The sequence below is a fragment of the Variovorax endophyticus genome, assembly GCF_025376855.1.
Classification (GTDB): Bacteria; Pseudomonadota; Gammaproteobacteria; order Burkholderiales; family Burkholderiaceae_C; genus Variovorax.
This window is the reverse complement of sequence record NZ_JAHUTH010000038.1, coordinates 1-85,982: the sequence shown is the minus strand read 5'-3', so window position 1 is coordinate 85,982 and position 85,982 is coordinate 1. Positions and strand designations below refer to the sequence as shown.

79 protein-coding genes and 3 pseudogenes are annotated in these 85,982 nt (G+C 68.1%); 31 read left to right on the top strand and 51 right to left on the bottom strand.

Going from position 1 to position 85,982, the window contains the following annotated elements; translation table 11 throughout:
* A partial coding sequence (locus tag KV106_RS35150) for a secretin N-terminal domain-containing protein (RefSeq protein WP_314733662.1) occupies positions 1 to 1,150 on the top strand: 1,150 nt, incomplete at its 5' end.
* A gap of 214 nt (positions 1,151 to 1,364) precedes the next feature.
* Here the strand turns inward: KV106_RS35150 and KV106_RS35145 are convergent.
* From KV106_RS35145 to KV106_RS35105, 9 genes are all read right to left on the bottom strand, one after another.
* Positions 1,365 to 2,378, bottom strand: a complete 1,014-nt coding sequence (locus tag KV106_RS35145) for a rhamnose ABC transporter substrate-binding protein (protein WP_261216359.1) — start codon at positions 2,376 to 2,378, stop codon at positions 1,365 to 1,367.
* A gap of 10 nt (positions 2,379 to 2,388) precedes the next feature.
* Positions 2,389 to 3,411, bottom strand: coding sequence for an ABC transporter permease (locus tag KV106_RS35140; protein ID WP_261216358.1), 1,023 nt, complete (start codon positions 3,409 to 3,411; stop codon positions 2,389 to 2,391).
* Positions 3,408 to 5,996 carry an ATP-binding cassette domain-containing protein gene (locus KV106_RS35135; protein WP_261216357.1) on the bottom strand — a complete coding sequence of 863 codons (2,589 nt, stop codon included), beginning with the start codon at positions 5,994 to 5,996 and terminating at the stop codon, positions 3,408 to 3,410. The genes KV106_RS35140 and KV106_RS35135 overlap by 4 nt, the downstream gene beginning before the upstream one ends.
* Positions 5,997 to 6,016: 20 nt before the next feature.
* A complete protein-coding gene (locus KV106_RS35130; RefSeq protein ID WP_261216356.1) occupies positions 6,017 to 7,006 on the bottom strand; it encodes an AraC family transcriptional regulator in 990 nt (329 codons plus the stop codon).
* On the bottom strand, positions 7,003 to 8,547 hold the full coding sequence (gene xylB / locus KV106_RS35125) for a xylulokinase (RefSeq protein ID WP_261216355.1): 1,545 nt from the start codon (positions 8,545 to 8,547) through the stop codon (positions 7,003 to 7,005). The genes KV106_RS35130 and xylB overlap by 4 nt, the downstream gene beginning before the upstream one ends.
* A gap of 40 nt (positions 8,548 to 8,587) precedes the next feature.
* Positions 8,588 to 9,577 carry a LacI family DNA-binding transcriptional regulator gene (locus KV106_RS35120; protein WP_261216364.1) on the bottom strand — a complete coding sequence of 330 codons (990 nt, stop codon included), beginning with the start codon at positions 9,575 to 9,577 and terminating at the stop codon, positions 8,588 to 8,590.
* 99 nt (positions 9,578 to 9,676) lie between these two features.
* Complete coding sequence (locus KV106_RS35115; RefSeq protein WP_261216354.1) at positions 9,677 to 10,474, bottom strand: ATP-binding cassette domain-containing protein; 798 nt, start codon at positions 10,472 to 10,474, stop codon at positions 9,677 to 9,679.
* 2 nt (positions 10,475 to 10,476) lie between these two features.
* Complete coding sequence (locus tag KV106_RS35110; protein ID WP_261216353.1) at positions 10,477 to 11,490, bottom strand: ABC transporter permease; 1,014 nt, start codon at positions 11,488 to 11,490, stop codon at positions 10,477 to 10,479.
* A 120-nt stretch (positions 11,491 to 11,610) separates the two neighbouring features.
* Positions 11,611 to 12,666 (bottom strand): sugar ABC transporter substrate-binding protein, encoded by a 1,056-nt coding sequence (locus tag KV106_RS35105; RefSeq protein ID WP_409976591.1) that lies wholly within the window; start codon positions 12,664 to 12,666, stop codon positions 11,611 to 11,613.
* A 204-nt stretch (positions 12,667 to 12,870) separates the two neighbouring features.
* On the opposite strand from KV106_RS35105, the gene KV106_RS35100 reads away from it, so the two are divergent.
* Positions 12,871 to 13,257 carry an ester cyclase gene (locus KV106_RS35100; protein ID WP_261216352.1) on the top strand — a complete coding sequence of 129 codons (387 nt, stop codon included), beginning with the start codon at positions 12,871 to 12,873 and terminating at the stop codon, positions 13,255 to 13,257.
* Between the two features lie 34 nt (positions 13,258 to 13,291).
* Here the strand turns inward: KV106_RS35100 and KV106_RS35095 are convergent, their stop codons facing one another.
* The 4 genes from KV106_RS35095 to KV106_RS35080 all read right to left on the bottom strand — a co-directional run bounded on the left by KV106_RS35095 (position 13,292) and on the right by KV106_RS35080 (position 15,906).
* Positions 13,292 to 13,558, bottom strand: coding sequence for a hypothetical protein (locus tag KV106_RS35095; protein WP_261216351.1), 267 nt, complete (start codon positions 13,556 to 13,558; stop codon positions 13,292 to 13,294).
* 113 nt (positions 13,559 to 13,671) lie between these two features.
* Positions 13,672 to 14,310, bottom strand: a complete 639-nt coding sequence (locus KV106_RS35090; RefSeq protein WP_261216350.1) for an ABC transporter ATP-binding protein — start codon at positions 14,308 to 14,310, stop codon at positions 13,672 to 13,674.
* Between the two features lie 53 nt (positions 14,311 to 14,363).
* A complete protein-coding gene (locus tag KV106_RS35085; protein ID WP_209547073.1) occupies positions 14,364 to 15,164 on the bottom strand; it encodes a transporter substrate-binding domain-containing protein in 801 nt (266 codons plus the stop codon).
* Positions 15,165 to 15,219: 55 nt separating this feature from the next.
* On the bottom strand, positions 15,220 to 15,906 hold the full coding sequence (locus KV106_RS35080; RefSeq protein ID WP_261216349.1) for an RraA family protein: 687 nt from the start codon (positions 15,904 to 15,906) through the stop codon (positions 15,220 to 15,222).
* Positions 15,907 to 16,002: 96 nt separating this feature from the next.
* Between KV106_RS35080 and KV106_RS35075 the strand changes: the two genes are divergently transcribed.
* A complete protein-coding gene (locus KV106_RS35075; protein WP_261216348.1) occupies positions 16,003 to 16,728 on the top strand; it encodes a FadR/GntR family transcriptional regulator in 726 nt (241 codons plus the stop codon).
* Here the strand turns inward: KV106_RS35075 and KV106_RS35070 are convergent.
* A complete protein-coding gene (locus KV106_RS35070) occupies positions 16,719 to 17,561 on the bottom strand; it encodes an oxidoreductase (protein ID WP_261216347.1) in 843 nt (280 codons plus the stop codon). The genes KV106_RS35075 and KV106_RS35070 overlap by 10 nt on opposite strands.
* Positions 17,562 to 17,697: 136 nt before the next feature.
* Here KV106_RS35070 and KV106_RS35065 point away from each other — a divergent pair, with 136 nt between their 5' ends.
* On the top strand, positions 17,698 to 18,663 hold the full coding sequence (locus KV106_RS35065) for an AraC family transcriptional regulator (protein WP_261216346.1): 966 nt from the start codon (positions 17,698 to 17,700) through the stop codon (positions 18,661 to 18,663).
* Positions 18,664 to 18,702: 39 nt separating this feature from the next.
* Here KV106_RS35065 and KV106_RS35060 read toward each other — a convergent pair whose 3' ends face one another.
* On the bottom strand, positions 18,703 to 19,035 hold the full coding sequence (locus tag KV106_RS35060) for a hypothetical protein (RefSeq protein ID WP_261216345.1): 333 nt from the start codon (positions 19,033 to 19,035) through the stop codon (positions 18,703 to 18,705).
* Between the two features lie 243 nt (positions 19,036 to 19,278).
* Between KV106_RS35060 and KV106_RS35055 the strand changes: the two genes are divergently transcribed.
* Positions 19,279 to 20,301 carry a YihY/virulence factor BrkB family protein gene (locus KV106_RS35055; protein WP_314733661.1) on the top strand — a complete coding sequence of 341 codons (1,023 nt, stop codon included), beginning with the start codon at positions 19,279 to 19,281 and terminating at the stop codon, positions 20,299 to 20,301.
* Here KV106_RS35055 and KV106_RS35050 read toward each other — a convergent pair.
* The 3 genes from KV106_RS35050 to map form a co-directional block, all read right to left on the bottom strand.
* A complete protein-coding gene (locus KV106_RS35050; RefSeq protein WP_261216343.1) occupies positions 20,273 to 22,027 on the bottom strand; it encodes a RecQ family ATP-dependent DNA helicase in 1,755 nt (584 codons plus the stop codon). The two genes, KV106_RS35055 and KV106_RS35050, sit on opposite strands and share 29 nt — an antisense overlap.
* Positions 22,027 to 22,326: a hypothetical protein gene (locus KV106_RS35045; RefSeq protein WP_057596244.1), complete on the bottom strand. Its 300-nt coding sequence runs from the start codon at positions 22,324 to 22,326 to the stop codon at positions 22,027 to 22,029. Before KV106_RS35045 ends, KV106_RS35050 begins: the two co-directional genes overlap by 1 nt.
* Before the next feature lie 125 nt (positions 22,327 to 22,451).
* Positions 22,452 to 23,243 carry a type I methionyl aminopeptidase gene (gene map, locus KV106_RS35040; RefSeq protein ID WP_261216342.1) on the bottom strand — a complete coding sequence of 264 codons (792 nt, stop codon included), beginning with the start codon at positions 23,241 to 23,243 and terminating at the stop codon, positions 22,452 to 22,454.
* A 126-nt stretch (positions 23,244 to 23,369) separates the two neighbouring features.
* Here map and KV106_RS35035 point away from each other — a divergent pair, with 126 nt between their 5' ends.
* Positions 23,370 to 24,602 (top strand): DUF1444 domain-containing protein, encoded by a 1,233-nt coding sequence (locus KV106_RS35035; protein WP_261216341.1) that lies wholly within the window; start codon positions 23,370 to 23,372, stop codon positions 24,600 to 24,602.
* Between the two features lie 24 nt (positions 24,603 to 24,626).
* Here the strand turns inward: KV106_RS35035 and KV106_RS35030 are convergent, their stop codons facing one another.
* On the bottom strand, positions 24,627 to 27,503 hold the full coding sequence (locus tag KV106_RS35030) for an ATP-binding protein (RefSeq protein ID WP_261216340.1): 2,877 nt from the start codon (positions 27,501 to 27,503) through the stop codon (positions 24,627 to 24,629).
* 218 nt (positions 27,504 to 27,721) lie between these two features.
* Between KV106_RS35030 and KV106_RS35025 the strand changes: the two genes are divergently transcribed.
* Positions 27,722 to 29,014 carry an epoxide hydrolase family protein gene (locus tag KV106_RS35025; protein WP_409976590.1) on the top strand — a complete coding sequence of 431 codons (1,293 nt, stop codon included), beginning with the start codon at positions 27,722 to 27,724 and terminating at the stop codon, positions 29,012 to 29,014.
* A 22-nt stretch (positions 29,015 to 29,036) separates the two neighbouring features.
* Here KV106_RS35025 and KV106_RS35020 read toward each other — a convergent pair whose 3' ends face one another.
* Entirely contained in the window at positions 29,037 to 29,537 is a 501-nt protein-coding gene (locus KV106_RS35020; protein ID WP_057595974.1) for an Lrp/AsnC family transcriptional regulator, read from the bottom strand.
* Positions 29,538 to 29,763: 226 nt separating this feature from the next.
* Between KV106_RS35020 and KV106_RS35015 the strand changes: the two genes are divergently transcribed.
* A complete protein-coding gene (locus KV106_RS35015) occupies positions 29,764 to 31,113 on the top strand; it encodes a pyridoxal phosphate-dependent decarboxylase family protein (protein WP_261216339.1) in 1,350 nt (449 codons plus the stop codon).
* Between the two features lie 191 nt (positions 31,114 to 31,304).
* Here the strand turns inward: KV106_RS35015 and KV106_RS35010 are convergent, their stop codons facing one another.
* The 4 genes from KV106_RS35010 to KV106_RS34995 all read right to left on the bottom strand — a co-directional run bounded on the left by KV106_RS35010 (position 31,305) and on the right by KV106_RS34995 (position 38,806).
* Positions 31,305 to 32,336 carry an ATP-binding protein gene (locus KV106_RS35010; protein WP_261216338.1) on the bottom strand — a complete coding sequence of 344 codons (1,032 nt, stop codon included), beginning with the start codon at positions 32,334 to 32,336 and terminating at the stop codon, positions 31,305 to 31,307.
* A 163-nt stretch (positions 32,337 to 32,499) separates the two neighbouring features.
* Positions 32,500 to 32,889 carry a response regulator transcription factor gene (locus KV106_RS35005; protein ID WP_261216337.1) on the bottom strand — a complete coding sequence of 130 codons (390 nt, stop codon included), beginning with the start codon at positions 32,887 to 32,889 and terminating at the stop codon, positions 32,500 to 32,502.
* Between the two features lie 101 nt (positions 32,890 to 32,990).
* On the bottom strand, positions 32,991 to 33,695 hold the full coding sequence (locus tag KV106_RS35000; protein WP_261216336.1) for a response regulator transcription factor: 705 nt from the start codon (positions 33,693 to 33,695) through the stop codon (positions 32,991 to 32,993).
* Positions 33,692 to 38,806, bottom strand: coding sequence for a trifunctional serine/threonine-protein kinase/ATP-binding protein/sensor histidine kinase (locus tag KV106_RS34995; protein ID WP_261216335.1), 5,115 nt, complete (start codon positions 38,804 to 38,806; stop codon positions 33,692 to 33,694). Before KV106_RS34995 ends, KV106_RS35000 begins: the two co-directional genes overlap by 4 nt.
* A gap of 358 nt (positions 38,807 to 39,164) precedes the next feature.
* On the opposite strand from KV106_RS34995, the gene KV106_RS34990 reads away from it, so the two are divergent.
* Positions 39,165 to 39,977 carry an alpha/beta fold hydrolase gene (locus KV106_RS34990; RefSeq protein ID WP_261216334.1) on the top strand — a complete coding sequence of 271 codons (813 nt, stop codon included), beginning with the start codon at positions 39,165 to 39,167 and terminating at the stop codon, positions 39,975 to 39,977.
* A gap of 62 nt (positions 39,978 to 40,039) precedes the next feature.
* The gene (locus KV106_RS34985; RefSeq protein WP_261216361.1) at positions 40,040 to 40,744 is read left to right on the top strand and encodes an SDR family oxidoreductase; all 705 of its coding nucleotides are present in this window, start codon (positions 40,040 to 40,042) and stop codon (positions 40,742 to 40,744) included.
* 16 nt (positions 40,745 to 40,760) lie between these two features.
* On the opposite strand, the gene KV106_RS34980 is transcribed toward KV106_RS34985, so the two are convergent.
* Positions 40,761 to 41,750: a Bug family tripartite tricarboxylate transporter substrate binding protein gene (locus KV106_RS34980; protein ID WP_261216333.1), complete on the bottom strand. Its 990-nt coding sequence runs from the start codon at positions 41,748 to 41,750 to the stop codon at positions 40,761 to 40,763.
* Between the two features lie 171 nt (positions 41,751 to 41,921).
* On the opposite strand from KV106_RS34980, the gene KV106_RS34975 reads away from it, so the two are divergent.
* The 4 genes from KV106_RS34975 (at position 41,922) to KV106_RS34960 (ending at position 45,360) form a co-directional block, all read left to right on the top strand.
* Entirely contained in the window at positions 41,922 to 42,815 is an 894-nt protein-coding gene (locus tag KV106_RS34975; RefSeq protein ID WP_261216332.1) for an amidohydrolase family protein, read from the top strand.
* A gap of 121 nt (positions 42,816 to 42,936) precedes the next feature.
* A complete protein-coding gene (locus tag KV106_RS34970) occupies positions 42,937 to 43,749 on the top strand; it encodes an IclR family transcriptional regulator (protein ID WP_261216331.1) in 813 nt (270 codons plus the stop codon).
* Positions 43,750 to 43,822: 73 nt separating this feature from the next.
* Entirely contained in the window at positions 43,823 to 44,884 is a 1,062-nt protein-coding gene (locus tag KV106_RS34965) for a ketopantoate reductase family protein (protein WP_261216330.1), read from the top strand.
* Between the two features lie 74 nt (positions 44,885 to 44,958).
* Positions 44,959 to 45,360: a PaaI family thioesterase gene (locus KV106_RS34960; RefSeq protein WP_261216329.1), complete on the top strand. Its 402-nt coding sequence runs from the start codon at positions 44,959 to 44,961 to the stop codon at positions 45,358 to 45,360.
* A 7-nt stretch (positions 45,361 to 45,367) separates the two neighbouring features.
* Here KV106_RS34960 and KV106_RS34955 read toward each other — a convergent pair whose 3' ends face one another.
* From KV106_RS34955 to KV106_RS34945, 3 genes are all read right to left on the bottom strand, one after another.
* Entirely contained in the window at positions 45,368 to 45,595 is a 228-nt protein-coding gene (locus tag KV106_RS34955) for a hypothetical protein (RefSeq protein WP_093353225.1), read from the bottom strand.
* A 113-nt stretch (positions 45,596 to 45,708) separates the two neighbouring features.
* Entirely contained in the window at positions 45,709 to 46,545 is an 837-nt protein-coding gene (locus KV106_RS34950; RefSeq protein ID WP_261216328.1) for a zinc ribbon domain-containing protein, read from the bottom strand.
* 5 nt (positions 46,546 to 46,550) lie between these two features.
* On the bottom strand, positions 46,551 to 46,991 hold the full coding sequence (locus KV106_RS34945) for a hypothetical protein (protein ID WP_261216327.1): 441 nt from the start codon (positions 46,989 to 46,991) through the stop codon (positions 46,551 to 46,553).
* A 137-nt stretch (positions 46,992 to 47,128) separates the two neighbouring features.
* On the opposite strand from KV106_RS34945, the gene KV106_RS34940 reads away from it, so the two are divergent.
* Positions 47,129 to 50,164: a CHAT domain-containing tetratricopeptide repeat protein gene (locus tag KV106_RS34940; RefSeq protein ID WP_261216326.1), complete on the top strand. Its 3,036-nt coding sequence runs from the start codon at positions 47,129 to 47,131 to the stop codon at positions 50,162 to 50,164.
* Here KV106_RS34940 and KV106_RS34935 read toward each other — a convergent pair.
* The 6 genes from KV106_RS34935 to KV106_RS34915 all read right to left on the bottom strand — a co-directional run bounded on the left by KV106_RS34935 (position 50,152) and on the right by KV106_RS34915 (position 54,557).
* Positions 50,152 to 50,970 carry a helix-turn-helix domain-containing protein gene (locus KV106_RS34935; RefSeq protein WP_261216325.1) on the bottom strand — a complete coding sequence of 273 codons (819 nt, stop codon included), beginning with the start codon at positions 50,968 to 50,970 and terminating at the stop codon, positions 50,152 to 50,154. The genes KV106_RS34940 and KV106_RS34935 overlap by 13 nt on opposite strands.
* Positions 50,967 to 51,398, bottom strand: a complete 432-nt coding sequence (locus tag KV106_RS34930; RefSeq protein ID WP_261216324.1) for a PaaI family thioesterase — start codon at positions 51,396 to 51,398, stop codon at positions 50,967 to 50,969. The genes KV106_RS34935 and KV106_RS34930 overlap by 4 nt, the downstream gene beginning before the upstream one ends.
* Complete coding sequence (locus KV106_RS34925; protein WP_261216323.1) at positions 51,395 to 51,775, bottom strand: nuclear transport factor 2 family protein; 381 nt, start codon at positions 51,773 to 51,775, stop codon at positions 51,395 to 51,397. The genes KV106_RS34930 and KV106_RS34925 overlap by 4 nt, the downstream gene beginning before the upstream one ends.
* Positions 51,776 to 51,901: 126 nt before the next feature.
* Positions 51,902 to 53,704 (bottom strand): site-specific integrase, encoded by a 1,803-nt coding sequence (locus KV106_RS34920; RefSeq protein WP_261216322.1) that lies wholly within the window; start codon positions 53,702 to 53,704, stop codon positions 51,902 to 51,904.
* A gap of 164 nt (positions 53,705 to 53,868) precedes the next feature.
* A complete protein-coding gene (locus KV106_RS40120) occupies positions 53,869 to 54,066 on the bottom strand; it encodes a helix-turn-helix domain-containing protein (RefSeq protein ID WP_409976589.1) in 198 nt (65 codons plus the stop codon).
* Between the two features lie 128 nt (positions 54,067 to 54,194).
* Positions 54,195 to 54,557, bottom strand: a complete 363-nt coding sequence (locus KV106_RS34915) for a chorismate mutase (protein WP_057595955.1) — start codon at positions 54,555 to 54,557, stop codon at positions 54,195 to 54,197.
* Positions 54,558 to 54,963: 406 nt separating this feature from the next.
* On the opposite strand from KV106_RS34915, the gene KV106_RS34910 reads away from it, so the two are divergent.
* Positions 54,964 to 55,548, top strand: a complete 585-nt coding sequence (locus KV106_RS34910; RefSeq protein ID WP_261216321.1) for an acyl-homoserine-lactone synthase — start codon at positions 54,964 to 54,966, stop codon at positions 55,546 to 55,548.
* A gap of 104 nt (positions 55,549 to 55,652) precedes the next feature.
* Here the strand turns inward: KV106_RS34910 and KV106_RS34905 are convergent, their stop codons facing one another.
* The gene (locus tag KV106_RS34905; RefSeq protein ID WP_261216320.1) at positions 55,653 to 56,456 is read right to left on the bottom strand and encodes a LuxR family transcriptional regulator; all 804 of its coding nucleotides are present in this window, start codon (positions 56,454 to 56,456) and stop codon (positions 55,653 to 55,655) included.
* 244 nt (positions 56,457 to 56,700) lie between these two features.
* Between KV106_RS34905 and KV106_RS34900 the strand changes: the two genes are divergently transcribed.
* Positions 56,701 to 57,624, top strand: coding sequence for a GlxA family transcriptional regulator (locus KV106_RS34900; RefSeq protein WP_261216360.1), 924 nt, complete (start codon positions 56,701 to 56,703; stop codon positions 57,622 to 57,624).
* Between the two features lie 92 nt (positions 57,625 to 57,716).
* On the opposite strand, the gene KV106_RS34895 is transcribed toward KV106_RS34900, so the two are convergent.
* The 10 genes from KV106_RS34895 to KV106_RS34850 all read right to left on the bottom strand — a co-directional run bounded on the left by KV106_RS34895 (position 57,717) and on the right by KV106_RS34850 (position 67,692).
* Positions 57,717 to 58,145, bottom strand: a complete 429-nt coding sequence (locus KV106_RS34895) for an ExbD/TolR family protein (RefSeq protein WP_261216319.1) — start codon at positions 58,143 to 58,145, stop codon at positions 57,717 to 57,719.
* Between the two features lie 8 nt (positions 58,146 to 58,153).
* Entirely contained in the window at positions 58,154 to 58,588 is a 435-nt protein-coding gene (locus KV106_RS34890) for an ExbD/TolR family protein (protein WP_261216318.1), read from the bottom strand.
* 88 nt (positions 58,589 to 58,676) lie between these two features.
* Positions 58,677 to 59,549 (bottom strand): MotA/TolQ/ExbB proton channel family protein, encoded by an 873-nt coding sequence (locus tag KV106_RS34885; protein ID WP_057595950.1) that lies wholly within the window; start codon positions 59,547 to 59,549, stop codon positions 58,677 to 58,679.
* 128 nt (positions 59,550 to 59,677) lie between these two features.
* On the bottom strand, positions 59,678 to 60,367 hold the full coding sequence (locus KV106_RS34880; protein WP_261216317.1) for an energy transducer TonB: 690 nt from the start codon (positions 60,365 to 60,367) through the stop codon (positions 59,678 to 59,680).
* 98 nt (positions 60,368 to 60,465) lie between these two features.
* Positions 60,466 to 61,704, bottom strand: coding sequence for an NAD(P)/FAD-dependent oxidoreductase (locus KV106_RS34875; RefSeq protein ID WP_261216316.1), 1,239 nt, complete (start codon positions 61,702 to 61,704; stop codon positions 60,466 to 60,468).
* Positions 61,694 to 62,077 carry a RidA family protein gene (locus KV106_RS34870; RefSeq protein ID WP_261216315.1) on the bottom strand — a complete coding sequence of 128 codons (384 nt, stop codon included), beginning with the start codon at positions 62,075 to 62,077 and terminating at the stop codon, positions 61,694 to 61,696. Before KV106_RS34870 ends, KV106_RS34875 begins: the two co-directional genes overlap by 11 nt.
* A gap of 108 nt (positions 62,078 to 62,185) precedes the next feature.
* Entirely contained in the window at positions 62,186 to 63,313 is a 1,128-nt protein-coding gene (locus tag KV106_RS34865; RefSeq protein ID WP_261216314.1) for an aminotransferase class I/II-fold pyridoxal phosphate-dependent enzyme, read from the bottom strand.
* Complete coding sequence (locus KV106_RS34860; protein ID WP_261216313.1) at positions 63,310 to 64,773, bottom strand: M81 family metallopeptidase; 1,464 nt, start codon at positions 64,771 to 64,773, stop codon at positions 63,310 to 63,312. Before KV106_RS34860 ends, KV106_RS34865 begins: the two co-directional genes overlap by 4 nt.
* Positions 64,770 to 66,092, bottom strand: a complete 1,323-nt coding sequence (locus KV106_RS34855) for an MFS transporter (protein WP_261216312.1) — start codon at positions 66,090 to 66,092, stop codon at positions 64,770 to 64,772. The genes KV106_RS34860 and KV106_RS34855 overlap by 4 nt, the downstream gene beginning before the upstream one ends.
* Positions 66,085 to 67,692, bottom strand: coding sequence for a serine hydrolase domain-containing protein (locus KV106_RS34850; protein ID WP_261216311.1), 1,608 nt, complete (start codon positions 67,690 to 67,692; stop codon positions 66,085 to 66,087). Before KV106_RS34850 ends, KV106_RS34855 begins: the two co-directional genes overlap by 8 nt.
* A 75-nt stretch (positions 67,693 to 67,767) precedes the next feature.
* On the opposite strand from KV106_RS34850, the gene KV106_RS34845 reads away from it, so the two are divergent.
* On the top strand, positions 67,768 to 68,352 hold the full coding sequence (locus KV106_RS34845; RefSeq protein ID WP_261216310.1) for a TetR/AcrR family transcriptional regulator: 585 nt from the start codon (positions 67,768 to 67,770) through the stop codon (positions 68,350 to 68,352).
* On the opposite strand, the gene KV106_RS34840 is transcribed toward KV106_RS34845, so the two are convergent.
* Together KV106_RS34840 and KV106_RS34835 are read right to left on the bottom strand one after the other, a co-directional pair.
* Positions 68,312 to 69,358 carry a dipeptide epimerase gene (locus KV106_RS34840; protein WP_261216309.1) on the bottom strand — a complete coding sequence of 349 codons (1,047 nt, stop codon included), beginning with the start codon at positions 69,356 to 69,358 and terminating at the stop codon, positions 68,312 to 68,314. The two genes, KV106_RS34845 and KV106_RS34840, sit on opposite strands and share 41 nt — an antisense overlap.
* A gap of 13 nt (positions 69,359 to 69,371) precedes the next feature.
* Positions 69,372 to 71,723 (bottom strand): TonB-dependent receptor, encoded by a 2,352-nt coding sequence (locus KV106_RS34835; RefSeq protein WP_261216308.1) that lies wholly within the window; start codon positions 71,721 to 71,723, stop codon positions 69,372 to 69,374.
* Between the two features lie 554 nt (positions 71,724 to 72,277).
* On the opposite strand from KV106_RS34835, the gene KV106_RS34830 reads away from it, so the two are divergent.
* Positions 72,278 to 72,523 (top strand): hypothetical protein, encoded by a 246-nt coding sequence (locus KV106_RS34830; RefSeq protein WP_261216307.1) that lies wholly within the window; start codon positions 72,278 to 72,280, stop codon positions 72,521 to 72,523.
* A gap of 248 nt (positions 72,524 to 72,771) precedes the next feature.
* Here the strand turns inward: KV106_RS34830 and KV106_RS34825 are convergent, their stop codons facing one another.
* Positions 72,772 to 73,161 carry a hypothetical protein gene (locus KV106_RS34825; protein WP_261216306.1) on the bottom strand — a complete coding sequence of 130 codons (390 nt, stop codon included), beginning with the start codon at positions 73,159 to 73,161 and terminating at the stop codon, positions 72,772 to 72,774.
* A gap of 230 nt (positions 73,162 to 73,391) precedes the next feature.
* On the bottom strand, positions 73,392 to 74,234 hold the full coding sequence (locus KV106_RS34820; RefSeq protein WP_261216305.1) for an IclR family transcriptional regulator: 843 nt from the start codon (positions 74,232 to 74,234) through the stop codon (positions 73,392 to 73,394).
* A gap of 69 nt (positions 74,235 to 74,303) precedes the next feature.
* On the opposite strand from KV106_RS34820, the gene KV106_RS34815 reads away from it, so the two are divergent.
* From KV106_RS34815 to KV106_RS34785, 7 genes are all read left to right on the top strand, one after another.
* Entirely contained in the window at positions 74,304 to 75,299 is a 996-nt protein-coding gene (locus KV106_RS34815; RefSeq protein WP_261216304.1) for a Bug family tripartite tricarboxylate transporter substrate binding protein, read from the top strand.
* Between the two features lie 4 nt (positions 75,300 to 75,303).
* On the top strand, positions 75,304 to 76,098 hold the full coding sequence (locus KV106_RS34810) for an SDR family NAD(P)-dependent oxidoreductase (RefSeq protein WP_261216303.1): 795 nt from the start codon (positions 75,304 to 75,306) through the stop codon (positions 76,096 to 76,098).
* Entirely contained in the window at positions 76,095 to 77,252 is a 1,158-nt protein-coding gene (locus KV106_RS34805; RefSeq protein WP_261216302.1) for an acyl-CoA dehydrogenase family protein, read from the top strand. Before KV106_RS34810 ends, KV106_RS34805 begins: the two co-directional genes overlap by 4 nt.
* On the top strand, positions 77,249 to 78,175 hold the full coding sequence (locus tag KV106_RS34800; protein WP_261216301.1) for an acyl-CoA dehydrogenase family protein: 927 nt from the start codon (positions 77,249 to 77,251) through the stop codon (positions 78,173 to 78,175). The genes KV106_RS34805 and KV106_RS34800 overlap by 4 nt, the downstream gene beginning before the upstream one ends.
* Entirely contained in the window at positions 78,172 to 79,419 is a 1,248-nt protein-coding gene (locus tag KV106_RS34795) for a CaiB/BaiF CoA transferase family protein (RefSeq protein ID WP_261216300.1), read from the top strand. Before KV106_RS34800 ends, KV106_RS34795 begins: the two co-directional genes overlap by 4 nt.
* A 10-nt stretch (positions 79,420 to 79,429) precedes the next feature.
* The gene (locus KV106_RS34790) at positions 79,430 to 80,212 is read left to right on the top strand and encodes an enoyl-CoA hydratase/isomerase family protein (RefSeq protein ID WP_261216299.1); all 783 of its coding nucleotides are present in this window, start codon (positions 79,430 to 79,432) and stop codon (positions 80,210 to 80,212) included.
* A 225-nt stretch (positions 80,213 to 80,437) separates the two neighbouring features.
* The gene (locus KV106_RS34785) at positions 80,438 to 80,725 is read left to right on the top strand and encodes a hypothetical protein (RefSeq protein ID WP_261216298.1); all 288 of its coding nucleotides are present in this window, start codon (positions 80,438 to 80,440) and stop codon (positions 80,723 to 80,725) included.
* A 292-nt stretch (positions 80,726 to 81,017) separates the two neighbouring features.
* Here the strand turns inward: KV106_RS34785 and KV106_RS34780 are convergent, their stop codons facing one another.
* Entirely contained in the window at positions 81,018 to 81,263 is a 246-nt protein-coding gene (locus KV106_RS34780; RefSeq protein WP_261216297.1) for a hypothetical protein, read from the bottom strand.
* 745 nt (positions 81,264 to 82,008) lie between these two features.
* A pseudogene (locus KV106_RS34775) lies at positions 82,009 to 82,155 on the bottom strand (IS5/IS1182 family transposase); the annotation flags it as partial.
* A 255-nt stretch (positions 82,156 to 82,410) separates the two neighbouring features.
* Here KV106_RS34775 and KV106_RS34770 point away from each other — a divergent pair.
* From KV106_RS34770 to KV106_RS34750, 5 genes and pseudogenes are all read left to right on the top strand, one after another.
* Positions 82,411 to 82,584 (top strand): annotated as a pseudogene (locus tag KV106_RS34770) (aspartate aminotransferase family protein); the annotation flags it as partial.
* Positions 82,585 to 82,812: 228 nt separating this feature from the next.
* Entirely contained in the window at positions 82,813 to 83,988 is a 1,176-nt protein-coding gene (locus tag KV106_RS34765) for a DUF3182 family protein (protein WP_261216296.1), read from the top strand.
* Positions 83,969 to 84,754: an alpha/beta hydrolase family protein gene (locus KV106_RS34760; RefSeq protein WP_261216295.1), complete on the top strand. Its 786-nt coding sequence runs from the start codon at positions 83,969 to 83,971 to the stop codon at positions 84,752 to 84,754. Before KV106_RS34765 ends, KV106_RS34760 begins: the two co-directional genes overlap by 20 nt.
* A 7-nt stretch (positions 84,755 to 84,761) precedes the next feature.
* A complete protein-coding gene (locus KV106_RS34755) occupies positions 84,762 to 85,718 on the top strand; it encodes a DUF72 domain-containing protein (RefSeq protein ID WP_261216294.1) in 957 nt (318 codons plus the stop codon).
* 117 nt (positions 85,719 to 85,835) lie between these two features.
* A pseudogene (locus tag KV106_RS34750) lies at positions 85,836 to 85,982 on the top strand (divalent metal cation transporter); the annotation flags it as partial.

Sequence of the window (85,982 nt, the reverse complement as noted above, 5' to 3'; positions counted from 1 at the left end):
GATCCAGGCCGACCCGTCGACCAACTCGCTGATCATCACCGCGCCCGAGCCACAGTACCGCCAGATGCGCGCGGTGATCGACAAGCTCGACGGCCGCCGCGCGCAGGTCATGATCGAGGCGCTGATCGTGGAGGTGAACGCAACCAAGGCCGCGCAGTTCGGCGTGCAGTGGCAAAGCGCGCTGGGCAACAACGCGGTGATCGGCACCAACTCGAGCCTGACCGGGACCAACATCCTGGCGCTGACGCAGGCGCTGGCCACGCGCAACCCCAGTATCTCGCTGCCCCAGGGGCTGAATCTCGGCATCGCCGGCAAGATCAACGGCCAGTACATCCTCGGCGCGATCGCCAACTTCTTCAGCAGCGACGACGATGCCAACGTGCTGTCGACCCCGAACCTGCTGACGCTGGACAACGAGGAGGCCAAGATCGTGATCGGCCAGAACGTGCCCTTCCCGACCGGGTCCTACTCGAACCCCACCACGGGGGGCCTCAACCCCTTCAGTACCGTCGAGCGCAAGGACGTCGGCCTCACGCTGCGCGTGCGCCCGACCATCAACGAGAATGGCACCGTTCGAATGAGCATCTTCCAGGAGACATCGAACGTGGTCGACACCACGCTGAAGGACGCGAACGGTCCCACCACTGACAAGCGCTCGCTGGAATCCAGCGTGCTGGTCGAGGACGGCGGCTTGGTCGTGCTCGGCGGTCTACTCTCGGACACCTACTACAACACCATCAAAAAGGTTCCGGTGGCCGGCGACCTTCCCATTGTGGGCAACCTGTTTAAAAGCGAGTTCCGCTCACGCGACAAGAAAAACCTGATGATGTTCCTGCGCCCAGCCGTGATGCGCGACGCGAGCGCCACCGAGGCTTTCGCCTTCGACCGCTACGACCAAATCCGCGGTATGCAGCAGAAAATTCAACCAAACGCCACCAACGTGATGCTGAGCAACGTGGATGTCGCGCCGGTTCTGCCCCCGTCTCCGCTGCCACGTTCCAGCCGTCCGACCCCAGGCGCGCTGCGCGCGCAGGACACCTCGATGGTCCCGCAGCCGCTACCGCTCGAGGATCGCAAGCTTGAGCCGGGCTTCCCGCGCGGTGGTCTGCGCCCTACCGCTGACCCGGCCACACAACGAGAGTTGCCCTGATCCAGGCATGTCGATCGGCGCGTCGGCAACCGGGGAATCAAGCGGCGGTGCCCTCGTGAGTTGAAGCTCGAGTTTCGGAAGGCCACCAGGAAAGTGCGACCACCGATATCGAGTTGCAGAAACTCGAGCATCACTGAATTTCCAGGCGGGCGGCGGGGCCCTCGCCCGTTCCCGCCTTCTCTGCAGGCCACGGTCGCAGCGCGGCCTCACGGACTCAGAATTTGAACTTCTGCAAGTTCTTCGGCGTCACGATCTCCGCCTCTCCCAGCACGATCTCGCCGTTGTCGAGGATGGTGTAGCTGCCCAGGCGGCCCGCCGTGAAGCTCTCGCCCTTCTTGCCGGTGATCTTGCACTGGGCCAGTTGCTGCGCCGCGTGGTAGGCGAGGTAGCCGAGGTCGCTCACGTTCCACCAGATGTCCTGCGCGTTGCCCGCCTCGATGTACTTCTTCATGAAGGTGGCCGGTGCGACGCCCGTGAGCTTGATCTTCTGGATGCCGCCCGATTGCTCGAGCGCGCGCGCCGCCGCGGGCAGGCCGATGCCCGCCGGCACCAGGATGCCCTTGATGTTCGGGAAGGCCTCGGCCAGTGCAAGGGCCTGCTGCTGGTTGATCTGCTCGCTCTCCTCGCCATAAGCCACCTGCACCAGCTTCATCTGCGCGAACTTGGGGTTGTTCGCGAGCTGTGCCTTCATCACGGAGATCCAGGTGTTCTGGTTGGTCGCGGTGGGCGTGCTCGACAGGATCGCGAACTCGCCGCTGTAGCCGATCAGCGCGCCCATGCTGTCGAGCATCTGCAGCGCCAGGCTGTCGGAACGCGCCTGGTTGATGAACAGGGTGCGTGCCTCCCTGGTCGCATCGGAGTCGTAGGTCATGACGCGCACGCCCTGGGCGCGCGCGCGCCGCAGCGCCGGCGCCAGCGCGTTCGCGTCGGTGCTGGAGACCACGAGCACGTCGACCTTCTGCGCCACCAGCGCATTGACGAACTCGATCTGCGCATCGGCCGTGGCGGTCGAGGGCGCCTGCTGTATCAGCTTGCCGCCGATCTCCTTCTGCGCGTCGAGCGCACCCTGGCGCGCCACGTGGAAGTAGGGATCGGTGTCCATCTTCGGCAGGAAGCCGATGGTGCCCGGCGCCTTCAGGCACGCGGGGTCGGCGGCCGAGGCCGGCAGGGCCGCGGCGATGCAGCCACAGGCGATCAGGCAGGCAGCGAGGGTCTTGTTCGATGTCATGGTTGTCTCCTCAGGGAACCGGTCCTTCGATCCGGCGGTTGGAAAAGCGCTGGACGAGCCGCCGCGCGGACGCGGTGTTCGCCAGCCTGCGAATGCCGTTGCTCAGCAACAGCGAAAAGATCAGCAGGAAGCCGATAGCCAGGCCCTGTGCATCGCCGCCGGTCTGGTTCAGCGCGAGCAGGTTGCGGATCAGCGCCACCAGCGCCAGCGCCCAGAAGACGCCACCCATGCGACCGCGCCCGCCGAACACGCTGATGCCGCCGAGCAGCGCGATGGTGATGACGTCGAGCTCGAAGCCCAGCCCGTTGCTGGCGCGCGCGCTCGACAGCCGCGCGGTGAGCACCACGCTGGCCAGCGCGCAGACCAGCCCGCTCGCCACGAACATGCCCATGCGCAGCCGCGCCACGCGAATGCCCGTGTAGAGCGCCACGTCGGGATTGCCGCCGATGGCATAGATGCGACGGCCGGTCGCGGTACGGTGCAGGAACACGGCGAAGACGGGCGCCAGCAGCAGGAAGGGTACGAAGATCCAGGGCACGGCCGTTCCCGGCACGTTGTCGACCCCGAAGTCGGTCAGCAGGGCCGGCAGCTCGCTGACCGAGTCGGTGCCCAGCAGGATGTAGCTCAGCCCCCGGAACAACGCCATCGTGCCCAGCGTGACCACCAGCGAAGGCAGCAGCAGCCGCGTGACGAGCAGCCCGTTCATCGCGCCGGCGGCCGCGCCCACCGCGAAGGTGGCGGCCACGGCGGCGGCCAGCGGCACCTCGGCGCGCAGCAGCAGCCCCAGCACCACGCTGCACAGGCCGAGGATGCTGGCGACCGAAAGGTCGATCTCGCGCGCGATGATCAACAGCACCATCGGCAGCACCAGCAGCGCCTTCTCGGAGACGCCCGCCGCGATCTGCGACAGGTTGAACGAGGTGGCGAAGCCCGGCACGCGGGCCCACCCGTAGGCCGCCACCAACAGCACCAGCAGCGCGAGAAAACCTTCCCAGCCGGCCGCGCGGCCCAGCCATCGAACGAAGCGGTTCATGCGAGGCTCCTGGTCACGCGCCGGGGTTGGTTGGCGCGCCGCGTCACGACCGCGTCGATCGTGATGGCGGCGAGGATCGCGAGGCCGTAGACGGCCTGCAGCCACAAGGGATCGATGCGCAGCAGCACCAGCCCGTTGCGGATCAGCAGCAGCGCCACCACCCCCAGCACCACGCCGAGCACGGTGCCCGAGCCGCCGCGGATGGCGACACCGCCGACCACCACGGCGGCGATCACGGTGAGCTCGAAGCCGAAGGCGGTGCGCGAATCGATGGTCGCGTAGCGCGACGCCCACATCGCGCCGGTGAAGCCGGCCAGCATGCCGGCGATGCAGAACACGGCGAGCACGCGGCGCCCGATCGGGATGCCAATCAGCCGCGCGCCATCGGGGTTGGAGCCGATCGCATAGACGTCGCGGCCCACGGTCGCATAGCGCAGGCCGAGCCCCACGGCCAGCGCCGCGGCAAGCGCGAACCAGGCCGTGGCCGGCAGGCCCATCACCGCGCGGCTCGACACCTCGAGCCACGACGCCGGCACCTGGTCGGCGCTGACCTGGCTGCCGCTCGCGAGCATGCTGTCGAGCCCGCGGTACATCGCGAGCGTGCCCAGGGTCACGACGATGGCCGGCACGCCGCCATAGGTGACGATGGCGCCGTTGACCAGCCCGCAGGCCAGGCCCACGCCCACGGCCGCGCCGATGGCAGCGGCCGTGCCGAGCTCGGGATGCGCCCGCATCAATGCCGCGGCCACATAGGCCGACAACCCGATCACCGAGGCGACGGACAGGTCGATGTTGCGGGTCAGCAGCACCAGCATCTGCGCCAGCGCGACGATCAGCAGCAGCCCCGCATCCATCGCCAGCGCGCTCAGGTTGCTGGCGCTCAGCATGCGCGGGTTCAGCAGCGAGACGCCCAGCACCACGGCCGCGATGACCACGAGCAGGCCCAGTTCGCGCCGCGGGAGTGCGGCGGACAGCCGCCGCGCGGCGGTGTTTCGTCCGGCGGTGGCCACGGGGGTCGGCATCGCCACGTCGACGCGCGGCGCCGCCGATGCGGCCGCGCTCGCCCGCCCCGCATCGGTGGCCGCATAGATCACCGACTCCTGCGTGGCCTCGGAACGGTCGAAGCTGCCCGACATGCGCCCCTCGCGCATCACCAGCACGCGATGGCTCATGCCCAGCAGCTCGGGCAGCTCCGACGAGATCATCACGATCGCCATGCCGCCGCGCGCCAGGTCCGCCATCATGGCGTGCACCTCGGCCTTGGTCTGCACGTCGACGCCTTGCGTGGGCTCGTCGAGGATCAGCACCTTCGGGCCGGTCGCCAGCCACTTGCTCAGCACCACCTTCTGCTGGTTGCCGCCCGAGAGGTCGCTGATGGGCTGGTCGTAGCTGCGGTAGCGAAGCCGCAGGCGGTCCAGGTGCGGCGTGACCGCGCGCAGCTCGGCCTCGCGGTTCACCAGGCCCGCGCGCTTGACCTGGTCGAGCACCGCCAGGGTGGCGTTGGTGAGGATGCCGAAGTCCATGACCAGGCTCTGGCCCAGGCGGTCCTCCGACACGTAGGCGATGCCCGCCTCCATCGCCTCGGCGGCCGAGGCGAAGACGCGGCGCTCGCCGGCCAGCACGATGTGCCCGCTGGTGGGCCGGTCGATGCCGAAGAGCACGCGGGCGATCTCGGTGCGGCCGCTGCCGACCAGCCCGCCGATGCCGAGGATCTCGCCGGCCTGGAGGTCGAACGACACGTCCTCGAACGCACCGTCGCGCCCGAGTTGCTCCACCTCGAGCACGACCGGGCCAGCCGGCGGCGCGAGCGCCGGATACAGGTCCGCCAGTGGACGCCCGATCATCAGCCGCACCGCGCGGTCGTGCGGCATGTCGGCCACCGGCGCGACCTCGACGATGCGGCCGTCGCGCAGCACCGCCACGCGGTCCGACACGCTGTAGATCTCCTCCATGCGGTGGCCCACGAACATCATCGCCACGCCGCGGGTGCGCAGCTGGGCCACAACCTCGAACAGCCGGTCGACCTCGCGCGTGGTCAGCGCGGCGGTGGGCTCGTCCATGATCAGGACGCGAGCCTGCACCGACAGCGCGCGCGCCACTTCCACCAGTTGCTGCTCCGAGCTGCGCAACCGGCCGAGCGGCGTGCGCGGCGCGCACGACAGGCCCACGGTCTCGAGCAGGCGCTCGGCCTCGGCATGCATGCGGCGATGGTCGAGCGCGCCGAGCGGGCTCTTGAGCTGCCGCCCCATGAACAGGTTCTCGGCCACCGAGAGATCGGCGAACAGTCCCGGGTGCTGGTGCATCACGGCGATGCCCATGCGCTGGGCATCGAGCGGCGAGCGCAGCGTGACCGGCTCGCCGCCGACGTGCACCTCGCCGCGCGTGGGCTGGTGCACGCCGGCGAGCAGCTTCACGCAGGTGCTCTTGCCCGCGCCGTTCTCGCCCAGCAGGGCCAGCACCTCGCCGGGCATCAGGTCGAAGGATGCATCGCTCAGCGCGACCGTGCCGCCGAACTGCTTGGTGACGCCGCGCAGTCCGGCCACGCCGCGGGGGCTCCCCGTGAAGGGAGACGAAAGATCTTGCATGGAGTGCTCGCTGGTTGCGGCTATGCGCCGGCCGATTGGAGGAATGCCTTGTCGCTGCGGTACGCCGCCGGGGTCATCCCGCGAAGCCGGCGAAAGTGGCGGTTGAAGTTCGAGATGTTGTTGAACCCGACCTGGTAGCAGATGGCCGAGATCTGCTGGTCGGTGTGGCGAAGCAGGTGACACGCCTTGGTGATGCGCGTGCGCGTCACGAACTCGACGAAGGTGCAGCCCATCACCCGGTGAAAGGAGCGCGAGAAGGACTGCGCACCCATGCCCGCGAGCTCCCCCATGCCTGTGAGCGAGAGGTCGTCCATGTAGTGCTCGCAGATGTGGCCGACCGCCTTGTCGATCCGGCTCGACAGCCGTTCGGTGACTTCTTGCGATGGCCGCGGGAGCGCGCGGTCCATCGACAGTGGATGGCTCTCGGGCCAGGTCGCGAGGTAGCTCAGCAGTGCCACCAGTTCCGCGAAGCGCGCCAGGCCGCGATAGGCCCGGATGCGGTGGAAGTGTTCGCGGATCTCTTCTCCCATGCCCGCGAACTCGATCCCGTGGCGTGCCCGCTCCAGCAGGCGCAAGGCCTCGCCCAGATCGGGGAACAGGCCCGCCGCCTGCCGCAAGGCATCGTCGCCGAACTGGATCGCCAGGCTTCGCACGGCCACGCCGCCCGCCGGTACGTCGTGGGAGACGAAATGGTGCGGCACCGAGGGACCGATCAGCGCGAGGAAGCCCGGCGCGAAATCGACGATCTCGTCGCCGATGTAGGCCTTGCCCCGGGTCTTGACGACCAGGTGCAGCTCGTATTCGTCGTGGTAGTGCCAACGGTCCAGCCGCGACGGCGCGCCGTGCACGAGGCAGCCGATGCCGCTGGATGGCGCGGTCTCGAAGCCCAGCGCCGGGTCGCGCAGCAGTGCGTGTTCGAAGGTGGCCTCGTGCGGCTCGCGCGGATGCGGTGCACCTGCCGGCGCGTACGTGGCGCGGGCGACGGGGGCGAAGGCGGTGGCGATGCTCATTGCACGGACTCCATGAAGCGGGGAGAAAGCGCCTGCGCCCGCGCGCCGAACAGGGGGGCCAGGGCGCGGTACATGTCGCGGAAACTCCGGTAGCGGGTGTCGAACATCGAGGCCAGCGCTTCGTCGGGCTGGTGGCGCGACACCACGCGCGCGGGCCTGCACACGGCCCGTGGGTCGTGGCCGAGCGCGAGCCAGCCCAGCCGCGCGGCGCCCAGCGCGGCGCCGAGTTCGCCGCCCGCGAGCCGGTGCACCGGCTTGCCCAGCACGCTGGCGAGCATCTCGGTCCAGTAGATACTGCGGGCGCCCCCGCCGACGACGGCCAGGGAGGCGATGCGCGTGCCGGTCGACTCGATCGCGGCCATGGCATCGCGCAGGCCGAAGCACACGCCTTCGAGCACCGAGTGCCCGAGCAGCGCGGCGTTCGTATCGTGCGACAGGCCGAAGAAGACGCCGCGCGCGTCCACGTCGTTGTGCGGCGTGCGCTCGCCCGACAGATAGGGCAGGAAGAGGGGCGCCTGTGCCGGATGCAAAGCCTGCGCGGGATGGCCCCCTCGTGCCATGTTGCCTTCGATCACGCGCAGCAACGCGTCTTCGTCGGGCTCGCCGACGATGCGGCTGATCCAGCGCAGGCAGCTCGCGCCCGAGAGCATCGCGCCCATCTGGTACCAGCGCCCGGGCAGCGCATGGCACCAGGCGTGGATCGACGCTGCCTCGTCGATGGCGGCGTGGCCCGTCACGGCCACGATCGATGCACTGGTGCTCAGGTTGACGAAGGCCTCGCCCAGTTCGATCGAGCCGATGCCCAGGCCCGACACCGGCGTGTCGCCGCCGCCGGCAGCCACCACGACGCCGGCCGCCAGGCCGAGCTCGGCCGCGACCTGCGGCAGCAGCGTCGCGCCCGGCTCGATGGACTCGCGCACGCGCGGCAGTTGCGAGAGCGCGAGGCCGCTGGCCGCGACCAGCGGTTCGCTCCAGCAGCGCCGCTTCACGTCGAACCACAGCGTGCCCGCCGCATCCGAGACGTCGGTGGCGCGTTCGCCGGTCAGGCGCAGCCGCAGGTAGTCCTTGGGCGACAGCACGCAGTCGATGGCGGCGAAGCGCTCGGGCTCGTGCCGCGCCATCCAGCGCAGCTTGGGCGCGGTGAGGCCGGCCATCGGCCGGCTGCCGGCGATCGCCGCCACCTGCGGCACCGCGGCTTCGATCTCCCGGCTTTCCTTCACCGCGCGCCCGTCGTTGTGCAGCATCGCCGGGCGGATCGGCTGGTCGTCGCGGTCCAGCACGACCGCGCCGTGCATCTGGCCCGTGAGGCCGATGCAGGCGATGCGCGGCCACGCCCGCGGACAGGCGTTGCGCAGGTCGGCCAGCGCCTCGCGCACGGCGGCCCACCACTGGCGGGGATGCTGCTCCGACCAGTCGGGCTGCGGACGGGAGATCGGCAGGCGCTTGTCGACATGGCCGAGCACCGTGCCGTCCTCGTCCAGCAGCAGCACCTTCACCGCGGAGGTGCCGAGATCGATCCCCAGCGAAACGTTCGTGCTCATGCGGGGATCACTCCCCGCATGGCGCGCCGGTCAGCGTCGGCTAGGCACAGCCACAGGAACGGCGCACCATGAAGGTCGGCGCCAGGCGAACGGTCTGCCGTGGACCGTCGGGCGTCTTGATGCGCTTGTTGAGCAGCTTCATCGCGCGCAGGCCGATGTCCTGCACCGGCTGCGCCATGACCGTGAGGCGCGGCTCGAAGTACTCGGCCCAGTCGAAATCGTCGAAGCCCACCACGGCCACGGCATCGGGGATGTCCAGGCCCGCCTCGCGGATCGCGCTGACCACGCCGATGGTCATCAGGTTGTTGGCCGAGACGATGGCCGTCGGCGGCTCGGGCAGCGCCAGCAGCGCCTTCACCGCTTCGCGCGCCGGCCCGATCGTCGACTGCCCCTCGCGCACCAGCGATGCATCCCATGGCAGCCCGGCCTGCGCCAGCGCGTCGCGGTAGCCCTGCAGGCGTTCCATGGAGGTCGAGAGCTCCGGCGCCCCCGAGACGAAGCCGATGCGTCGGTGGCCATGCCCGACCAGGTGCGCGACCATCTGCGCGGTCGATGCCACGTTCTCCACGCCGACCTGGTCGAAGTCCGTCGACATGAGCCGGTCGACCAGCACCGTGGGCACGTTGGCTTCCTGCAGGTACTTCAGCGCCCGCCGCTCGGGATCGGCGGCCGGGGCGAACAGGATGCCGTCCACGCGGCGCTGGTGCAGCGTCTTGATGGCGCGCAGCTCCTGGGCCGGATCGTCGTGCGTGTCGACGAACAGCATCGCCAGCCCGAGTCGGCTGCACTCGGCTTCGATCGCATGCACCGTGCCCGAGAAGTAATGGTTCGACACCGCCGCGATCGCGACGCCGATCGTGCTCGAGGCCGAGCGCGCCAGCGAGCGCGCGAGGATGTTCGGCGTGTAGCCGACCTGGGCGATCGCCGCCTCGACGGCGCGCACCGTGTCCGGATGGACCACGCGGGTGCCGTTCAGCACATGCGACACGGTGGCTGTGGAGACCTTCGCCGCGAGCGCGACGTCGTTCATGGTTGGCAAGGGGAAGCTGCTCCTGTTGATCGCCCGGCGCCAAAAGCCGGGCGGACACGATTATTCCCTCGAACGGGGAGCTCCCTGGATGCATCTTGCTCAAGCCAGTGCCTCCGCGGGGAGGTCCTCGGGCCGCTTCGCACCGGTCATGACCGCGACCACGTCGCTCATGCCGATCGCGTTGGGGTTGACCACCGCGGCGCGGCGGCCGAGCCGCGCGATGTGGATGCGGTCGGCGATCTCGAACACGTGAGGCATGTTGTGGCTGATCAGGATGACCGGCAGCCCCTTGTCGCGCACGCGCCGGATCAGCTCGAGCACCATGTTGCCCTCCTTCACGCCGAGCGCGGCCGTGGGCTCGTCGAGGATCACCACGTGCCGCGCGAAGGCGGCGCTGCGCGCGACCGCCACGCCCTGGCGCTGGCCGCCCGAGAGCGTCTCCACCGCCTGCACCATCGAGCGGATGCCGATCTGCAGCAGCTTCATGTGCGCCTCGGCTTCGGCCAGCATGCGCTTCTTGTCGATGATGCGGAACAGCCGGCCCAGCAGGCTGTCGCGCAGCAGCTCGCGGCCGAGGAACAGGTTCTCGGCGATCGTCATGGCGGGCGCCACGGCGAGGTCCTGGTACACCGTCTCAATGCCCTTGCGGCGCGCATCCATCGGCGACTTGAACTGCACGGGCCGGCCGTCGAGCAGGATCTCGCCCTCGTCCGGAATGGTCGCGCCCGACAGCGCCTTGATCAGCGAGGACTTGCCCGCGCCGTTGTCGCCGATCACCGCGAGGATCTCTCCGGCGCGCAGGTCGAAGTCGGCGCCGTCCAGCGCCGTGACCTGGCCGTAGCGCTTGACCAGGCCGCGCGCCTGCATCACGAGCGGGGGAGGTGTTCTGGCGTTCATGTTCATCCCTTCTTACGCGAGAGTTCGTCGGTGGCCACCGCGAGGATCACCAGCACGCCGGTGATCAGCACCTGGTAGACCGAGGACACGCCCATCAGCGTGAGCCCGTTGCGGAACACGCCCACGATCAGCGCGCCGAGCAGCGTGCCCAGGAGGAGGCCGCGCCCGCCGAACAGGCTGGTGCCGCCGAGCACCACGGCCGTGATGGCGTCGAGGTTCTCCGTCTGCCCCGCGTTGGGGTCGCCCACGCTGGTGCGCGCCACGGACAGCAGGGCCGCGATGCCGTAGAACAGGCCGGCGACCATGTAGACGCCGAGCAGCACGCGATCGGTGGAGATACCGGTCAGGCGCGTGGCCTCGGGGTTGTTGCCCACCGCATAGACATGACGGCCGGGCCGTGTGTCGCGCAGCACCCACCACATCAGCGCATAGAGGCCGAGCATGAGCACGGTGCCGTAGTTGATCTCCACGCCGCCCATCGACACCGTGCCGCCGAACCAGGTCAACGGCGACGGAAGATCGGTCACGGTCTGCGCATTGGAGTAGAGCTGCGTGATCGCGAACGCGATGTTCATCGTGCCGAGCGTGACGATGAAGGCCGGCAGCCGTACCCGCGTCACGAGCAGGCCGTTGAGCAGGCCGAAGGCCACGCACACCAGCATGCCGCAGGCGATCGCGAGATAGGGATCGAGGCCGGCGGCCGTCGCGAGCTTCGTCATGACGATGCCGCCGAGCGCCATCACCATGCCGCACGAGAGATCGATGCCGGCCGTGAGGATCACCAGGGTCTGGCCGATGGCGATGGTGCCGACCACCATCACCTGCTGCAGCACCAGCGAGAAGTTCTCGACGCTCAGGAAGCGATCGCTCTGGAACGAGAAGAAGGTGCAGGCCAGCAGCAGCGCGATGACCGGTCCGAGCGAGGACAGCCGGGGCAGGCGATGCCGCAGGCTCGGGCCCGGCGACGGGCCGGCCGTTCGGCCGAGCGACGATGAAGTGGGGGATGCATGGCTCATGGCGGCCTCGTGGTTGGCGGTGGTGCCCTGCGTGCGGCATGGCTGCGCCCGACCGCCATGCGAGCCATGGCGGCTGGAGGAAGAAACGGGTGAACGGTGGCCGGGTGCTCGCGCGTGCGCCTACTTGGCGCCCCAGCACAGCCCGAGGCCGACGGCGCTGTCCTTGCTGTCGATGCCGGGCATGGGCTTGTCGGTGATCAGCGTGACGCCCGTGTCGGTGTAGCCGCTGGCCTTCTTGCCGGTCTTCGCGAAGGCGATGCCGGCCTCGACGCCGAGGCTCGCCATGCGCAGCGGATACTGCTGCGAGGTCGCGTCGATCATGCCGGCCTTGAGGTTCTTCACGCCGGTACATCCGCCGTCGACCGCGACGATGACGACACCCTTCTCCTTGCCCGCCTTCTTCAGCGCCTGGTACGCGCCGGCGGCGGCGGGTTCGTTGATCGCGTAGACGAGGTTGATGTCGGGCGACTTCTGCAGGCAGTTCTCCATCGCGGTCTGCCCGCGCGGCTGGTCGCCGTAGCTGTCGGCCATGCAGACCACCTCGGGCGCGGTCGACAGCTGGTTGCTCCTGGCATCGGCCACGCCGGGCAGGCCGAAGCCCGCGAGGAAGCCGTTGTGCCGCTGCGCGCCCACCGGGTGCCCGGGGAACAGGTCGATGGTCGCGATCTTCGCGGGCTTCCCGCCGAGTGCCGCCTTCGCATACCGGCCGATCAACTCGCCGGCCGTGTAGTTGTTGGTCGCGAAGAGCGCGTCGCTGGCCTCGATGGGATCGGTCGGGCTGTCGAGCGCGATGACCATCACGCCCTTGGCCTGCGCCCGCTTGATCGTCGGCACGATCGCCTTCGAGTCGCTCGGGGTGATGAGCAGCGTCGTGGCACCCGCCGCGAGCATGTTCTCGATGGCCGTGACCTGACCGGCGTTGTCGTTGTCGAACTTGCCGGCACCCGTGAGCAGCTTCGCGCCACCGGCGTCCGCGGCCTGTTTGGCGCCTTCCTTCATCTTCACGAAGTAGGGGTTGGTGTCGGCTTTCGTGACCAGGCCGATGACGGGCTGGGCAGCGAAGGCGCCGGGTATCGCCGCGTGGGCGAACACGACGGCGATGCACGCCGCGGCGTGGCGAATCTTTATTAGCACTCTTGCCTCCTTGAAAACGGCATTCACCGCCGTTGGAGGCATTTTTCAACGACGTAAGCGCTTGCGCAAGCGCTTAACATTGCCAGATTCCTAGGGAAAACCAGACCATCGCGGGCTGACCGGCACGGAATGAGAACTGCGTCACACTTTGAAGGCCCGGGGAGTTCGGCCGGCGCGCTGCTGGCAAATGCGCCGATTCGCCGCCAGGCGCGAGACGCGGCGCATGCCGGCTCCTATGCTGCGTTCATGACCGCCTCCGACCTCGCCACCCTCTACCGCCACTACATCGACTGCCTCAACGCCCAGGACTGGGCGCGCCTGGGCGACTTCGTGCACGACGACGTCCGGCGCAACGGCGTCCGGCTCGGGCTCGCCGGCTACAGGGAGATGCTCGAGACCGATTTCGCGCAGATCCCCGACCTGCGCTTCCTCATCGACTTGCTCGTGAGCGAGCCGCCCCGCATCGCGAGCCGGCTCGCGTTCGAATGCACGCCCAAGGGCCTGTTCATGGGACTGCCGGTGAATGGCCGGCGCATCGCGTTCGCCGAGAACGTCTTCTATGAGGTCGCCGACCAGCGGATCCGCGAGGTGTGGTCGGTGATCGACAAGGCATCGATCGAGGGACAGCTCTGACCGGGTGCGCGGGCCTCTGGCGCGGCCCCTTCGTTCACACCGGCGCGCGTGCTTCGTCCTTGTTTCTCACGCAGTACTCGAGCGCCGCCTCGAGCATCGGCCAGTTGGCGAACACGTAGACCCGTTCGACCCGGTCCCAGCGCCCACCGAATTCCTTGAGCGTCAGCGCGAGCCCGGAGAGGCTGCCCAACACGGCGGGCTTGGATTTTCCATAGGGTTCGCAGTGCTCGGCCACTGTGCAGCCAAGCCGCGCCGCAAGGCCCTGTGCGCGGTCCGTACCGCTCGAAGGAGGAAGAAGCATGCGCGGATTTTCGCAAAAGCCCGGGGGCGCATGTTTCTCGTCGCATCCCCCAAACGTGGGGTTGTCAACCGCGATGCCGGTGTTCGGGCCGCGCTGGCTACCGAAAGCTGGCCTCAGGATGAGGGCAGTTCGATCAGTCCCGCGAGCGGCACCGCCTCGATCCGTTCGGCGCTTGCGATCACGATCGCGCGGTCGGACCGGCCGGCGCTCTCGGAGAGGGTGCGCCACAGACAGCGGATCGAGTTGGCATCGAGCGCCGCGGTGGGTTCGTCGAGCAAGATGAGTGCACGCCCCGAGGCCAGTGCCGCCGCCAGCCAGACTTTTCGTTTCGACCCGGTGGAGAGCATGTACATCGGCTTCTCGAGGTGCGGCGTCAGGGAGAAGCCCTCCACGAGCGCTTGCCACTTCGATGCATCGAAGCCTGGGTCGCCGGCACTCAACGATGCGGTGCACTGCGTCGCCGGGATCTCATTGAAGGCGTCGGTCTCCGGGTCGACGAAGAACAGGTTCCTGGCATAGGCGTCCCGGTCTTCGTCCAGGCGCGCTCCGGCGAGGTCCAGCTGGCCTTCGCCGCGAAGCTTCCCCGCCAGCAGCCGGAGCAGCGTCGACTTTCCGCTGCCGTCGTCACCGTGGATCTGGGTCACCCCGGCGCCGACGCTCGCGTTCCAGGCGGACAGGAGCGCGGGCCGCCCGGGGTAGGCGAAGCTCAGGCTCCTGACGACGAGAAGGGGCGAGACAGACGCTGGGTTCATGCCTCGACCCTAACGCAAAACCGGCGCGTGCCGCGCTCGTCGGGTCGACGCTCTCAGGACGCCGCGATCACCGGAAAGTCCGTCCCCAGCCACTTCTGATAGAGCTTGTTGAGCTCGCCGTTCGCGCGGTTGCGCGCGACGAACTCGTCGAGCGTCTTCTTGAGCTCGGCCTGGCCGGGCCGCATGGCGATGGCCATGACCTGCTCGCGCACGGTGAACTTCTTCTCGTAGGTGTCGGGCGGCACGCGCTTGGCGATCTGCGCGGCTACGGTGGTGGAACAGCCGATCGCATCGACCTGGCCCGAGATCAGCGCCTGCATGCCCGAGGCATCGTCGTCGAAGCGGCGGATCTCGGTGCCCTCGGGTGCCATGGCGGTCAGCGCCACGTCCTGGACGCTCGCGCGCGCCACCCCGATGCGCCGTCCCTTGAGGTCGGCCGCGCTCTTGATGTCGACCTTCTTCGCGCCGTACAGGATCACGGTGGCGGTCGCATAGGGCGCCGAGAAGTCGACCTGCTTGGCGCGCTCGGGCGTGATCGCGAGCGAGGCCACGAGCAGGTCGACCTTGTTGGTCAGCAGGAACGGGATGCGGTTGGGCCCGGTGACGGGCACGAGGTTGAGCTTGACGCCGAGGTCCTTGGCCAGCAGCCGCGCGACGTCGGCGTCATAGCCGTCAGGCTGGTTCTGCGCATTGGTGGTGCCGTAGGGCGGAAAGTCCACGAGCAGCCCGACCGTGAGCTGGCCCTTCTTCTGGATTTCCGCGGCGCTTTGCGCCACGGCGGCACCGGACAGGCCGGCCATGGCGGCGCCGGCCGCGACCGCCAGCAGTTGCCGGCGCGACATCGAATCGAACATGTGAGTCTCCTTGTTAATTGGTCGGCGAGTACGGGAGAAAAGCGAGGCGGCCCCGTCACATCACGCCGAAGGTCTCGAAGGCTTCGACCGTGCTCATCCCGTTGCGGATGGCGGTGCGCACCGCGTTCTCGGTGCTGGCCTTCTCGAGCGCGCGGCGGAAGGCCTCGACCTCGGCCTCCCTCGGCACGATCAGCACGCCGTCCTGGTCGCCGAAGACGATGTCGCCCGGACGCACGCGCACGCCCTGGATCTCCACCGGCACGCGGTAGTCGACGACCTTGCCGCGCGGGCCCTGGTCCTGCGAATAGCCGCCGAGCGAGAAGACCGGCAGGCCCAGCTCCAGCACCTCGTTGGTGTCGCGCGAGTAGCCGTCGAGCACCGCGCCCGCCGCCTTCAAATGCTGGGCGCGCGTCGTCATGAGCCCGCCCCAGAGCGCGAATTGCGGCGCGCAGCCCGTGGCGACATAGACCTCGTGGGGCTTCAAATCATCGAGCGCCTGGAACAGCAACCCGAAGGGCTGCCGGCTCAGCGGCGTCTTGCCTTCGGGCTCGGAGCGCGCGAAGCAGTTGGTCTCGAGCACCGGCATCGCGCGGCCCGCGATCACCATCGAGCGCTCCACCGGCCGGATGGCGGGCGGCAGGAACTGCCGCAAGAGCCCCATGGTGTCGAGGATGTCGCCCACCGCGGCGGGGAACAGCTTGGTCTTCATGAGCTGGAACAGCTCGTCATCGTCTTTCCACATGCTTGTCTCTTAGTTCGGTCAGCCAGTCGATCAATGGCCTGATTGAACGGGGCAAGGGCCGGGGTCGCAAGCTCTCACCCTATATGATAGGTAGCGATGACCGCCCACCCCTTCGTCCTGGACAAGCTCGAGCGCGTGCCGCTCTCGGAGCAGGCCGTGCAGAGCCTGCTGGGCTACATCGAGCGCTCGCGGCTCGCGCCCGGCGCCGCGCTGCCCGGCGAAGGGCGGCTGGCCGAGATCCTCGGCGTGAGCCGGCCCGTGGTGCGCGAGGCGCTGCGCACGCTCAAGGGCATGGGGGTGGTCGACATCGCCAACGGCAAGAGCCCGATCATCCGGCGCGACCTCGACGCCACCGCGATGTCGATCTACTTCGCGCGCGCGCTGCAGGTGCTCGACAACTCCACCGAGGACCTGATGGCCGTGCGCGCCGCGCTCGAAAGCCAGTCCGCGGCGCTCGCTGCCGCGCGTCTGCAGCCGGCCCAGATCGAGCGCATGACGGCGCTGGTGACCCGCATGCAGGGCTGCCTGCGCGACCCGGTCACCTATGCGGCGCTCGACACCGAGCTGCACGTCGAGATCGCGCGCGCCAGCGGCAACCCCTTGCTGTGGCAGATGATCGGCTCGATCCGCGCGTCGCTGGAATCGCTGTCGCGCCAGGGCATGGAACGGCGCAAGACGCGCAAGAGCCTGCAGCAGGTGCAGGACGGCCACGCCGAACTCGTGGCCCGCATCTGCGAGGGCGACGTGGCCGGCGCCGCGGCCGCCATGCAGGCCCACATGGCGGCGGCGCTGCATGCGCTGCTGCGCGAACCTCAGGCGTGATCGGTCGAGCGCGTCACCGCTTCCCAGGCATCGATCTCATCGGACATCGCCGCGAGCCTGGCGCGCACGAGCCCCAGCGCATCGGTGCCCAGCAGCAGATGCGCCGGCGGATTCGGCGCCTCGACCAGCGCGAGCAGCGCCTGCGCCGCCTTCGCAGGGTCGCCGGTCTGCGCCCCGCTCTTGGCCTGCCTGGCCTCGCGGATGGGATCGAAGAGCGCGTCGTAGTCCGCGATGCTGCGTTCCGATCGCACCATCGAGCGCCCGGCCCAGTCGGTGCGGAACGAGCCCGGCGCGACGGCGGTGACATGGATGCCGAAGCCCGCGACTTCCTTGCCGAGCACCTCGGAAATGCCCTCGAGCGCGAACTTGCTGCCGCAGTAGTAGGCGATGCCGGGCATGGTGATGAAGCCGCCCATCGAGGTGATGTTGACGATGTGGCCGCGGCGGCGCGCGCGCATCGAGGGCAGCACGGACTTGATCATCGCGACCGCGCCGAAGACGTTCACGTCGAACTGGCGTTGCATCTCGGCCAGGCTGGACTCCTCGAGCGTGCCCTCGTGCCCGTAGCCCGCGTTGTTGACCAGCACGTCGATGGGCCCGTGCTCGGCGAGCAGCTGGGGAACGGAACGCTCGATCGCGTCGAAGTCGGTGACGTCGAGCACCACGGCATGCGATCGGCCGGGCGCGCTGCGCTCGAAGGCTTCCTTGTTGCTTTCGCTCCTGACGGTGCCGAGCACCGTGTGCCCTTGCGCGAGGGCGGCCGCGGCGAAGGCTTTTCCGAATCCCGAATTGACGCCCGTGATGAGGAAGGTTTTGAGTGATGTCTGGGTCATGGTCGGCTCCTTGAAGATCAGGCACCGATCGTAGAAATCGCAGCACGGTCGCGATATGCCGAGTCGCACACATGGCTTGCCTAAAACTGCAAAGCCGTGGACCCGGCGGCCCGGCTGTGGCAGATTCGCGGCTCCCATGAACGACGCTCGTCCACGCAACGCACCGCCCAAGGTCTCCCCTGTGCAGCGGCAGATGGTCGACCTGGTGCAGCCCCTGGCGCCGATCGAAGGCTACAACCTGACCGTGCTGCCCGATGTCCGGATCCTGCGCTCCGACCGGCCGTTGGCCCGCGCACCGGTGCTCTACGAGCCCGGCATCGTCATCGTGCTGCAGGGCCGCAAGCGCGGCTTCCTCGGCGACGAGGTCTATCTCTACGACGCGCAGCACTACCTGGCCGTGTCGGTCCCCGTTCCCTTCTCGATGGACACCGACGCCTCGGCGCAGGAGCCGCTGCTGGCGATCTACTTCCGCCTCGACTTCCAGGTCGCAGCGGAACTGATGATGAAGCTCGACGAGCACGGGTTGGCCGAAGGCGCGGCCCCCAGGGGCCTGATGTCGACCCCGATGGACGAGCGCCTGGCCCGCGCCGTGCTGCGCTTTCTGGAAGCGATGAATTCGCCGCTCGAGGCGCCGATCCTCGGCCCCGACCTGGTTCGCGAGATCTACTTCCGCGTTCTCACCGGCGAGCAGGGCAGCGCCATCCGGGCCTCGCTCACGCGCCAGGGCCACTTCGGCAAGATCGCGAAGGCCATCCGCACCATCCATGCGCGCTTCGACCAGAAGCTCGACATCGACGGTCTCGCCGACGAGGCCGGCATGAGCCCCACCTCCTTCCATGCGCACTTCAGGGCCGTCACGTCGACCTCGCCGATCCAGTACCTGAAGACCACGCGCCTGCACCAGGCGCGGCTGATCATGGCCCGCCACCAGGTCACGGCCGCGCATGCCAGCGCGCAGGTGGGCTACGAAAGCCCCTCGCAGTTCAGCCGCGAGTTCAAGCGCATGTTCGGCCGTGGCCCGGCCGAGGAGGCCGCGCGCATGCGCGAAGCCTTCGCGCGGCCCGATCCCTCGCCGCATGTGCTGTACGTGGCCGCGCACTGAAAGCCATGGGGCGTCTTTCAGCCTGACCTGTCGGCCAGCTTACTGAGGGCTCGTTGTCCGCCCCTGCCCCGTGGCCTGCGTGTTGGGGTTCTCGCCCGCCTTCGAACCCATCGACGAACCAGTGCCGGGGCGCGCCTTCTGGTTCGACGCCTTGCCCTGCGGATTCAGGTTGCCACCCGACATCGAGTTGCCCTGGCTGGTGGCGGAAGGCTGGGTGGTGGCCGAGGTCCCGCCTTTCTTCGGTTGCGTCGCGACACTGTCCGAGCTGTTCAGGCCCGGACCGCCGCCGCCGCTGCCACCAGACTGGGCCAGGGCGGGCACGACGGCCAAAGCAAAACCGCTGGCGCAAAGGATTCGGGTGATTCGGTTCATGAAGAAGTCTTTCCTGAAGTGGTGAAAAGAAGACTTCAATGAACCGCCTTGCCGCATCGGCCCGGGTGGGGCATCCGCGCCCTCCCCTGTCAGCCAATGCGCATCCCCGCGCGACCCACGCCATGAACCGCCGGTTTCCTACGGCCGCCGAGGGAGGGCGCGGGCACGGTGTCGACCATGGCCTCTTCCTCGACCCGCACCGTCCGCTCGCCCGGTCTTCTTCGCCTGTGCAAGGACGCCGTGATGGCATGGATCGACGATTTCGCGCCGAGCATGGGCGCGGCGATCTCGTACTACACGATGTTCTCGCTGGCGCCATTGCTGGTGATCGTGATCGCGGTGGCCGGCACGCTGTTCGGCGCCGAAGCCGTACAGGGCCAGATCGCGGCGCAGCTCTCGGGCCTGATCGGCGCGGAAGGCGCACTGGCGGTGCAGGGGCTGATCCGAAGCGCCAGCGAACCCTCGCGCGGCCTGGTGGCCGGCGCGATCAGCATCGTCGTGCTGGTGGTCGGCGCCACCACGGTCTTCGCCGAACTGCAGAGCGCGCTCGACCGCATCTGGCATGTGCCCGAGCGCGTGAAGCCGCAGGGCGTGTGGGGCATTCTGCGCGCGCGCGTGCTGTCGTTCGGACTGATCCTCGGCCTCGCGTTCCTGCTCATGGTCTCGCTCGTGGTGAGCGCGGCGCTCGCCGCGCTGGGAAGCTGGAGCGCCGCGCTGCTGCCGGGATGGGAGGCGCTGCTGCAGGGCGTCAACATCCTCGTCTCGCTCGCGATCCTCACCGTGCTGTTTGCGATGATCTTCAAGTTCATGCCGAGCGCGCCCATTGCCTGGCGCGACGTGTGGGTCGGCGCCGGCGTGACTGCCGTGCTGTTCGAGATCGGCAAGGTGCTGATCGGCCTGTACCTCGGCAAGAGCGGCGTCAACGAATCCTTCGCGGCCGCGGGCTCGTTGGTGGTGCTCCTGGCCTGGGTCTACTACGCGGCGCAGATCTTCCTGCTGGGCGCGGAGTTCACCAAGGTCTATGCCAATGCCCATGGGTCGGTGGCCGCGGGCAAGGCGCAGGCGGCCACGGAGGAAGCCGCGCGGCAGGCGGAGGCTGGCACGGACAGCCAGGTCGCGACCGGTCGCGCGCCGCCCGAGCCTGTCCGTCGCGCGCCGCGCCGGCTGGCATCGCCACTGGCCATGTTCGCCGGCGGCGCGCTGTTCATGGCGCTGGCGATGCGCCGCACGCGGCGGATCAGGCCGGCACGGGCACCGCGAAGCTAGCGGCGCCCGACATCGCGAGTGCGGCGGGCGACTTGCGCGCCGCTCTCCGGCGGCTCACGTAGTCGGGATGGAAGCAGCGCCGGCTGCCATCCTCGAAAGCCACCGTGACCATCCCGTCGGTCGAGGACACGACGACGCCGGCGCCGAAGCGCTTGACCTTCACGGGATCGCTCTCGGCGAAGGGCATGCGCTCGCGCGTCGCGGCTTTCGCGACCTTGGCGGTTTGCTCGCTCACCACGATGGGCTGCGCCATCGCGGCCTCGTGCGCCGCGATGCGCCGGCAGTTGTCGCAGGTGCCGCAGCGCTTCGCCGTGGCCGAGGGATCGAGGTCGTCGAGCAGCAGTTGCCAGCGGCACTGGCCCGACTGCGCATAGGCCAGCATGCGCTCGAGGGTCTCGCGGTCCTGCTCGCGCCGCGCCTTGTAGCCGTCGAGCATGGCGCCGAAGTCGGCGCGCTCGGCCATCGCCTGGCGCAGCGCGATGCGTCCGCGCCGGTCGATGGCGAGCAGCTTCTGCTGCCGCAGCAAGGCGATTGCCGCCTGCATGCGCGTGCGCGGACGCTCCAGCGCGTCGAGCAGGTTCGCGGCGGTCCAGCCCTCGGGCGTTGGTGGCTCCGCGAGCAGTTGCCGGTACACGGCATCGAGGTCCTCGAGCTGCGGATAGCGGCCCGCGAGAAAGAATTGCTGCACCGATCGGTCCTTGGCGTGGAACAGCAGCACGCAGCGCGCGCGCTCGCCGTCGCGGCCCGCGCGACCGGCCTCCTGGTAGTAGGCATGCAGGCTCGAGGGCATCTGGCAATGCACGACGAAGCGGATGTCGGGCTTGTCGATGCCCATGCCGAAGGCGTTGGTGGCGACCATCACGCGCGCGCTGCCCGCCATGAACGCTTCCTGCGCCTCGGCGCGCTCGCGCGCACCGAGCTTGCCGTGGTAAAGCGCGACCGATTGATCGGCCGCCTTCAGGGCATCGAAGGCCTCCTGCGCGGCCTTCACCGTGGCAGCGTAGACGATGCCGCTGCCGGCCTCCTCGCGCACCAGTTCGACGATGCGGCGCTGGCGCTCCGGCTCCTGCGTCGTCTGCTCGACCTCGAACCGCAGGTTGGCGCGGTAGGCGCCGGTATCGATCAGGCCGGCGCGCGGAATGCCCAGGTTCTTCATGACATCCGCCGCCACCTCCTCGCCCGCGGTGGCCGTGAGCGCGAGCACGGGCGGGCCGCCGAGCGCGCGGACGGCCGGACCGATCTCGAGGAAGGCGGGCCGGAAGTCGTGGCCCCATTGCGAGATGCAGTGCGCCTCGTCGACCGCCACCAGCGCCACGCGGTGCGCCGATAGCCGGCTCACGAACCCGGGGTCCGCCAACCGCTCGGGCGTGACCAGCACGATGCGCGCGCTGCCATCGTCGATCGCCTGCTCGGCGCGTTCCAGCTCGTCGGCGTTCAATGCGCTGTTAACCTGCACGGCGGTGATGCCCAGCGCCCGCAGCTTGTCGCACTGGTCCTTCATCAACGCGATGAGCGGCGACACCACCAGCGTGCGGCCCTCGAGCAGCAGGGCCGGCAGCTGGTAGCACAGAGACTTGCCGGCGCCGGTGGGCATCACGGCCAGTGTCGAGCGGCCGGCCATCACGCGCTCGATGACCTCGGCCTGGCCCGCGCGCAGGCGGGCATGGCCGAACACCTGGCGCAGCGTGTGCTTGAGGCGCGCGGCCGCATCGGGAACGCCTGGCATCAGGCGGTCTCTTCGTCGTCGTCCTCGCCGTTCTCGTCGGCGAGCTCCTCGGCATTCAGCGTTTCGGGGTCGTCGACGGCGTCGGCGACCTCCGTCGCGGCGTCCGGAAAGACGCCCACGCGGTCGGGCAGGATGTCCGCGTTGGTCGCCGGCTCCTCGCCGCCGTCGATCACGGCGCGGTCGTCGCCCGCGGCATCGCTGCCGCTGTCGCTGGAATCGCTGGGGCCGAGGGCGTCGGCGTCGGTGCCCTTGGGGGCGGTCGGGGCGTGCTCGCCGCCGAGGATGCTGCTGGTTGCCATGTGCGTCGTTTCCTTGGAAGACAGATGCACACAGACTGGGAGCCATCGCGCGCGGCGGAAGTAGGAGATTCGCGCATCCGGGCCGCCATCGATGTCTACGGATGCGGGTCGCCTCGACGGGCGCTTCAGACCGGCGGGTAGCTCCCGGTCCCGTCGGGCCAGCGCGTGAGCACCTCGTGGCCCTCGGGCGTGACGGCCACCATGTGTTCCCACTGGGCCGAGAGCGAGCGGTCCTTCGTCACCACCGTCCAGCCGTCGGGCAGGTGGCGGATCTCGCGCCCGCCCGCGTTGAGCATCGGCTCGATGGTGAACACCATGCCCGGCACGAGCCGCAGGCCCTCGCCGCGGCGTCCGTAGTGCAGCACCTGCAGGTCCTCGTGGTAGACCTGCCCGATGCCGTGGCCGCAGAACTCGCGCACCACGCCGAAGTGCTCGCGCTGCGCCACCGACTGGATCGCATGGCCGACGTCGCCCAGCGTGGCGCCGGGCCTGACGGCGAGGATGCCGGCGCGCATCGCCTCGTAGGTCGTCTCCACCAGCCGGCGCGCGAGCACGCTCGGCGCGCCGACGAAGTACATGCGGCTGGTGTCGCCGAACCATCCGTCCTTGATGACGGCCACGTCGATGTTGACGATGTCGCCCTTCTTCAGGATCTTGTCGGGCGAGGGAATGCCGTGGCAGACCACCTGGTTGACCGAGGTGAGGATGGTCTTCGGATACCCCTGGTAGCCCACGTTGGCCGGGACGAGGCCCTGCACGTTCACGATGTAGTCGTGGCAGATGCGGTCGAGGGTTTCGGTGCTCACGCCCGGCACCACGTGCGGCTCGATCATGGCGAGCACTTCGGCCGCAAGGCGGCCGGCCTGGCGCGCCTTGTCGATCTCTTCGGGGGACTTGATGTGGATGCCGGAAGCCATGGGTGCTCAGTCTTTGCATATACGAAACATATATGAATCATACATGCTTCGTTGCATCCGCCCTCGCCTGGAAGGAGGGGCCGGCGTGACACAGGCGCTGCCTATACTGGCCCGCAGGAGGGGAACATGCTGTCATTCATCCGCCGCCTTTTCGACCGGAAGCCCGGCACCGAACAGGTCGCCCGCTTGCTCCTGCAGGAGCTGCAACGCCTGCTGCCCGACGAGAAGCTGGTCCTCGATCCCGAGCAGTTCCTGATCCGCCGCGCGGACGGCGGCACGGTCTACCTGCACAACCTCTACACCGACTACTGCCAGGCCCGGCCGGCGGAGCGGCGCGAGCAGATCGCGCGCTTCGCGCTGGGCGTCGCGGGCATCGGCAGCGACCGGCCCGCCGACCTCGACGAGGCCAGGCCGCGGCTGCTGCCCATATTGCGGCGCCTCGCCGGCGTGGACCTCGCGCGGATCTCGCATGGCGACTTCTCGAAGAAGCTCGAGGACACCATGGCGTGGACCCCGTTCTCGCCCACACTGGGCGCGGCCGTCGCCATCGACAGCGACCATGCGATCGCGCAACTGAGCCCCGACGACCTCGAGCGCTGGGGCATCGGCTTCGAGCAGGCCTTCGAGATCGCGGTCGACAACCTGCGCCACAAGGCCGCGCCGGCCTTCGGCCAGCTCGCGCCCGGGCTCTACGTGTCGAACTACGGCGACTACTACGACGCGGGCCGCATCTTCCTGCACGAACTGGCCTGGCAGTTGCCGCTCGATGGCGACCCGGTGGCGATGGCGCCGAACCGCACCTGCCTGCTGGTCTGCGGTGCCGGCGATGCGGACGCGCTCGAGAACATGATCGCCACCGCGCGCCGGGTGCTGCGCGAGCAGTCGCGCCCGCTGAGCGCCGAGATGTTCAGGCTGCGCGACAAGACCTGGTCGCTGTGGACCCCGCCCGGCCAGGCTGGCGTGCAGCTCGCGGCGCTGCTGCGCGAAGTAAAGGCGGTCGACTACAACGACCAGCAGGAGGTGCTCGAGAAGGCCCACGTGGAGGCCGGCATCGACGTCTTCGTCGCCAAGCACAGCCTGCTGCGGCGCGAATCCGATGGCGCGCTGGTCAGCTATGCGGTGCTGCCCAAGGGCGTCGACACCTGGCTGCCCGAAGCCGACCTGGTCTTTCTCTGCGAGGTCGCGGGCGAAACCCCGACCATCGTCGCGTGGCCGCATTTCGCCGAGCATGCGGGCCACCTGCTCGAGCGGCTGCCGCTGGCCGTGCCGCGCTGGAAGGTGCTCGGCTATCCCGAGGGCGACTGCCTGCGGCGGCTGCGGGAGCTGGCGACGACGGTGGAGGCCGTGCAATTCCAGTGAGTGGAGCGGCGGCCGCCCCCGCGTTCAGCCCGCCGCATCCTCCGCGCCGTCGAGCAGGCGCGCGGCCTCCTGCAGGTCGGTCGTCTCGAAGCCCTCGGTGAAGTTGGCGAACACCCCCGCGAGCAGATCGCGGCCCTCCTGCGCGCGCTCGCCATCGGCCCACAGCCGCGCCAGGTCCATCGCCACGCGCAGCTCCCACGAGCGCGCGCCCTGCTGGCGGCTGACCGCCAGCGCTTCGTCCAGGCATTGCCGCGCCTGCGCGAGGCGCGGGGTCGGCCCGCCCGACAGCGCGCGCGCCTTCACGCGCAGCAGCTCCGGCAGGTTGTAGAGGTCGCCCTTGGCATGGACCAGCGCGAGCGTGTCGTCCATCAGGGCCAGGGCTTCGTCGTGCCGGCCGGTCATGACCAGGCCTTCCGCGAGCGTGAGGTTGAAGGCCGAGGTCAGCAGCTCGTAGCGCGATTCGCGCAGCTCGACCAGGCAGCCCTGCAGCGCGCGCACGCCCTGCTCCGCATCGCCGCGCCGCACGCAGAGCTCGCCCTTCACGCCGCGGCCCACCGCGAGGTAGGGCGTCAGCGAATGCGATTCGGCGAACGCGATGAAGCTGTCGATGTCGCGCTCGGCGCGCTCGAGATCGCCGGCCCAGAGGTAGACCGACACGGCCCAGATCAGCGCGATGCACAGCGTGACCGGGTGGTTGAGTTCGCGCGCCTCGTCGACCGCGCGCTGCGCCAGCGCCATCGCCTGCGAGGGGTGGCCCTGCAGCCACAGGGTGCGGGCCAGCGAGATGCAGGCGCGGTTGTGGAAGTCGAAGCCCGAATAGATGCTGGTGCCCTGCCGCGACAGCGTCGACCCCGCGATCGCGGCCTCGAGAAAATGACGTGCGCCGGCCTGGTCGCCCAGCAGGTGGTTCGACAGCCCCACGAGCGAATCCGCGATGGCCCGCGCGGTCGGGTCGTCGATCGAGGCCGCCACGCGCGCACAGCGATTCGCATGGCTCAGCGACTCCACGAAATCGCCGATGCGCTCGTGGAAGATCTGCAACCGCGCCAGCAGCTGGACCTGGCTCGCGCCGTCGCCGAGCGCCTCGGCCACCTGCAGGCTGCGCTCGAGCGCATGCCGCACCTCGTCGCTGTTGCCGCGGGTGAACATCTGCGAGAGACCCACGGCCGCCTGCAGATGCATCTCGACCGCGCCGCCGCGCGCGGCGGGCGTGAGTTGGGCCAGCGCGCGCTTCGACCAGCCATGGCACTCGGCCAGCAGCGACATCGCCATGAAGGCCGGCACGGCCGCCACCGCCAGGGAGAGGCCCAGGTCTCGGTCGACGCCGCGGTCGAAGCACCAGGCCAGCGCCGCGCGCACGTTGCCGAGGTCGGCCAGGTCGGAGGCGCGCGCGGTGTCGCCCGAGAAGGCCTCGTGCTCGGCGGCCATGCGCTCGAGCCGCGCGCGGAAGTGCAGCGCATGGCGGCGCGCGCTCGCCTCGGCGGTGTGTGCATCGGCCTTGGCGAGCGCATAGGCGCGCGTGCTCTCGAGCAGGCGGTACTGCGCGGAGCCGCCCGCGCGATGCACCGCGAGCAATGACTTCTCGGCCAGGCTTGCGATCGCGTCGACCACCTGCGCCTGCGTCAACGCCTCGTCGGCCACCACCTGCCGCGCGGCCTCGAGCGAGAAGCGGCCGACGAAGACCGCGAGCCGGCACAGCACCTCGCGCTCGCGCGGGTCGAGCAGCTCGTAGCTCCAGTCCAGCGTGGCCTGCAAGGTCTGGTGGCGCGGTCGGGCCGTGCGCTGGCCGAGCCACGACAGCGCGAGCCGCTCGTCGAGCAGCGCGGCGGTCTGGCGCAGGCCATAGGTGGTCACGCGGCGCGCCGCGAGCTCGATCGCGAGCGCGAGGCCGTCGAGCTTTCTGCAGATGCCCGCGACGACCTGCGCGTCGGCATCGTCGAGCGCCGGCATCGCACCGCTCGCGCCGGCCCGGTCCATGAACAGGCGCGTGGCCGGATACAGCAGCACGTCGCGCGCGAGCAGGCCGGGCTGGTCGGGCGGCGTGGCCAGCGGGTCGAGCGGATGGATGTGCTCGCCCGGCACGCGCAGCGCCTCGCGGCTGGTCGCGAGCAGGTGGATGCCGGGCGCGGCCTGGAAGATGCGCTCGGCCAGCGACGCGGCCGCCGCGATCACGTGCTCGCAGTTGTCGAGGATCAGCAGCATCCGCCGGCCGCGCAGGTAGGCGATGAGGCTGGGCACCGGATCGGCCGAGCGCACCGACAGCCCGAGCATCGAGGCGATGGCGCTCGGCACCAGGCCGGGGTCGGCCAGCATCGAGAGGTCGACGAACACCACCGCGCCGTCGAAGCCGTTCAACATGTCCTGCCCCACGCGGATCGCGACCGAGGTCTTGCCCACGCCGCCCGAGCCCACGATGGTGACGAAGCGGCTCCTGGCGAGTTGCGCGGGAATCGCCGCCAGTTCCTTGGCGCGGCCCAACAGTTCGAGCGGCTGCGCCGGCAGGCCCGGTTCGATCGGCCCCACCGCCGCTGCTGCGTCGGCCCGGACCTCGGCCATGGCCTCGCCGCGCGTGACGCGTGCGACGAAGCAATAGCCGCGGCCCACCACGTTCGACAGGTAGCGCGCGCCGTCCTGGCCGTCGTTCAAGGCCTGCCGCAGCATCGTGATCTGGTAGCGCAGGCTGCCATCGGACACCACCATGCCGGGCCAGGCTCGCGCCATCAGCTCCTGCTTGCTCACGATCGCGTTGGCCTTCGCGACCAGCACCAGCAGCACGTCCATCGCGCGACCGCCGAGCTCCACCGGCTCGCCGTCGCGCGCGAGCAGGCGTTCGCCCACGCGCAGCGTGAAGGGACCGAAGTGGAGGATGTCGTTGGCCGCGAAAGGCGGTGCGTCGCTCATGGCGGAAAGAGGATTTGGGGGCGTCGGGGCGCGCCGAGGATACCCGAGCGACATGCGCCGCGCGCAGGCTCCGTGTCACCCGCGCGCGGCGGATTTGTATGACCGTGTGTCGCGCCGCCTTGCAGGTACTTGCGCATGCGAATCGGCCGATTCTTCACACATGCGGGATACATCGGCTGGCTTCAATCGAGTGGTTTTCACTTCACAGAAACCACGCCATGACCGAACCGATTTCCTCCCTCACGCGCCGCCGCCTGCTCGCCACCTCGATGGCCTTCAGCGCCGCGTCGGCCGCCACCGGCGCCTTCGCCATGCTGCGCCCGCCTTCGGCCACCGGCCCCGACGACACCTCGGTGCGGCCCTTCCGCGTCGCGGTCGATCGCGAGGCCCTCGTCGACCTGCGCCGGCGCCTCGCCGCCACGCGCTGGCCGAGTGCCGAGACCGTGGCCGACACCTCGCAGGGCGTGCGCCTCGCCACCCTGCGTTCGCTGGTGCGCTACTGGGCCACCGACTACGACTGGCGCAAGGGCGAGGCGCGGCTCAATGCCGTGCCGCAGCTCGTGACCACCATCGACGGCCTCGACATCCAGTTCGCCCACATCCGCTCGCGCCACGCCGACGCGATGCCGCTGATCATGACCCACGGCTGGCCCGGCTCCATCTTCGAGCTGCTCAAGGTCGTGGGCCCGCTGACCGACCCCACCGCGCATGGCGGCCGCGCCGAGGACGCATTCCATCTCGTGCTGCCCTCGCTGCCGGGCTTCGGCTTCTCGGGCCAGCCCGAGGCCACCGGCTGGGACTCCAACCACATCGCGCGCGCCTGGGGCGTGCTGATGGCGCGGCTGGGCTACAAGCAGTTCGTCTCGCAGGGCGGCGACTGCGGCTCCGTGATCTCGCACCGCATGGCGATCCAGAAGGTGCCGGGCCTGATCGGCATCCACGTCAACATGCCAGGCACCGTGCCCGCCGAGATCGCCGCCATCCTCGCCGCGGGCGGCCCCGCGCCCGCCGGCCTGCTGCCGAAGGAGCGCGCCGCCTTCGACAAGCTCGACGACTTCTACAGGAACAGTTCGGGCTACTCCGCCATGATGGTCACGCGCCCGCAGACCCTGGGCTACGCCCTCGCCGACTCACCCGTGGGCCAGGCCGCCTGGATCTACGACAAGTTCGCGACCTGGACCTATTCGGGCGGCGTGCCCGAGCGCGTGCTCTCGCGCGACGAGATGCTCGACGACATCTCGCTGTACTGGCTCACCAACAGCGCGACCTCGGCGGCGCAGATCTATTGGGAAGACCACTCGAACAACTTCAACGCGGTCGACATCTCGCTGCCCGCGGCCGTGACCGTGTTTCCGGGCGAGATCTATCAGGCGCCGCGCAGCTGGGCGGACCGGGCCTATCACAAGCTCATCTATTGGAACGAGGTCGACAACGGCGGGCACTTTGCGGCCTGGGAACAGCCGGAGCTGTTCAGTCGCGAGGTGCGGGCGGCGTTCAGGTCGTTGCGCTGAGCCGGGCGCGCGAGCCCTGTCGTCAATCCGCCGCATGCGGACTGGGCCCGCGTTCGACCAGCGTGCGCAGCGCCATCTGCGTGCGCGTTCCTTCCACGCCCTCGACCTCGTGGATGCGCGCCAGCAGCACTTCCAGCGCCTGCGCATCGCGCGTGCGCACTTTCAGCAGGAGGCCGCTGTCGCCGGTGACGATGTGGATTTCCTCGATATCGGGAAGCGATTCGAGCGCCGCGATCTGGCGGGCACGCTTCACGGTGCTGGTGATCACCTGCACGAAGCACAGCAGCGGCCGCCCCAGCTTCGCGCCATCTAGGCGCGCCACGGTCGCGAGGATCACCCCGTCGCGTTTGAGCCGCTTCACCCGCTCATGCACCGCGGGCGCCGACAGGTGAAGCAACTCTCCCAGCGCGGCATAGCTGAGCGTGCTGTCGTTCGCGAGAAGCCCTAACAGTCTTCGGTCGACAGCATCCAGGCGGGCGGGTGCCTTGCTCTCCGGTTGAAGCTGGTTCGTATTTTTGGCCATGGTCCTGAAAGCGCTAGGGCAGCTGAATGATGTTCGGGAGAATAAGCCAAAGACAGAACATCATTCGGTGACCAACATGCCTGCAGCTTCGACCCTTGCCCTTCCTCCCTCGACGTCGGATGGAGCCCCACCCAGCCGCCTGCTCGGAGAGGTGCCACCGGAAGCATGGGTGCGGGTCCTGTCTCGCATGAGTCCGGTCGGCCATTCATCCCGCGAACAACGTCCGGTGGACGTGATCGATCACGCCAGCGCCGAGTCGCTTCGCGCGATCGGCGTGCCCGCACAGGCCCGGCCGCTGGAAGAGGTGATCGACCAGATGCTGGAGGAGATCTACCCCTGGCGTGCGCGCATGGACCATCCCCGGTTCCTGGCCTTCATTCCGGGACCGTCTTCGCCGCTGTCGGCCCTGGGCGACTACTTGACCGCCGTTCACAACGTCCACGCCGGCAGCTGGTTGCAGAGCTCGGGAGCCAGCGTCATCGAAGCGGCGCTCATTCAATGGCTGGCGGCGCAGGTCGGGCTCCCGCCTTCGGCGGGCGGCCTGTTCGTGTCGGGGGGCTCCATGGCCAACCTGACGGCGCTCGCGATGGCACGCGATTTCAAGCTAGAGCCGGCGCAACGCCTGCAAGGCGTGGCCTACGTCTCGGAGCAAACGCATTCATCCGTTGCCAAGGGCCTGAAGATCCTCGGGCTTCTGCCGCATCAGATTCGCCGCATGCCCACCGACGCCGCGTTCCGCATGGACATGACGGCCCTGGCGGCCGCGGTCGAGCAGGATCTATCCGATGGGCTCAGGCCTTTCGCCGTGGTTGCAAGCGCGGGCACGACAAACACCGGCAGCATCGATCCACTGCGACGGATTCGCGCCCTGTGCGATGCGCACGACATGTGGATGCACGTGGATGGCGCGTACGGCGCATCCGCCGCGCTGTCGCCATCGCATCGGGGTTTGCTCGACGGCATCGGCGAGGCCGACAGCCTGAGCTGGGATGCGCACAAGTGGCTGTTCCAGACCTACGGCTGCGGGATGGTCTTCGTGCGGCAGCGCAAGCACCTCTCGCAGGTCTTCCATACCCGCCCCGAATACCTGCTCGATGCGCAGGCCGACACCGACGCCGACCAGATCAATTTCTGGGATCTCGGCGTGGAACTTACGAGACCGGCACGCGCGCTGAAGCTGTGGCTCACCTTGCAGGTGCTGGGCTCGGACGCCATGGGCGAGGCCATTGCGCATGGTTGCCGGTTGGCGACCTGGGCTCAGCACGAGCTCGAGAAGGATCCTCGCTGGGACATCGTGTCGCCCGCACAGCTGGGCATCGTCACCTTCCGCATGACGGATGCGGCCATGAGCCCGGAGGCGCTCGATGCGCTGAACAGCGAGATTTCATCGCGGGCACTTCAGGAGGGCTTTGCGACGGTGTTGACGACGCGCTTGCGACATCGAACCGTGCTGCGAATTTGCGCCATTCATCCGGATGCCACCGAAAGCGACATGCGGGAGACGATCCAGATGCTGTCGTCGTACGCCGATGCGGTACTCGCTTCGGGTGTTCATATCTCCAAATCCTTTTCGTAACGAACCACCGGCCGTGCCCCTTGAGCCGGTCGCTAACAAGGGATGCTTTAATCGCCCGCGATGCGACGTAAGACTGAACAAGGGAACCCCGGCGCGTCTCGATCTATAGCCCTTCTCCGTCCGCACCACACTGACTGTGACAAATCCGCGCCGCCCCCATCGCACCCGCCCCACTCTCCTCTGCCACGGCGTCACGCCACCACCAACGGCAACGTCAACCGCGCCTCCAACCCTCCAGTACGCCGGTTCTGCAGCAACAACTCCCCCTGCATCGACCGCGCCAACCGCCGCGCAATCGCCAGCCCAAGCCCAGACCCAGGCTTGTCCTCCTGCCCCTGCCGCCCCCGCACCCACGGCGCGAACACCGCATCGATCTGCGCCGGCTTGATCCCTGGCCCCGAATCCACCACCGCCAGCACCAGCCGTTGCGCATCGACGTGCGCACACACACGCACGTCGCTGCCATAACGCAACGCGTTGTCGATCAGGTTCGCCAGCACGCGCCGCAACGCGAGCGGGCAGGCGACCACCGGCTGGCCAATGCGGCCGTCGAGCGCGATGGCGCGGCCGGCGTCGCGGTAGCCGCGCACGAGGTTGTCGAGCAGGCCGTCGGCATCGACGCGCTGCAGCGGCTCGGCCACGCTGCGCTGCATGCGCGCGCTGGCGACGCTGGCCTCGACCAGCTCCTGCATCTCGGCAAGATCGCGCTGCATCGCTTCGCGCAGCGTAGGGTCGTCAAGCATCTCGCAGCGCAGGCCCATGCGGGTGAGCGGAGTGCGCAGGTCGTGGGCATACGCGGCCTGCACGTCGAGGTGCTCGGCCTCGCGCTCGACGCGGCGGCGCCGGCCCTTGTTGATGGCACGCGCCAGGCGCGCGATGGCGCGTGGGCCGCTCTCGGGCAGCTCGGGCATGCGGGCATCGCCGCCGTGCGACTCGAGGGCGCGGGCGATGCGCACGGCGCCGGCGCGGTAGGCCAGTAGCTCGAGGCCGAGGAAGGCACCGATCAGCGCGAGCACGACGAGCACGGACACGCCGAGGATCCACAGCAGGCCGTCGTCGATGCCGCAGACCATGGGCGCGAGCGTGGCGGCGTGCGTGTTCTGGCCGAGGGCGGCGAGTGCCAACGCGCGAGCGGCGTACAAGGCCAAGCCCTGCGTGCGCGGGATCGCCTTGGCGGGTGTTTCGGATACGAGGTCGAGGGGTGTCTGAAGGCTTCGGGTCATCTGGAATCTCCTGTCGCCGACGCACCGGCCGGCATGGAAGCGATGACATCACGCGAGGTGGGCCGCCCACCATCGCACCAGCGTTCGCCCAACCCCTACGAAGGTTTGCCTCCGGCATGCGCGCGGCTGGCGCGAGAAGAGACGATGGCGCGGGCGACGAGCCTCAGCGCCGCGCCTCGGCGTCGCGCAAGGCGTGCCGGATCCAGGCCTCGAGCTCGGCGGCGTCGATCGGTTTCTCGATCAGGCACAGCGCGGTGCTGGCGCGCACGCGCTCGCGCGTGTGCGCCGAGGCATAGGCGGTGATGAACAGCGTGGGCACGCGCAGGCCGTCGCGGTCGAGGCGCTCGAGCAACTCGATGCCGTCCATGGTCGCCATGCGTATGTCGCACACGAGGCAGCGGGTCTGCCGCTGCAGGCCCGAGGCCAGGAATTCCGATGCCGATTCGAACGCGCGCGCCTCCCAGCCGAACGAGCGCACCAGGCTGCTGGTGGCGGCGCGCACGAAGGGGTCGTCGTCGACGATGGAAACGAGATCGATGGCTGACAGGGACAAGAGGCTTCCCGTTCTCTACCGGGCTTAGGACGAAGGCGCAGGACACGCGGGCACGACCCGGGCTTGCAGAATACCGGCGGCACGGCGCGGCGCCATCATCTCTAGGTATGGTGCGCGACGGCCGGCTGCGCGCGCGGCAGGCCCTGCACGACGCCGAGCGCTTCCATCTTGCGCACCAACTCGGCGACCGAGCGCGATTCCATCTTGCGCATGGCCTGGCCGCGGTGGATCTTCGCGGTGATCTCGGCAATGCCCATGCGGTCGGCGATCTGCTTGTTCATGAGGCCCGAGGCCACGTGCTGCACCACCTCGCGCTCGCGCGGCGTGAGCAGGGCCCAGCAGTCGCGCGAGGCCTGGAGCGCGCGGTCGGTGTCGAGCCGCCTGGCATCGGCATCGAGCGCGGCGGCCACGGCGTCGAGCATGTCCTGGTCGCGAAAGGGCTTGGTGAGGAAATCGACGGCGCCGGCCTTCATGGCGCGCACGGTCATCGCGATGTCGCCATGGCCGGTCATGAAGATGATCGGCATGTGCGGCCGGCCGGCATCGCGCAGGGCCTGCTGGAACGCGAGGCCGCTCTGGCCGCGCAGCCGCACGTCGAGCACCAGGCACGAAGGCCCGGGCGCGCGCGGTGCGGCCTGGAACTCCTCGGTGGTGGCGAAGGCGCGCACCTCGAGGTCAACTGAGCGCAGCAGGCTGCCGATGGCGGCGCGCACCAGGTCGTCGTCGTCGACGACGAACACCACGCGCGCGTCGCCGGCCAGCGGGGCGCCCGGGGGTCTGGTGAGGAGGCTTTGGGAAGAGGTCATGGGGCGAGGCCAGGTTCGGACAGGGGCAAGGTGAAGACGGCGCGCGTGCCCGCGGGCTCGCGCCGCGACAGCGACAAGGTGCCGCCATGCGCGTCGAGGATCGACTTGCAGATCGCCAGGCCCATGCCCATGCCGTCGGCCTTGGTCGTGAACAGCGGCTTCAGCAGGTGCTCGCCCGCTTCTTCGCCGATGCCGGTGCCGGCGTCGTCCACGGCCACGCGCACGCGGCCCTCGCCACCACCACCATCATCTCTGCCGCAGCTCAGGCACAGCGGACGCGGGCCCGGCGGCAGCAACGCCATGGCCTCGGCACCATTCATCAGCAGGTTGACCACCACCTGCTGCAGCTGCACGCGGTCGCCATGCACGAGCACGGCGGCCTCCAGGCCGCGCAGCTCGAGCGCCACGCCGAGCGTGTCGAGCGGGCCGGCCACCAGCACGGCCGCTTCGCGCAGGGCCTCGTTGAGGTCGAAGGCCGCGAGCCGCGGCTCGGCATTGCGTGCCTTGGCGCGCAGGGCCTGGATGATGCTGCGGGCGCGCAGCGCGCTCTTGCCGATGTGGGCGAGCATCTCGCGCGCTTCTGCGATGTCGGGCGGGCTGCGGTCGAGCCAGCGCAGGGCGGCGCTCGCGGAGGTGTCGACGGCGGCGATCGGCTGGCCGACCTCATGCACGATCGACGCGACCAGTTCGCCCATGGCCTTGAGCCGGGTGGCGCGCTCGAGGTCGGTGAGCGCGCCGCGCAACTGCTCCTCGGCGCGGGCGCGCTGGCGGTTCTGGTCGAGCAACTCCTCGTACAGGCGCGCGTTCTCGAGCGCGAAGGCGGCCTGCGAGGCGATCACCTCGAGCACCTCGGCCTTGGCCGGCGTGAACACGTGCGAGGCGAGGTTGTTCTCGAGGTAGAGCACGCCGACCAGGCGCGCATGGCGCATCAGCGGCACGCACAGCACCGAGCGCGGCCGGCGCCGGCGGATGTAGTCGTCCTGCGCGAGCGAAGCGTTCTCGCGCGCATCGTCGATCACCATGTGCTGCTGGGTGCGCGCGACGGCCTGCACGATGCCGAGCGGCAGAACCTCGGGGCCGAAGGCCGCGGCCTCGTGCGTGACGGCGATCGTGCCGTCGACCACCGAGGCCCGCGCGCGCAGCTGCCAGGCCTCCTCGCGCAGCAGCGCCAGCGTGCCCTGCTCGGCGCCGGCGTTCTCGAGCGCGGTGCGCAGCAGGGTGTCGACCAGGCGCTCGGGCACGATCTCGCTGGCCAGCGCGTTCGAGATGCGCAGCACGGCCTGCGCGTCGAGCGCCTGCAGCCGGCTGCCGGCGCCCACCTGCTCGTCGCTCTCGAACAGGCCCGGGTATTCGGCCTGCAGCCGCCGCACCTTGGCCATGGCGCCCCAGCGCTGCCAGGCGCCGCGCGCATGCCGCAGGTTGCCGTAGGCCGACAGCTCGTCGCCGCGCGCCGCATGGAAGGCACCGGCACGTTCGGCCGCCAGCGCCTCCACCTGCGTGAAGCCGTGGCGACGCGCATGCGTCACGGCGCGCGCATAGGCCTCGACGGCGGCCGCGGGATCGCCGTCGATGCGCAGGCGCTCGGCGCGCACCAGCTCGTGCCGCGCGAGGAAGTTGCCCGGGCAGGCCAGGGCCCAGGTCTCGAGCTGGGCCAGGTCGCGCCGCAGCGCGGCCTGCTGCGCGGCGTCGCGTTCGGGCAGGGCGAGCAGCGCCAGCGCGCCGTAGAACGGCAGGTCGCCGCTCTCGGCGAAGGTGCGTGCCGAATCAGCGCAGGCCTCGGCGCGGCGGCGCGCCTCGAGGGCGTCGTCGAGCCGGCCGAACAGCAGCGCGGCCTGCAGGCGGTAGACCCAGAACGCGAAGTCCACCAGCGTCGCGGGATCGCCCTCGCGCGGCACGCGCGGCTGCGCCTGCGGGTCGCCGTCGCTGCCGTCCTGCAGTTGCGACAGCAGCTGCTTCTGCGCGAGCAGCGCATCGATCACGAGCTGGAAGTTGGCGTCGCGCGCGATCGCCAGGCCGCGCTCGACCGTGTCGCGCACGTCGCCCAGCAGCTCGCCCGCGAACAGCATGCCCGTGGCCTGGTTGCGCCCGCAGTAGATCGCGAAGGTGTGGTCGCCGCTCGCCACGGCGAGCTCGTAGGCGCGCCGGATGTAGTCGCGCGCCGCGCGCGCGGGCTGCGACCACGGAACGACCATGGTGCCGAAGGTCATGTAGACCCGGCCGCGGTAGCGCGCGAGGCCACGCTCGTCGACCAGGTGCAGCGCGAGCGCGCCGAACTCGCGCGCCGTGGCGTAGTCGCCGTAGCGCACGCCGAACACCTGGGTCATGCAGACGTAGCCGTCGGCCGAGGCATCGGCATGGCCGTGCGCGATGCCCAGCCGCGCCATGTGCAGCAGGATCAGGTCGACCAGGTTCTGGTCGGTGTAGAGCGCGGGCGGGATCAGGTCGGCAAAGATGTCGGTGATGGCACGGCGCAGCGGGTCGGCCACGATCGGCAGTTGCCGGAAGGCGGCCATGCCGTGGCGCTCGATCCAGGCCTGCAGCGCCGCATGCTCGCGGTCCACCGCGGCGGCATCGGGCTGGCGCGGCAGTTCGATGCCGGCCTTGCGCAGGAAGGCCAGGCCGACGTCGAGCGCGCGGTCGAAGCGGCCCAGCGTGGTGTAGAGCGCCGCGCGCAGGCGCGTGAGATCGGCGCCGAAGACGCCTTCGCCCGCGACCTGCTCCAGGGCCGCCAAACGTGCCTCGGCCAGTTCGAGCGCACCGGTCATGAACTCGGCCTCGCCGCACAGGGCGCGTGCATGCAGGCCATCCTCGCTCGCGTCGTCTTCGCCCAGGAAGGCCAGCGCGGCGCGGAAGAAGCCGAGCGCCGAGTGATGGGCGGTGGCGGCCTTGGCCTGCCGGCCGGCCTCGAGGTTGAGCCGCGCGAAGGCGCGGCGCTCCTCGGGCGCGTCGACGGCCGGTCGCGCGAGGCTGGCCTGCACGGCGAGCGTGAAGCGCTGCGACGGCGCGCCCTGATGCATACCCTGATTCGCGAGCTGGCGGCGCACGATCTGAAGGTGCAGGCCCGGACGCTCGCCGGCCGCGAGCGAGAGGTAGGCGGCCTCGCGGATGCGGTCGTGCCAGAACACCCAGTCCTCGCCCTCGCGGTGCACGCTGCCGGCTTCGTGCGCGGGCTCGAGCACCGCATCGAGCGCACGGGCCGACCCGGGGCCGGGCGCCAGGCCCATGGCCACCGCGAGCGATTCGGTCGAGGCGCGGTGGCCGAGGCAGGCCAAGACGCGCAGCGCCGCCTGCGCTGACGCGGGCAGCAGCTCGAAGCGCCGCGCCATCAGCTCGGCCACGTTGTCCACGCCCGGATGCGAGGCGAGGCGCTCGAGGCTCCAGCGCCATGAGGCGCCATCCGCGTCGTAGACGAGCACGCCGTCGTCGGCCAGCAGGTGCAGCAGGTGGTGCGCGAAGAGCGGATTGCGGCCGGTCTTGTGGCCGATGGCGCGTGCCAGTTCGTCGACCTCGCCGGGTGCCTGCTGCAGCGCCTGCGCGATCATCTCGCGCAGCGCGGCTTCGTCGAGCGGGCCGAGTTCGATGCGCGCGGCGCCGGGCACCTGCGCGAGCGGGCCGGCGCGCAGCGGATGGTCCTCGGCCACCTCGCCCGCGCGATAGGCCCCCACCAGCAGCAGGGCCGCGTCATCGTGCTGGTGCAGCAGGCGCTCGAGCACCTGCAGCGTGCCGGCATCGGCCCATTGCAGGTCGTCGAGCAGGATCACGAGCGGCCGCGCCGAACTCGCGAAACAGGCCAGCAGCCGCGCCATGCCCTGCAGCACGCGTTCGCGCTCGAGGCCGGGGGCGGCGTCGGGCGCATCGGGCGGCTCGGGCTGCGCGCCAAGCACGACGGCGAGCGCGGGCAGCAGGCCCGCGAGGGTGCGGTCGACCGGCTTGGCCGCGGCGGCGATGCGGCGGCGCCAGAGCGCGAACGCGTCCTCGGCGCAACCGAGCACGAACTGCAGCAGCTGCTCGAGCACGTCGACCACCAGCGCATAGGGCCGGCCGCGGCGCCCCTCCTCGCTCTTGGCCGTGGCCAGCAGCGGCGCGCACGATTGCTGCATGCGCAGCATGGCCTCGCGCAGCAGCGTGGACTTGCCGATGCCCGAGTGGCCCGAGACCCAGGCGACGCGCGAGCGCGCATCGAGCGCAACGCCGCGGTACAGCGCGAGCAGGGCCTCGAGCTCGGCATCGCGGCCCAGCACGCGCGTGAGGCGGGGCAGCCGGCGCAGCGCCGAGTGGGCATCGAGCGCGAAGCGCGGGATGGCGCCGCGCTCGCGCAGCAGGGTGTCGCAGCGGCGCAGGTCGGCCAGCACGCCGGCGGCGTCCGCGTAGCGCTGCTCGGGCGCTTTCTCGAGCAGCTTCATGATCAGCAGCGAGAGCTGTTCGGGCACATCCGCCACCAGCTCGCCCGGCGCGCGCGCGGTGCGGGTCGCATGCGCATGGACGCGCGCCGCGGCATCCTCGCCCTGGAACGGCGGGCGGCCCGTCAGCAGTTCGTAGAGCACGCAGCCCAGCGAATAGAGATCGGCGCGCGCGTCCACGCGCAGGTTCATGCGCGCGCCCAGCTCGGGCGCCATGTAGTGGAAGCAGTCCTCGTCCCAGGCGGCCTCATCGTGATCGGGCGCGGCCTCGGCGTCCGCCAGGGTGGCGGCATGGCCGAAGCCGGTGAGGCAGGCCCGGCCGTCGGGCGCGAGCAGCAGGCGGTCGGGCGTGATCGCGCGGTGCAGCACGCCGGCCGCGTGCATCGCGCCGACGGCGGCGACCAGCCGCAGCGCGAGATCGAGGAAGGCGGCCGTGTCGCTGGCGCGGGGGCCGCTGCCGCGCAGGGTCTCGCCGCCCGGGTCGCGCAGCACCAGCAGCGCGCCTTCGCCGTGCGGCATCAGCGCGACGGGGAGCGCGGCCCAGTCGTCGCGCAGCACATGGCGCAGGCCGTACTCGCGCTGCAGCGATGCCGCCGCGGCCGGCGTGGCCTGGCCCCGGCCCGCGACCAGCGAGGTGGGCCCGGCGCCCGCGCGCGCGCGTTCGAGCCGCGGCATGCCGCCGCTGAGCTCGCGAAAGTCCTGGAACCGCATTTCCGGCGGATGGGCCGGCCCTTCGGGTGGATCGGACGCCGCCGCGCTGTCACGTGTCCCGAGTTCCTGATCCTGCATGGTGTGAGCCTCCTGCCGGCTGCTTCCGACTGACGGCCTCGATTGGAACCGCGCTGGCCGCGCGAGAGCGGCGACTGGCGTTGGCGGGTGTTAGGCGTTGTTAGGCGACGGCGCGGAAGCGGGTTTTTGTCGTCGCGGCATGAAAAGTAATGTGCTCATGGGCGGCCTGGACACACAGGCATACAGAGGCCGGCGGGCACTCGCGGGGGCACCCCTAGATTCAGCGCCATCGGCCGATGCCGACCACCCTCCTCCCCCTGTTCAAGCAAGGAAAGACACCATGACCCCGATCTCCCGCCGCCTCGGCGCCCCCCTCCTCGCCGCCGCCTTCGGCCTCGCCGCTCTCGCACCGCTGGCCACTTTCGCGCAGCCCGCGCCCGGCGCGCAGCCGCCCAAGCCCACCATCGTGCTGGTGCATGGCGCCTTCGCCGATTCCTCGAGCTGGGACGGCGTGGTGCGCGATCTGCAGAAACGCCACTACCCCGTGATCGCGGCCGCCAACCCGCTGCGCGGGCCGGCTTCCGACGCGGCCTCGGTCGCCGCCGTGGTCGATTCGGTGAAGGGGCCCGTGGTGCTCGTGGGCCACTCGTACGGCGGCTCGGTCATCACGGCGGCCGCCAACGGCAAGCCCAACGTGAAGGCACTGGTCTACGTGGCGGCCTTCGCGCCCGAGGCCGGCGAAACCGCGCTCGGCCTCACCGGCAAGTTCCCGGGCAGCACGCTCGGCCCGACGCTCGCGCCGCCGGTGCCGCTGGCCGACGGCGGCAAGGACCTCTACATCGACCAGGGCAAGTTTCCCGCGCAGTTTGCCGCCGACGTGCCGCTGGCCCAGGCGCGCCTGATGGCCGTGGGCCAGCGCCCGATCGCCGAGGCCGCGCTCAACGAGCCCGCGCAGACGCCGGCCTGGAAGTCGGTGCCCTCGTGGTTCGTCTATGGCGACCGCGACAAGAACATTCCGCCGGCCGCGATGGCTTTCATGGCCGAGCGCGCGCATGCGAAGAAGACGGTGGTGGTCAAGGGTGCCTCGCATGTGGTGATGACCTCGCAGCCCGCGGCGGTAGCGCGCGTGATCGTCGAGGCCGCGGGCGGTTGAGAAGGAGCACGGCATGAACCACATGAACAACGCAAAAAAACACTAACGGCGCGAAGACGGCACTGGTCTTCGGCGGGGCACGCGGCATCGGGGCCGCCACCGTGCAGCGCCTCGCGGCCGACGGCCATGCCGTGGCCTTCACCTACGTGTCGCGCCCCGACAAGGCCCGTGAACTCGTGGCCACGGTGGAGGCCGGCGGCACACAGGCGCTGGCGATCGAGGCGGACAGCGCCGATCCCGCGGCGATCCGGCAGGCCGTGGCGCACGCGGTCGAGCGCTTCGGCGCCATCGACGTGCTGGTGGTCAACGCCGGCCTGCTGCGCATGGGCACCATCGACACGGTGAGCCTCGAGGACCTCGACCGCATGCTCGACGTGAACGTACGCGGCGTCTACCTCGCGATCCAGGCGGCGCTGCCGCACCTGCGCGACGGCGCGCGCGTCATCACGATCGGCAGCAACGTGGCAATCCGCACCGGCCTGGCCGGCGCGAGCGTCTACCAGCTGACGAAGACCGCGGTCGCTGGCCTGGTCAAGGGCGTGGCGCTGGATCTCGCGCCGCGCGGCATCACGGTCAACAACGTGCAGCCCGGTCCGACCGACACCGACATGAATGCCGGTGCGATCGACGCACTGGCCGGCATGAGCCCGCTCAAGCGGGTCGCGCAGCCGCGCGAGATCGCGGGCCTGATCGCCTACCTGGCGAGCGACGAAGCCCGCTATGTGACCGGCGCGAGCTTCACGATCGACGGCGGGCTCACGCTCTGAAGACCGCGGCGCGACTTCATTCGAGCTGGATGTCGGCCCGCTTGATCAGCGCATTCCAGCGCGCCTCTTCCGCCGCGATGTGCGCGCCGACCTGCGCCGTGGTCGCGGGCCGCGACAGTTCGACGCCGCCCACGGGCTTGACCTTGCCGTAGAAGGCGTCGCTGGCCACGACCTTGTTGGCGGCGGCGTTGAGCTTGGCGAGCACGTCGCTCGGCGTCTTCTTCGGGCCGACGAGCACGAAGTTGACCGTGGCCTTGAAGCCCGGCATGCCCGACTCCTCCATGGTGGGCAGCTCGGGATAGGCCGGGTCGCGCTGGCTGGCGGCCAGGCCGAAGGCCTTGAGCTTGCCGGCGCGCACGTAGTCCATGGTGCCGGTCGGCAGGAAGGCGTAGGTCACGCGGTCGCTTATGAGGTCGAGCTGGACCTGGTTGGCGCCCTTGTAGGGCACGTGCAGGGTCTTGACGCCGAGCTCCTTGTTGAACATCTCGGCCATCAGGTGGATCGGCGTCGAGATGCCCGAGGAGCCATAGGAGTACTTCGACGGGTCGGCCTTGAGCAGCGCCATGAACTCCTTGAGCGTGGTGGCCGGCACGTGGGGCGCGGTCACGAGCATGAAGTTGATGGTCAGCACGTCGGACACCGGCGCGAAGTCGCCCACGCCCTGGTAGGGCAGGCTGGCGCGCAGCGAGGGCGCGACCACGGCCGGCAGGTTGGCGAAGAACAAGGTGTAGCCGTCGGGCGCCGCGCGCGACACGTAGCTGCCGGCGATGGTCTGGTTGGCGCCGGGCTTGTTGTCGACCAGCACCGGCGTGTTGAGCGCGAGCGAGAACTCGCTGGCGAAGGCGCGCGCGACGATGTCGGTGGGGCTGCCCGCCACGAACGGGACCACGAGGGTCACGGGCTTGGCGGGAAAACCCTGGGCCAGCGCCGCGGCGGGCCCGAGGGCCAGCGCGAGCGATCCGGCCAGCCGTCGAAGGAAGGTCTTGCGCGAAATGAAGGGTGGCATGTCGTCTCCGTTGTTCTGCGATGTCCGCGGCGGGCTTGCCCGGGCCCTGCGCAGAATATCGAGCACCCCCGCGGCGTGCGCTCGGGGCGGCGCGCGAAAGTTCAACCCATGAAATTCCGCTGTCCGGGGTCGGGCCGGGGCGCGGGCCGGACGGCTATCGTCCAACGCAGCATGACGACATCCTCGACACCGCGGCTTTCGCCGCCGCTTCCGCCCGGCGCCTGCGACTGCCACACGCACGTCTTCCTCGACGAGCGCGAGTTTCCCTTGCTGCCCGCGCGCCGCTACACGCCGCCGCCGGCATCGATCGAGGCGCTGGCGCAATGGCATGACACGCTCGGCATCGCGCGCGTGGTGATCGTGCAGCCCAGCGTCTACGGGCTCGACAACGCGGCGACGCTGCAGGCATTGCGACAACTGGACCCGGCGCGGGCACGCGGCGTGGCGGTGATCGACGACGCCACCACCGACACGCAGTTGCGGATGCTGGACGCGGCCGGCGTTCGCGGCGTGCGCGTGAACCTCGAGATCGACCGCGAGGGGGATGCCCGCCGCGCCACCGCGCAGCTCCGGCGCACGGCCGAACGCGTGGCGCCGCTGGGCTGGCATGTGCAGGTCTATGCGAACCTGCCGCTGCTGGCCGGTTGCGCCGCGGCGATCCGCGAACTGCCGGTGCCGGTGGTGCTCGATCACTACGCGGGCGCGCAGGCGGCGGACGGGCCCGACACGCCGGCGCTGGCCGCGGTGCTCGCGCTCGTCGAGGAAGGGAAGGCCTACGTCAAACTCTCGGCGCCCTACCGCTGCAGCACGCTGCCCGGCCATGCCGACATGGAAGCGCTGGCGCGCCGCTTCATCGGCTGCAACCCCGAACGCATGCTGTGGGGCAGCGACTGGCCGCATCCGCAGCCGGGCGCGGCCGCCTCGGCCACCGAGGTCAGCGCGCCGCACGCGGTCGACAACGCCGGCGTGCTCGCGCAGTTGCGGCGGTGGTCGCCGGACGCGCGGACCTTCGATCGCATCCTCGTGGACAACCCGGCGCGGCTCTATGGCTTCGACGGCGACTGAGGAGCGAGCCGCGGTGTCTTCGCTGATCGCGCGCATCGCTCCATCGCAGAATGCATGGTTCGCGCCCGCCGCGCCCCTGTCCGGTGGGCCTCCCCCGCATCTGCCCGAGGAAGCACCGCCCATGGACATCGACCAGCCGACCCTCCAGGACGCACCCAGCGCCACCGAACGCCCCGGCACGCGCAGCCTGGGCCGCGCGATCAAGCTGATGCGCGTGGTCGCCTCGCGGCCGCAGTTCGGCTGGCGGCTGTCCGACCTGGCCATGGCCTGCGAGCTCGACAAGGCGACCGTGCACCGCATGCTCGCCTGCATGGTCGAGGAACGGCTGGTGACGCAGCGCGCGGCCGACCGCCACTACCTGCCGGGTCCGCTGATGCACGAGCTGGGACTGGCGCTGCCCGACCACCTGCTGTTCCAGCGCCGTGCCGAAGTGCTGCTCGAGGCCTTCGCGCGCCGCCTGCGCGGCATCGCGGTGCTGCTGCTGCGCAGCGGCAACGAGCTCGTGTGCAGCGTGCGCCAGGGCCAGCTTCCGCTGACCGGCTCGGTGCTCTACCCGGGCGCGCGCCGGCCGCTGTTCACCACGGCGGGCGGGATCGCGATCCTGCAGACGCTGGACGCGGCGCAGGCGCGCGCGGTGCTGCTCGACAACGTGGCGCAGGAAGTGGCGCGCTGCGGCTCGGGGCGGCTCGCGTCGCTGCAGCGCATGCGCGAACGCTCCGACCGGCACGGCTTCGGCGTGAACCTCGGCGACGTAGTGCCCGGCATCCATGCCTTGGCCTCGCCGGTGCGCGGCGCCGATGGCGAGGCCTTCGCCGCGCTGTGCCTGCTCGGCACGCCCGAGCTCTATGGCGAACGGCACCTGGCGCAGCTGCGCGGCGAACTCGAGGCAGCGGCCGCCGAGCTGGGCACGGAGGCGCGCGCTTTCAATCTCTGAAGCGCGGCGCCCTCCCCTTCGGGCGGCTGGCGGCGCGCTTCGCGTTTTCAACCGATCGAAGAAGGAGCAACGGATGACGCGGATATGCATCGTGGGTGCGGGGGCCGTGGGCGGCTATGTGGGCGCGCACCTGGCCAGGGCGGGCGTGGACACCACGCTGGTCGACGCCTGGCCCGAACACGTGGAGGCCATGCGGCGCGAGGGCCTGAACGTGAGCGGAATGAACGGCATGGACGGCGCGGGCGCGGTGCAAGCGAAGGTGCGCGCGCTGCACGTGGGCGAGGTGGCGCAGCTCGCGCGCGAGGCGGCCTTCGACGTCGCCTTCATCGCCGTGAAGTCCTACGACACGGCCTGGGCCACGCAGCTGATCCTGCCGCTGCTGGCGCCCACGGGCTGCGTGGTGTCGCTGCAGAACGGCATCAACGAGGACAGCATCGCGGCCATCGCCGGCTGGGAACGTACGCTGGGCTGCTCGGTGAGCGCGCTGGCGGCGGAGCTGGTGGCGCCGGCCCGCATCGTGCGCAACTCGCCGCTGGGCGACGAGAAGAAATGGGGCATGCGCGTGGGCGAGCTGCATGGCCGCGTGACGCCGCGCGCCGAAGCGATCTCGGCGCTGCTCGCGCATGGCGACACCAGCCGGGTCACGACCAACCTCTGGGGCGAGCGCTGGTCCAAGCTCACGATCAACGCGATGCGCAACGGCGTGTGCGCGCTCACGGGCCTGAGCGGCAAGCAGCGCGACATGAACGAGGTGGCGCGCGAACTCACGATCCGGCTCGGCAGCTCGAGCATCCGCGTGGGCCGCGCGCTGGGCCTCGCGCTCGAGCCGGTGGGCGGGCTCGACCTCGACCTGCTGGCGCGCGCGGAGGAGGACGCCGCGGCGCGCGAGGCGATCACGCGCATGATCCTCGAGGTGGCGAACTCGCGCAGCGATGGCCAGCGGCCCTCGATGGGCCAGGACATCCAGAAGGGCCGGCGCACCGAGACCGAGTACATCAACGGCCTGGTGGCGCGGCGCGGCGAGGAGGTCGGGGTGGATGTGCGCTACCACCGGCGCGTGAACGAGATCATCGGGCGCATCGAGCGCGGCGAGCTGGTGCCGAGTCCGGACCTTTTGGCCGAGGTCATGGGGTGAACCGCATGGCGCGCGCGACGCCGCGTGTTTAGGATCGGTCTCCATCGGCGGCTCGCCGCCCCAAGGAGACCTGCATGCTCGACATCGCCTCGCTCCAGCGACTGCTGGAACCGATCTTCCCAGGCCTGATGGGCGTGCGCCTCACGGTGCTGGAGCCCGATCGCGTGGTGGCGCAGATGGAGGTGCGGGCCGACCTCTGCACCGCCGGCGGCATCCTGCACGGCGGCGCCTACATGGCCTTTGCCGACACGCTGGGCGCGGTCGGCACGATCGCGAACCTGCCCGAGGGCAAGCGCACGACCACCACCGATTCGAGCACCAAGTTCATCGCGGGCGCGAAGCTGGGCACGACCGTGACCGGCACCTGCGTGGCGCTGCACCGCGGCCGCACGACGATGGTGTGGCAGACCTCGGTCACCAATGCCGACGGGCGGCTCTGCGCGCTGGTGACGCAGACGCAGCTGGTGCTCGACTGAGCGAGGATCAGGCGGCTTTCTTGCCGCCCTCGGCCTTTTCGGCTTTCTCTGGCGTCTTGTGCTCGGCCAGGCCCGGCTCGTGGAGCTTCGGGTTCTTCACGTCCTTCATGAGCTTCTCGCCCTCGGTGTCGCGGCCATCGGTGGGCACCGACTCCTCGCTGCCGACCTCGGGTTCCTCACGCGGAAGCGGCTCGGTGTTCTCTGCGTGCTCGGCGCTGCGGGTGCTGGCTGCCATGGGGACCTCCTTGTGCGGATGAAAGGCTCAGCCTCGCCAGCGGTCATGGCGCGGCACGCCATCCTTCGACGACAGCGCGTGCAGGACATTGGCCATGGTCGGCCGGTGCTTCGCTACTTCTTGAGCAGGGTCACGATGCCGGTCACCACCGACACGATCGCGGTCACGATCGGCGTGACCAGCGTGATGAAGTCGCGGATGCGCTCGGTGTACTGGCGCAGCCGCTGCGCCTTGCCCGGCGCGGGCGAACCGTCGGTGAGCGCGCTCGCGAGGCGGTGCGAGAGCCGGTCGATGCCGCGGTTGCGGCGATGGAACACCAGCAGGCCCGTGAAGATGCCGGTGATGTGGCTGAACGCGATGCTCGTCACGTAATAGAGGATCTCGCGCCATTCGCGCGCCCCCTGGGGCATCAGCGGCACGTCGTCGGCATAGGCGATGACCGCCGCCATGCCGAATACCGACAGCACGGCGATGGCCACGGCCATCAGCAGCTGGTAAGGCAGCCGCACCCTGAACAGCGCGACGAACAGCATGCCCAGGCCCAGCGGCAGGATGACCGAGGCCACGCGCAGGTACAGCTCGTTGAGATCGAGCAGCACGATGGTGACGGCATGCATCGCGACCAGGCACAGCACGGGCAGCACGAGGAACAGCAGCACCGAGCCGATGCCGGGGCGCTGGGGTTGTGCCGGGGTTGGCGGGATCGGAGGTTCGGCCGCTTCCAGCGCCGCGACCACCGGCGCGGCCGCCGTGCCTTGCCCTGCGCTCAGCGCACCCTCGAGTTCCGCAACGCGCCGCGACAGCGCCTCGAGCTCGCGCCGCAGCGGCGCGAAGAAGAACAGGTCGCGCCCGCAATGCCGGCAAGCCAGCGCCTGCTCGGCGATGGGCTCCGCGCAGTAGGGACAGGCGACCGTGCGCGGCGCGTCCGGCGAGATTGCGGCGACCCCCATGCGGACTACTGCGCCTTGAACTGGATCAACTTGCTGCTGACGCGCCCCTCGGCATCGCCGACCTGCACGCGCAGCTGGTGCTCGCCCGCGGGCACGCGCGCGGCGTCGATCGCGATGCCGGTGTCGCTGATGTAGGGCCGCACGCGCTCGGTGAGATCGACCACCGGTTCCTTCATGTACTGCACCTTCACCGTCTTCGGATCGATCACGACACCGCCGCGCGGCTTGAAGCCGATCTTCAGCGCAACCGCCTCGCGGCCGGCCTCGGTGCTCGGGCTCGCGACCTCGATGCCGGGCCCGCGCGTGAGGCCGGCGCGCTTGTTCTCGAGATAGGCCGAAGGCAGCTTCGCTTCGGCATCGGTGATCAGCTCGAGGCTGGAGGCGGCATGGCAGTACGCCATGCCGCAGAGCAGGAAGACCAGTGTTGTGAACTTTCCTCTGAACATCGATTGCCTCGCCATTGGTCATTGCCGAAGACCAAAGTCTCGCGCCATCGCGGCGGGCCTCGCGCTACGAAAGCTCGTAGTCGTGGAGCGGCGCCGGCGCCCTTAGCTTTGGGGCATCCACCGCGCGAAAGATGCCCTTGCCCACGCTGCTCCATCGATTCCTTCTTTCATTGCTCCTGCTGCCGCTGGCCGCCGCGGCCGCGCCGCCGTTTCCGCCATTGGGTGCGGCCTATGCGGAAGTCGGCGGTCTCGTTCGCGAGTCCGACGAGCTCGAGAAAGCCGGCCGCTTCCGCGACAGCGACGAACGGCTTCGGCGCGCACTGGGGCAGCTGCCGCGCGAGCAGGCCGCTGCGCCGTCGATGGAGGCCTTTCTCGCGAAGGACCTGATCCTCGGCCGGCTCGCCGACAGCAGCGATGCGCGCGCCGACGATGCGGCGCTGCTGGCCTGGCTCGAACAGCGCGCGGCCTGGCGCGATGCCTTCTGGGGCCGCGAGGCCCATGCGGCGCTGTCGGGACGCAACGCACTCGCGCTGCAGTTGTGCAAGGTCGGCCGCTGCCGCGAAGCGCTCGCGCTGCAGGAGGAGATCTACCGCCTCACCTTGAAATCGGCCGGCCCCACCGCGCGCAACACGCTGGTCGCGCGCCACAACCTCGCGGGCACGCTCGGCGAATCGGGGCGCTACGGCGAGGCGCTGGCGATCGGTGAAGAGCTCGCGGCGGCCGCGCAGGCGCAATGGGGCGCCGACGATCCGACCACGCTGCGCATGCGCAACGCGGTGGCGGTCAGCCTCACCGACCTCGGCCGCTTCGCCGAGGCGCTGAAGCTGCACGAGCAGGTCTACGAAGCGCGCCGCCGCGTGCTGGGCCCGCAGGCACCGGACACGCTGAGTTCGCTGGCCAGCCTGTCGGCCACCTACTCGGCGCTGTACCGCCACCGCGAGGCGCTGGCCTATGCGCAGCGCGTGCACGAGCTCACGGCCGCCGCCCATGGCGACACCGATCCGCGCAGCGCGCGGGCCGCGAGCGCCGAGGCCATCGAGCTGCGGCGCATGGGCCGGCTCGGCGCAGCACACGACAAGGCGCGCACGGCCTGGACGCAACTCGCGGCCGCGCGCGGCGCGGGCCATCCCGACACGCTCTACGCGCTCAACGTCTACGCGAGCGTGCTCGAGGCGCAGGGACGGCACGAAGCGGCGGCGCAGCGCTCGCGCGAGGCGCTCGACATCCGCGTCGCGCTGATGGGCGAGCAGCATCCGCTGACGCTGGCCGCGGTCCACAGCCTGGGCCGCTCGGTGCTGTCGGCCGGCGATGCGAACGAGGCGCTCGCGCTGTTCGAGCGCGCGCACGAGGGCCGGCGCGCGCTGCTGGGCGACGCGCATCCCGAAACGCTGCTGTCGCTGATCGAGCGCATGGGTGCCGCGCTGGCGGCCGACCGGCTCGACACGGTGAAGCCACTGATGCCACGGTTCCAGCGCGACGTGGAAGCGCTGCGCGCGCAGCACGGCCTGAGCGTGAAGAGCCGCCGCGCGCTGTTCGAACGCTATGTGGAGGGCTACCGCCACCATGCGCTGGCCAGCGTGCGCGACGGCGAGAACGCGCGGGCTTTCGAGATCGCGGAGCTGTCGAAGGCCCGCACGCTGATCGAGAGCACGGCGCTGCAGCAGGCCAACCGCGGCCGTCTGTTGCCCGCGAAGGAGCAGGAAGCGGTCGACCGCCACGAGGCCGAGCTGGCGCGCATCGACCGCAGCCTCGACGAAACCGGCGCGCAGGTCGACCGCCGCCAGACGCTGGAGGCCGAGCGCAACCGCGTGGTGCTCTCCTATGCCGACCTGCAGCGGCGGCTGCGCGCTCGGTATCCGAAGTACGCGCAGCAGTCGCAGCCGCACATCGCTTCATTGGCCGATGCGAAGCGGCTGCTGCCGGTCGACAGCGTGTTCTTAAGCTACCTGCTCGATGGCGACCGCGTGATGGCCTTCGTGGTCGACGGCAGCGGGCTGCTGCAGGCCACGGAGCTCGCACCGCTGCCCGGCCTGGCCGACAGCATCGATGCCTACCGGCGACTGGTGGGCGATGCGCTCGGCGAAGGACAGGCGGTGTGGCAGCTCGACCCCGAGCGCTATCGCGTGGCACCGGCCGTGCAGCCGCCGCAGAAAGGCGCGCAACGCGTGAGCGATGCCGCGCCGATCGGGCAATGGCTGTCGAAGCGGCTGATCGCGCCGCTGCAGGCGAGCATCGGCGCGCGACGGCGGCTGATCGTCTCGCCCGATGGCGCGCTCGCGATGCTGCCGTTCGAGGCGCTGCCGCTCGACGGCGAGCTGCTCGCGCAGCGTTACAGCGTGGGCTATGTGCAGTCGCTCTCGATGATGGAACTGCTGCAGCGCCGCTCGGCCAGTTACGGCCGCCTGCCGCCGCGCAAGGCGATGCTGGCGATCGGCAATCCGGTGTACGAAGGCCAGGCTGGTGCAGCACAGCCATCAGCCAATCGCGGCGCGACCGCCGGCGACGATGCGCTGCTGTCGGCCCGGGCCTCGGCCGAGAGCGAGGAAGGCATCGGCGCGGCGGTCGAGGAACTGCGCGAGAACAGCTGGGAGAACCTGCCGGGCACGCAGCGCGAACTCGAGAGCATCGCGCGCGTGTTCCGGCATCGCCAGGTCGAGGTGATCAGCGGCGCCGATGCGACCGAGCAGAACCTGCAGCGGCTCGACCGCGGCGGCGAGCTCGCGAAGTACCGCCACCTGCTGTTCTCGGTCCATGGCTACCTGAGCCCGAGCGTGCCGGCGCTGAGCGCGCTGGTGCTGGGCCAGGTCGACAACCCGCCCTCGGTGGACGGCTATGTCACGGCCGCGGAATGGCCGGGCTACACCTTGCGCAGCGACCTGGTCGTGATGTCGGCCTGCGAGACCGGCATCGGCAAGGTGGTGGCGGGCGACGGCGTGATGGGACTGCCCTATGCGCTGTACGTGGCGGGCAACGTCAACACGGTGATGACGCTGTGGCCGGTCAGCGACGAGAGTACGGCCCGCTTCATGGAGGCTTTCTTCGCGCGCATCGAGCGCAGGCTGCCGGTGGAACGCGCGCTGGCGGAGACCAAGCGTGCCTTCGCCGAGGGCGAATACGGCGAACGCCTGCGCAAGCCCGCCTACTGGGCGCCGTTCGTGCTCTACGGCACCTGAAGCGCCGGTTGCAACGGCACGTGCCGCGCCATCGCCTCGGAGGTGGCGCGGTCGCGCGGGAACCACATCTCGACGCGCAGCGAGGCCGGCGTCACGTCCTGCGGCAGCGCGAACACGCTCTGCATGACCTCGAAGGACAGCGCGCCGAACTCGGTGTCGAAGACGAAGCTGAAATACGGCACGCCGACCGCGCGGCCGCGCTCGGGCATGCGGCCCGGGTAGCGGCGTTCGAGGGCGCGTGCGAGCCATTCGACGCGCGACGCTAGCGCGGGCCGGCTCCAGGTTTCGGCGCGCAGTTGCGTGAGCAATGCGGCGGCCGTGGCCTCGGGTTCGCGCGCGCGCGAGAGCAGCCCTTGCGGATGGCCGATGGCCGTGATGATGTCCAGGCCCATGCCGCCACCGCCTGCCGTGCGCCAGAGCCCGGGCATCACGACCGACGACAGCCAGCGCGCGCCGCGGTTCTGCTCCACCGTCTTCCAGTCGGCATCGAAGGCCAGGCCCGGATGCGGCAGGTGCGCCTCGAGCGTGCGGCGCACGGCCTCGCGCACGAGGTTGGCTTCGGCGCCCTGCGTGTCCTCGTCGGGCTGCGGCAGTGCGAAGCCGCATTGCAACAACGCTGCGTTGCGCACCGACACCGGCACGCCCAGCTCGGCCATCCACGCGAGGATCAGGCCGCGGCTCGGCAGCGCGCGACCCGATTCGAGGAAGCTGATGTGCCGCTGCGAGACGTCGAGGCGCCCCGCCAGCTCGAGCTGGCTGATGCCGTGCTCGAGCCGCGTGCGGCGCAGGATCAGCGCGATGCTCACACGGCCGGCCGTTCGCCCATCGCGGAGATCGTGCCCTGGGCGACAGCCACCAGCTTCTCGACGCCTTCGGCGTCGATCGCGAAGATCTCGCAGGCACAGACGGCCTGGCGCTTGCCGCCATGCAGCACGCGGGCGCGCGCGAGCAGTGTGTCGCCCTGCGCGGGGCGCAGGTAGTTGATTTTGTACTCTGCGGTGACGACCGCATCGGACAGCGCGCTGCCGCCCGCGAAGGTCAGCGCGTTGTCTGCCAGGTAGCTGAGCACGCCGCCATGGGCGAAGCCGTGCTGCTGCTTGAGCTCGGGCCGCAGCGCGAGGCGCAGTTCGGTGAGCGCGGGGCCGAAGGCCAGGATCTCGGTGCCCAGCAGCACGCTGAAGGGCTGGGCCTGCAGCACCGCGCGTGCATGCGCCAACTGCTTGGGCTCGCTCATGGCGCGGGCTTCTTCGGCGCCATCTGCGCGGGGTCGTAGAAGAACTGTTCCGACGCGATGCGCTCACCCGACCAGCGCTGCCAGGCGATCTCCTCGATGCGGCTGCTGCTGCCGTCGAGCCAGTCGAACTCGAAGATCCAGCGGATCGCGACATGGTCGCCCTGCACGAAGGCCGGCCGCACGCACTGCGAGCGGACCGCGGATGCGCGGGCCAGCGTGGCGCGCTCGCGCGCGATGTTGGCGGCCAGGCCCACGCGCGGGGGCGACTGGTTCTCCTGCATGGACGAGTCCTCGGTATAGAACTCGGCGAGGGCTTCGGCGTGGAAGTTGGACTCCACGCGCGCGATGAATTTCTCGAGGGTTTCTGCTGTGGGCATGGGAACGGCTTTCGAATCCGGGAGGGGCGCCAGGCCGCGACGGGCCGGCCGACGTCGGCCATCATGCGACGCGACGGCCGGGTTGTCGATGACCTCCGACGTAGTCGGAGGCCCTCCCGCTGCAACTCAGGCCGTGGCTGATCCGGGCGTCGTGCGTCGCGCGACGCGACGCAGATCGTGCGTGTTGAGACGTCGAACCTGCGTTGCCTGCGCTTCGTCCATTCCCTGTGCAGCCTGGTGCAAGAAGCGCTTCATCGCCTTGTGAAGGCCCGAAGCGGACCAGGGGCTGGGCCGGGGCACCCCGGGGGAGAAGCGCGCCAGCACCGCGATACCGTGATTGCTTCGCGCGTTGACATGCGGCTCGAGTCCGTGACGCGCCAGTTCCTGCTCCAGTTCGTACACATGCTCAGCCGCAATCGGCAACCGCTTGGTCACGCGTGCAGAATCCCTCACCTCAAGCAGCCAGGGTTCTGCGCGGTGGGCACCTCCCTCGCCTCCGGGCGGCACCAGGTCTTCGCAGCGCAGTGCCGTCACCTCGCCGAGCCGCAGGCCGGTGGCGCGGATCCAGCGCAGCGCTCGGCGGAGCCGGCGCGCCGCCTCGTCGTCGCTATGCCGTTCCAACTCCCGATCAAGGTGATCCCATGGCATCGGATCTGCCCGATCAACTTGCGCTACCACTGGCGGAGTCGCGGGCAAGGCGTGTGCCGCAAAGGGGCTGTGCGTGAGATATCCCCGTTTCACAAGGTGGGCGAACAGGCCACGCAAGATCACCAGGGCCTGCCGCTGTGCCGCGGGAGAGAGTCCACCTTCAAAGGGTCGCCATAACGGTGACCAGCGTTGATGGTGACGCGGACCGCACCATTCGGCAGGCGGTGATACAAGAAATCTCTGGTAGGCAGGCACATCCTCAGCCGTGAGCGACGATAGGGGCTTGCCTCGCTCGAGCGTAGCCCACAAAAGCATACGCTCGGCCTCCTTGCGATAGGACCGTTGCGTGGCGCTGAGCACCGACGGCACGGACGAAGTGACCGCCCCCAGAGAAGTGCTTCGACTGCCAAGCCACTCGACGATGGCCTCGACATCGTTGCGCGCGGACGGGTTGCTATCGGCCGAAACTGCACTGCGAAACGCCCCTTGGCTGCCATCCAAGGCGGGTGGCAGCATCAGCTTCTCCAGCGGTCGAAGTTCCAGCGCAGGCGGCACCACCGCATGGAGTTCATTCAGCGCCAGTTGTGATCGTTTGCGCAGGGCGTGTCGCCCCACGGGCAGGCCAAGCGCTTGCTCATTCGCCTGCAGCCACTCCACCACGCGTGCCGCCTTGTGCGCGCCGATACCGGGCACCTTGGCCCACCAGCGCGCGCCGCTCTGATTAACGCGCTCGACCAGTTCTTGCAGCGTGCGCAATTGAGCCCTTTCCAGCCGGCCCGCCAGCAAGGGATGCAGCCACGCGCTGACGGGATCGTTGGGTCGTGGATCTTCAGCTGTCAGATCCTCGAGCCAGCGCAAGGCTTCCAGTTGGCGCTGCACGACCCGGGCCCGGCGCGAGCTCGCGCCGCCCTGCGCGGCGCCGTCGCTGGCACCCGCTTTCGGATGAGCCGCCTCGTACGCCTCGATCTGCTCGGCATGGGAGAAATCTTCCAGCCCCTGCTCGCGCGCGAAATCCTCCAGGGTTGGGAAACTGGGTGCGCTGGCGAAGCGCTCTGGGTCCAACAGGATCAGCCGCGCAGTACCAGGGCGGCGCTCGCGCCGCGCAGCGGCCGCGAAGGCATCGCGCATCCACCCGATGGTGCGCCGAACATTGCGCATGTCGGCCGACTCCCCCTCGAGCCGCAGATACCGATCCCAGCTCGCTCGAGCGTCGAGACCTTGGATCAACGCGCGCATGAACGCGAAGTGCGCGCGTTGCAGGCGTTGACGGTGGGTTTTCATGTGAAAAATCGGAGACGGGACGATCGCGACGCCGCGGCACGTCCTGCCGGACCACGCGCGCAACCCCGCCGCATCGGATGCTCTACCCTGACTGATTCTAGCTGGCGTCCCACGGCGTACCCGGCCGGCAAGGCGCTCCACAGGTCTTCACCCCCTTCCCGCGTTCATCGCGAAAAGAAGCGATCGATCATCGCGACATCGATCACGCGTCCGATTCGCTCGAGAACGTCCGGCGGCGGCTGGATCCGACCGAGTTCTATGCGAGAGATCATCGCGCGAGACACGCCGGCGCGTCGTGCCAACTGCCTTTCGGAAAGGCACGCCGCATTCCGAAGGTCGAACAAGTTCTTACCGCTGCGCATATCCCATCGGTCTCGTTGCAAGCTCAATGGGTCCCGAATTTTCAGGGGGCTTTGTGCGTCCCCGGGGGGCGAGGAAACACACGACGACCATTCATCCGCTCCAGGACCTAGCTGGCGGCCAAGCCATGTCACGTCGATCCACTGTCGCATGACGTCTTCATGACTTCAAGCTCGAGGCGACAGGCCTCGTCGATGATCAACGAATAGAGCGCTTGCAGAAAGCCGCCACGAATGCCATGGTCCGCGGCGAACGCAGACGCGAGTCGCTGAACGCGATCCATCCGCCAAGGCTCCAAGAGTGACATACCGTGCTTGCGCTTGTGGAGACCAATGCGCGTGCTGCAGTCCAACCGCTGCCGGAGTGCGTGGAGCAGACGTTCGTCAATGCCATCGAGTTGATCGTGAAGCGCATTCAGTCTCGCGAGGGCTTGGTCGGGGCTGGCGCTCACTGTCCGACTGTCGAGCGCATAGAACGAAGATGGGGGTTGCATGAGTCCGATGGAAGAAATTCTTGGACCCCATCCTTGTCGCTTCCGTGATCGACCGCAAGGCTTGCATGAGATGCAAAGTCATGTCGCTCTGACCTGAACGCGCGGCAAGCTCGAAACCGCGCCGGACAACGATACAAGTCAGTCGGAGCCATGCGCCTTTCGTGTGACGCAATTGTGGTCGGGGACTATGGCACCGTGGTGGCCTCTCCCGCCACGGCACACTGGTCCTTTTCTCGCCAGGAGACGGTCCGTGGTAGCGCTACCGTTTTGATCTGCACACGGCGAGCAACGTTGGCAGCCGTCACCGCCCCGCGATCCACGCTTGTCTCCGGTGCCAGATCTGGTAGTTCTCAAAGTCAGTGCGCTTTCATCTAATCCTTCAAGGCAAACTCAGTGAAAGCGAATCATGCACATCGTGGCAGGCACCGCGAACTCTTTGTCGACTAGCGCATTCGCGGCGATGGCGCACTACCGGTATCGCGTATTTGTCGAAAAGCTTCATTGGGAGCTTGAGAACGATGGCGTCACCGAACTCGACCAGTTCGATCGTCCGGACACCATGTACGTGATGGCGCGCGAGCGAGATGCTCGTCTGAAAGGTGTAGCCAGACTTCTACCCACCAATCAGCCTTACCTGCTGAATGACGTTTTCCCGGAGCTGCTTGACGGCCATCCACCCCCAAATAGCGAAAAGGTATGGGAGCTGTCAAGATTCTCAGTCATCGATCTCGACGCTCCCCGCCTCGAAAGCCAAGCCTCACACGACGCCCCCGAACGCGCCCTGGCACTGCTGGACGTCGTGATGCGCATGGCCGCCTTCGGCGGCGCGGACGAACTCGTCACCGTTTCGCCCCTCGGCGTCGAGCGAATTCTTCGTCGAGCCGGCGTTGTCGCACATCGCATGGGCAGGCCAGTTTGTCTGAACCAGCACTTCCTGTACGCATGCAGGATCGAAATCGCGCCTTCGATCCGCAGGCGGACGGGCCATTGACCTTTTCGATGAACCCTCACGAGCGGCTTTGGCGTGTCAGCCGCTACCTTGCCGCAAGGCGACAGCAAGGCTGCCGAAAAGCATTTTGGCACCGCGGTCCAATCTCATATCAGCAGTCGGAGACGAACCAAACACGCTACCGCCGCAGCCTTGTTCGCAACCCGCAACTTTCGGATTGCGTTCTTTACGTGATAGTTGACCGTATTGGGCGAAACGCCGAGCAAGATAGCCACTTCGTCCGACGTCTTCCCGTCTGCCGTCCAACGCAAAACATCCAGTTCCCGAGCCGTGAGAGCCGGGCACAGCCGTCGCTCGCTCGGCCAGAGTACCTCCGAAAGGTGTTGGTGTGCCGCATCCGACAACCATTGCACCTGCGCGCCTCGCGCCGATACTTCCGCTGCGGAGAGCGGCTCATGCGAGCGTGCCAGCGTAAGCATTCCGACACTTCCGGTGGCATCAAATGACGACTGGGCCCAACCCGCAAGCAATCCTGCCTCGCGGGCCTCCGTCCAGAGCTGCGGGACATCCTTGAATACATCCTGTCGCCAGATCAACGGCGCGCGCGAGCGAACGCCGTGCGCTACGGTCGGGTCGATTGAGAGATAGTCTTGCTCACGATAGCGTTGCTGCCAAGCCGGCGCATAGTTGTTGACCATCAACGTCTTGGGATGGGCAAAAGAGTTGAAGACCCGAAATCCATAGGCACAGTGCTCGAACCCCAAGCATCGCGCACCACGGGCAATCGCTTCGAATTTGGACTCGACTCCCGTTGCGCGTTGCAACGCATCGTCAATCTCCAAAAAAAAGTTGTTTGTTCGAATGAGGCTGTCGCTCCGTCGGGGTTTCGAGAGCCGCAGCGCATTGCCATGGCGGTGACCCAGAAACGGTAGGTAGGATTTTTTCTTCACTGCCGGACTTTCATTCAACAAATGTCTACGTCCGTCGGTCTTTGCTTCACCAGAGCATGAATGCAGAAAACCAAACCGGTCGCAGGCAGTCTAAGAACAGACTTCTTTCGTCACACCGACAAATATTCCATTCTTCCCGCCACGGAAGCGTGCTCGCGGCCATTTCGAAACGACGACGTCTAGGATCGAGCAAGGGCACCAATTCTGAGTGTCTCGACGCCCCCAATACCTCCATTCACCCTTGATGGCGCAAATCTGGTTGATCGTTGTCGACGGATTCGAACTGTTCGATGTCGCGGCTGCGATACAGGTCTTCGAGGCAGCCAACACGGCTCACGGCGAGATCTACGGGAGATCGTTCTATGAGATCCACATCTTTGCTCCGGCGGCAACTCCGGTTCGTGGCGCTGGCAGCACCATCCTGAACATCAGCGCACTGCCGGCAGATTTCGGCGAAAATGTTCACACCGCGCTGGTGATCGGTGGCACTGCATCGCACATGTTGTCCGCATCTTCGACGCATACGAGCCGTGCGCGTGATTGGATCCTTCAGCATCGATCGAAGATCGATCGCATTGCCTCGGTCGGAACCGTTGGTTTCACGGTGGCCGACGCCGCACACCGAAGGACCGGGCGACCAGACGCCCGTCGCCTGTGGGATGCCGTGGCGGCCTCCGCAGGCATGAAGCTCGCACTCAAGCTGGTGGCGGACGACCTCGGGCAGCCTATCGCCATCAAGGTGACCGAACAGATCGGCGCCTCCTGGGAGCCGATCTCCGCACCGTTCCGCTTTCGCAGTGGCCTTCCCGCACGCGCCACCGGGGACAGTCGTGTCATTGCCCTGCACGCCTGGATGGACGAGAACCTCCACGAACGCCTGTCCGTGGAGACACTGGCGGAACGGGTGGCGATGACACCAAGAACTTTTGGTCGCTTTTACCTCCGAACCACTGGCATCACGCCGGCGCGCGCGGTCGAGTTACTTCGTCTAAGTCGGGCTTGCGACGAGATCGAGACAACGCCGATGTCATTCAAGGCCATAGCCTTGCGTTGCGGCTTCTCGACAGAAGAAGTGATGCGTCGAGTATTCTTGCGAGTTCTCAAGATGTCGCCGAGTGACTATCGCCGGCAGTACCGGGCCGGTACGCAGCAAGGTAGCCAGGACTGACCAGCACTCAGCAGTAGTCTCTCAGGGCTGCGGAAGGTGGTCAGGCCAGATGAGACGCAAGGACAAGATCCTCGCGCCGAATCGATCGTCACTCAGTTGGCAAACTGCTCGCTGCCGACGATCCCGATCTTGACGACGCCAAGACGCTGAGCGCTGGCCATGACGCCTGCCACATGCTTGTACGGAACACTCTTGCTGGGGCGCAAATGGACCTCGGGTTGGTCGGGCTGCGCGGCAATCGTTGCCAGACGTTGCTCGAGATCAGCGCGGCCAGACACGACCTCTCCGTTCCATCCGATTGTTCCATCGGCTTCGACCTCGATGCGGACCTCCTTTGTGACAATCGGCGGATGCGGATCGTTGCTGGGGACCGGCATGTTCATCTTCACGGCGTGTGTCTGGATGGGGATCGTGATGATGAACATGATCAACAACACCAACATGACGTCGATCAGCGGTGTCGTGTTGATGTCGACGATGATCTCTTCATCACCATCGCCGCTATTCGCACTCATTGCCATTTTTTCTCCTACCGGCTCGCGCTGCCCGCAGGCGGCTCGGTGATGAATCCAACCTTGTGGATGCCTGCCCGTCGACAGGCGGCCACCAGTCGCCCGACTGCCTCATAAGGAACTTCTGCGTCACCGCGAATGTGGACCTCGGGTTGCGGCTCCTTGACTGCCATGATCTTCAATCGGGCGACCAAGGCTTCCACGTCGGGCATCCGTTCCACGCCCCAGTAGAGGTCACCGCCACGGCTGACAGCAAGCACGATGTTTTCCGGCTTGGTCTGCGTCGGAACGTTACGTTCCTTGGGGAGTTCGAGCTTGATGGATTGCGTCACAACCGGAATGGTGATGAGAAAAATGATCAGCAATACCAACATCACATCGACCAAAGGGGTCGTGTTGATGCTCGAGTTCAATGCCTCGTCATTCCCATCGGAACTGACGTTCATTCCCATTTCGCGGGCTCCGTCGTGATGACAGGCGACTGAGCCCCCGCCTGTCCGTAGGCGCGCAGCAGGTAGGCAGGCACTAGCACGACCAGGCTCATCGCTTGGCTCCGATCAGCACATTGTGAAGATCTCCGCTGAAGTTGCGCACCCTCTCCATCGCGCTCTTGTTGCGTCGGATCAGCCAGTTGTAGCCCATCACTGCGGGAACGGCGACCGCCAGCCCGATGGCTGTCATGATCAACGCCTCCCCGACTGGACCTGCCACCTTGTCAATCGATGCCTGGCCTGAGATACCGATCGCCGTGAGTGCGTTATAGATGCCCCAGACCGTGCCAAACAGACCCACGAAGGGCGCGGTGGAACCGACCGTCGCAAGAAAGGCAAGCCCATCCTGCAGCCTGCTCTGCACCTTCTCCACGGCGCGCTGGATGCTCATCGTCACCCATGTATGCAGATCGATCTGTTCAACCAGCGTGCCCTCATGGTGCTGACTGGCCGTCAGGCCCTGTTCGGCGATGTAGCGAAAGGCGCTTCCATTTCGCAGCGTTTGCGCTCCGGCTTGCACACTGCCAGCCTTCCAAAACGACTTGCTGGCCGCGCTGGCGGCATTCAGCAGCTTTTGCTGCTCGTACAGCTTGACGAAGATGATGCACCAGCTTCCGATGCTCATGAGCACCATGATGATCAGCGTCCCTTTCGCGACGAAATCACCCTGCGCCCAAAGGGCGCTCAGTCCATAGGGATTCTCTACGGCGTGCGCGGACGTCGCTGCGCCGAGGCCTTGGGCCTGGATATCGGCGGGCTTTGGCGACGAGAGGTTTCCGTTGGCGCCCGCGGCTGTTGGAGCGCTGGCCGCCGGCGCTACCGGACTTGGCACCGCCTGGGCTGACGCCGTAAGTGCGCCAACCATCAGGGTGACAGACATGACAGCGAGCCTGGCGCTGCGAATGAAGTTGATGAGGGACATGAGTGCTTCTCCATTAGAAAATTTGACAAAACGTGCATCACTGGCACGTGGATCGCGCGTGGCCATGCGCCCCGCACGAACAGACCTGTCGCGGCAGACGCGGCGAGCGCGCGACGGCGAGGCGGCTCTTACTCGAGCTTCCACACGTACTCGACGGTGGCGACCGCACCGCCTATCGGTTGCCCCTCCGAATCGGTGCCCGGCTTGAAGGGACACCTGCTCAACACCTCCACCGCCGCCGCATCCAACGAACGATGCTCCCGGGTCGGTCCCGAGGGCCTGTCGATCTCCGCTTTCGCCACGCGACCAGACGCGTCGATCGTGAAGCGAATGCGCGTGGTCCCTGTGGCCTCCGCCCTCAATGCCGCTCTCGGGTACTCCGGCTTCTCGCAAGAAGACACGTCGATGCGCGCCGGTGTGCCCAAGGGTCGAGGCACAGACGGCGGCGCTGGCGGCGCGATGACCACGGGCGCGGGGGGCGGCGGCACCGAAGAGGCCGTGATCGACGGCTGCGCATCTGCAGGCGGCGCGACATTGAGCTCCGGCGGGGGCACATAGCTCGGTGGCGGCGGCGCGGCCTTGCGTGGAGGCGGAGGCTTTCGGGGCGTTTCTTTGGGCGGCGGGGGCGGCGGCGGCGGCGGGGGCGGCGGTGCCTTGGGCTCCTCCAGGATGCTGACTTCCACGGGTGCCTTCACGACTTCCACGACCCTGCGCGCCAGCCCACTCACCAGCGCCCAGCCCAAGAGCAGATGCAGTCCGACCACCACGAAGAAGCCGACCGCCTTGCTTGCAGGTCTTCGGTTTTCACTGAAATCCATGGATCAATTTCCTAGCCGGGGATCTGCCAAGCAGATGTCGGCAAAGTGCGAGGCGACGCAACCGCGGCGTCGGCAAGTCAGAGCGTTGAGCAACCCGTTCATGCGAACCTCGAGGGTGAGAACGCCTTCGCCTCCGTGTAAGGCCGCTTGGACTCGATAAGGTCCGCCAGAAGGCGTGCCCCGGCCGGCCCCAACGTGAATCCATGGTGCCCATGACCAAAGTTGAACCACAGGCCGCGATGGCGATGCGCCCGCCCGATCACCGGCTTCATGTCCGCGCAACATGGCCGCGCGCCGACCCAGGGCTCGTCTTCGACGGGAATACCCAAGCTCAGCAGTTCACGGGCCTCGGCTTCAGCACCGGCGAGCTGACGTGGCGTCGGATGCGCATCGATACGCGCGATCTCTGCGCCCGTTGTGATGCGCAGGCCTCGACGCTGCGAAGACATCACGTAGCCGCGTTCGGCGTCCAGGGTCGGAACGAGCACGCCATCTCCCCCGATGTAGTGCCGGTGGTAGCCACGCTTGACGAACAGCGGCAACCGATAGCCCAGTGGTTTGATCAGCGAATCGGACCAGGGGCCGAGCGCAACCACCACGTGCCGTGCATGCAAGATGCCGCCATCGAGACGAGCCTCCCAACCGATCGATCGCTCCCTCAAGGCGATCGCGTCGGCACGGATGATGTGGCCGCCTCGTCGCTCGAACGCCTTGGCATAGCGTTCGACCAGTGCCCCTGGATCGCTCACGCTCCACGACTGCACCCAGTGAACGGCGCCGGCAACCGGCATGCGCAGCGCCGGCTCGGCCAAGGCCATCGCATGGGTGTCAAGTGCGTCAAAGGCGATGCCGTACTCCAGCTTCAGGCGCTCGGCCTGGGCGACTGCTCCCTCGAAGGCGCGCGGACTTCGGTACATCAAGCGAAGCCCCTTGCGGCGTACCAGATCTTCGGCGCCAGCAAGCGCCACAAAGCGGCCGTGCTCGTGCGTGGAATGTTTGATGAGCCCCGCGTACTCGCGACTGATGCGGCGATGCTTCGACGGGGCAGAATTCCGCCAATAGCGCACCAACTGAGGTAGAGCGGCCAACAGGTCCATGAAGTGATAGTTGATGTCCAGGCCCCGTCCGAGGGCGGCACCGACCAGCGCCTTCAGATCGCGCGGGAACGTATAGGGTTCGACAGCCTCGCGTTGGATGACTCCCGCATTGCCATAGCTGGTCTCGCGCCCGACCGGCGAGCGATCGACCAGCGTCACTGAATGTCCGCGCAGCGTCAGTTCCAGGGCCGTACAGGTGCCGACCATGCCGGCGCCCAGCACCACGATTTCATCTGGCATCGGACATGGCTTCGGTTTCGAGCCGCGCTGCGGCGGTCACCGTGATTTCGATGCGTGCGCCCGGCACCAGCAACTGTGCCACCACCGTCGTGCGCGTTGGATACGGCGTCTGAAAGTGCTTTCGGTACGTCGCATTGAACTCAGCGAAGTCCTCCGCGCGTGCGAGATGGACGGTGACCTGTACGACGTCGGCCAAGCTCAGGCCAACGGTGCGAAGCGAGGCATCGATGCGCTCAAGCGTCAGATTGGTTTGTGGCGCGATGCCATCGGGAATCGGTCCAGCGTCCGGGATCGGGAGCTCGCCGGAGAGGAAGACCAGTCCATTCGTACTGCGAATCTTGGAGAACGGAAGTTGGTTGTCGGTACGGTTCATCGTGTGCGCTGCGCCGTGCTTTGGCGCAGATAACTTCTGTGAAGTGAAAGGTTGGAAAACTTGTCGAGAGCCGGGGGAGCGCCTGCGAGCGATCGAGAGCCGGCCTTGCTAGAGCAACTCGCGCAGCGCGCCAAGCAACTGGGCGATCTGTTCAGGCGTGTGATCCGCGAAGGCAGCGCAACGCAACACGCCCATCGGTCCGGCGCCCACGTAGGTGGAATAGGCCACGAAAATGCCCTGTTCCCAGAGTGCGCGCTGGATCCGCTGCATCTGCAGACCATCCCCGTGCACAAAGGCGGCAATGGGTCCGGCGTTGTCCTCGACCTTCAGACCCAGGCCCCGCAGGCCCGCCTTGAGCGACCGCGCGTTCTCACGCAAGCGCAGAAGGAGTTCGGGGCGTCTGCGAATCAGGCGCAGGCTCTCCGCGGTCATAGCGGCGCCCGCGGAGCAGCCCAGCACCGCGCCACGCGCCACCGGGGTGCGCCACAGCTGCGCGATGGTTTGCGCATCACCAAGCGCAAACCCTCCGTGCGCGCCCAACGCCTTGGCGGTCGAGCCGCCGATCACCAGCCGGTCGAAGGGAAGCTGCGCGAGTTCTGCGCTCCCCCTTCCCTGCGGACCGATCGTTCCGAAGGCGTGAGACTCGTCAACCACCAGCCATCCGTTGAAAGGGGCGATCAGCTCCGCATACGCCGACAGTGGCGCAATGGCTCCCGTCGTCGCGAACACCCCGTCTGTGGCGACGAGTGGCCGCTGACCGCGCTCGAGCGTGTTTCCGAGCATGCGCGCCAGGTCTTGCACATCGCGATGCGCAAACGAATGGATTGGCTTGCCGGCCGCGTGGGCTCCTTCCCGCAGGCTGTAGTGGGCGGATTCGTCGATGTAGACAACATCACAGTCGGGCGCCAGTCCGGTGAGCGCGACAAGCCCGAACAGGTAGCCAGTTCCGAAATACATCGCAGCTTCCGTACCGAAGAACCGACGCGCTTCGGCCTCCGCTTGCTGGTTCGCGCCTGAACTGAAGCCATAGTGGCGCGGCAGGTGTGTGCTCGCACCAAACTGCCGCAGCGCAGCGCAGCCGATCTCGACGAGTTCCGGCGCGCCTCCCAGCCCGAGGTAGGCCGAGCCGCCGAAACAAAGCAGTTGCCGCCCGTCGACCATCATCGACGCGCCACTCGGCGATTCGACGAGACGAGGCGGTGATCCGCCGGTAGCCAAGGAGATCGTGGTGTTCATGCCAGATGCGGGGACGGGTTGTCCGTCGCGGGGAAGAAGTGCATGTGCCGATGACGGTACGGGAGTCGTGCGAAGTCCATCGACAGCGCCGCGCCGGTTTCAATGACGTGCCGATCCGTCGACAGCTTCGAGAACTCTGCGTAGTAGTGGTGGCTCGACTTCACCGCGATGACGCGGGCCTCGTGCAGAGGAACGCCCAATCCGGTGAAGGCAGTAGGCGACAGCGTCTGTTGCCGCCGGGTGCTCAAGACGATGTCCGTGGCATTGACACGAATCCAGGCGGCATGACCCAACGGATCGCGAATCCCCCCGACCCACTGGACATGGTCGGCCGCAAGCCCTCGAACGCTTGCGTCGACCTCGAGAGGTCGTCCCGACACCGCCGCGCTCTTTCCGCCCAGGCTCAACCGCAAGCGCGCCCCGATCCCGGAATCGAAGCATGCCTGGACACTTTGCGGGTCGACCAGCATCCCCAGCGCGCTGCGAAGCTGCGTGCGCTCCAGGAGCTCGGCGAGCAGCACGGTGTGGTCGCCCGGCGCCCCGCCGCCCGGGTTGTCGCCTGCGTCCGCCAGCAGCCGGGGCGCTAGGCCCTGCGCGTCGAGACCTTCGAGCGCCTGGCTGACCGACTCCAGACGAGGCAGCATTGCATGGCGGATCCGATAAAGCGCCTGCGCAAGTTCCGTGGCCTGGGCCATTGCGAAGGCAGCATGGCCGTCCGCCACCACCAGCACCTTCGTTCCCGCATCCGCCACATCGCCCCATGGGAAACCATGCACCAGGCTCACCGAAAGGACGCCCGGACGTTTCTCGACCTCGCTCATCTGGTCCACGAGGCCGCGCATCGGCTCGATGGTCGTGGGGTAGAAGCCGACCATGCGGCAATCCGCGACGGCCATCACCGGACGGGTGACACCGCTTGCCGCGGCCCGGCAGGCGTCGAACAGCTCCGCGGCCCGGGCTTCGTAGTCAGTGTGGGGGTACTCGCGCATGAGGATGATGACGTCCGCATGCTGGGTCATGGTGGACGTCATGTGGCAGTGCGGGTCGAGCTCCACGCCAATCACGCATCGGGGACCCACGAGTTCGCGTACGGCGCGGATCAGGTCTCCCTCACAGTCGTCCTCGCCTTCGGCCACCATTGCGCCATGAAGGAACAGCAGCACCATGTCCAGCGGCATCGCCGCGCGCGCTGCGCTAAGGATCTCTCCGCGCAACTGCGCGTAAGCTTCGGCCCTGACCCGCCCCGCCGGTTGAGCGATGGCATACACGCCTTCGATCACCTCGTCGCCATAGCGGCGCGCACGAAGGCGCCACTGTTCCACGATCGGGCCGACGTCGCCCAGCGCTCGCGCGGGTGTCGGTCCTCGAATGATGCCCAGTTCCTCGAACGACGCGAGGGTCGTAGGGTGCTCCGAGAATGTGTTGGTCTCCGTGACCAACGCGGATGTGAATATTTTCATGAGCAAGGCTTGTCTGAAAGAGTGCGCAAGCGCGGCGCAAGCGGCATCACCATCGCCAGTGCGAGCACGAGTACCAAAGCGGGCGCCGCCAACCATAGGGAAGCCAGGCGCTGCAGCGATGGTTCATCGGGGGCCGCGCCCAGAGTTCCAACCCAATCGAGCCCGATTCCGATCACGATGCCACCGAGCGACTGACCGAGCTTCTCGGCAGAAAACAGCACGCCCAGGTATAGCCCGAGGCTTTCTCCCGCCGCAGACGATCGCGTGGCGGTTTCCATTGCCAGGGTGGTGATCAAGACCGTCAGCCCTCCGCTCGCAACGCCGAATAGCGCGCCCCCGGCAACCATTGACACCAGCGTGCGCGGCCCGGCCGTGAACCAGACCACGCCAGCGAGCGCCAGAAGGAGTGCCCCGCCAAGAATGCGTGCAGGCGCGACGCGACGCGCCACCCATGGCGCTGCCGCGACGCCAGCCAGCAAGGCAACGAAGATTGGCGTGAGCAGGACCGAGAGGTTCTCCGGCCCGGCCTTGAGCAGATGCTTATTGGCGTAGGGCAAAGCGCTGAAGAGCGCCGTCGAGCTGGTGCCAAGCAGCACAAGGATGAGCGCGACGCCATAGAAGGCCTTGTTGCGCAAGGTGGCGCGCAGAGCCTTCGGTAGCGATGGCGACCGCTCGCGCTCGACGCCAGTGCGCAACGGAACCCGCCGCACGACCATCCAACAGACACCCAGGGCCACAAAGGCGCCGGCTGCGAGAACCAAGGCCGCGCCGATGTAACCCCCATGAAATGCGCTGAAGCGCGCAACGATCTGCGGAGCCAACACCGTCACCAGCAGTCCCGCGACGGTCTGCCCCAGGGCGCGCGATGACATCAGGGTACTTCTGTGCTCCATGCCATCGCACATGTCGCTCGCTATCGCCGTGTGAGCGACCGTGAACACGGTGAGCAGCAGCGACTGCAACACCAGGAAGGTTCCCAACACGAAGATCCTGATCGGCAGCGGAAACGCTTCCATGGGCACGAAGAGCAACACCAGGACCAAAGGGAGCGCGAAGACGCTGAATCCAATGAGGTGACTTCGACTACCCACCGTGCGCGCGGCACCGTCGGTCCGGCGTCCGATCCAAGGATCAAGCAGGAGGTCCGCGAGCTTGGGGATAGCCAGAAGCACGCCGGCCAGCGCCGGGGGCACCTTTGCGAACTCCGTCAGGTAGAACAGGAAGAGCAACGGAACCACGCCCGAACTCAGGGTCGACCCGAAGGCCCCGGCGCCGAATCCCACGACTGCCGTGCGCGCGGGCGCACGCATCTCAGCCATGGACACGATCCCTCGTGAAGCGCAGCTGTCGTGTCCGGGCGGTATCCAGCAACAACTCGCGGTGCCCGTCCTTGCCGGTCACGAGACGCAAGGTGCCGTGCAAGGGGACCGCGGGATCCTCGCTGACCATGAGACAGGTGTCGTCGAGCAGGGGCTGCAACTTGTAAGTGCTACGGCCGTACAGCCCGGCGACGCGCATCGATTCGGGGCGTCCGTCGCCGATCACGACTTCGCCACCGAGTTCTCCGCTGTGCCACCGGCCCGCGAATCGCTCCACAAGCTCCAAACTTCTCTCAGCATCCTCGATGCGATCGCAGCGATAGCGACGTCCTTGCTCGATCACGTCGATCGCAACGATCCTGCCAGCGTCACCGCGCACCAGCTCCACTGTCAGCGCAATGACAGACAGAAGGTTCACACGCAAAACGTCCGGTGTGGACTGCGTCAATGGCAGCGGCATTCCAAAGCTGCGCAAGACCAGAGTCTCTTCATGCTTGGCGATGGCAAAGTGGCGACCGTTGAGGGCACAGTAGTAGTCGCCGCACAGCCCCTCCCCGTGCTGCGAGCTCGCCGGAGTCTCCGGCGCCTCGAGGGCTTCCTCGAGCATGGCGACGAGCAGTTGTTGTGCGATTTCCGCGGCCGTCACATCGCTGCGGTTGCTCATGACCACGATCTGCACACCGTGATCGGGCGCCGCGAGCATCTGGCAGGTGCCTCCCACGACGCCCCCGGCGTGGTGGAAGATTCGCACGCCGCGCCACGTCTCGCGAATGAGGCCGAAACCGTACGGATTGAGGTAGCCGTTGTTCAGCTCGGTCGGAGCCATCATTTCCTGCGACAGCGCCTGCGGCCAGATCCTCGGCGTGATGAGATGGCTCAACCAGCGCTGCATGTCGTCCAACGTGGACGCAATGCCACCCTCCCCGAGGATGACCGAAGGAAAGATCCCCTTCGAGAAACCGCCTTCGGCCCTGGCAATGTGCGACGTCGCGCTGCCCAGAAGGGGATCGAGGTCCGAGCACCACAAGAAGGTCTCGTTCATCGAGAGCGGCTCGAACAGCCGCTCCCGCAGACCTTGCGCCAGCGACACCCCGAGCACACGCTCGAGCACCGTCGATAGCATGCGGTAGCCACCATTGTTGTACATGAATTGTTCGCCGGGCTCGAAGTTGGCCTCGTGCTGTCGACATTGATACTCGAAGGCCCCCTCGCTGGGCACGACGGTCATGCCGTTGGACAGCAATGAGAGGTCCAGGTAGTCGCGCGTACCTCCCGTGTGGTTCATGAATTGCCGAAGCGTGCGGGCACCCTGGCTCGCTGGGAGCTCGGGCAGCCAGCGACTGACGGGCTCGTCGATCGACAACATGCCTTCGTCGCGCAGAAGCAGCGCCAGTGCGCAGGCGAAATGCTTGCTCGTTGAGCCGATGCGCATCTTCGTAGCGGGTGTGTTGACCAAGCCCGAGTCCAGGCTTGCCATGCCGTAGCCACGACGCAGCAAGGTCTTCCCATGCTGCTGGACGCTTGCCACCAGGCCGGGCGCGTCGTTGCGGTGGAGTTCGGAAAGCACGGCTTCCAGCTTTTCTATGCGAGGGTGAGTCATGGTTCTATTCAGTCCTAAAATGAACGATCAATCATTGTTTTTCTGTGCAGCATGCCCAAACGAGATGAGAGCCACATGGCGTCGGTGCGCAAGCAAATCCTGGATGCCGCGCGCGTCGTGTTCGAGCGCAAGGGAGTCGCTGACGCATCGATGGCCGAAATCAGCGCGCAAGCGGGCCTTTCGATCGGCTCGATCTATGTGCACTTTCGGGCCAAGGAGGACGTCCTGCTTCAGTTGATCGAAGCGGCGGACGTCAATGCCTCGCCCTTCGAGCAGTGCAGCAGTGCGGGAGAACTGCTGGGTCTTGTGGAAAGCCTGCTCAAAGCCCAGGAGCGCCCGGATGCCAACAACCAGACGGCCCGCACGGCGCTCGAAGTCGCCGCGATCACGCGACGCAATCCGGACGTTCAGGCCGTCGTCACAAGAAACTTCAAGAGCTTGCGTCGCGCCCTGCTCGAGGCAGTGGCGCGCATCGGCCAGGCATCCGGTCATGCCGACGACAGCGAGATGCTTGCCATCGGAGAGTCGATCCTGGCGCTGCTGATCGCGGCCCAAGCCCAAATGCTGATCGGTGTTCCTACCAATGCTGAAGCCAAGCTCAAGGCGGCGCGACTGCTGATCAAGTTGCTGCACGGCGCCCCCGTGCGGGTGAAGCGGTAGCCCACAACGGCTGCTCACTCGTATCGATGACAAAGGCTGCATCGTCAAAATCGATGTAGCCATCCGCGTAGGCTGCCGCCGGCGTGGTGTCCGAAGCCATCAGCAAGGGCGCGTCGAGGTCGACCAGGTCGGCCCACTGCGCTGCGATGAACGCCGGCTGGATGGCACGCGATCGTCCTCCCATGCACCCGACCATCACTTTCATGCCGCGCTCACGCGCTGCGTGAACGAGCAGCAAGGCAGCGCTCAAACCACCGCATTTGTCGAGCTTGATGTTCGCAACTTGGTATCTCTGCGCGACATCGTCCAGGTCTTCGATGGTCTGCAGAGATTCATCAGCGGCGATCGGAATCGGCGAGAAGTAGCCCTGCAGTTCGTGATCGTTCGCGGCGGGCAACGGCTGCTCGATGAGCACTACCCGGCAAGCGAGCAAGGCGCCCATCATTCGCTCAAGGTGGGCCATCGACCACCCTTCGTTCGCATCGACGGAGAGCGCCGCGTCCGGCCGTGCAGAGCGTACTGCATTGATCCGTTCGATATCGAGCTCGTGCCCATCGAGCTTGAGCTTGAGAGCCTTGGCCGCCGAGTGCGACCGCGCTGCCAACGCCATGCATTGAGGCTCGTCCACCCCAAGCGTCACCATGGTGGGGAGTGGACGCAGCGAGGGCAGAAATGCCATGCGATAGGCGGGTTCCCCCCTTTGCGCGGCCATGAGCTGCCAGAGCACCCAATCCAGTGCGTTGCGTGCGCCACCCGCGGGCATCTTCTGGACCTCGCGCCAGGCACCGAGGAGGTCTTGCGGCAGCCAGTCGCGCATGGCCTCGATGTCTTGTTTCATCCGCAGCCCGTCCTCGCCGCGGTAGAACACGCCGGCGGCCTCGGCGCGCGCCACATGGCGCCCATAGCGCCCTTCCACGCCGAGGACACACTGCCCCGGCAGCACGCGCCCGGCAATGGCCAACGGCTGCTTGAAAAGGATGTCCTGCGCGGACGCGTGAATTTCCATCGCGTCTCGCCGCTCAGGAGAAGTCCATGGAGAACTGCAGCCCGATCGTGCGCGGGGTGATGAGGTTCACCCGCGCCGGTCCGCCCGCAGTGCTCAGGGTGGTATCGGCTGCAGTTTGCCCGCGGCGATTGGTCAAGTTACGCACAAACAGACCCACAGTGACCTTGCCCACCTGCACGCCGCCGCGCAGGTCGATCGCCGTATACGCCGGCAACCTGTATTGAGGGATCCCAGGGGAGGACTTGAAGCTATTCAAACGGTCGCCGGTATAGCGCAGGGTGGCACCAAAGTACGCCGGATAGCCGCTGACACTGAAGTTGTAGTCGGCCTGCACGGCGGCCGAGACCCGCGCCGTGTTGGGCAGTCGTTCCCCAGCCCTTCCACCCAGATCGGGGCTGTCGTCGACGAGCTTCGCGTCGATCACGCTGAGCGATGTGGCCAATCGCAGCGAGTCGATCGGCGCCGCCCGCAGCGTCCATTCAAGACCGCGCGAACGCGCACGCCCCGCATTTCCGATGCCGGAAAAGCCCGCGCTCGACGTGAACACCTGCATGTCCTTCCAGTCGATCTGGTACAGCGCCACCTCCGTCGACAGACGGCCCGGTATCACATCGCCTTTCCAGCCAACCTCATAGCTCCACAGACTGTCGGACTTGAAGGAGGAGTTCGTGAGCGGCGCGCCCGTCAGGGGATTCACGATGAGCGGCAGCGGGCCGCCTGGCCGGTATCCGCTGGCAGCACGGACATAGATCGCTTGATGCTCAGCGGGTCGCCATCTTCCGGTGAACAGCCAAGTCGTCACACCCTCCGATGACTGGGAGGCCGGCTGGGGTGCCGGCGCGAAGATGCCGCTGAACTGTTGATCCAGACGTTGGCTGTTGCGGCTGTGGCGCACCCCCATGGTGACGTCGGCCTGCGGCGTAAGGTAGTAGGTGCCGGTGCCGAAGACGGCGGTTTCACGGAACGTCGACGGAAACTTGGCATCTGCCAGAACCGGATTCGTGGGCTGCGCGAACGCATTGAACGGGCTGAGATGCTGTGTCTTGGAGCCGGTCTCGTCGGTGTAGAAGAAGCCCGCCAGCCATTCAAACTGCCGGCTGCGCGGCGAGGTCAGCCTCACCTCCTGCGTGAATTTTCGGTTGCTGAACCCATAGTCCATGCCGTACGCACTATTGACGATCCCCTGTGGAGCAAGCAGCGGCGCATAGAGTGCGGAGCTGTCCACGCGTCCTGCGCTCGACGTGCGTTGCCATCCTGTGATCGCGTCGAGCGTGGCCCACTTGAGGTCCACCTTGAGTGCTGCGGAGATCAGGTCATTGCGGACTTCGGACGGCTCGCCCAACATCAGCCGCTTGGTCAGTGCACCGTAGAGCGGGCGACCCGTCGCGATATCCATGTCCTGCGTGGACGCGCCGTCGCGTTCCTGGTTCTGGGTCAACGCGGTCAGACGAACGCTCACGTCCTTCGACGGCGTCAGCAGCAAGGCGACGCGAGCGCCGTCCGTCTTCGAGGCATCCACCAGGCGCCCGAGGCGATTCACGTCGCGGATGAATCCGCCGTCCGAACGCTGATACACGGTCGCCCGCAATCCGGCGACACCATCGCTCAGTGGAGCGTTCAGCATGCCGCGCATGACATGACCAGTCTTGCCGCCGCGCACGCCGGACGCTTCCGCCGTCACTTGGCCGCTGAAGGCGCTTGCATCGGGCTCCACAGCCACATACTTGATCAGGCCTCCCATGGCGCCGGCACCATAGAGGGTCCCCTGTGGGCCACGAAGGGACTCGACACTTGCGAGATCGAACAGGCCGAGGTCGAGCGAAGAAGAACCCCCGCCTGCATAGGCGGAGCTCGAGCCGAAGGGAACGTCGTCCACGTACATGCCGACGGTGGCACCGACCTGCGAGCCCGTCGAGATTCCGCGCATGGTGATCTGGCTTCCGCCCGTGCCGCCGCCCGACTGGTTGTGATTCATGCCGGGCAGCAATGCAGCCAGGTCACTCAGCGACTGGTAGCCACCACGCTCCATGTCCTCGCCTTTGAGCACATCCGCCGTCAATGGAACCTCCCTTGCCGGCTCCCTGCGTCGCTGCGCGGTGACGCTGATGGACTCGATCGATTTGGGCGCAGCGGACTCGGAGGTGGGCACGGTAGGCGGCGCATCTGACTGCGCACTGGCGTACAGATGCACGCTGCCACAAGCAATGGCGATGGTGGCTCGCAGCCACGCAGGGCGCCGAGGTGCGCCAGAGTGATCCCGAAGAACTAGCATTTGTCTCCTATCAAAATGAATGAGGCTTCGTTTTTTTTGGATTGTGCGGTTTTTCTCTTTCAGGTGCAAGTGGTAGTTCAAAAGGCTCTGCATGCGCGCGGATCAGCGCGGGTGCGACTGCCTTGACGGCGGCGAGACGACGGACAGAACCGCCAGACTTGGTGTGTGTGCGCAAACAACTCAGGTCGCCCGGGGAAAGCTGCGGCGCCTTGTGCTCGACGGCGATACGAACAACACCTCGCGCACGGCACTTCGCGCTTCTTCACGCATGCCTGCGTTCGGGGCCGGGGCCCGCCGTTCTTCATCGACAGCCGTCGCATCGTGCAAGACACAGTCGGCGCCACAGCCATGGAGCGGCCGGACGCGAAAAGCCATGCCCTGCCCGTGAGCCGCGGGGCACCGAGCGTCTCGAATGGGCGTCTCGCAGTCGAGGCGGTCCCGAGCGAACGCGTGGACGTCCCTACCCGCTGTTGGTGAGACCGACGTTCAAGCGACACACGGATGTCGACCTTCTGCGGGCCACGAAAGCACCATCAAGTTTTCCGCCGATGTACCGATAACATGAACAGCTTGGAAATCAAATGAGGCATCGTTTCCCTCTCGGGACGCAGTATTGGACCCGCGGCAGACACCCGTGTCTGTGAACCGTGGTCGACCAACTCACCGTCATAAATCTCGCCGGCCACGTCGTCTCAACGCACTACGCCACGCAGCACGAGTTCCTCGGTCAAAAGATCAGGGATCACAATGTGATGGACGCAACGATCGATCGGGGACTTCTGCCCGAGTACCAGCACCTGCTGACCGCCTCGCCGGCGGCACTTGAAGCAAGGCACACGACACGCCCGCCTGGCTGCCTCCACTTGTGCGAGGCCGTCGAGGCAAACAGCTGAGCGGTGTCGATGAGCTCGGGCGCTGATGGATGCACCTGCTAATGAACGATGAACAGGTCACCGAACGCCAGCGTGCGTGATCTGGCGAGGATGGCGGCGCCTCGAAACGCATGCGACAAGATCAGGACGAAGGCCTTCGAGGACAACGCTCCATCCGAGAACCGCTCCCGCGCGCTCGCAAGCTCACACGCCGTCCCGGGGCGGCAAAAAAGCCTCCAGCCCTCCCCCGGCATCGGCACCCGCCAGGGTCAGAGGAACGTCGTGACCAGCACCATCAACGCTATCGCAATGATGTATGCCGCCATCAACCACTGGAAACGATGGCCGACCCAAAAACTCTGCTCAGCGAAACGATCAGGCAGCCGCTCTTCCTCGGGGCGATCTTGCCCGACGGGCGAATCCAGACGCTCGCCTGTCTGCCGAGCGATCAGCAATGGGAACCCGGTGCCTCGGCATGCGCTGCAGATGACCACCCCTTCCGTAAAGCAGGAAGGGCAGGGAACTTCATCGCCGTCGTGCGTTCGGTACAGGCCGCTGCCGTGGCAGCTCCGACAAGCCACGACCCCGGCGGTCCATATCGGACAAGAAGAGGGAATGTCGATTTTGTTTTGAGTTACCGAAGCGGCGTCGGGTGACATGAGGATTCCAGAATCCGGAACCTGTAATACGCCTGGTGGCCGCGATCGGATGACAATTGTTTAAGAAAAAACCATTCAAACTCGATCTTGATGGCTATAGCCATCAGCGAGCACAACACGCCCCCAACAAGCGGAGGAGGAACGGAGAAATCTATGGTTGCGTGCCCGGCCGCGATGTTGCAGTTTCCCCCGGCACCTGAAAGCCGAGCGCTCAACATCCCCTGCCCCCTCTAGGAGCGGTCGCTCATCTCTTGAAGAAACACGCGCTTCCAGTCTTCGATCGTTGACTCGGAGACCACCGAGGCATGGGCCGCGATGCTGAGTGCCAAGCTCGGGGCGCCGCTCGCACTAGGCACTGCAGTGCCCATGCCGAAGCCGTCCTTCACCACGGTGCCCTGACTCAAAGCGAAGCCGGTCTTGCGCGCCATGCGCACGGCACTGCGCACGCTCTGGGGATTCAAGCGGGGATAAGGCTTCAGACCGGGAGCGATCAGGTCGATGATCTGCTCGCTGTGTTCCTTGTCCAACGCAGCCAGCAATGCGGTGGCACCCGCACCCACCCCAAGCAAGCGTCGCTGGCCTACTTCCACAGGCACGAAACGCATGAGCGCCTGACTGTCTGCCTTGGCGAGGCAGACCGCTTCGACGCCACTTCGACGCATCAGGTACGCGGTGGCGCCCGTTCGACGTGAAATCGCGTTAAGCACGGGCCGCCAGTGCGCTACCTCGAGCATGCTGGCGGACGGCGCGAGGCTCAATTCGTGGACCAACTCCCCCAAACGGTAGCGCTTGTCCCGCCCGGGCGCGCTCGCAAGCCGTTCCTCAATCAGGCAGCGCAGGATGCGGTGCGCGGTGGAGCGGGCCAGACCGCAATCGTCCGCCACCACCGCCAGCGTCACGCCCTCGGCGCCGGCTTTGCCAAGGGAGCGCAGCACCGCGGCGGCCCGGCGTATCGCCTGCGTGCCGCTGGGAGGATCCGATTCGGGAGAAGTGCCCATGATGTGGAACAGCGGTTGCCGTGATTTCCCTTGCCGGCAGGCGAAGGGCTGGATGTCATCGAACGCATGCGCCAAATTCGATGCTCGATTATTCCATCATGTGGTTGATCTCGATTCCCCCGAAGCCGCAACAGGAGCACGACCATGGGCCACCCGATTTCCTTCACGCCTTCCCGCCGCCGGCGCAACCTGGTTGCGGCCGCCACGGTTGCCGCGCTGGCAGGCATCGCCCCGTGGCCCGCCTTGGCGCAAGGCGCTTTTCCGGACAAGCCGGTGCGCATCATCGTGCCGTTCGGCGCCGGCGGATCCGACTCGCTGGCCCGTGCACTCGGCGAGCGGCTCGGCGCGCAGCTCAAGCAACCCGTGATCGTCGAGAACAAGCCCGGCGCGGCGGCATTGATCGGCACCGAATACGCGGCCGCCCAGCCCGCCGACGGCTACACCATCCTGTTCCTGGGCGGCGGCAGCCTGACGCCCGTGCTGGTCAAGGACCTGAAGTTCAACCTGCTGCGGGCCATGCGGCCCGTCGTGTGCGTGGCGCGCGGCGGCATGACGCTCATGGTCCCGGGCACGCTGCCGGTGAACAACTTCCGCGAGTTCGTCGACTACGCGAAGAAGAACCCCGACAAGGTCAACTTCAGCTACACCGCGGGCAGCATCCTGCTGGCGGGCGAGATGCTGAAGTCGCGCGCGGGCTTCGGCGCGACGCCCATCCCGTACAAGGGGTCCACCCAGGTCGCGACGGCGCTGATCGCCGGCGAGATCCAGATGGGCATCGACGTGCCGCTCTTCTACGTCGGCATGATCAAGGAAGGCCGCATCAAGGCACTGGCGCACGGCGCGTCCGAACGCTCGCCCTCGCTGCCGGACGTGCCCACGCTGGCGGAAGTCGGTGTGCCCGACCTCAGCTTCGCCTTCTCGTTCGGCTTCTGGGCGCCGGCCGCCACGCCGAAGCCCATCGTCGACCGGCTGAACGTCGCGTTCAACGAGGTGCTGAAGGAGCCCGACATCCGCGCCCGGCTCGCGCAGGCCGGCGTGATTCCGGTCGGCGGGCCACCGGAAGTCCATTCCAGCCAGGTGATGGCCGAGCAGCAGATGTGGGCGCAGGCCGCCGCGGCGATCGGCTACAAGCCGGAGTAGGCGCATGTTCTCCTTGTCAGGCAAGACCGTCGTCGTCACTGGCGGCGGGCGCGGCATCGGCCGGGGCATCTCGCTGGCGGTGGCGCGCTGCGGCGCCAACGTGGTGCTGAGCGGCCGCTCGATGCAGGCCTTGGCCGCCACCCGGCTCGAACTGGAAAAACTCGGTGCGCGGGCACACGCCGTGGCCGCGGACGTGACGCGCGCCGACGACATCGCGCGCCTCGTGACCGAAGCGGAAAGCCGCTTTGGCGCCATCGATGGCTGGGTCAACAACGCCGGCAGCGCGGCGCCGGGCGACACCGGCCCGCTGCTGGAGGTGCGCGAGGACCAATGGGACCGCGTGGTCGACCTGAACCTCAAGTGGACCTTCTTCGCGGCGCAGGCGGCCGCTCGCGCGATGCCGCGCGGCGGTTCCATCGTGAACATCACCTCGCGCAGCGCCTCGCATCCCAATCCCAACACCGGGCACTACGGCGCGGCCAAGGCAGCGGTCGAGAACCTCACGCTCACCATGGCCGCCGAATGGGGGCACCGGGGCATCCGCGTCAATGCCGTGGCGCCCGGGGTGGTGATGACCGAGGAACTGGCGAAAGTGTTCGACTCCGAGAGCCGCATCCGCCGCCAGGTGGAGACGGTGCCGCTGCGGCGCCTCGGCACGCCCGACGACATCGGCCCGCTCTGCGCCTACCTCCTGTCGGACGAGGCGTCGTGGACCACCGGCGCCCTCATTGCGGTCAACGGCGGCAGCCCCGTGCCCATGGGCTACCTGAGCTATCTCCACAAGGTGAACAACGCGTGAATTTCGAATGGACACCCGAACAGCGGGCCTTGCGCGAGCGCGTGCGCGCGCTGCTGGCGCGCGAACTGCCGCCCGACTGGGAACACATCAGCCGCCATGGCCCGGGCTCGCCGGCGCAGACGGCGTTTTCGCTGGCGTTCTGCCCCAAGCTCGCGGCCGAGGGCCTGCTGGTGCCGCATTGGCCGGCCGCGCATGGCGGACGCGATGCGCCGGCATGGGAGCACTTCATCATCGGCGAGGAACTGTTCGCCGCGGGCGAGCCGCGCGGGCCGCAATACATGAACGCCAACTTCATCGGCGCCACGCTGATGAAATTCGGAACGCCGCAGCAACAGGCCCGCTACCTGCCCGACATGGCCGCGGGCCGCGCGGTGTGGTGCCAGGGATTCTCCGAACCCTCGGCCGGTTCCGACCTCGCCGCGCTGGCCACGCGCGCGGTGCCGCGCGGCGGCGAGTACGTCATCAACGGCAGCAAGGTATGGACCTCCTATGCCGGCATGGCGCAGACCTGTTTCCTGCTGGCGCGCACCGGCGCGGGCAAGGGCGGCATCGCCATCTTCCTGGTGCCCATGGACACGCCGGGCATCACCGTGCGCCCGATCCCGTCGCTGATCGGCCATGGCGACATCCACGAAGTCTTCTTCGACGACGTGGTGGTGCCCGCGGCGGCGCGCCTTGGCGAGGAAGGGCAGGCCTGGGCCATCATCGGCTATGCGCTCTCGCTGGAGCGCGTGGGCCTAGCCCGCTACGCGTTCTCGCGCCGCGTGCTGGACCGGATGGTCGGCGAGCTGACTGCGCAAGACCGGTTCGCCGACAGCGCCGTCCGGGCCCAGGCCGCGCAGGCCCTGGCCGCGTGCGAGGCGGCGCGCCTGCTGGTCTACCGCGTGGTCGACGAGCGCGCGCGCGGGCTGCCCCCCAGCGCCGTCTCCAACCTGGCGCGCGTCGCCGTCGTCAAGGCCGACCATGCCGTGTCGGACTTCGCGCTCGCGCATTTCGGCGATGCGCTGTGCGGCGACCGCTGGCCGCTCGTGCTGGCGCACCACGAACGCGCCATCGCCGCCGGCATCGCTTCGGGCGCGGCCGAAATCCAGCTCAACCTGGTGGCGAACGATTGGCTGCGGCTGCCGCGCGAATCCCGCCTGGAGCGCTCATGAACCTTCAATTCAACCCCGATCAGGTGGCGCTGCTGGATGCGGTCGAACGCATCGCGCTGGAGCACGAGACGCGGGCGCTGTCCCACACCAGCCACTTCGAGTGCTCCGCGTCGCTGCAGGCCGACCTGGAAGCGACCGGTCTCCTCGACGCCGCGGCCATGGAGGAACTCGGCCCGGTGGCCGCGGTGGCGATGGTCCATCGGCTCGCCAAACTGCCGCAGTGCGTGGAACTGCTCGCGGCCGCGCTGGTGCGCCCGTTGCTCGCGCCCGCGCTGCCCGGCCCCTGCGCGCTCGTCTGGGAGCGCCGCGACCGGCCCGCGCGCTGGCTTCCCGGCGCGCGCTCGGTGCTCTGCGTTCGCGGCGACGCGGTCGAGCACGCCGTGCTCGCCGACGCCGATGTCATGGCCGTGGACAGCCCCTTCGGCTATCCGGTGGGCCGCCTGGTCGCGCCGGATGCGCTCGCATGGCGCGCGCTCGACCTGGACGCGGCCGAGCTGCGCCGGCTCTGGCGGCTGGGGGTCGCGGCCGAACTCGCCGGCTGCCACGAAGCCGGCCTGAACGCCGTGGTCGCGCATGTGAGCGAGCGTCGCCAGTTCGGGCGCCCGCTGGGCGCGCTCCAGGCGATCCGGCACCGCCTGGCCGCGGCCGCGGTGCAGGTGGAGGCCGCGCGCTGGCTCGCGCTGCAGGCGGCGCGCAGCGGCAGCGATGCCGACGCCGCCTGCGCGCTGGCGCACGCGCAGGAGTGCACGCCCGCCATCACCTACGACCTGCACCAGTTCATGGGCGCCATGGGCCTCACGCTCGAACACCCGCTGCACCGTTGGACCACGCGGGCCAAGATGCTGCGCTCGGACCTGGGCGGCGCGCAGGCGCAGCAACTGGCCCTGGCGGCCCTGGCCTGGAATCTGGAGGAAACCGCATGAACGATACCCGCCCACGCATGCCGCTCAGCGGCGTCAAAGTGCTCGACCTGAGCCGCATCCTGGCGGGCCCGCTGGCCGCGCAGGCCCTGGCGGACCTCGGCGCGGAAGTCATCAAGGTCGAGCGCCCCGGCAACGGCGACGAGGCGCGCCGCTGGGGCCCTCCGTTCCTGAAGGACCGCGAGGGCAACGACACGCGCGAATCGCCCATGTACCTGTCCGCCAACCGCAACAAGCAGTCGATCACCATCGACATCGCCAGTGCGCAGGGGCAGGACCTGGTCCGGCGACTGGCGGCGCGCTCCGACGTGCTGCTCGAGAACTTCAAGGTCGGCGACCTCGCCCGCTACCAGCTGGACCATGCGTCCTTGCGCGCGCTGAATCCGCGTCTCATCTACTGCTCGGTGACCGGCTTCGGCCAGACCGGTCCCAAGAGTCACCTGCCGGGCTACGACACCGTGTTCCAGGCCATGAGCGGGATGATGAGCGTGACCGGCCTGCCCGACGGCGTGCCTGGCGGCGGCCCGATGAAGACCGGCCCCAGCCTCGCCGACTTCATCGCCGGGCAGTACGCCGCCTCGGGGGTGCTGGCCGCGCTGTACGAGCGCGACGGCCCCCGGGGCACGGGCATGGGCCGGCACATCGACATCGCCTTACTCGACTGCACCATCGCCGCCCAGACGCATTCAGTCATGACGTACCTGGCGGCGGGCGTGGTACCGCCGCGCCGAGGCACCGAAGGCAACGGCGGCTTGCCTTCGCAGGCGTTCGAATGCGCCGACGGCGGCATCATTGTCATCTGCGGCAGCGAAGCGCAGTACCGGGCATTCTGCGGGGTGCTGGAACAACCGCAGCTGGCCGACGACCCTCGCTTCGTCACCAATTCGGCGCGCCTGGAACACCGCCGCGAGTTGGCCGATGTATTCAACACACTCACGCGGCAATGGCGCGCCGGCGAGCTGCTGGCGGCGCTCGAAAAGGCGGGTATTCCCAGCGGCCCGATCAATCGCTATCCGGAGGTATTCGCCGACCCGCAAGTGGTGCACCGCGGCGTGACGCAACGCGTGCCGCATCCCACGGCGGGAGAAGTCACGTTGTGCGTCAGCCCGATCCGTTTCACCGGAACCGCAGCGCCGCAACCCACGGCACCGCCCACGATCGGCGAGCACACCGATCGTATCCTGCGCGATTTGCTGGACATGGAACCCGGGGCGATCGCATCGCTGCGCGAGCAGCGCGTCGTTTGAGAAGGCATCGATGACACGCAGCTTCGAAACCCTTCTTTGCGACGTGTCAGACGCAGGCGTCGCAACGCTCACGCTGAACCGTCCCGCATCGCTCAACGCCATCAACCGGTTGATGGCCGATGAAATGACGGATGCGCTGGAACGCCTCGCCGCCGACTCCAGTGTGCGCGTGCTGATCTTGCGCGGCGCGGGTCATGCGTTCTGCGCCGGCGGCGACGTGCGTGACATGGCGGGACAAGGCGTCCGTCAAGCAGGCGAAGCCCTCGAAGGCATGAGCCGGTACCGCCGGCTCGTGCTCGCACTGCACGGTTTTCCGCGACCGGTGATCGCCGCCGTGGACGGCGTGGCCTTCGGCGCCGGCATGAGCCTCGCACTTCTGGCCGACATGGTCCTGCTGAGTGATCGCGCGAGGCTCTGCATGGTGTTCCAGCGTGTCGGCCTGATTCCTGACTGTGCCGCGCTCTTCACCCTTCCGCGTCTCGTGGGCCTGCAGCGAGCGAAGGCCCTCACCCTATCGGCGCGCGAGATCGGTGCGACCGAAGCGCACGCCATGGGCCTGGCACTCGAAGTCCTGCCTTGGCAAACACTGCATGCAAGGGCGGACGAAGTAGCCGCCGCACTGGCCACCGGTTCGCCTACCGCGCTGTTGCTGACCAAGCAGGCATTGGACGCATCACTCCAAAGTGATTTGCCGACGATGCTGGCGATGGAAGCGAGTGCGCAAGCCATTGCCCTGGCAAGCGAAGAACACCGGATCGCGGTGCAGGCCTTCGTGCGCAAGAAAGGGCAGTAAAACGAATGGCCAGCGAGACCCGCTGAGAAAGCGGAGTCGTTATACCTGAACGTCGAAAGAGAGCCTTCGGCGAGCTTGCATCGCGACCATCGCGCTGGGCAAAGCTTTTCGAGCGACACCCGCGCCTGCTGTTCGACGAACCTTGCCAGTTGGCCTGACGCGGGCGCAATCTGCAGCCTCGACCCTCAATTGCAGAAGGACACAGAACGCCACGAATTCGTTCGCATGCCGACGAACGACCCCTGGCAGAATCGCAACATGCTTCTTCCAGCTCCCCTAGGTTCTCAGCGCGCGCAAGGACTTGCTGCCCAGTTGGGCTGCACGGTGGGCGAGTTCGCATCGTCGGATGGTCAGCCGGAGGCCGCGTTGCTGGGCAGTGTGGCCAGTCTTGCCGACATGCTCCTCGAGTTTGGCGCACGCTTCGATCCCGGCGAGAAGGTATATGTGTTCCGCAACTGGCCGACGCTCGAGGCTGCTCTGAGGCACATCGTCAATTCGCGAAAATCGAGCTAAGGTGCTGGTGTTGCGGGATCAACGCCAGGTGCAAAGGCATAGATCTCGATGGTCTTGGCGTAACGCCGACGTTCAGGGCTGGAAATCCGTTGCGGGCGAAGCCGCGAATGCTGGGTGACAGATCGATGGCCTGCTGCACGTCGCGCTGGGGCGGCGTGTAGGGTAGATGGCGTGCACAGTTCATTGACCGCGCGGGTGGTAAGGGCAGAAACCGGCGCCCTTCGCTTTCCTCTCGGCTAAGCGGTGATCAAACTCGGTTCAGAGGTTCTATCGGCTTCAGGTCGCTCGCCGATCATTTTTGCGGAGACGCGCCATCGGTCTTGCGAAGTCCGCGCAGGTTCATCGCAGCCAAGCAGACTTGGAGCGCAATCAGCGCCCAAGCGCTTGAATAAAGGCCCCAGACACCCCACAGCGCGTTACTTGCAAGAAATACCCAAAATCCAATGTTGCGCTTACTCTTCACGTTCGATGCAACAAGCCAGGCGGCGCCGACCGAGGCGACGAATGCGGGCCATTGCAGCCAGGAAATCCAGTCCATTGCGCTTAGCTCGCGGAAAACGTTGGCGGGTCTGCGGCCGCCGACCGGCTTCCTATCCAGGCGAGGCACTGTTCTCGCAACAGGTCGATCGATGCAAGCGCATTGCACTGCGGCTCGAAGATTGGCAACTCGCAATAGCGTTCACCCCCGCGACGAATTTGCGCAGTTCCGGAGAAGGTGGCGAGCGCGGGCGCCGGCATGAGTCTGTAATGAAACTCCCATTCCTGATAGCGCTCGGAATGCGAGAGCGCATCGCGCTCGTCACCGCGCACAGCGGGCGTCTTTGGCTGCTTTCGTACAACGAAGGAGTGGAAGGGCCGTGGCCGATGCATATATGACATGTCGGATGAGCAGAGACCGGGCAGAGCCGGATCAGGACTCGGAATGGGACTTCGTTTGATCCCAAGATGCAGAAGAGCGTAGTCAACGGCTTTTGCAACGTTTGTCGGAAAAGATGCCGACAAGCGCGAGCCGGGTCCAGCAAGCGTCGGACCATCGCAGAAGTATCGCTGGACGTCCTAGACGAGACCGCGCGTTTCTTTCCACGTCGCGGATGTGCCGCGCCAGAATTTAAATGAACACCGCAGCTATCGGCTGAGGATAAGCTGCAGAACGTGATCTACCAAGGCGATTGAAAGAGGCCAAAGGCGACGATGCGACCGCTCTGCTCGTTGGAGGAATTTCGATTTTTCGTTGCTGCGCATCTCCGCCGTGCGGGTACCCCTACGGGCACCATCCACAGGTTCTAGCGAAGAAGCAGCGTGACGACCTGCGGCGTGCTTTTCGCCAAGCCTCGATAGGGAACCGTGTTGAAGGCGAATCGCAGTTTGGTAACTCGGAACGGGTGTTCGACCCTGGCTGGGATGCTGGCCTTCACCTTCTCCATGTGCTCGGTCACGAACTCAGGTTGGATCAAGCGCCCTGCCTGCCCGCGTTGTCACATGTCAGGCCGACCTTGCGGCGCGGCGCGCTCGCGCATTCCCGGGTAGCCTGAGTCGCCGAAGCCGTGTTTTCGGCGATCTGGTTCAAGAACTCAGGCACTTCCTGTCCGCCATCTCATCGCGCAGTTGAACGCTCCCGAAGCCGGCCGGAGCCCGGGATGCTTCATCGAAAGTCACGGAGTTTGAGAGGGTGGACAGAAACGGCGACGCGCGAATGCATGAAGCTGAGCCTGAGCATGAACATCGTGAAGCTGCCCTCGATGGGCGGCGTGTTCCGCATCGCGCCGCCGCTCACCATCAGCGACAGTGAGATCGACCTCGGCCTCGAGCTGCTCGACAAGGCCATCGCCACCGCGGTGCGTTTGCAGCGGGCGTCCTGAACGATCGCGATTTCATTCAGGCCGGCTTAAGTTTGGCGGCCGATACTGGCGTCGACGGTCTTCAGGCGTTGGTAGAGGTCGCTTCAGCACCCGCTCTGGCAGCGGTTCCTCGAGCCGTGGGTCGTCACGAATCTTCCGCCATGGCCGCTTCGCATTGCGCCCATGCCGACAGCCGGGCGGTGCCATCGTCCTACGCTTCGCGCCGCCTGCCATCGCACGATGGCGCCCATGACAGCGGCAGCGGCCAGCCTCCAGAGCCTTCCATTCGGCAGCGTGGTCACATGGGACGTCGAGCCCGGCGCTTACTGCAGCGCGCACGAACGCGAGACGCGCGCCCACTTCGCGCGGCGGCTCGCCGCACTCAAGGGCTATGCCTACGCGGGCGACTGCGGCGGTCGCGCGGGGCCGAGCCTGCGCGCGGACGCGCCAAGGACCTATGGCGGGCATGTCTATTTCGTCCCGAGCGGCACCGTGACAGACCCCGTTCGCGCCCGCGCGATGGGTATCGCGGGTGCGGACGACCTGTTCGGCGGTGTCGTCGAATTCGCCTTCGTCGCCACCAAGGCGATCACGCATCCGCTGCCCGATGCAGATGCCGCGCGTCCCGCGGGATGGTCGACGCACTTCGGGCACGCCGTGGCCGGCGCGGTGCTCGCGGGCTTCTCGGCCTTCTCGCCCGATGAGGCGCGCCGGGCGGGACGGCGCCTGCTCGAGGCCGGCGCGGTGCGGGTCAAGCCGGTACGTGCCACGGGCGGCCGCGGCCAGACCGTGGCGCACGACACGGCCGAGCTCGACCGCCAGCTCGATGGGCTCGACGCCGGGGAGCTCGCCGCCCACGGCGTGGTGCTCGAGGAGAACCTGCGCGATCCCGACACCTTCAGCGTCGGCCAGGTCGTGGTCGACGAACTCACCGTGAGCTACCACGGTCGCCAGCGCATGACGCACGACAACGCGGGGTTCGCGGTCTATGGCGGGTCCGACCTGATGCTGGCACGCGGCGGCTTCGACGACCTGCTTGCCGCGCGCGACCTGAGCGCGCCGCTGCGCACGGCCATCGACCAGGCCCGGCGCTACCACCAGGCCGTGCGCGAGGGCTTCCCCGGCTTCTTCGCCTCGCGCGTCAACTACGACGTGGCGCAGGGCCGCAATGCCGCGGGCCACTGGCGCTCGGGCGTGCTCGAGCAGTCGTGGCGCGTCGGCGGCGCCACCGGTGCGGAGATCGCGGCGCTGGAGGTCTTCCGCCGCGCGCCCGAACGCCGGGCGGTGCGGGCCTCGACCTTCGAGGTCTACGGCGCGGCCATGGTGCCGCCCCAGGCCATCGTGGCGTACCGCGGCGAAGACGCCGAACTCGGGCCGCTCGCCAAGTACGCCCTGATCCAGAACCATGACAGCGACACGACATAGCACCATCGACATCCCCGTGGACGGCCAGCACATCGCCGGCACCCTGGTCGCCGCCTCGACCATGGTGCCGGGCGTGCTGCTGGTGCACGGCTGGGACGGCAGCCAGCAGCAGTACATGGCGCGCGCGCACGATCTCGCGGCGCTGGGCTGCGTGTGCCTCACCTTCGACCTGCGCGGCCATGCGCAGCATGCGGACCAGCGCATGAGCGTGACGCGCGAGGACAACCTGCGCGACGTGCTCGCGGCCTACGACGCGCTCGTGGGCCATCCCTCGGTCGATCCCGACGCGATCGCGATCGTGGGCAGCAGCTACGGCGGTTACCTCGCGGCGCTGGTCAGCAGCATGCGGCCGGTGCGCTGGCTCGCGCTGCGCGCGCCGGCGCTCTACCGCGACCGCGAGTGGCTCACGCCCAAGGGGCAGCTGAGCCGCTCCGACCTCGTGGCCTATCGCCGCACGCTGGTCGGCCCGGACGACAACCGCGCGCTCGCGGCCTGTGCCGCTTTCAAGGGCGACGTGCTGATCGTCGAGTCGGAGGACGACCAGACGGTGCCGCACCCCGTGATCGAGAACTACCTCGCGGCCTTCAAGGGCGGCGTGCGCTCGGTCACCTACCGCGTGCTCGCGGGCGCCGACCACGCGCTGTCGCGCCAGGAGTCGCGCCAGGCCTACGGCACGCTGCTGGTGTCGTGGATGACCGAGATGACGCTGGGCGCGAAGTCGGTCGGCGCGCCGATCACCCGGCCGGTGCAGGCGGCGCCGGCCTGAAGCGAGCATGGTTGCCGCCGCGATCCGCATCGGCATCTCGGGCTGGCGCTATGCACCGTGGCGTAGCAGGTTCTATCCCGCGAGGCTCGCGCAGCGGCAGGAACTCGCCTTCGCCTCGCGCGTGCTGCCGACGATCGAGATCAACGGCTCCTTCTATTCGCTGCAGCGGCCTTCGTCCTACGAGGCCTGGCACGACGAGACGCCCGCGGGTTTCGTGTTCGCGGTCAAGGGGCCACGCTACATCACCCACGTGCGGCGCCTGAACGACGTGCGCGTGCCGCTCGCGAACTTCCTGGCCTCGGGCGTGCTCGCGCTGCGCGAGAAGCTCGGGCCGATCCTGTGGCAGTTTCCGCCGCGCATGGCCTGGGATCCGGAGCGCTTCGAGGCCTTCTTCTCGCTGTTGCCGCGAAGCAGCGCTGCCGCCCTGAAACTCGCGCGCGAACACGACGACAACGTGGCGGGGCAGGCCTGGCTGCACACCGGCGGCCGGCGGCGCATCCGGCATGCGGTCGAGGTGCGCGACGACAGCTTCGTCGACCCGGCGTTCATCGCGCAGCTGCGTCGCCACGGCATCGCGCTCGTGGTGGCCGATACCGCGAAGCGCTGGCCGCTGCTCGAGGACCTCACGGCCGACTTCGTCTATCTGCGGCTGCATGGCGACAAGGAACTCTACGCAAGCGGCTACAGCCGGCAGGCGCTGGCGCGCTGGGCCGAACGCATCGCAGCCTGGCGCAAGGGCCGGCAGGTGCGCGACGCGCGTCTGGCCTCCAAGGTCGCGGCGAAACGCGGCGCACGCGAGGTGTTCTGCTACTTCGACAACGACATCAAGGTGCATGCGCCCTACGACGCGGCGCATCTGGCGCGGGCGCTGGACCTGCCGACGCGGCTGGAGGAGGGCGCGCGCGACCGTTTCGCGTTGCCGGCGGAGATCTCGTTGCGGCCGGCGCGGAAGAAGAAGGCGTAGGACGCCGGCATGGCCGCCCCTGCCTGCCAGGTGCAGCCAGGTTGCAGCAGCGTCCTACAGGAGGGCCGGGGACCGGCGCACTACGTTCGAGTTTCCGAGGTCACCGACGAGGCGAGCATGCCGAGGCCGAACGAGCAGGACAAAGACAGCGAAGGCGCAGAGCCTCCCGCGAAGCGCGGCTTCCTGCACCGCCTCGGCCCCGGCCTCATCACCGGCGCCGCCGACGACGATCCCAGCGGCATCGCCACCTACACCCAGGCCGGC

Excerpts from the sequence above, each read along its gene's own strand:
- KV106_RS34835 (WP_261216308.1), bottom strand. The coding sequence starts at position 71,723 with ATGCAGAGCCTTTTGAACTACCACTTGCACCTGAAAGAGAAAAACCGC.
- KV106_RS35010 (WP_261216338.1), bottom strand. The coding sequence starts at position 32,336 with ATGACCCGAAGCCTTCAGACACCCCTCGACCTCGTATCCGAAACACCC.
- KV106_RS34875 (WP_261216316.1), bottom strand. The coding sequence starts at position 61,704 with ATGCCAGATGAAATCGTGGTGCTGGGCGCCGGCATGGTCGGCACCTGT.
- KV106_RS34930 (WP_261216324.1), bottom strand. The coding sequence starts at position 51,398 with ATGAGCGAGCCCAAGCAGTTGGCGCATGCACGCGCGGTGCTGCAGGCC.
- KV106_RS34915 (WP_057595955.1), bottom strand. The coding sequence starts at position 54,557 with ATGCAACCCCCATCTTCGTTCTATGCGCTCGACAGTCGGACAGTGAGC.
- KV106_RS35075 (WP_261216348.1), top strand. The coding sequence starts at position 16,003 with ATGACCGCCCACCCCTTCGTCCTGGACAAGCTCGAGCGCGTGCCGCTC.
- KV106_RS34990 (WP_261216334.1), top strand. The coding sequence starts at position 39,165 with ATGACCCCGATCTCCCGCCGCCTCGGCGCCCCCCTCCTCGCCGCCGCC.
- KV106_RS34755 (WP_261216294.1), top strand. The coding sequence starts at position 84,762 with ATGGTTGCCGCCGCGATCCGCATCGGCATCTCGGGCTGGCGCTATGCA.
- KV106_RS35095 (WP_261216351.1), bottom strand. The coding sequence starts at position 13,558 with ATGCTTCTTCCTCCTTCGAGCGGTACGGACCGCGCACAGGGCCTTGCG.
- KV106_RS34870 (WP_261216315.1), bottom strand. The coding sequence starts at position 62,077 with ATGAACCGTACCGACAACCAACTTCCGTTCTCCAAGATTCGCAGTACG.
- KV106_RS34955 (WP_093353225.1), bottom strand. The coding sequence starts at position 45,595 with ATGGCAGCCAGCACCCGCAGCGCCGAGCACGCAGAGAACACCGAGCCG.
- KV106_RS34840 (WP_261216309.1), bottom strand. The coding sequence starts at position 69,358 with ATGGAAATTCACGCGTCCGCGCAGGACATCCTTTTCAAGCAGCCGTTG.
- KV106_RS34785 (WP_261216298.1), top strand. The coding sequence starts at position 80,438 with ATGCCGACGAACGACCCCTGGCAGAATCGCAACATGCTTCTTCCAGCT.
- KV106_RS35000 (WP_261216336.1), bottom strand. The coding sequence starts at position 33,695 with ATGACCTCTTCCCAAAGCCTCCTCACCAGACCCCCGGGCGCCCCGCTG.
- KV106_RS34975 (WP_261216332.1), top strand. The coding sequence starts at position 41,922 with ATGACGACATCCTCGACACCGCGGCTTTCGCCGCCGCTTCCGCCCGGC.
- KV106_RS34855 (WP_261216312.1), bottom strand. The coding sequence starts at position 66,092 with ATGGCTGAGATGCGTGCGCCCGCGCGCACGGCAGTCGTGGGATTCGGC.
- KV106_RS35050 (WP_261216343.1), bottom strand. The coding sequence starts at position 22,027 with ATGCCAGGCGTTCCCGATGCGGCCGCGCGCCTCAAGCACACGCTGCGC.
- KV106_RS35085 (WP_209547073.1), bottom strand. The coding sequence starts at position 15,164 with ATGTTCGATTCGATGTCGCGCCGGCAACTGCTGGCGGTCGCGGCCGGC.
- KV106_RS35070 (WP_261216347.1), bottom strand. The coding sequence starts at position 17,561 with ATGACCCAGACATCACTCAAAACCTTCCTCATCACGGGCGTCAATTCG.
- KV106_RS35145 (WP_261216359.1), bottom strand. The coding sequence starts at position 2,378 with ATGACATCGAACAAGACCCTCGCTGCCTGCCTGATCGCCTGTGGCTGC.
- KV106_RS35065 (WP_261216346.1), top strand. The coding sequence starts at position 17,698 with ATGAACGACGCTCGTCCACGCAACGCACCGCCCAAGGTCTCCCCTGTG.
- KV106_RS34860 (WP_261216313.1), bottom strand. The coding sequence starts at position 64,773 with ATGAAAATATTCACATCCGCGTTGGTCACGGAGACCAACACATTCTCG.
- KV106_RS35100 (WP_261216352.1), top strand. The coding sequence starts at position 12,871 with ATGACCGCCTCCGACCTCGCCACCCTCTACCGCCACTACATCGACTGC.
- KV106_RS35055 (WP_314733661.1), top strand. The coding sequence starts at position 19,279 with ATGGCATGGATCGACGATTTCGCGCCGAGCATGGGCGCGGCGATCTCG.
- KV106_RS34790 (WP_261216299.1), top strand. The coding sequence starts at position 79,430 with ATGACACGCAGCTTCGAAACCCTTCTTTGCGACGTGTCAGACGCAGGC.
- KV106_RS34980 (WP_261216333.1), bottom strand. The coding sequence starts at position 41,750 with ATGCCACCCTTCATTTCGCGCAAGACCTTCCTTCGACGGCTGGCCGGA.
- KV106_RS34960 (WP_261216329.1), top strand. The coding sequence starts at position 44,959 with ATGCTCGACATCGCCTCGCTCCAGCGACTGCTGGAACCGATCTTCCCA.
- KV106_RS34885 (WP_057595950.1), bottom strand. The coding sequence starts at position 59,549 with ATGTCCCTCATCAACTTCATTCGCAGCGCCAGGCTCGCTGTCATGTCT.
- KV106_RS34900 (WP_261216360.1), top strand. The coding sequence starts at position 56,701 with ATGGCGCAAATCTGGTTGATCGTTGTCGACGGATTCGAACTGTTCGAT.
- xylB (WP_261216355.1), bottom strand. The coding sequence starts at position 8,547 with ATGAGCACGAACGTTTCGCTGGGGATCGATCTCGGCACCTCCGCGGTG.
- KV106_RS35105 (WP_409976591.1), bottom strand. The coding sequence starts at position 12,666 with ATGCCTCCAACGGCGGTGAATGCCGTTTTCAAGGAGGCAAGAGTGCTA.
- KV106_RS35115 (WP_261216354.1), bottom strand. The coding sequence starts at position 10,474 with ATGAACGCCAGAACACCTCCCCCGCTCGTGATGCAGGCGCGCGGCCTG.
- KV106_RS35060 (WP_261216345.1), bottom strand. The coding sequence starts at position 19,035 with ATGAACCGAATCACCCGAATCCTTTGCGCCAGCGGTTTTGCTTTGGCC.
- KV106_RS34970 (WP_261216331.1), top strand. The coding sequence starts at position 42,937 with ATGGACATCGACCAGCCGACCCTCCAGGACGCACCCAGCGCCACCGAA.
- KV106_RS34850 (WP_261216311.1), bottom strand. The coding sequence starts at position 67,692 with ATGACTCACCCTCGCATAGAAAAGCTGGAAGCCGTGCTTTCCGAACTC.
- map (WP_261216342.1), bottom strand. The coding sequence starts at position 23,243 with ATGGCTTCCGGCATCCACATCAAGTCCCCCGAAGAGATCGACAAGGCG.
- KV106_RS34895 (WP_261216319.1), bottom strand. The coding sequence starts at position 58,145 with ATGGCAATGAGTGCGAATAGCGGCGATGGTGATGAAGAGATCATCGTC.
- KV106_RS34920 (WP_261216322.1), bottom strand. The coding sequence starts at position 53,704 with ATGAAAACCCACCGTCAACGCCTGCAACGCGCGCACTTCGCGTTCATG.
- KV106_RS35045 (WP_057596244.1), bottom strand. The coding sequence starts at position 22,326 with ATGGCAACCAGCAGCATCCTCGGCGGCGAGCACGCCCCGACCGCCCCC.
- KV106_RS40120 (WP_409976589.1), bottom strand. The coding sequence starts at position 54,066 with ATGCGCAGCGGTAAGAACTTGTTCGACCTTCGGAATGCGGCGTGCCTT.
- KV106_RS34910 (WP_261216321.1), top strand. The coding sequence starts at position 54,964 with ATGCACATCGTGGCAGGCACCGCGAACTCTTTGTCGACTAGCGCATTC.
- KV106_RS35135 (WP_261216357.1), bottom strand. The coding sequence starts at position 5,996 with ATGCAAGATCTTTCGTCTCCCTTCACGGGGAGCCCCCGCGGCGTGGCC.
- KV106_RS35140 (WP_261216358.1), bottom strand. The coding sequence starts at position 3,411 with ATGAACCGCTTCGTTCGATGGCTGGGCCGCGCGGCCGGCTGGGAAGGT.
- KV106_RS35035 (WP_261216341.1), top strand. The coding sequence starts at position 23,370 with ATGCTGTCATTCATCCGCCGCCTTTTCGACCGGAAGCCCGGCACCGAA.
- KV106_RS34800 (WP_261216301.1), top strand. The coding sequence starts at position 77,249 with ATGAACCTTCAATTCAACCCCGATCAGGTGGCGCTGCTGGATGCGGTC.
- KV106_RS34995 (WP_261216335.1), bottom strand. The coding sequence starts at position 38,806 with ATGCGGTTCCAGGACTTTCGCGAGCTCAGCGGCGGCATGCCGCGGCTC.
- KV106_RS35030 (WP_261216340.1), bottom strand. The coding sequence starts at position 27,503 with ATGAGCGACGCACCGCCTTTCGCGGCCAACGACATCCTCCACTTCGGT.
- KV106_RS35130 (WP_261216356.1), bottom strand. The coding sequence starts at position 7,006 with ATGAGCATCGCCACCGCCTTCGCCCCCGTCGCCCGCGCCACGTACGCG.
- KV106_RS34815 (WP_261216304.1), top strand. The coding sequence starts at position 74,304 with ATGGGCCACCCGATTTCCTTCACGCCTTCCCGCCGCCGGCGCAACCTG.
- KV106_RS35020 (WP_057595974.1), bottom strand. The coding sequence starts at position 29,537 with ATGGCCAAAAATACGAACCAGCTTCAACCGGAGAGCAAGGCACCCGCC.
- KV106_RS34890 (WP_261216318.1), bottom strand. The coding sequence starts at position 58,588 with ATGGGAATGAACGTCAGTTCCGATGGGAATGACGAGGCATTGAACTCG.
- KV106_RS35110 (WP_261216353.1), bottom strand. The coding sequence starts at position 11,490 with ATGAGCCATGCATCCCCCACTTCATCGTCGCTCGGCCGAACGGCCGGC.
- KV106_RS34795 (WP_261216300.1), top strand. The coding sequence starts at position 78,172 with ATGAACGATACCCGCCCACGCATGCCGCTCAGCGGCGTCAAAGTGCTC.
- KV106_RS35025 (WP_409976590.1), top strand. The coding sequence starts at position 27,722 with ATGACCGAACCGATTTCCTCCCTCACGCGCCGCCGCCTGCTCGCCACC.
- KV106_RS34925 (WP_261216323.1), bottom strand. The coding sequence starts at position 51,775 with ATGCCCACAGCAGAAACCCTCGAGAAATTCATCGCGCGCGTGGAGTCC.
- KV106_RS35120 (WP_261216364.1), bottom strand. The coding sequence starts at position 9,577 with ATGAACGACGTCGCGCTCGCGGCGAAGGTCTCCACAGCCACCGTGTCG.
- KV106_RS34945 (WP_261216327.1), bottom strand. The coding sequence starts at position 46,991 with ATGTTCAGAGGAAAGTTCACAACACTGGTCTTCCTGCTCTGCGGCATG.
- KV106_RS34965 (WP_261216330.1), top strand. The coding sequence starts at position 43,823 with ATGACGCGGATATGCATCGTGGGTGCGGGGGCCGTGGGCGGCTATGTG.
- KV106_RS35080 (WP_261216349.1), bottom strand. The coding sequence starts at position 15,906 with ATGTGGAAAGACGATGACGAGCTGTTCCAGCTCATGAAGACCAAGCTG.
- KV106_RS34845 (WP_261216310.1), top strand. The coding sequence starts at position 67,768 with ATGGCGTCGGTGCGCAAGCAAATCCTGGATGCCGCGCGCGTCGTGTTC.
- KV106_RS35090 (WP_261216350.1), bottom strand. The coding sequence starts at position 14,310 with ATGAACCCAGCGTCTGTCTCGCCCCTTCTCGTCGTCAGGAGCCTGAGC.
- KV106_RS34880 (WP_261216317.1), bottom strand. The coding sequence starts at position 60,367 with ATGGATTTCAGTGAAAACCGAAGACCTGCAAGCAAGGCGGTCGGCTTC.
- KV106_RS34765 (WP_261216296.1), top strand. The coding sequence starts at position 82,813 with ATGACAGCGGCAGCGGCCAGCCTCCAGAGCCTTCCATTCGGCAGCGTG.
- KV106_RS34825 (WP_261216306.1), bottom strand. The coding sequence starts at position 73,161 with ATGTCACCCGACGCCGCTTCGGTAACTCAAAACAAAATCGACATTCCC.
- KV106_RS34810 (WP_261216303.1), top strand. The coding sequence starts at position 75,304 with ATGTTCTCCTTGTCAGGCAAGACCGTCGTCGTCACTGGCGGCGGGCGC.
- KV106_RS34760 (WP_261216295.1), top strand. The coding sequence starts at position 83,969 with ATGACAGCGACACGACATAGCACCATCGACATCCCCGTGGACGGCCAG.
- KV106_RS34865 (WP_261216314.1), bottom strand. The coding sequence starts at position 63,313 with ATGAACACCACGATCTCCTTGGCTACCGGCGGATCACCGCCTCGTCTC.
- KV106_RS34950 (WP_261216328.1), bottom strand. The coding sequence starts at position 46,545 with ATGGGGGTCGCCGCAATCTCGCCGGACGCGCCGCGCACGGTCGCCTGT.
- KV106_RS34780 (WP_261216297.1), bottom strand. The coding sequence starts at position 81,263 with ATGGACTGGATTTCCTGGCTGCAATGGCCCGCATTCGTCGCCTCGGTC.